Consider the following 115,343-nt stretch of genomic DNA (forward strand, 5'->3'; position numbering starts at 1 on the left):
ATTAACTGTTCAGTCACTCTTCAAGACTTGGTATCTTTTTCGCCTTTCGGCGTGGATAGTGTCTTGCGAGTGCCCACACAGATTGTCTGATTCAATTGTTAAAGAGCGGGGGCAACCGGGAAGTGCTTCCGGGTTGCGAGGCTGCGTATCTTACGCATTTCGCCTTCCGTGTCAAGCCTTATTTTTCAAGGCCTTTCACTTTGTCATCCCGACAGGTTTGTGTGTTTGTCGTGACAACGGATGCGCATTATAGGGAGCTTTCTGATACTAGCAACAATTATTTTAAAAAAAAGCCTCAACCGCTTACTTATCACCCAAAATACCATGGACTGGTGTTTTATTAATCTACAAAAAGAAAAAAGAGGTGTTTTTTTCACCTCTTTTTATCTCAACGTTACTTTATCTTCTGTACTTTTTTATATTTATGGGCTTTCCAAGCAAGTAATATCATTGCCTTGGAACAATGCGATTGTCTTCTAGCTCTAAAGTCACTAGTTTACCTGGAATTAACTTGCCAGAAAGAATCTGCTGAGCCAGCGGATTTTCGATCTCTTGCTGAATAGCCCGTTTCAATGGGCGAGCACCGTATACCGGGTCAAAACCTGCTTCACTTAATTTTTCCAGTGCTGAAGGAGTCATCTCTACCTGATAACCTCGCTCTTCCAGACGCTGATATAAACGCTGCAATTGAATATTCGTAATAGATGTCAGATGTTCTTTTCCTAACGGGTGGAATACAACAACTTCATCAACACGGTTGATAAACTCAGGTCTGAAATGATGACCAACCACTTCCATCACCATATTTTTCATCCCAATATAATCCAGTGCACCAAAACGTTCTTGGATCATATCAGAACCTAAGTTAGAGGTCATAATCACAACCGTATTGCGAAAATCAACAGTTCTCCCCTGACCATCAGTCAGACGACCATCATCCAATACTTGCAGCAAGATATTGAAAACATCTGGGTGTGCTTTCTCTACTTCATCCAGCAAAATGACAGAATAAGGACGGCGGCGCACCGCTTCTGTCAAATACCCACCTTCTTCATATCCAACATATCCGGGAGGAGCTCCCAACAGCCTTGAAACTGCGTGTTTTTCCATAAACTCCGACATGTCAATGCGCACCATAGCATCATCACTGTCGAACAAGAAATTAGCTAGCGCCTTGCATAATTCTGTTTTGCCCACACCAGTCGGCCCCAAGAACATGAAAGAACCAATCGGGCGATTAGGATCAGATAGCCCCGCTCTGCTACGACGAATTGCATTCGATACGGCACCAACAGCTTCATTCTGCCCAATCACGCGTTTATGCAATTCTTGCTCCATGCGCAATAATTTATCTTTTTCGCTTTCCAACATTCTGGATACAGGAATTCCTGTCCAGCGAGCAAGTATTTCAGCGATTTCAGAATCTGTGACTTTGTTACGCAGCAGCTTCATATGACGATTTTCTACTGTTGTTGCTGTTGCCAGACGCTTTTCCAATTCCGGAATTTTTCCGTACTGAATTTCAGACATTTTGGCTAAATCACCGTTACGGCGTGCCTTTTCTAATTCAATACGGGCATTCTCTAATTCGGCTTTGATATTCTGAGTGCCACTAAGTTCAGCTTTCTCTGCTTTCCATTCTTCTTCCAATTCAGAATATTCGCGTTCTTTTTCTGCCAATTCCTCGTTCAGCATCTCTAAACGTTTTTTACTGGCATCATCAGACTCTTTTTTCAGTGCCTGCTGTTCAAGCTTCAATTGAATAACGCGACGCTCAAGGCGATCCAGTGCTTCTGGTTTCGAATCCATCTGCATACGCAGACTTGCCCCAGCTTCGTCAATTAGGTCAATTGCCTTGTCAGGCAGCATGCGATCAGAAATATAGCGATGAGATAATGTTGCAGCCGAAACGATTGCTGGATCAGTAATCTGGACATGATGATGCAATTCATATCGCTCTTTCAGTCCACGTAAAATAGCAATCGTGTCCTCAACAGTGGGTTCTGCCACATAAACTTTCTGGAAACGACGCTCCAAAGCCGCATCTTTTTCTATATACTGGCGATATTCATCAAGTGTTGTTGCCCCAACGCAATGCAGTTCACCACGAGCCAAAGCGGGTTTCAGCATGTTACCAGCATCCATTGCGCCTTCGGCTTTGCCCGCTCCTACCATAGTATGCAATTCATCAATAAACAGAATGACTGAGCCTTCTTGTTTGGCAAGATCGTTCAAAACACCTTTCAAACGCTCTTCAAATTCACCACGGTATTTAGCACCAGCCAATAATGCTCCCATATCAAGAGACAGAACACGTTTGTTTTTCAGTCCTTCAGGAGTTTCACCATTAACAATACGTTGTGCCAAACCTTCGACAATTGCGGTCTTCCCAACTCCTGGTTCGCCAATAAGAACAGGGTTGTTTTTGGTTCTACGTTGCAATACCTGAATAGTTCGACGGATTTCTTCATCACGTCCAATGACAGGATCTAATTTGCCTTGTTCAGCACGTTCAGTCAGATCGATTGTATATTTCTTCAACGCTTGACGCTGATCTTCTGCACCTTGATCATTCACTTTTTCACCACCGCGCATCTGTTCTATTGCCTTAGTGATTTTATCTTTGGTTGTTCCCGCAGCTTTCAACATGTCACTCAATGTTCCACGTTCTTCTATTGCTGCCAGAATAAAGAGTTCAGAAGAAATAAAATTATCACCTGTTTTTTGCGCAAGTTTGTCGCATAGGTTTAAATAACGTCCTAGCTCGTTAGATACCTGCACATCTCCACCATTGCCCTCTACTTTCGGCAATCGGCTCAGAGCCTGATTCAGTTGATTATTGAAACTTCCCGTATCCACCCCTGCCGAGGTCAATAAAGGACGAACTGAGCCACCTTCTTGATTGAGTAATGCACTCATCAAGTGGATAGGTTCGATGAATTGATTATCACGCCCTAATGCGAGGGATTGGGCGTCAGCGAGAGCAAGCTGGAATTTATTGGTAAGACGATCCAGACGCATAACACCTCCAATACTGGTCAAAATTTGCTACTGGAGACTAGATAAGGTCCATTCCTTAAATATTCAAGGTCTTCTGAAAAGTTAATTGGGAACTTACCGCTATACGCCAAAGATCGTCCTGTGAAGTAGGTTATCGCAACCAGATTAAAGTTGCCATGCGCCCTGTATTACCATCACGACGATAGGAGAAAAAGTTCTTTTCCTCCGTGACAGTACATGCGGTTCCACCAAAAATCTCTGTTATTCCCATTAACTGCAACTTCAATTTAGCCAGTAAGTAAATATTTGCCAGAAACTTATCACCATAATTATCGCCATAAGGTGTGAAAGCCTGCTCCAAATCAGAATTGACCGTGATGAAAGCTTCCCTAACTTCACTTCCCACCTCAAATTTTGAGGGGCCAATAGCCGGCCCCAACCATGCGCGGATCATGTCAGGTTTTGCACTAAATCGAGACACGGTATTCTCTAGCACCCCTGCACATAATCCACGCCATCCGGCATGAGCTGCAGCAACTTCATCGCCAGAAATACTGCAAAAAATAACTGGCAAACAATCTGCTGTCATCACAGCACAAACCTGCCCGGGTATATTCGTGTAAACGGCATCGGCCTGATTATTTACCAATGACTGACCATCAAGTGTGATAACACGTGTTCCATGTACTTGTTCCAACCATATAGGTTGCTGCTGCAATTGGGCATATTCAACCAACAAGGTTCTATTCTGCTCTACGTATTCTGGAATGTCCCCGACATGATTACCCAAGTTTAAACTGTCATATGGGGACAGGCTTACCCCACCCAAACGGGTAGTACTGCAAGCACCAACATTATCAGGCTGTGGCCAATCAGGAAAAATCAGTGGTGTCATTTACCTACCAATCCATCTCATCTTTGAAAGTTTCGGCATCCGCTTTCATCACTTCAATCAATTTAACCATGTCATCCGGTAATGGAGCATGCCATTCCATCTCAATTCCAGTGATCGGATGGTAAAGACGTAACATGGTCGCATGCAATGCCTGACGATCAAAATTGCGCATCACTTCGCGAAATTCATCAGAGGCTCCTTTTAATGGACGAGGCCGTCCACCGTATAGAGGATCTCCCACCAGTGGGTGTTTTATATGTGCCATGTGTACACGAATTTGGTGTGTTCTGCCTGTCTCCAAACGCAGACGCAAACGGGTATGCGCCCGGAAATGTTCCATAATTCGATAATGGGTAACAGCAGGTTTCCCCATAGGATGTACTGCCATATGTGTCCGTTTTGTTGGATGACGGGAAATGGGTTCTTCTACCGTTCCTCCGGCTGTCATACATCCCAAAGCAACTGCTTCATATTCACGGGTTATTTCACGTAATTGCAAAGATTCTACCAAACGAGTTTGTGCTGGAACGGTTTTTGCTATAACCATTAATCCGGTCGTATCTTTGTCAAGACGATGAACAATACCTGCACGAGGAACATCTGCAATTTCAGGATAACGGTATAACAAGGCATTCAATACCGTGCCATCAGGATTACCAGCCCCTGGATGAACGACCAAATCACGTGGTTTATTGATTACCAAAATATCGTCATCTTCATAGACAATATTCAGTTCGATATCCTGAGGCTCCCAGCGTGCATCTTCTTTAATGATAGCATCAATGGATATTTCTTCACCGCCCAGGACTTTTTCTTTTGGTTTGTTAATTAATTTGCCATTAACTTGAACTTTATCATCCAAAATCCACTCTTTTATACGTGACCTTGAATAATCAGGGAACAATTCAGCCAAGGCTTGATCTAAACGTTGACCAAGTTGAGATTCAGCGACTATTGCATTAAGTCGGATTTGTTGTGCCATATATAGCTTCTATATTTTACGTTGAGTTTTGACGGCGAGGCCGTTTCATTTAAAATAGTGTGCTATTGTAACCCAATATTTTGCCGGGAGCTTCATGGACAGTCTCCCAGAAAACACTCAGAGGATAATCAACACGTGATGATTCGCATGCAATATCTGGTGGCAGTGACCACATTGAGCCTGATTTTATCTGGATGTTCCAGCAATAAGGATGCTGTTCCTGATATCCCGCCATCTCAAATTTATTCGATTGGGCAGGAAAAGCTGCAAGAAGGTAACTATAAAGCGGCAATCAAGCAATTGGAATCCCTTGACACCCGATATCCTTTTGGACCGTACTCCCAACAGCTTCAGTTTGATTTAATCTACGCCTACTACAAATCAGCGGAATACCCACTGGCTCTAGCATCCATTGAGCGTTTCATGCGTCTGAATCCAACCCACCCTAATATCGACTATATACTATATATGCGTGGTTTGGTCTCACAGGCTTTAGATGACAGTACATTGCAAGACTTTTTCGGTATTGAACGATCAAACCGTGATCCTGAACATGCCCGGGCCGCATTCCATAATTTCAACAAACTGATGCGTTACTATCCAAATAGTCAGTATTCAGCTGATGCCACCAAGCGATTAGTATTCCTTAAAGAACGTTTAGCCAAATATGAACTTGCGGTTGTGAAATATTACACTAAACGCAGTGCTTATGTAGCTGTCGTTAATCGTGTAGAACAGATGTTACGAGACTATCCTGATGCTAACGCAACTCGGGAAGCTCTCCCTTATATGGAGTCGGCTTATAAAGAATTGGGTCTGACAGCTGAAGCAAATAAGGTGGCAAAATTAATCACTGCTAACCCTGCATAAGATTCAATCTCATTAGATTTAAACAGGTGATCAAAAACAGCAGCTAAACGGCTGCTGTTTTTTTATCTTTTTAGCTATCTATCTTTATCTAAATCGAATGCATTTGAGTTATATCTTCATTATTTTTATTGCGAAATAATTCTTAATATTAATTATTTCATAAATTTATAATCCCATAACTGACCAATAATGACGCATAATACCTTTCTTCGCAATAAATATTATCTATATCTTCCTTGACTATCACAGTTTTGCCACTTACTTCTAAAATCGCACAGCAAAAGTGATTTAGATCATTCTTTTTACGCAAAAGAGCGCTATGCTGGATACATCAAAGACGGAGCAACATTAAAGAGGTAACTATATGTTAGTAAACATTACCAGCAAACAAATGGAGATTACCCCCGCAATTCGTAGCCATGTGGAAGACCGTCTAAATAAGTTGAGTAAATGGCAAGTCAATCTAATTAGTCCACATATCGTACTATCAAAAGAGCCACAAGGATTCTTGGTTGATGCCACAATTGGTACACCGAATGGTACATTAGTGGCCAGTGCCAAGCATGAAGATATGTACGCTGCGATTAATGAGCTGCTGACAAAATTAGAGCGACAACTCAATAAAGTGCGGCATAAAGCAGAAGCCCGACGTGCAGACAATAGTGTTAAAGAATCTAATCTCAATTTAGAAGTATAATTATCCCTTATTCTTGTCCTCACGCGCTCAATGAGCGCGTTTTTACTGTCATTTAATCATTAACTTTATTTTTCATTTGTTACTCGTTTGAAAGATGAAAAGCCTTCTGTTGACACTTCAATCTAAATAGGTTAATTAAAGTACATTATTGAAACAATCAAGCAATATGCTAACAGGTCAAATGATTATCAAACCGTCTATCTTATTTTTTTTCACCTTCTCATGAGGAGGTTGTTTCGTTTCAGAAAGAATTTTAAGAAGACGAATAAAAACCTCCCATCAGCAGGGAGGTTTTTTTGTTTTACTGGGCACAAAAATATCCACAATACACAAACTATACTCATAATAAGAATGTCAGGAACATGCTATGGAACGAGATTTAGTTAACTTACGAGAAGAAATTAGTAATATTGATGCGGACTTGCTAGATCTACTCGCTAAACGCCGGGAGTTAGCTGGTAACATCGCCCAGACAAAACTGCTTGACTATCGCCCTATCCGAGATAAAAATCGCGAGAGAGAGTTATTGAGTGTATTGATTGATAAAGGTAAATCACGTGGATTAGATGGTTTTTATATTACTCGGCTATTTCAGATGATCATTGAGGATTCAGTTCTCACCCAACAAGCTTTATTACAGCAACACCTGAATCAGACACCTTACGATTCTGCCCGCATTACTTTTCTAGGGCCAAGAGGTTCATATTCTCATATTGCAGCTCGACAATTTGCTGCCCGCCACTTTAATCAACTGATTGAATGCAGTTGCCATAAATTCTCAGATATTTTCTCATTAGTTGAGATTGGTCAGGCTGATTATGGCATCCTGCCACTGGAAAACACCAGCTCAGGAGCAATCAATGAAGTTTATGATTTATTGCAGCAAACTCCCCTATCGCTTGTTGGCGAAATAACCCTGCCCATCAACCACTGTCTATTAATTTCCAGGCAAACTGATATCTCAAAGATAAAAACCGTTTTCAGCCATTCCCAGCCTTTTCAACAATGTAGTCAATACCTCAATAAATATCCTGATTGGAATATTATCTACTGTGAAAGTACTGCTGCTGCTATGCAAAAAGTGGCGGAACTCAATTCACCAGAAGTCGCTGCATTAGGAAGTGAGGCTGGCGGTGCACTCTATGGATTACATGTTTTAGAAAACAATTTGGCAAATCAGCAAGAGAATAGCACTCGCTTTATTGTTGTTGCCCGTAAACCTATTGAAGTATCCGATCAAGTTCCTGCCAAAACTACTTTTATCATGTCAACCGGACAGCAAGCAGGAGCTTTAGTTGATGTACTAATTATCTTAAAGAAACATGATATTCCAATGAGTAAATTAGAATCTCGTCCAATAAATGGTAAACCGTGGGAAGAGATGTTTTATATTGATGTGCAAACCAACCTGCGTTCCATGAAAATGCAACAAGCGTTGAAAGAATTGACAGAAATTACTCGCTTTCTGAAAGTATTGGGATCTTATCCATCAGAAAATGTAATTCCTATTGATCCTGTCTAAAGTAAAAAAACAAAACCGGATGGTTTCTTTAAGATAATCGAACCATCCGGTTTTAATATTTTTCAGTTATTTCAATGTACTATATCTAGCTAACATCTATATTCGACTGTCACTAGCCTGCTGTAAAAGCACTCGGCTCTCCTTCATAAATCGAGCCGCTTCATCACCAAACCAATCACTCACCTGATTAAAGCTTTCAATAAAAGCTGATTTATCTTGATGTTCCAATATTTCCAGAGCCTGCCCGAAACTCTGGTAATACCGACGAATAAGTTCAATGTTTTCAGGACTAGACATAATAATATCAGCATACAACTGAGGATCTTGCGCGAATAATCGTCCTACCATCGCCAGCTCCAATCGATATATCGGTGAAGATAGTGACAACAATTGTTGTAAATCGATATTTTCTTTTGCAAGATGCCGTCCATAAGAAAAGGTAGTGAAATGACGCAACGCCTGAATGAAGCCCATATTTTTATCATGCTTCTTCGCGTTGATTTGATGCAATCTCGCTCCCCACACCAATATCTGTTCCAAAAACCATTGATATGCTTCTGGATAACGCCCATCACAATACACAACCACTTGCTTAGCAAAGCTGCCTACATCTGGTCCAAACATAGGATGCAACCCTAAAACAGGCCCCTGATGTATATCAAGCATCGCATTTAACGGCCTTTGTTTTATAGAAGCCAAATCAACTAAAATACATTGTTCTGGCAAAGGGGGTAATCGGCGAATAATCTTGTCAATCAAATGTATGGGAACGCTGACTATCACCATTCCTGCTCCGGCCAATATAAGTTCGGCGTTATCCCAATCGTCAGCTTCAAGCACTCTGACCTCATAGCCAGACAGTGTCAACAATCGACTGAATAATCTCCCCATTTTGCCTGAGCCACCTACGATAACCACTGGCCCTAAATGGGTGCCGAGTTTTTTAAAACCTTTGTTGTTTTCACTTACATAAGACTCTCGCATAATTCGGCGTAGGATATCTTCAATCAAATCAGGCGGAATTCCCATATTTTCCGCCTCCTGACGGCGGGAAGCCAGCATTTCAGCCTCCCTATCAGGTACGTAAATCGGTAAGCCGAGCTGGCTCTTAACCTCGCCAACTTGCGCTACCAAATTCATTCTTTGCGCCAACAAAGATAATAAGGTTTTATCCACCTCATCAATTTGAGCTCTCAATTGTGACAATTTTGCTGCCATATTGATTATCCTGCTTTTTCCATCATCATATTTCGATTGGCCAAATGTGGAGCAATTTGTTGATGCAGTTTTCTCAATATCTGCTCTGTAATCTGCCAGCTAATACAAGCGTCAGTTACCGAAACACCATATTTCATCTCAGCGCGAGGCTGTTCAGAAGATTGATTGCCCTCATTAATATGGCTTTCCAACATAATACCAATGATGGATTGGTTTCCAGACATTATTTGTTCAGCAACAGAATTCACAACGACGCTCTGACGACGAAAATCTTTATTAGAATTACCGTGACTGCAATCAATCATCAGTGATGGTATCAACCCTGCTTTAGTCATTTGGCGTTCACAATCAGCGACATGTTCTGCGCTATAATTCGGCACTGCACCACCACGCAATATCACATGTCCATTCGGATTACCCTGAGTTTGTAGTAAACAAACTTGGCCTGACTGATTTATCCCCATAAAGCGATGAGGCATTGCTGCTGCTTTCATGGCATTAATTGCGGTATTCAAATTACCATCAGTGCCATTTTTAAATCCGACCGATACAGACAATCCTGATGCCATTTCTCGATGGGTTTGAGATTCAGTCGTTCTGGCACCAATTGCTGACCAGCTAAATAAATCCCCCAAATATTGGGGATTGTTAGGATCAAGAGCTTCATTAGCCAAAGGTAATCCCATTTCTACCAAGTTCAACAACAGTCGGCGAGCAATATGCAACCCAGAATCCATATCAAAGGAGCCATCCATATAGGGATCACTAATTAGACCTTTCCAACCAACCGTTGTACGGGGCTTTTCAAAATAGACGCGCATAACAATATACAGACAATCACTCAATTCGGCAGAAAGTGCTTTCAAACGGTGGGCATACTCCAGAGCAGCATCCACATCATGAATTGAACATGGACCACATACCACTAATAAACGAGGATCACGATGCTGAATAATGTCAGCAATAGTATTACGTGCGTTTGTAATGGCATGTAGATCATTGCTACTCAACGGATATTTCTGTTTCAACTCTTCTGGAGTGATAAGAACCTGTTCATCAAGAATATGAACGTTATTAAGAGCGTCTTTTTGCATGATCATTTCTCTACCTGCCTTGCTTTGTTTTATCTGTTTAATGTTTTTCTAAGTATTTGGTGGATAACATACCATGCATAGTAAAGAATACAATCCAAAAATGTAAATATTACTGATTAACTGTAAATAAATATTTACACAAAGATTTAAAATACTATAGATACCATCAATGTATCAATAAATCACCGAGACTTAATTACACATCAAAATATATAATAAATATTAAAGTTAAACCATTGTAAATCATATTTCACAACTCCACCAAAATAGAAATATTTTATTAACCACTTAAAAATCATTCACTATAAAAATAAGATCTTGATCCCATTTTTAAATGGTGCAATGTTCAAAGCGGGTATGGTTGCGATCTTTTCTGTCTTTGGTGTGGCATGGATGAGCGGTACCTTCTTCCACCCACATTTAGGTGAATTAAAGTTAATTCTAGAAGATGTTGTTCAAGCACAACTATGGACTTATGCTCTAGTACTTTTTTTGGTCTCAAAACTGGTTAACAGTCAAGCCGCAGCTTTAACCGCTATTTTACAACTAAAGCAAATTTTAGAATGTAAAAAGGCCAGCAAATTGCTGGCCTTTAGCGATAACTTTCGGATGTAGCGAAAGCGTATTATTTTGCGTTCAGACGCTCTTTAATACGAGCTGCCTTACCAGAACGCTCACGCAGGTAGTACAGTTTAGCTCTGCGAACAGCACCACGACGTTTAACGTTGATGCTGTCTACGACTGGGGAGTGAGTCTGGAATACGCGCTCAACGCCTTCGCCGTTAGAAATCTTACGAACAGTAAATGCAGAGTGCAGACCGCGGTTACGAATAGCAATAACCACGCCCTCGAATGTCTGCAGACGCTTTTTAGAACCTTCAACGACCCATACCTTAACTTCCACGGTGTCACCCGGACGGAATGAAGGTACGTCTTGCTTCATCTGCTCTTGTTCAAGTTGTTTAATAATGTTGCTCATAATAACTCTCTTACCCTAGGTAAACTGATATATCAAAGACATTCCTTCACGGGGCATGTCTGGATTAATTAGTTGCCTGATCTTGATATTCCCGTTGGAATTCAGATAGCAACATCCTTTGCTCGTCAGTCAGAGCTAGGCTTTCTAGAAGTTCGGGCCTTCTTAACCAAGTTCGGCCAAGCGATTGTTTCATTCGCCAGCGATTAATTTCAGCATGATTTCCCGACAGTAAAACTGGAGGGACTTCCATACCGTCTAACACTTCAGGGCGAGTATAATGTGGGCAATCCAACAATCCATCAGCGAATGAGTCTTCTTCTGCCGATGCTTGACGCCCTAATACTCCCGGAATAAACCGGGATATAGAATCAATCATCGTCATTGCAGGAAGCTCTCCCCCGCTAAGAACGTAATCACCGATAGACCATTCTTCGTCAATTTCGGTTTGGATGACACGCTCATCAATACCTTCGTAACGACCGCAAACCAGAATTAATTTCTCATTTGCCGCCAGTTCACAAACTCCCTGTTGATCGAGTTTGCGTCCCTGAGGTGAAAGATAGATCACCTTTGCACCATCACCCGCCGAAACTTTGGCTGCATGAATGGCTTCCCGTAATGGTTGTACCATCATCAGCATACCTGGACCACCGCCATAAGGACGGTCATCAACAGTACGATGCCGGTCGTAGGTAAAATCCCGTGGACTCCAGCATTCTATACTCAGTAAGCCATTCTTTACTGCCCGACCAGTTACCCCGTAATCGGTTATTGCGCGGAACATTTCAGGAAACAGGCTAATAACCCCAATCCACATACTGCGTCCCACTCATTTAAACCGTATTTACCGGAGATTAAAAACCAGGATCCCAATCTACCTCAATAGTTTTGGTAGCGAGATCGACTTTCTTGATAACCTGCCCATCAAGAAACGGAACCAGCCGCTCCTTGATACCGAATGCATCTTTCAGGTTCGCTTTTATTACCATTACATCGTTAGAACCTGTTTCCATCATGTCATGAATGGTTCCAAGGTTATAACCAGCTGTGTTTATTACTTGGCACCCCATAAGGTCTCTCCAGTAATAATCACCCTCTCCTAGTTCTGGTAATCGGCTAGAATCGACTACAACTTCACAGTTAGTCAGTAAATTCGCAGCATCCCGATCGTCAATATCTTTAATTTTGACGATAATATCCTGATTGTGATATTTCCACGCTTCCAGCTCAACGTGTTGCCATTGCCCTGAGCGTTGAATAAACCACGGTTGATATTCAAAAATGTCTTCGGTGTGTTCGGTGGAAGAAAAAACTCTGAGCCAACCACGAATGCCATACGAAGAACCCAATTTCCCCAATACGATTGGCTCAACAGGGGGCTTTAGGCCAGATTGTCTGCTCATTGTTACCACCGCGACAGATTAAGCTGTTTTCTTAGCGTCTTTGATCAGTGCAGCAACACGATCAGACACAGATGCACCCAGACCAACCCAATGTTCGATACGGTCCAGATCTAAACGCAGAGCTTCTGCATTTCCTGAAGCGATTGGGTTGAAGAAACCAACACGCTCAATAAAACGACCATCACGCGCATTGCGGCTATCGGTCACGACTACTTGATAGAACGGACGCTTTTTTGCGCCGCCACGAGCTAAACGAATTGTTACCATAACATCCTCATTAGTTAGCAAAACAACCAGACTCCATCGAGGAATGGAGTCCAACTGTCCATTTAAAAGCCCGAAAATTTTACTCACTTTGGCGCAAAAAGCAATCCAAAGAACATTTTCTTTCGCAACTTTGTTGATTATCGCCCCATAAACCCAGGTGGCAGCATGCCTTTCATGCCTCGCATCATTTTTGCCAAACCACCTTTCTTCATCTTTTTCATCATGCGCTGCATTTCATCAAACTGTTTCAACAAACGATTGACATCCTGCACTTGTGTACCCGATCCCATCGCAATACGGCGCTTACGAGAACCTTTGATAATTTCTGGTTTTTCACGCTCTTTACGAGTCATGGAATTAATAATGGATTCCATTTTAACCAGAATTTTGTCATCCATTTGGGATTTAACAGCATCAGGGATCTGCGTCATTCCTGGCATTTTGCTCAACATGCTGGTCATTCCGCCCATATTACGCATCTGTTTAAGCTGTTCAAGGAAATCGCTTAAATCAAAACCGTCACCTTTTTTCAGCTTAGACGCCAGTTTTTCCGCTTGGGTACGATCAACTTTGCTTTCAATTTCTTCGATCAATGAAAGCATGTCTCCCATACCCAGAATGCGGGATGCAATGCGATCTGGATGGAAAGGTTCCAACGCATCCGTCTTTTCACCAACACCGAGGAACTTAATGGGCTTACCCGTGATGTGGCGGATGGAGAGTGCCGCACCGCCACGGGCATCACCATCTACTTTAGTCAGAACAACCCCGGTTAGTGGCAATGCTTCATTGAATGCTTTTGCTGTATTCGCCGCATCTTGACCTGTCATCGCATCAACAACAAACAGGGTTTCGACAGGATTGATAGCTGCATGAACTGCTTTGATTTCATCCATCATAGCTTCATCAACATGCAGACGACCTGCTGTATCGACTAACAACACATCATAAAATTTCAACTTAGCATGTTGGATCGCTTTATTGACAATATCAACAGGCTTTTCCTGTGCATCTGAAGGGAAAAAGTCAATTCCAACTGTTTCAGATAAGGTTTCAAGCTGTTTGATCGCTGCCGGTCGGTATACGTCAGCAGAAACAACCAAGACTTTCTTCTTGTTTTTTTCTTTCAGCAGCTTACCTAATTTGGCAACGCTAGTAGTTTTACCTGCACCTTGCAAACCAGCCATAAGAACCACAGCGGGAGGCTGTGTGGAAAGGTTCAGTTCACTGTTAACCTCTCCCATCGCCTTAATCAATTCATTCTGAACGATTTTGACGAATTCCTGACCTGGGGTAAGGCTTTTGTTAACCTCATGCCCCACTGCGCTTTCTTTGATTCGTGCAATAAAATCACGCACGACAGGTAATGCAACATCCGCTTCGAGCAAAGCCATACGAACTTCGCGCAGCGTATCTTTAATATTATCTTCCGTCAGCCGTCCGCGACCGCTGATATTGCGCAATGTGCGCGATAGTCTGTCAGTTAAATTATCAAACATTGTCTCAGCTCAGATATCTACAAGTTGGTCTACTTGTAAGGCAAATTTCACGAATTATAACACGATGATTATGTGATCTCTGCAAAGAGATTCCCAAGTATGATTAACAACGGTTGGAGGCTACTCCTGCTAACGGTATACTTAAATTTTGTATTCAATCCATATCCAATGAATTTCAAGTTACACTACAACGGTAAGAATACTCACCCATAATTACATAACTAATTGTATAAACAAAGAATATGTAATCTAAAGGATATGTGGGCAAAAGGGTTAAGTACAGCCAACAAAACGGTGGCTTGAAAGGTAAAGAGTTAACATTCAACACTATTGCGAAAACGATAAACGTTATGCTGATATTTTCAATTATTGCTTTACTAGCTTATCTCATTAGCCTGACGCTCATCGTGCCAGGTTTACTGCGCCAACAAAACAGTTATCAAAAACTGGCACTTTCTTTCGCAATTATAGCGTTAGTAAGTCACGCCATTGCGTTGAAATATCAAGTTTTTCATGTCAGCAGCGGGCAAAATTTGACATTATTAAATCTAGGCTCAATTGTCAGCTTGCTTGTGTGCCTTATCATGACAGTAGTCGCTTTCCGTGGGCGTGCATGGTTTTTACTGCCAGTTGTTTATAGTTTCGCTATGATCAATTTGATACTGGTCAGTATGATGCCGGGAGAATTCATTACTCATCTTGAAGATAGTGTCGAATTATTCATTCATATTGGGCTGGCATTACTCAGCTATGCCACCTTACTCATTGCAGCTCTTTATGCATTGCAACTTGGTTGGCTGGATTATCAGCTCAAAAAGAAAAAGCTCACCTTTACCTCTGGTATCCCTCCATTGATGACAATAGAGCGGAAAATGTTTCACATTACGCAGGTCGGTGTAATTTTACTAACATTAACGCTATGCACTGGCATCATGTACATGGATGATGTTTTCAGTAAAGAAAATATTCATAAGTCTGTTTTATCTATCATTGCATGGTTCGTCTACGTTATTTTGCTTTGGGGACATTACCATGAAGGGTGGCGTGGCAAGCGTGTTATTTGGTTCAATCTGATTGGCGCATTTATTCTGACACTTGCTTTTTTCGGTAGCAGGTTATTACAGGAAATGATGGTTTATCAATAGTTCAAATTATCACCGTAATAGATTTGTATAAATATTAGGAAGGAATTCTGTTTTGGATCACGTCTCAACAAGCACACTGATTATAATTCTTGTTGTCATGGTTATCGTTTCAGCCTATTTTTCTGCCTCAGAAACTAGCATGATGACAATCAACCGATATCGCTTGCGACATTTGGCTAAACAGGGGAGCGGACCCGCACGCAGGGTTGAATCTCTGCTGCGTCATCCAGATAGACTCATCAGCCTGATCCTTATTGGTAATAATCTCGTCAACATTCTGGCGTCTGCTCTTGCTACTATCGTTGGCATGAGGCTCTATGGCGATGCAGGTGTTGCCATTGCAACTGGTGTACTCACATTCGTTATTCTCATTTTTTCTGAAGTAATGCCAAAAACTATCGCCGCGCTTTATCCTGAAAGGGTGGCATTCCCAAGTAGCTTCTTGCTGCGTCCGCTAGAAAAAATTATGCTGCCCCTTGTTTGGTCCTTTAATAAGATTAGCTTGCTGTTTATGCATTGTTTGGGGATCAAAACCCCTAATATCCGCAATGATGCAGTCAGCAAAGACGAGCTACGTACGATCGTAAATGAATCAAACACTAACCTATCACGCCGCAATCAGGACATGCTGATCTCAATATTAGATCTTGAGAAAGTCACTGTTGGTGACATTATGATCCCGCGTAACGAAATTGTCGGTATTGATATTAACAATGATTGGAAATCCGTTATCAGACAACTGACACACTCCCCACATGGACGCATTGTGCTATATCGTGACTCCCTTGATGATGCTATCGGTATGCTCCGAGTACGTGAAGCATATCGGCTGATGATGGAGAAAAAAGAATTCACAAAAAGAAATTTGCTCAAAGCCGCAGATAAAATCTACTTTATTCCTGTTAGTACTCCGTTGAACATCCAACTTGTCAACTTTCAACGTAATAAACAAAAAGCTGGCTTAATCGTTGATGAATATGGAGATATTCAAGGGCTAATCACTGTTGAAGATATTTTGGAAGAAATTGTCGGCGATTTTACCACCTCCATGTCTCCCACTCTGGCAGAAGAGGTTTTTCCGCAAAGTGACGGTACCGTTCTAGTTGGTGGTACAGCTAACATCCGTGAATTGAATAAAGCTTTCAATTGGGCGCTACCTGAAGATGGCCCAAGAACAATGAATGGAATGATTCTGGAAGAACTAGGCGAAATTCCTGAATTGAACGCTCAAGTGCAGATTAATGAATATAATTTTGAGGTTATTGCAGTACACGATAATGTTATCAAGCAGGTTCGTGTGACACCAATAAATAAAGATACAAAACAAAACATAAAATCCACTGAATAAATTAATAATTATTCAATAACAATATTCAAAATTTAACTACCTGCATATTCTGGGGTAGTTAGAAAATTAAGAAGACTTTTATTTTTAGAAAAAATAGGTGCTAATTTTAAAGTATTTATTATTTAGAGAATTAAGAATAATATATATGATCATTTCTATCCTTTGCATAAAATCGAGGTAGTTTCAAATACTTAAGACATCCCAACCTCTCTGAAGTCATGCCAAAAACAAAAATAATGTTTTTATAAAAATCACCTATAACTCCCTCCATAATACTAATAGCAAAAAACAATAAATGTCAGAGTATCTTGAATATTAGTATTCATGAGAAAATTTCATTTATTCCATAAAAACAAACGAATAATTCTAACCAGTTCCTTATAGGAACTATAAAAAAATGACATTAAACAAACATTAATCTATAGAGGGCCAGCAAAACAAGCCAGCCCCGAAAATATCATCTAATTTTGGTCGACTAACAAAAAAATTTACAACCAAAATAGAATAGATAGCGAGAATCAGGCGTATCATTAATACATAATTCAGCTCCTCGCTTACAGGCAGTCTATACCTGTAGCTCTACGAGTTTTTCTTCTGGCAATGCTAACTCATCGTTCTGATTGACGCGAACATCAGCATCAAGAATATTCTGAGCAATATCTTGAGCTTCTTTTAGTGAGTGCATCTCATACGTACCACACTGATAAATATTTAATTCAGGGATCTGGCTTTGATCTTGAACTTTTAACACATCAGCCATAGCAGCTTTCCAAGCTTCAGCCACTCTCAATTCTTTCGGAGCACCGATCAAACTCATATAAAAACCAGTACGACATCCCATTGGCGAGATATCAATAATTTCAACACCATCACCATTCAAATGATTACGCATAAAACCCGCAAACAAATGCTCAAGTGTGTGAATACCTCTTTCTGGCATCACTGCTTTGTTGGGAACACAAAAGCGTAGATCAAATACCGTGATGGTATCACCATTTGGTGTTGTCATTGTTTTAGCCACCCTAACAGCAGGTGCGGCCATGCGAGTATGGTCAACTGTAAAACTATCCAATAAAGGCATTACTCTACCTCCTAAGGCATCAGATTTTTTACGAAAATTCTTTCAGATAAATGAAACCTTTTCATTTGCGGCTGGTCATAAGATATGAAGACGCGCAAAATTGTTATCATCCCTATTCTCTAAGATATTTTATTCGGCCACCATTGGTGGCCATTTTCTTTTTTAACGCCCAGTATGAAGTTTTAAGTACTCTTCAAAACTCATTTTATCTTGCTGCTCAAGGTCATGTTGGCGTGCTACAGAAGTCTCACGTTCAACCGAAAAATTTTCATCATTCAAAATTGAATAATTTTCTTCAATCAATTCGTTGTGATACTGGTTTGCTAGTTCTAATCCAAAACCCGCTATCCCCTGAGATTTCATCTTATCTAAGACACGCGCGGAAAACGTTAGTGATGGATCTTCAAACATGTTCACCAATTCTTTACAGACTGATTGATATTGAGTTCCTGAACAGGTGTCCAAGACTTCTGCTACTCGCTCTAAATCCCTGAATAATTCCTGTCCCACAGTCTTAAGCGGCTGTTGTTCAATCTCATAACCAAGACCAATAGATAATCCAGGCTTGCGTCCTTCTAAAATAACTTTATTCCAGTTTCCACGGCAACATTCAAGCTCCTCACTTCCCATTTCAGGGGCTTCAGCCAGAACACACCATATCAAGAATAAGTCAAGAAAACGAATTTGAGTTTCATCAACCCCAATGGGAGAAAAAGGGTTAATATCCAAAGAACGCACCTCAATATACTCTATGCCCCCTCTCAACAAGGCATCTGAAGGCGATTCCCCTTCTTTCGTGACTCGTTTTGGACGTATCGGTGCATACAACTCATTTTCAATTTGAAGGACATTAGTGTTGAGCTGTAGGTATTTATCTTCTTTTTTAATACTTATTGCGGCAAAATCTTCCGATGGTTTGTGAATGGCTTTTTTAAGTCCTTCTACATATGTATGGAGATGATTAAAAGTAATATTCAGATCACTTTGCGATTTATTGGTATATCCTAAATCACTCATCCTCAAAGAAGTCGCGTAAGGCAGATAACAAGTCCCTTTTTCTGTTTCCTCAAAAGACAGTGTTGAATTTCGTCCGCATAAGAACGAAGGACAAATTGCAGGTGATGCACCAAATAAATAAGGAATTACCCATCCAAAGCGGTAATAATTGCGAATCAAACGGAAATAGCCATCTGAAATCTGTTCTTTTCCCGTTTCGGTGTCTTTAATACCTAACCATGCCTGCCAGAAACTCATTGGTAGAGAAAAGTTATAATGCACCCCAGAGATTGTTTGCATCAACGCGCCATAACGGTTCTTTAATCCTTCACGATACAGGGTCTTAAAGCGGCCCACGTTGGACGTACCATATTGAGCAAGAGTGATATTCTCTTCTTCATCAATAAAACAAGGCATGCTTAAAGGCCACATTTTTTCATTATCCAGATGCCGAGCTGTATAAGTATGCAAATCTTTAAGGAAAGAAATGGTTCTATCTATGTTGCTATCAACAGGGGTAATAAACTCCAATAGAGATTCAGCAAAATCAGTTGTAATCCATTTATGCGTTAAAGAAGCACCAAGTGATTTTGGATGCTCTGTCTTAGCTAAATGACCGTCTGGAGTAACACGCAATGTTTCACGTTCAATGCCACGGCAAATACCATTTAATACGGTAGGGTTTGCCTCTAACCATGACAATGCTTTTGATACGTCCGGGATCAATTTGTCCTCCCGTGGAGTTTAAAAAGATTATTACTAAAAGTTTACTTTATATGAAAGAAGCCAAGTTGTCGCTGATTACATAGAGGTAGCAACACACTACCGATTAAATTGCAAACAAAAATAATAAAGCAAATATTATGTTTAAGCGGGAATAAAAAAGAAAAACCCCTGCCTTAATAAGGCAGGGGTTTAAGATGGTGCATCCAGGAGGATTCGAACCTCCGACCGCTCGGTTCGTAGCCGAGTACTCTATCCAGCTGAGCTATGGATGCGTTGTCGATTTTCTATTTCTGGTTATCGTCTGATTTCCAGAATTTAAACATTATGACGTAATCACAGTGTTGAATATGGTGCATCCAGGAGGATTCGAACCTCCGACCGCTCGGTTCGTAGCCGAGTACTCTATCCAGCTGAGCTATGGATGCGTTGTCGATTTTTTTATTTCTGGCTATCGACCGATTTCCAGAGTTCAAACATTATGACGTAATCACAGTGTTGAATATGGTGCATCCAGGAGGATTCGAACCTCCGACCGCTCGGTTCGTAGCCGAGTACTCTATCCAGCTGAGCTATGGATGCATTATTTAAATGGCGGTGAGGGAGGGATTCGAACCCTCGATGCAGCTCTTAACCACATACTCCCTTAGCAGGGGAGCGCCTTCAGCCTCTCGGCCACCTCACCTTTTTCTTTAAGGTCGTAAACTATATATTCACGCTTTAAAACTTGCAGCTTAGAAGTTTTTACTTCTTAGCTTTCAGAACCTTTACCTCTGAAACTTACTCAGAAGCTTTTCTTCAAGCTCTTCGTCGCTGCGATGGCGCACATATTACTTTCCCTGTCTGATAAGTCAAACAATTTTTCGAAACTTTTTTTCTTTTGCGCACTTAACACGCAAAATGTTTGGTTTAGCATCTAAAGGGCTGTTTTATCAACAGTGAAATCATCTAAAAACCATAAAGTTTACGAAAATGATTATTCAACATAATGGCCTCATGAACGATGCCTTTTCAACAGATAGAAAATAAAAAGACGTGAGAGAATAGAATCAAGGTATCAAAAAGAGATAAACGCAATAGATTTACAGAACAGGGAAGTAAAAAAGAAAGAGAAAACAGAAAGAAAAAAGCAGAGTAGCGCCCAAGTATTAAAAAAGCATGGACGCCATTCTTGAATTAAAAAGTTGTAGGCTGAGATTTCTCTGCCTGAATCCGTTGATAAATTTCTTCACGGTGAACAGAAACTTCCTTGGGCGCATTTACACCAATGCGAACTTGGTTGCCTTTAACTCCCAGTACTGTGACTGTTACCTCATCGCCTATCATGAGTGTTTCACCAACTCGACGAGTCAGAATAAGCATTCTTTGCTCCTTGAAAATTTAAAAGAGTCGGGTCTCTAGGTTTCCCCGCTATTATCCATCAAACACCGTGAAAACGTAAAGCAATGATATCTACTTAAAGTATAAGTAGTTTTGAACACATTCCTATATCTATAGGATAGCTAAAATATAAGTATGTGCCCAACATTTCAACAATTTCACAACAAAAAACATTCGGCACCATAAAAAAGCTTTCATGGTGCCGCAGCTTCACGGCAATACCAACTATAACCGCAATGTTACCCACTCTTCTACACTAGCTAATGCGGAAGGAAGAGCTGCTACATCAGTCCCGCCAGCCTGAGCCAGATCAGGGCGCCCTCCTCCTTTACCTCCAACTTGTTGGGCAACAAAAGAGATTAAATCTCCTGCTTTTATTCTAGCAGTCAAATCCTTCGTTATACCAACAATTAGGCTGACTTTATCACCAGTCACTGTAGAAAGCACAATAATTGCTGATCCCAATTGATTTTTTAGATCATCAACCATCGTTCTGAGCACTTTCGGCTCTATATCACCTAACTGTGTTACCAGTAGACGAACACCTTGGATTTCCTTGGTTTGACTCGCCAAAGAGGAGCTTTCCTGAGCTGCTTGCTGAGATTTCAACTGTTGCAACTCTTTTTCCAATTGCTTCGTTCTGTCCAATGTCGTTTTCACTTTCTCATTCAGGCTACTGATATCACCTTTCACCAGATGAGCAATGTCTTGCAGTAAATCAGCCTGCTGATAGATAGAGTTTAACGCTGTTTGCCCCGTAATGGCTTCAATACGACGAATTCCTGCTGCTGTACCTGATTCACTGGATATACGGAACAGCCCAATATCACCTGTACGACTCGCATGAGTACCACCGCATAGTTCGGTAGAAAAGCCTCCCATGCTGAGTACACGCACCTTTTCGTCATACTTCTCGCCAAACAGTGCCATGGCACCATTGGCTTTTGCTGCTTCCAGCTCCATCAATTCTGTAACAATTGGTGAATTTTTGCGAATCTCTTCATTCACCAAGTTTTCGACTTGACGGATCTGTTCTGGCTTCATGGCTTCAAAGTGAGAGAAGTCAAAGCGCAGGTACTTATCATTTACCAAAGAACCTTTCTGGGCAACGTGTTCTCCCAAAATTTGACGTAATGCCGAATGTAACAGATGAGTCGCCGAGTGATTCAAACGGATCGCATCTCTACGTACCACATCAATTTCAGCATTAATTGTATAATTAACGCTCAAGTTACCGCTTGTCAATTTGCCAATGTGTCCAATTGCCTGAGCATATTTTTGTGTATCGAGGACTTCAAATACACCATTGTCATTCAACAATTTTCCAGTATCACCAACCTGTCCACCAGATTCAGCATAAAAAGCGGTTTTATCAAGGATAACAATCGCTTCTTCACCAGCATGAATTTGCTCAACAGCTTGACCATTGCGGAAAATAGCGATAACTGCAGCTTGCTGTGAATTATGTTCATAGCCACAGAAATCACTGCGCCCATCAACTTTAATCAATTCATTGTAATCTGTGCCAAAGCCACTGGATTCACGAGCGCGGCGACGCTGGTTTTCCATCGCTGCATCAAAACCTGCTTCATCAACTTTGATATTACGTTCGCGACAAACATCCGCAGTTAAGTCAATAGGGAAGCCATAAGTATCATACAAACGGAAAGCGGTTTCACCATCAAGAATAGCACCCGATAATTTGGCCAATTCTTCATCCAGAAGTTGCAAGCCACGTTCCAAAGTACGAGCAAACTGTTCTTCTTCTGTTTTCAATACCTGCTCAACCAAGGCTTGCTGCTGTTTCAGCTCTTCACCAGCCGCGCCCATGATTTTGATCAGTGGAGCAACCAATTTATAGAAGAAGACATCTTTCGCTCCCAGCATATTACCATGGCGAACAGCACGGCGAATGATACGACGAAGTACGTATCCACGGTTTTCATTGGATGGAATAACACCATCACAAATCAAGAATGCACATGCACGGATATGATCCGCAATAACACGCAAAGATTTATTGTTAAGATCCGTTGCTCCTGTTACTTCTGCAACTGAAGCAATCAGATTTTGGAATAAGTCAATTTCATAGTTTGAGTTAACGTGTTGCAAAACTGCGGTGATACGTTCCAAACCCATGCCAGTATCAACAGAGGGTTTTGGCAATGGTTCCATCGTGCCATCAGCATGGCGATTGAATTGCATGAAAACGGTGTTCCAAATTTCAATATATCGATCACCATCTTCTTCTGGGCTGCCTGGAGGACCTCCCCAAATATGCTCACCGTGGTCGTAAAAAATTTCCGTACAAGGACCACATGGCCCAGTATCTCCCATTTGCCAGAAATTATCTGACGCATATGGAGCACCTTTGTTATCGCCTATACGAATAATTTTTTCTGCCGGAACGCCAACTTCTTTATGCCAAATGTCATAAGCTTCATCGTCGGTCTCATAGACAGTAACCCACAGTTTTTCTTTTGGCAGATTAAACCACTCTTCGCTGGTCAGCAACTCCCATGCGTATTTAATTGCATCTTGTTTAAAATAATCGCCGAAACTGAAGTTACCCAGCATTTCAAAGAAAGTGTGGTGACGGGCCGTATAGCCCACATTTTCTAAATCGTTATGCTTACCGCCAGCACGAACACAGCGCTGAGCCGTTGTTGCTCTAGAATAAGGTCTATTATCCAATCCAAGAAAGACATCTTTGAACTGGTTCATCCCTGCATTGGTGAACAACAATGTTGGATCATTGGTTGGCACCAACGAACTACTTGGTACTATCTGGTGCCCTTTAGTATGAAAAAAGTCAAGAAACGCTTGACGGATCTCAGCGGTGCTTTTGCTCATAATTGTCCCGAAATCAAGCTGAAAATACAGATTTATGAATGGTTGAGGTGGTATATTGCATCACCATTTCAACTCACGAATAAATTAAAATAGGGTTAAGATAGAGTGTCTTCCATAAGAAGTAAAATCCCATATAAATCCATTCGCTTTTCAGCATTGTAATTCGTCTGGGGATTTTCTGAAAGTCTGTTCATTACACCTGTTTCGATACGCTTATTTCAAGGATGTTTATTTCTCTCATAAAAACAAAAAACCACACCCGATATGAATGTGGTCTTTAAAAGCCTATTTGGCTCTGTATTGCAACTAAATATGGAAATTGAATGAAAAGTAATTAAAACTCTTCGTTATTCACTTCTTCGCCGTTGTCTTCAAAGTCTGCCACGTAATCCGCAGCGGCGCTATTAAAGCCGCCTGTCTTGTTCAACAACAAGTCACGTAGTTTCTTATCCAGCTCAGATGCAATTTCTGGATGCTCTTTCAGGTAGGTAGTGGCATTGGCTTTACCTTGCCCAATTTTATCGCCATTGTAGCTATACCATGCACCTGCTTTTTCCACCATTTTGTGTTTAACACCCAGATCGATCAGTTCACCAAAAGTGTTAATGCCTTCACCATAAAGAATTTGGAATTCGGCCTGCTTAAATGGTGCAGCAACCTTATTCTTGACTACTTTCACACGTGTTTCACTACCAACAACTTCATCGCCATTTTTCACCGAGCCAGTACGACGAATATCCAAACGGACAGATGCGTAGAATTTCAGCGCATTACCACCAGTGGTCGTTTCAGGGTTACCAAACATCACGCCAATTTTCATACGAATCTGGTTGATGAAGATCAGCAGGGTGTTCGAGTTTTTCAAATTCCCCGCCAGCTTACGCATAGCTTGACTCATCATACGTGCAGCCAGCCCCATGTGAGAGTCGCCGATTTCGCCTTCAATTTCTGCTTTTGGTGTTAATGCTGCAACAGAGTCAACAATAATCACATCAACAGCACCAGAACGTGATAAAGCATCACAGATTTCCAGTGCTTGTTCACCAGTATCAGGCTGAGAACACAACAGATTATCAATATCTACGCCCAGTTTTTTCGCATAAACCGGATCAAGGGCATGTTCGGCATCAATAAAAGCACAAGTTCTGCCTTCGCGCTGAGCAGCAGCAATTACTTGCAATGTCAGTGTTGTCTTACCGGAAGATTCTGGCCCATATATTTCAACAATACGGCCCATTGGCAAACCACCTGCACCCAATGCAATATCCAGTGACAGGGAACCGGTAGAGATCGTTTCAACATCCATTGAGCGGTTTTCACCCAAACGCATGATGGAACCTTTACCAAATTGTTTCTCAATTTGGCCCAGCGCTGCTGCTAGTGCTTTCTGTTTGTTTTCATCGTTAGCCATGTTTACTCCTTCGCAAGCAATGAAGGGGCTGCCCCACTGCTGATAAACTGTTTCTGATACCAAGTGCTGTATGATTATACTGTATAATCATACAGCATCAAGCTAATTTTTTATGATTTCTTCCAACAAGGTTTTTAAAGAAAAAATGACGGCTTGTAGACGCACGATATCGCGATCACCTGAAAAATGCTGGCGATATGTCACCGTCTGTATGTCTTCATCAACATGAAAGGCAAATCCAAACCAAACTGTACCAGTTGGTTTTTCTTCACTTCCACCATCCGGCCCAGCAATGCCACTGACAGCAACAGACACATCAGCTTTAGCGGCTATTAATGCCCCTGCGGCCATTTCTTTTACAACCTGTTCACTTACCGCACCGAATCGTGCCAATGATTCTGGTGAAACACCCAGCATTTCATGTTTAGCATCATTACTGTAAGTCACGAAACTACGATTAAAATAGGCCGAACTTCCCGCAATATCTGTGATCACTTTAGCTATCCAGCCTCCTGTACATGATTCTGCACAAGTCACGGATAATTTTCTCTGTTTTAATCTCTTTCCGAGTTCAATACTAAGCTGATTCAGGATTTTTTCATCCATAACAGGCCTTCAATTCTATAAGAAATTAATTTTTCCGAAGCAGATCCCAAATCCATAGCCCCCCAATTGCCAAAGAAAGCAAAATACCAAAACTAATGCCGACAGCAACAACCGGCGCTTCCAACATCACGGAAATTGAATACAGCCCCAGCATTACCAGCATGGCACTGTTTTCGCCAAGATTTTGCACAGCAACGGCTTTACCTGCTCCCATCGCATGCTTTCCATGCTCTTGCAGCAATGCATTTAATGGAACGACAAAAAGCCCACCAAACACCCCGAGGACAATCAGAATTAAGTAGGAAAATACTATTGATTGCTGAGTAGCAAAAAGAATGACCATGAATCCAATTAAGATCCCCGCTGGCATACAGCGACGAACAGTTTTCAATGTAATAAACCGCGCAGCCAAACCTGCTCCCACAATGATACCAATAGCAACTACAGCATTCATCAATGTTGGGGTCGTATTGCTATCAATCCCCAGAACAACAGGAACCCATGCAACCAACAGGAAGCGCAGCGTGATACCGGCTCCCCAAAATAAACTCGTGCCCACCAGTGAAAATCGTGTTTCCTGATTACGCCAGAGTGAAACACAAACCGCTATGAAATCCACCAGCATTTTTTTGGGATTCCAACCCCTACCTTCACGAGCTGCCGCCAGACGAGGTATATAGAAATTGGACACGACTGCGGCACTATACAACAAGGCACAAAGCCCCAATGCCGATACCAAACTCACATCAGAAAGGAAACCACCAGCGACTGAACCAATCAGGATAGCTGCAATGGTCGAAGCTTCCATCATGCCATTGGCTTTTACCAACCGCCCACCATCAGTCAATTCTCCCAAGATCCCATATTTAGCGGGAGAATAGGCAGCAGCCCCAATTCCCACTAAGGTATATCCTAGGAAAGGATTCATATCGATACAAATGCTGATGGCTCCAAGCAATTTGACACCATTAGAAAAGAGCATGACACGCCCTTTTGAAAAACGATCAGCGATTTGCCCCACAAAAGGGGCAAGTGCAATATAAGTCAGGACAAAAACAATTTGCAGGACTGGCCAGCTCCATTCGGGATAAGACTCCGCCTTCAATTGAGCTAAAATGGTAAAGAACAGCGCATTGTCAGCAAAAGCAGAGAGAAATTGCGACACCAATACTGCTTTCATTCCTCGATTTAACAGCGGTTGTGTCTCCATAGTGCCATTCATTTCCCTACTCCTGTTCAGCCATTTTTCTCAATGCGACAAAATCCGGTTTGCCACTGCCAAGCAAAGGAAGTTGCTTCACATAACGAATATTTCGTGGAACCGACAACTCAGGCATTCCCATTTCGCGAGCCACTCCCAGCATTGCATTTCTATTTAGATTTGCATCTGTTGTGAATAATACCAGCGCTTCACCTTTGCTTTGATCACTCTTGGCTGTAGCCGCATGCAGCGCATCATTAGAAACGCGAAAAGCTATTTGTTCCACCGCTTCGAGAGAAACCATTTCTCCCGCAAGTTTGGCAAATCGTTTCACACGCCCTTTGATCGTACAGAAGCCCTCTTCATCAATAGAAACAATATCTCCGGTATCGTACCAGCCAATTTGATTGTTTCCTTCTGCGTCTTCCGCAGATGGCGGCTCCAGACGATTAGCTGCTTCAACCCGCAGATAGCCCTTCATGATATTCGGTCCACGTAGCTGTAAGCGGCCGCCTTCTTCAATACCCTGTACTGGCAGAAAACGAGCTTCCATACCCGGTAAGATCCGCCCAACTGTTCCTGTTTTTGCCGCCATCGGCACATTGATTGCTACTACAGGAGCACATTCCGTCACCCCGTAACCTTCTAGAATACGGATACCAAATTTATCCTGCCAAACACGTTTTGTGTTTTCTGACAATTTTTCTGCTCCGGCAACCACATAGCGCAGACGGGAAAAATCATAAGGATGAGCAAAACGAGCATAATTGCCCAAGAAAGTCGAAGTTCCGAATAACACGGTACAGTTACGGTCATAGACCAATTCAGGCACAACACGATAATGTAACGGGCTTGGATAAAGAAACACGCGGCTGCCCGTCATTAACGGAGTAAATAAACCAACTGTCAGGCCAAAGGCATGAAACAGTGGCAAAGAAGACATAAAGCGGTCCAGCGGAGTAAAATCAGCAATCGTTTTTATCTGCTCAACATTCGCCAGTAGGCTGACATGGCTGTGGACAACGCCTTTTGGTGCACCTTCTGATCCTGATGTAAACAGGATCAATGCATCATCATCCGGTTTTTGCGAGGCCAAAATAGCTTTGGAAGGGAAAATCAAATGCCACAATATCCAAAGTTTATCTTCCCGAGTGATCGTATCTTTTAAATCTTCGAGATAGACCCAATTAGCCTCTGTCACCTGTTCTGGCAGATGGATTAATTGTCCTTTTTCCAGAAATTGGCGGGATGTTACGATAGTTTTGATGGTTGCCGCCTGCATGGCATTCTTAATGCCGTTGCTTCCTGCCGTATAGTTAAGAAGGGCCGGTACTCGCCCTTTTAACGAAGCTCCATAGGTGGCAGCCGCCATCACAGTTGCATTCGGCAACAGCAGACCAATTCGTTCACCTTTTTGTGTAAAGCTCTCTAAAATTCTGCTGACACCCAATATTTTTTTCAATAATGAGTGATAGCTATCTTCTTTAAAGTTCACATCCTCAATGCAGGGCTTAAAGCGGCCAAAGCGTTTTTGCGCAGTAAGGTAAGCGCTAAACAATGTCTCCTTTGGACGTGTCTGCATTCTCACGTCCATCATAATGGCATGGAGGTGTTCTCCTGCTAAACGGCGGCGTGTTGTTGAATCAGGTGCATCCGGCATTGGCAGATCAACGGCAGGTAAAATCTTGATGGTGATTTTCGGGAACCAATGTAACTTCATAATTCCTTTTAACCGACCAAAAACCGTTTGTTCTGCACCATCAATTCGGATTGGGACTACTTTTGCTTCTGATTTCGCGGCAATAAAAGCGGCACCATCATAAATTTTCATGAGGGAACCGGTCACAGTGATCCTTCCTTCAGGAAAAATCACAATCGGGCGCCCTTTATCCACTTCTTTAACCAATGTTCTGACTGCCATTGGATTGGTAGGATCTAGAGGTACGACATCCGCATAGGTCTTAATAAATTTAAGAAAGCTGCAGCTCGCAATATTAGAATAGATCGCGAATACAGGCTTTATCGGCAAGAATAGCCCAATTAACAGGCCATCCAGAAATGAAATATGATTGGGAGTAATAATACATTTAGGGTGTTTTAGCTGTTTATCATCCCCTTCAACTGTAACCCTAAAGAGAACACGAACAAGTAGCCGAATAAAATTTAAGAGCATATCCATATCTCAAATATAATTAAATAAAATTAAAGTGAGTCAATAGAATGATACTATAATTTGTATAAGCAATCTGATATATAAGATTTCCCTGCTAAATAAAAAATAAACTTAAAAGTTCTTAATATATCAAATTAGCTTGTTTTGCTGGTTTAAAATATAAGATTTAACACAAGATACAATATCTTCTGTTGCAAGATTAGCATCGACAATAAAATCAGCACACTCTTGATATAATGATTCTCTTTCAACCAATACTTCTTCAATTTCTTCTATGATGGACTTTCCTGTTAGGCTAGGACGCTGTGAATTCTCTGGATTGAGTAATAGCCGTTTACCCAAAACTTCTGCGGGTGCCTGTAAATAAATCACAATGCCATTTTGTTGCATATATTGGCGATTCTCAATCGACAATACAATTCCCCCACCTGTTGAAATGACACTTTCGCTCTGGCTAACCGCTTGCAACGTTTGGCTTTCCAATTTTCTGAAATATTCCCAGCCATATTGTTGAACAAGCTCGGCAATCGTCATTTCACTAACAGTCTGAACACTCTCATCGGTGTCAATAAATTTATACGACAATGCTTCAGACAACAACTTACCTATTGTCGTCTTCCCTGCACCGCGTGCACCTACGATGAATAGAGTTTGTTTCATTTCATTGTTTTCCCGAAGAGTTTATAAAATTAAGCCTAAATATAAAGTATAGTAACTAAATATTTACACTAGTGTAAAAAGATATTTTTGATGGAACAATTTGGTGGAACAAAAAGTCACACTTACAATTAAGTGTGACTCAATATAGTTTGACAAATTCCAATTAAAGTAAAATACGGTTAACTGCGAGGTAAATAATTACCATAACCAATCCACTTATACGTTGTCAGTGCATCAAGCCCCATTGGGCCTCTGGAGTGTAATTTCTGGGTACTGACAGCCACTTCAGCTCCCAAACCAAATTGTCCCCCATCGGTAAAACGAGTACTTGCATTCACATATACTGCTGCTGAATCCACATGGCGCACAAAGTGATCAGCCTGCTGCAAAGAATCTGTCAAGATCGCATCAGAGTGGGCAGTGCCATAAGTACGAATGTGCTCAATAGCTTGCTCAATACTACTAACAACTTCCACATTCATATCCAAAGATAACCATTCATCACAGTAATCATCTTCTGTCACTTCGACGACGGTTGCCGGTCCATCTCCCAACCATGCCATTGCTGATTTACTTGCATGCAATGTCACTCCCAGCTCTTTCATTTTGATACTCAAAATGGGCAGGAAATCAGTCGCTATCTTTTCATGTACTAATAACGTTTCCAGTGAATTACAGGCACTTGGACGCTGAACTTTCGCATTAGTAATTATTTCTAATGCTTTTTCAACATTGATGGTTTCATCCACAAACGTGTGACAAACACCAATGCCACCAGTAATCACAGGAATAGTTGATTGTTCCCGGCACAATTTATGTAATCCGGCCCCACCTCGAGGGATCAACATATCGACATAGCGATCCATTTTCAGTAATTCAGCCACTAATTCACGATCTGGCTTATTAATAGCCTGAACCGCAGCAGTCGGTAAGCCACTTTGTTCCAATGCCTGTTGTATGACTTTAACCATCGCCTGATTAGTATGATGGGTTTCTTTGCCACCACGAAGTATCACAGCATTACCTGTTTTCAGGCACAAAGATGCCACATCAATAGTAACATTGGGGCGAGCTTCATAAATCACGCCAATCACCCCTAAAGGAACTCGGCGACGGCTCAATTGCAATCCACTATCCAATAATTGTCCATCAATGACTTGCCCTACAGGATCAGCCAGACGGCAGACTTGGCGTACATCATTGGCAATCGCATTCAGTCGTTCAGGCGTCAGTAATAACCGATCGAGCAGCGCTTCATTCATTCCCTGTTCACGGGCTTGCCCCATATCTTGCTGATTGGCAGCAAGGATGACTTCAATTTCTGCTTCCAACAAATCAGCAATATGATTCAACGCTTGGTTTTTCTGGTTGGTACTTAATTGTGCCAACTGCCATGATGCTGCTTTAGCTGCTTTTCCCATCTGCTCTAGCATGGTGAAATCCTTAACTCACGATCAATTATGATCTCTCAATTACGATTAATTCATTAAATTACGATCAAATCGTCACGGTGAACCGCAACAGCGCCATATTCATAACCCAATATCTGGCTAATTTGCTGTGAATGATGGCCTGCAATCAAACGTAAAGCATCACTGTTGTAACGGCACACACCATGAGCCAAATCTTTGCCCGATAAACTGCGGATGCAAATAACTTCACCTCGGGAAAAATCACCTTTAACGTTTTTGATCCCTTTTGGCAGCAACGAGCTGCCTTTTCCGGTAATCGCCGCTTCTGCACCATGATCGACGATGATTTCCCCCGCCGGAGGCGCACCAAAGATCCAACGTTTGCGGTTTTCCATTGGGCTAGTCAGTCCATGAAAACGTGTTCCAACCGGTTTTCCTTCAATAACATCAGCAATAACATCCGACCTGTTACCCGCAGCGATAATAACATCAATTCCAGCACGTCCAGCCACACCGGCGGCCTGAAGTTTTGTCGCCATCCCCCCCGTGCCTAAACCGGATACACTGTCCCCAGCCATCATTTTCAGCTCATCACTGATGTCATGTACTTCAGAGATCAATTTTGCATCAGGGTTACTGCGAGGATCTGCAGTATAAAGTCCTTCGATATCTGTCAGGAGCAATAATTTATCTGCACTGCCCAAAATCGCTGCCAGCGCAGAAAGATTATCATTGTCACCCACTTTAATCTCTGCTGTCGCAACGGCATCATTTTCATTAATAATGGGAACAATGTGATTATCAAGCAACGCCTGAAGGGTATCCCTTGCATTCAGGAAGCGCTCACGGTCTTCCAAATCCGCCCGGGTCAGAAGCATTTGCCCGACATGAATACCATAAATCGAGAAAAGCTGCTCCCACAATTGAATCAGACGGCTTTGTCCAACGGCTGCCAGCAATTGTTTTGATGCAATAGTTGCCGGAAGGTCAGGGTATCCCAAATGCTCGCGTCCAGCGGCAATCGCACCAGAAGTCACAATAATAATGCGGTGACCTTTTTCATGTTGTTGAGCACATTGACGAACCAGCTCCACAATGTGGGCACGATTTAAACGACGAGAGCCACCAGTCAATACACTCGTCCCCAGTTTCACAACCAATGTTTGGCTGCCATTCATCATATTTCTGCCATTATAATTAATTTAAAAAACAAATTTGGAAAACAAATTTGAAAAAACAGTGCTCAGTTTTAACAGGAGAGAAGCGTTATGCCAACTGACATAACGCAAAATTTAAAAAAAGTAGGTTAAAAGCAGAATCATGCCATAACTTGTGTTTGAAGAGTGACGGTACTCTCTGATGGGATCAACGTAAGCTTGAGAGTATCAAAAGAATCGACCAAACGTTTGTGGAATGCCTGCAAAGTTGATTCAAGGTGCTCAAGATCGGCCTTTTTTTTGATATTCATGGCATGCCATTCACCATTTTTATCAAATAATCCTATCTGATAGTTATAAACAAAACCTTGACCTTGCTCTTCTAACTCTAACCACCACCCCCAAAATTCACGTTTTTCTGGCACCGCTTTTGCACTGACACAAACCGCTAAACAGTCAAAGAAAAAATAACCATTTTTGCACTTTAATTCACGTAAATACGGCCCTAATGCAGAAAAACTCTTCAACAACCTATTTTTAGAATAACTTGCAGATAAAGTCATACAAAGGTCTCCTTATTACAGAGCACCTTTGTATCAAATGATTAAAAAATATCAAGTAATAAATTTAGTTTTATAAAACTTTATCTTTCAACCATACACTTATTTCGTGTAATGCCTTATTGAAACCACTATAAACTGATGTAGCAGGAATAGCCCGCAATGAACCATCCATTGATGACATGGCAATTAGCTTCGAGTCTTTCCTTGGGCTAAAAATATCACCTTCCCAATACACCGAAAGCATGGGCACAGTACAACGACGCCCCAACAGCCCTTGGTTTTTTAATGAAAAGCAACTCAGTTCTGAACGTAATCTTTCTTCATCAACGTGATAAATACCCAAGCGACTGGCCAATACGTCAATATACATTGACGGAATTTTCTGCTGTAATTTTTCATCATGCAGTAATTCATGAACAATCGGGCCTATCACCGATACTGCTTTAATAAGTTTCGGTTCCAGATAGGCAAGGCGAACAGCGATATTCGCACCAAAACGAAAACCAAATACACCGATACGGGTATGATCAATCCATGGCACGCTATGCAATTGTTGCAGAATTTGTTGATGAAGTGCGCAAGTATCTTGCGTCAATGTGAATTTAGCGGAGTAACCAACGGAAGGCATATCTACCGTTAACATTGCAAATCCAAGAGGCGAAAAGTGTTCCCGGAATAACCGCCAACAATCACTCTGTACATTATCAAGGCTGGCACAAACTAATATCGTCGGACAAGGTTCCTGTATATGAGAAGGAAGGTGCAATAATCCAGTAACACTTTTGCCCTCTTCCAGCCGGAATTCCAATTTTTGCAATTTATGCCCAGAAAAATGCGCTGCGTTTTCATAGGATTTATTCGCCAGCGCAGTTGCCTGATCGGCCAATTCATCACCGCGTAAATGAGGATAAGCGGCAATACTGTATAACGTTGCGGCCTTTAACCAACATACACCGGCTTTTTCTGCATCCTCAGTCTGCAATGCTTCCTGTTGACAATACATTGCCTTCTGAGACCACTCAAATGCCCAGTTTCCTTTACGATAGCCGATCACAGTATCCAACAAATATTCAGTACTGCGCTCGGCATCCGTCACGGCAATCCGACTAAGGACGTCTTGAATTTCCAGCGGATTTACTCCCCTCCAGATCCAAGCGAGCCAATTAATCATTCGATACCAACACTCGCGGCGCTCCCCACCAAGCATACTATTACCGCCAGTGATAGACTGTAGGCGAGTATATTTCACCAGTGTAGAGGTCTCACGATGTTTAAATCGAGGCTTAAACAACGATTCTGAAAGGTTTTGTTTAGTCATAACAAAAGAAGAATCTTACTGCTTATCACAAATAGGTGGAACGAACATTACTCCCATATCCCATGGCTGTTCAATCCATGTATTTTGGGGAATATCAACGACATAATCATCTACAAGAGGACGACCGGCGGGCTTTGCAAAAATCGTTACAAAGTGGGCTTTCGGATACATTTCACGGATTGCCTGAGCAGTGCCTCCAGTGTCAACCAGATCATCAACAATGATGAAACCTTCACCGTCACCTTCCGCTTTTTTCAATATATTCAACTCGCGCTGATTATCGTGGTCATAGCTGGAAATGCAGACAGTATCAACATGGCGAATTCCTAATTCACGAGCCAGTAACGCCCCCGGCACAAGACCGCCACGGCTGACGGCAATAATACCTTTCCATTGCTCTACAGGAAGTAAACGCTGTGCCAATTGACGGGCATGTATTTGCAACATATCCCACGTTACAACATATTTTTCACTCATAAAATTTGATCCTGGAAACTAAAGAATATTTCAGAAAAGTGTTTTTTTTTGCGGAAAAAAGGTTGCGCGAGATTATAGTGATTTGAACAGACAAAAACCAGTAAAAACAAGGTAAGCCCTCATTCTCACAGCACATTGAAAGCAATAAAATGATATTCTCAGGCATAACATGGACATTAGGACAACGCAGATAACAATAAGCGCCCTAATGTGTCAAACATTACCATTTTTATCTCACCAAAATGTAGTTACAGGAGATTCGCCGTGTCCGAATTATCAACATTATCCCCTCAACTATTATGGGATATTTTTGCCCAAATCTGTTCCATTCCTCATCCTTCCTACCATGAAGAAGCGCTGGCATCCCATATCATTGAGTGGGCAAAAAGCAAAAATTTCCATGTAGAACGGGATGAAGTCGGCAATATTTTGATCAGAAAGCCCGCTTCAAAAGGTATGGAAAATCGCAAGACGGTCGTACTTCAAGCGCACCTAGATATGGTTCCGCAAAAAAATAACGATACCCAACACGATTTCACACAAGACCCTATCCGCCCTTATATTGATGGTGAGTGGGTTACGGCTGATGGTACAACTCTGGGAGCTGATAATGGTATCGGCATGGCTTCAGCGCTGGCAGTATTAGCTGACGAATCCATCAAACACGGTCCATTGGAAGTTTTACTGACCATGACCGAAGAAGCAGGTATGGATGGTGCATTCGGTCTGAAATCTGGCTGGTTGCAAGCCGATATTCTGATCAATACTGATTCAGAAGAAGAAGGCGAAATCTACATGGGTTGTGCTGGTGGTATTGATTTTGTCACAACCTTGCAACTGTCCCGCGAAACTCTGCCAGATAATTATAAGACTCTGCAACTGACTATTAAGGGATTAAAAGGTGGTCACTCTGGTGGTGATATTCATCTGGGATTAGGTAATGCCAACAAATTACTGGCCCGTTTCCTAGCCGCGCATGTCGATGAATTGGAACTGAAATTAATTCACCTGCAAGGTGGAACCCTGCGCAATGCCATTCCTCGTGAAGGTTCTACCGTGATTGCTGTTCCTGCCGATAAAGTCGAAAAATTATATCAATTGAAAGACAACTATCTGGAAACATTGAAAAACGAATATGCTGTCGTTGAAAACAATCTCACTCTCTTGTTGGATGAAACCGAAGCATCATCACAAGCACTAACAGCGGATTGTCAGACTCTTTTCGTATCCATGCTAAATAGTATGCCTAATGGCGTTATTCGCATGAGTGATGTCGCCAAAGGTGTTGTAGAAACTTCGCTGAACGTAGGCGTTGTAATAATGGATGAAGAAAAAGTTGAAGTTATTTGCCTGATTCGTTCACTGATCGAAAGCGGTAAAGTTTATGTTGTTGAAATACTGAATTCTCTGGCAACACTGTCCGGAGCAGAAACAGTAGCGAGTGGCAGCTATCCGGGCTGGCAGCCTGATGCCAATTCTCCAATCATGCATTTAGTTCGCGAGACTTATCATCAATTATTCGATAAAACTCCGAATATCATGGTGATCCACGCAGGTTTGGAATGTGGTCTATTCAAAAAACCGTATCCTGATATGGACATGGTTTCTATCGGCCCAACCATTCGAGGTGCTCATTCCCCTGATGAAAAAGTTCACATTAAAAGTGTTGGTCAATATTGGCAGTTACTCACTGCAATTCTAAAAGCTATCCCGGCTAAAGAATAAGCCTATATTGTCTCTCCCCTGCCATCTGCTTGCGGGAGAGATTTCATTTACACTTTACTTTACCACTCCAATAAGAGCTGGCGTTCCAGTTGTGGATTTTGTAATGTCACATGTAGCCCAACCAACCTGACTCCTCGCCCTTCCCTGCGTGTTTCCCAAGCTTGTTTTGCTACCTGAATCAGATCGAGTTTATCCAACACAGGATGGACGTGTTCCTGTGTCGTCAATTGAAAATCGTCAAACTTTAATTTGATACCTTGACGGGCAATACGGAGATTGGATTTTACTTTCTCCAACCGTTTTTCCAACTCAGGATAAAGTTTTTCAATCAGTTCAACGCATTCATGCCATTCATGAATATCCTGAGCCAACGTTTTTTCCACCCCAACAGATTTGCGCAAACGTTCTGGCGTAATCAGCCGCTCATCAATGCCGTGGCAGCGTTCCCAAAGTGATAAACCAAACTTACCTAAATTTTTTATTAATGCCAGCTTATCGTAATGTTGAACATCAAAGCAGGTTTCCAACCCCATGTCTGACAAACGCTTAGCCGTAACTTTTCCAACGCCGGGAATTTTGCATAATGGCAGTAACTTAACAAAAGTCTCTACCTGCTCAGGGGAGATAACATATTGCCCATTGGGTTTATTGATATCAGAGGCTATCTTGGCTAAAAACCTGACTGGCGCCACACCGGCAGAAGCCGTTAACTGCAATTCATCAAAAATTACCTGACGAATTTCTTGAGCAATCAAAGTGGCAGAACCGTGACAATAATGGCAATCCGTCACATCCAGATAGGCTTCATCCAAGGAGAGAGGCTCAATCAACTCAGTGTAACGGGAAAAAATTTGCCGGATATGTTGAGAGACTTCTTTATAAAGCGCCATTCTACCGGGAATCACTTTCAATTGAGGGCAAAGTTTTAATGCCATGGCTGTGGACATCGCACTATGTACTCCAAAACGACGGGCGAGATAATTTGCCGTACTAATTACCCCCCTTCGATCAGCACTCCCTCCTACTGCAATAGGAATATTGCAGAGTGATGGATTATTTCGCATTTCAATGGCAGCAAAAAAGCAGTCCATATCAATATGAATAATTTTTCGCATCTGATCTCCCATGCCAAAGCACTATATAAACACAAGGAACTGTATATATATACATAAATGAATTATGAAACTCTAGCTAATTTTTCAGCAAAACTTCAACGAGTTAATTTCTTGGAATACAAATATAGTTTTGTATACCCACTTAACTTGAAGATGCAGGCTTCAGGATTTGAAAATTATCATTTAATCGGCAAACAAGTTCTTTCACTTTTTCTCGGAACGTGACATTAAAAAGATGAATCGTGGGATCTGCCACAGCTTCACGTTGTTTAAAATTTTCCCGAGAAAGTGGCATGCAGATTTAGTGTTACGGCGTGGGGAGAGATAAAAATCAATTGCATAGCCCCTGCTACCCAATGCACGATACAGATAAGCCCATCAGCCATTGACGACTTTCGTGTACGTTTCGTCAATATACCATGAACAAAGGTCGGAAGGATTGCGCCAGTACCAGAGCAAACGCTTCTCTATTTCAGGTGCATAATGTTGAACCCAGCGGTAAATCATGGTGTGATCGACGTTAACGCTGCGTTCGGCCAACATTTCCTGAAGCTTACGATAGCTAATGCCATATTTGCAGTACCAGCGGACGACCCATAAAATGATGATACCAGTGAATGACGGCCTCTGAATGGGTTTATGATGTTGTTCCTCGGACAAGATGACTCAACTGAGCGTATCAACTACCGGAGCTTTACAACAGTGCCATATAACTTTAGCCATCCAACGCCTATCAATTATCTAATAAACAAATACATGCCAATGCATCGCTCATCTGATACTGTTCCATCAACGTCAATAAATCATCATTGATGCCAAGGATATGCATTTTCATGGAAAAATAAGCACTGAACATCAACTGAACGTCTTTTTCCGTCACCACCCGTTTTTCCACAACTGCGAGCGCCGATAAATTGGTGCGTAGATAGAAATAATCCATCACCAATAAACTAAAGTGCGTCAAGGCATTACGTTGCCCTTTCGCATCCCCATTAAAATTTGAAATATGCGGGAACTGGCTGTGATAAAGCAGATAAGAAAATAGATTACGTAACACACTCGGTTCCTTCATACAGGAGTCCTGTGTCAGCAAATGCCATGTCTCCCGTAACCGAGCCATATTGTTTTCCGTTCGTTTCTGCGTTTGGTTTTCATCCAATCCCAGTTGATTAAGCGTATTCACATACGTGGATAACAAGAAGTCACTGCCACGTGATAGCTCATAAATAAATTTACCGTATACGCCTAATACTGCGGTCTGAAATGCCACCGGATGCGGTAGCTTACGCCGCTTTTCTGTTAGTTCACCATTCTGTAAAGCAGCCAGTAAAAATTCGAATATCTCCTGAATTCGATCGAAATTTGCTTCTATCTCAAAATTGACTTTATTCAGAAAAATCAGCAATTGCATGGCGGCATAAAGATTATCATCAAATTGCGGTGACGACGCTTGAATGAGATTTAGACACCAAAGGTAAACAAGGTATTGAGGATCGGTCAAATCCGATTTTTTCGGTGCTTTCGTCAGGTAATGGTCTTCTTCTATCAGTTGCATCGCATCCGCTGAAAAAAGAAGTTGCCGGATAACTTCAGGACAAGATAAGGAGAGACATTTGAATGTTACATTACTGTACTCAACTTCACTACGCGGATACTCCCGACATGTATCACTCATCGCCGAAGAACCGAGCTTGCAATAAATATTGCATAGCCGCTCTTCTGTCAGAAACGGGCAGGCTTTTTGCTCATTTAAACGGATATAGGCATAGTTTCCTTTTTTCTCCGATTTCAGTACATATGCCTGTGCGATTTGTTTGATTTCGATGCTGTCGGCATGGTGATATTTTTTATATGTTTTTTTATCCACACTGATGAACCAATCCTGGCAGCAATGTGAAATACAATCAGAACCGACACACTGAAAGCGTTTAATAAACATCGGCGTGATGATTTTATGAATGAACATGATAGCGAGAGCTCGTGATGAATGTATACATCAGGGTAGCACGTAGGATTATCTCGGAATGGACGAAAAAACTGAGATTTATTGTAGTTATTACCGCATTAAATCATCTCACCCTGTAACAGTGACCAAAATTATCGTACCACAACAGTTTCAATATAGCAGTGACATAAATACATTTCATATATACCATTACCGAAATTTATCAATAAACACGGTTATTAATAAATATAAGGGTAGTAATGAAAAATAATATTTCATTTTTTTTATATCAAATATCTGATATTTTGTTCACGTCCTCTACAAGAGCATTTGGCATGTTGTTTTCATGGTGGATGATTGAAGTGCTAAATCTGGATTTTCAACTTGGATGGTTTATTTTTTCATCATGGTTTTTACAAGTATTATTTCTAGTCTTCATGAGTAACCTTGGAGACAGATTCAATAAGAAAAGTATTGTATTATGTTGCATAGTCCCAACTTCATTACTTTTTATTCTCGCTAGTGTCATAGATAAAAACCTCTATATTCCATTAGGGATCATATATATTTTCGCTTCTATCTCAGCCATACTCATCCAACCTATCGGTACAAGTATTCTTCCAGAAATCAGCAATAAAAATAAATTAGAATCTGCATTTAAATACAGAGGAATTGTCAATTCAGTTAACATTATCCTTGGCCCTGCCATTTCGGGCATTGTCATCCATTATTTAAACATTGACGGAGCTTTAATCTTTATCTCTTTAATGGCAATTTCATCAATTATTGGATTTTACTTTATAAATAATCAGCAAACAGAAAAATCATCGCAACAACATAAAAGCAATATAGGAAGTATTAAAATAATCACTAAAAATCCTACAGAAGCAAGTTTAGTTATTGTTTCTTCCTTTTTTAATTTCACTGTAGTTCCATTAGTAACCTATATTACGCCACTTATTATTATAAATGAGTTTAAGCTAAGTGCTTTACAGGTGGGGATTGCTGAAGCAATGTTTGGGATCGGGATGATGATTGGCAGTGCCATCATTATTAAATATATGAATAAGTTCTTCTGTAAAGCCCATGGTGCCTTTATTTCAGCCTTAACGATCGCTGTCTGCATAGCTGGTATATCCACAGCAACCTCATTAATTGGATTATGTAGCTATATGCTAATTAGTGGAATAGGTTTGATTATTTACAATATAAATACCACCTCAATTCGATGCCTGGCAACACCTGAGTCTCATCGTAATACAATGGAATCTAAATTCCTTGCTATTTGTATAGTCTCAATACCATTGGGGATGATATCTGCAACCTACATGATAGAAAGTTATGATATAAGAGCTTTATTACTTATTTTTTCTGCCTTAATGGGATTAATGTCATTCCTTGTCCTATTTTCACCAAAATATGTAGAAATATCAAAAATGACAGAATCTCAATTGGAGGGTTATTATGGTAAAATTTATCCTGAGGCTTATCATCCAAAAAATGGATAAAAACATTAATAATAAAGATTGAATTATAAAATCAATTCTCTATTTTAGTAAAAAAATCGCCTGTAACTTCGTATAATACAGGCGATTTTTCTTTTCATTACTTATTTTTATCCTCTGCTATCTTTTATTTATTCTCAACTGGGAAAAATCAAAGTCTGCCCCGGTGCTTCTCGGTTCAAGTGAATAAAGTTCAAATGTTTTTCATAGTGATCAAGAATATCACTAATGATTTGCTCTTTCGTATAGTCCATCAAATCATTACCTTGCGTCCCTTCCATCAGGAAAGTTTCCAGTCGGTAATAATGAGACTTGCCCGATCTCGCCCGATAGGTAAACCCGGGTACAGAATAACTCTGTGGCCAAATTTGATAGACAAAATTCTGTTCATCACCTAAATCAACAATCAGCTCTAGTGGATTCAGCCGACTATCATCTTTTGCGGGCAGCACATTAAACTGAACTTTTGCACCACGCACCACCAACTCTTTAGCGACTTCCAACATAGCTGGACGACACACCATATCCAGCATCCGTTGAGTGTTTTTCGTACCTGGAAAATGCATCATGCGGCTTAGACGCTGCTTCCAGTTCAGTGAACCATTGTCATGTACAAGCGTAGGAGAAGTATTGTGCAACGAACTGGCCTTGCGGAAATCCTCCACTCGCAAGGATTTATACAGCCCCGCCATGATAAAGAAGATCACAAAACTGAAAGGTAAACCCATTATGACCGTGGTATTTTGCAAAGCAGAAATACCATCAGTCATGAGTATACCTAATGTTAATACACCGATTGCTACAGACCAGAAGACGCGCAACCAATTCGGTGCATCATTATTAATATCACTGAGGTTAGAGGTGAAATTTCCTAGTACTAATGAACCAGAATCAGCCGATGTGACATAAAACAGCAGTCCCGTAATTGTGGCAACAGAAGCGCTGAACGTAAATGCAGGATAAAGCGCCAGCAGTCTATAAAAGCCTTGTTCTGGATGCTGCAACACTGTTTCAGCCAATTGGCGATTACCATGAATAATTTCATACAACACACTGTTACCAAATATTGATAGCCACAGCAGGGTAAAAACAAATGGAATGACTAATGTTCCCATAACAAACTGGCGAATGGTTCTACCACGGGAAATCCGCGCCAAGAACAATCCGACAAACGGCGACCAAGCCACCCACCACGCCCAGAAAAATAGTGTCCAGCTATTCATCCATTCAGTCGGGCGTTCAAATGCAAAACTGTTAAGCGTCATTCCCATGAAACGGCTGATATAATCCCCGACGTTCTGCACTAATCCATTGAGCAGGAATTCAGTATCACCCACAAACAAAAGAAACAAAACCAGACCAAAGGCCAGCAGTACATTCAATTCGGACAAAAATCGAATGCCTTTGTTTACGCCGGAAGTCACAGAGACAATTGCCATCACCACAGACAATAGTATCAAGCCCCCCTGAACCCCTAATCCTTGCGGTAATTCGAAAAGTATGTTCAGGCCATAATTTAACTGTACAACGCCAATTCCCAGAGTCGTTGCAATACCAAAAATTGTCCCTATTACTGCCGCAATATCCACCGTATGACCGATCCAGCCTTTAATGCGGTTACCAAAAATAGGATAAAGTGCCGAACGAATAGTCAAAGGCAAATTATAACGGTAACTAAAATATCCCAGAGCAATTCCCATCAAGGCGTACATAGACCAGCCCGTCAGGCCATAGTGGAACAACGTCCACACCATCGCCTGACGGGCTGCTTCAATTGTTTCTCCTTGACCTATTGGTGGTTGCATATATTGCGTCACAGGCTCCGCCACCGAGAAAAACATTAAGTCAATGCCTATCCCAGCGGCAAACAGCATCGCCGCCCAGCTAAGCAGACTGAATTCCGGCTTGGATTGTTCCGGCCCCAATTTGATTGAGCCAAAGCGGGAGGCGGCAACAAAAATAACAAACACAATGTAAAGCGTCGCAGCCAGTAAATAGTACCAACCGAAAGTTTTAGAGACCCAATTCAGTGTGTTTTTTATCCAACTACTTGTTGCATCTGTAAAAAAAATAGTGAATAGAGAAAATACGATAATCAGTCCAGCCGAGGCGAAAAAAACGACAGAGTTCAAAGTATCCTTCTGAGTGTTTTTTGGACTGTCTTGTGTGTTCATAGGCAGTTCCTGAAATTAATGAAATTAAAATGCATGAAAAGAATAATTCATATAATCATTTGAATTAAAAATAAAATTTAAGACATGTTAAATAAATTTGGCCCCTTGTTGTAAAATTATTGTAATAAAACATATTTAATTTTGATTGAACATTCAATTAAAAAAAAGTTTAATACAGACTGAATGATTGATTTTCTGAGCATAAAATCATGCCAAAAATTGGAATGCAGTCGATAAGAAAACAACAACTCATTGATGCAACGTTAATCGTTGTGAATGAAGTTGGGATGCAAGAAGCAACTATTGCACAAATAGCGCGAAAAGCGGGAGTTTCCAACGGAATCATCAGCCACTATTTCAAGGATAAAAATGGACTATTGGAAGCTACCATGCGCTATCTCTTGCATCAACTGGGAATGGCAGTAGCACGCCGATTACGCCTGCTTGACAACGCAACACCCATTCAAAGGTTGAAAGCCATTGTCGAAGGGAATTTTGATCCCAGTCAGATCAGCGGCGCGGCAATGAAAACCTGGCTGGCATTCTGGGCCAGCAGTATGCACCAACCAAACTTGTATCGGTTACAACAGGTCAATGAACGCCGTTTGTATTCCAATATCTGTGTTGAATTTAAACGTGCCATGCCAAAAGCAGAAGCACGGCTGGCTGCACAAGGCCTTGCGGCATTAATCGACGGCATTTGGCTGAGAAGTGCACTCAATAACAAGCCCTTTGACATTGAAGGGACGTTCAGAATTACCATTGATTACATCGAACAGAAACTCGGGACATCCGATATAGCTTGAGTTCTGGCTTATGGCTTATGACCTGTGGACAGGCTCTTGAGGAGAACCTATGACCCATTTTGGATTACAAAAACTTTATATCCACGGTGCATATGTTGATAGCACCAGTTTTAATAACACCAAGCTCGATAATACCAGATCTGATAGCACAATTTTTGATGCAATTAATCCAGCTACGGGAGAGGTTATTGCTCAATTTCAGTCCGCAACAGAACAAGATGTTGATCTGGCTGTCGAAAGTGCCCACAAGGGGCAAAAAATCTGGGCAGCCATGACTGCGGTGGAACGTTCCCGGATCTTGCACAAGGCAGTAAATATCTTGCGTGAACGCAATGATGAGCTTGCTGAATTGGAAACACTGGATACCGGTAAACCACTTTCTGAAACTCAGCAAGTTGATATCGTTACTGGCGCTGATGTACTGGAATATTATGCTGGTTTAATTCCAGCCCTTGAAGGCCAACAAATTCCACTACGTGAATCTTCTTTCGTGTATACACGCCGTGAACCATTGGGTGTTGTAGCAGGCATTGGCGCATGGAACTACCCTATTCAAATAGCCCTCTGGAAGTCAGCACCAGCTCTGGCTGCCGGTAATGCAATGATTTTCAAACCAAGTGAAGTCACTTCCCTCACTGCTTTGAAGTTAGCTGAAATCTATACTGAGGCAGGTCTGCCTGATGGTGTTTTCAATGTCTTGACAGGAACGGGGCATGAAGTGGGACATTATCTGGCCGTTCACCCTAAAATTGCCAAGATGTCTTTTACCGGCGGTATTGTGACAGGCAAAAAGGTCATGGCAAATGCATCAGGTTCAACCCTAAAAGAAGTCACAATGGAATTGGGTGGCAAATCGCCGCTGATCATTTTTGATGATGCAGATCTGAATCGTGCTGCTGATATTGCCATGATGGCAAATTTTTTCAGTTCAGGTCAGGTTTGCACGAACGGAACACGCGTCTTTGTACCCAAGGCACTACTCTCACAATTTGAAGCAAAAATTCTTGAGCGTGTTAAACGCATTCGAATTGGTTCACCTCTCGACCCCAACACGAATTTTGGACCTTTGGTGAGCTTCCCGCACATGGAGTCTGTATTACGCTATATCGAAAGCGGCAAAAACAGCCATGCTCGCCTGCTTTGTGGTGGTGAACGTCTGCTGGGAGGTGAATTAGCGAAAGGGGCATTTATTGCACCAACAGTATTCAGTGACTGTACCGATGATATGTTGATTGCACAGGAAGAAATCTTTGGGCCAGTGATGTCTATCCTGACTTATGAAACGGAAGATGAAGTGATTGCCCGAGCCAATAACACTCATTATGGCCTGGGGGCAGGTTTAGTGACGAAAGATCTCTCCCGCGCACATCGCGTGATCCACCAACTAGAAGCTGGGATCTGCTGGATCAATACTTGGGGAGAATCTCCAGCCGCCATGCCTGTCGGCGGGTATAAACATTCTGGTGTTGGCCGGGAAAATGGACTGATCACACTACAACATTACACTCAAACCAAATCAATACAGGTGGAACTGGGCAATTTTGAATCCCTATTTTAATCCATGTCTGAAACAGAGGAGATAACAATGGTTTTTGATTACATTATTATCGGTGCTGGTTCTGCGGGTAACGTGCTTGCAACCCGTCTGACGGAAGATCCGAATGTGACTGTTCTGCTATTGGAAGCAGGCGGGCCAGATTACCGATTCGACTTCCGTACTCAAATGCCAGCGGCGCTGGCATATCCTTTGCAGGGAACCCGTTATAACTGGGCATATGAAACCGATCCTGAACCCCATATGAATGATAGACGCATGGAATGCGGACGCGGTAAGGGGCTTGGTGGTTCTTCACTGATCAATGGCATGTGCTATATCCGTGGCAATGCGATGGATTTTGATCACTGGGCAGCACAACCGGGGTTGGAAGACTGGACTTATCTTGATTGCCTTCCCTATTTTCGCAAAGCTGAATCACGGGATATTGGCGACAATGACTATCACGGCAGTGATGGGCCAGTCAGTGTCACAACCCCCAAAGCCGGTAATAATGAACTCTTCCACGCTATGGTAGAAGCAGGCGTCCAAGCTGGTTATCCACGCACTGATGATCTGAATGGCTATCAGCAAGAAGGCTTTGGGCCAATGGATCGCACCGTTACCCCTAAAGGACGCCGCGCCAGTACAGCCCGTGGCTATCTGGATCAAGCGCGATCACGCGCCAATCTCACTATCATTACCCATGCTTTGACTGATACTCTCGAATTTGAAGGAAAGACAGCCGTCGGCGTCAATTTTCATCAAGGCAATAGCTCAGCTTTGATACAAGCAAAAGCGCGTAAGGAAGTTTTGCTCTGTGCTGGAGCAATCGCCTCGCCACAGATTTTGCAACGTTCAGGCATTGGCCCTGAAGAAGTATTGAATGAATTTGGTATTCCTGCGGTACATGTATTGTCAGGCGTTGGGCGAAACTTACAAGATCACCTTGAAATGTATTTGCAGTATGAATGCCTCAAACCCATTTCCCTCTACCCAGCATTGAAATGGTATAACCAGCCTCAAATTGGCGCTGAATGGTTATTCAAAGGAACAGGCATTGGTGCCAGCAATCAATTTGAAGCTGGTGGTTTTATTCGTACCCATGAAAAATTTGCCTGGCCAAATATTCAATTTCACTTCCTGCCTGTTGCTATTAATTACAACGGCAGCAACGCCGTCAATCAACATGGTTTCCAGGCTCATGTAGGTTCTATGCGCTCTCCAAGCCGTGGTCAGGTGAAAATTAAGTCACGGGATCCGCGTCAACATCCAAGTATCTTATTCAACTATATGTCAACAGAACAAGATTGGCAGGAATTCCGCGCTGCTATTCGCATTACACGGGAAATTATGGCACAGCCAGCGCTGACTCCATATTGTGGACGTGAAATCAGCCCGGGTATTGAAATCCAGACCGATGAACAACTGGATGCCTTTATTCGTGAACATGCCGAAACAGCATTTCACCCATCTTGCAGCTGCAAAATGGGGTCAGACGAAATGGCAGTTGTAGATGGTCAAGGGCGTATGCATGGTATTGAGAATTTACGTGTTATTGATGCTTCCATTATGCCAACAATCATTACCGGTAATTTGAATGCCACAACGATCATGATAGCCGAAAAAATTGCTGATAAAATCAGAGGAATTTCACCTCTGCCACGCAGTCAGGCAAAATATTATGTCGCCAATGATGCGTAAAATAATAAGGGTGATCATTTTCAGATCACCCTTCTGATGTAATCCATTCCACATCAATCTATTCCACATCAGCAACATGTTAGATTAAAAGGATAAATTATTTTTCCTCTTTTTTATCCTTGTCACCTTTAAAACTATCGATTAAATCATCCGTCTTTTTATCAGTTTCAGATTTTATTTCTTCCGTCTTCGACTTCATGGCATCTGAAAGCTGATCGATCTTGTCACTAGCCTGATGCTGTATATCATCCGCTTTTGATTTCATGGTATCCATCACATCACTCGCTGCTTCGGTCGCCTGATTCCGCACATCAGCTACCTTGGATTTCATTTGCTCAGCGACATCACTAGCGGAATGGGTGATTTGATTTCGCACTTCCTTGGATTTATCAATCGCACTATGGCCTTCACGCAAAACGTTTTCCTTTATCTCCTGTGATTTTTCTTTTGTACTATCAGTGATACCCGTGACTGTTTTTTCAGCATCAGTTTTCATTTGCGCTGCGTTTTCTTTAGCTTGCTGTACTGTATCTTCTGCTTTTTTAGATGCATCATCACAGCCAGCAATCAGTGCCACGATACCTGCCAAGATCAGAGAACCAAGAATCTTTTTCTTCATTGACTAACCCCTTGTACTTATGGAAATTGAACTTAAAGAGCTTGCACTTACGGAAATGAAAATCTCAACGTCAACATAGTTATCAATTGATAAGGTTTAACAAAATTAGAAAATATTTCAATAAGTTATTCTTAAAGCATCTGCAATAAATAGTGGTTCCATCAAAAAATAAAAATAATTCTCATTTTTATTTGTCCACTTTGATTTCTCAAGTGACTTATTACATTAAATAATATTTACTTGATCATATTTCAGGGAATTTATGAAAAATAATAGTCAAAAATTAGAAAAACGCCTAATCGCTACCATGATTCAGAAAATTTTAAGCGGCGCACTCTCAGGGACATTCGTATTAGGGGCGGCTTTCACCAGCCCTGTTTACGCTATCGAAAATTCAACAGAGCAAAAAGCTGAAAAGAAAAATGAGGTGATGAAATTACCTACACTTTCTATCGTTGAGAGTTTACACAATAGCACCAGCGCAGGAAGTTCAGTGCTCAAAAAAGCGGATATTGATCGGACTCAGGCAGATAACATTGCTCAATTACTCGACCAACTTCCCGGTGTTTCAATGTCAGGATCTCCGCGTCCCGGTGGACAAACCTTGAATATCTGGGGAATGGGAGACCAAGAAGATGTCAAAGTCACTCTAGATGATGCACCAAAAGGATTCGAGAAGTACCGTCAGGGTTCCATTTTTATTGAACCTGAATTAATCAAACGTGTAGACGTTGATAAAGGGCCACACAATTTGCTGAACGGCAACGGTGGATTTGGTGGTTCTGTCAAAATTGTAACGAAAGATGCTGGCGATTTGTTGCGCCCAGATGAGGATTGGGGCGGCTTGGTCAAACAAAGCTACCATACCAATGACAGACAGTGGATCAATAGTGGCGCAATATATGGCAGAGATCCCAACGGTTTTGTTGATGGCTTACTCTATGTCAGTAAACGTGATGGACACAATATCAAACGCCCTGATGGCACACGTTTTGAGTTCTCTCAAAACAACCAAACATCCTATTTATTGAAAACCAATATCTATCCCAATGACACACATACTATCAGTTTATCTGCCATGCGCTCTGAATCAGATGGCTGGCAACCTTGGGCGGCTAAACGGGATAAGATGAATATCCCCTCCGCCAGTGAAATAAAAAAATATGGTCTGGACAAGGCATGGAAAACAAAATTAGTTTTTCGTGATCAAATCGATCAAAACTATTCTGCCAAATGGAATATCGCTCCAGAAGATAATCCATGGCTAAATCTGACGATGACTTATACCTATTCGAATACTAAACAAAATGATCGTCGCCCTGAAATAGAAGGTGTTAACTTCGCATCTGCAGGAATTATGGGGCAAAGAAGTTGGATTAAATATGTTGATCAACTAGCTGATATAAATAATAAAAGTGTGTTTTTAATTGGCACAGTAGAACACGAATTATTAATGGGTGCTCGTTGGCATAAAAACCAACGCCATATTTTGATGTTTGATAAGAATAAAAAGGACGATCCAGCATTTAATTATGGCTATTATCAACCTGGTTATATGCCAGCTGGAGATCAACAAACTTACAGTTTCTATATTCAGGATTCACTAAAATTAGGTAGTGTCACCATCACACCTGGCATCCGTTATGACCATATCAACAATGTAGGTAAAGAAAATAATGCCTCGATATATAACAACAAATCGCCTGAAATAAATCATGACTATAACAGGGTAACGTACACTGGATGGACACCTCATCTGGGTATGATATGGCAAGCCAACAAAAATCTGTCACTATTTGCAGATATCAGCCGTACATGGCGTGCTCCAGTAGTTGATGAGCAATATGAAGTACAGTCAATAGGTAGTCTTCCTGGTTCCAGTCGTAATCTTGATGTTGAAAGGATGACAGGAATTCGTCTTGGCACCATTCTCAATTTCGATAATCTGATGCTTGAAGATGATAGCCTGCAAATCCGCACCACCCTATTCCGTAACCGCGGTACAGATGAAATCTTTAAAAGACGTGGAATTTATTGTAAAGCTCAGATTGAAAGTGGTTCGAGCAGCTCATGTGAAAAACCTCTGGCAAATTATCGCAATCTGTCCGGTTATACCATTGAAGGGCTGGAAATTGAGACTTTCTATGATAGCAGAACGCTATTCGGGAAATTCTCTTTCTCCACCATGCGCGGCCAGCGTGATGCTTCCATGCGCGATCCGTGGCTAGGTCGTAAAACCTGGATTGCAGAAATACCACCAACGTCTGCACATGCCATGTTGGGATTCAAGATTCCACAATGGCAAATGACAATGGGCTGGAAAGGCGATTTTATCCGTAAACAAGACCGTTCACCAAGGGATGATGATCCAATGGCTATTTCCTGGTCACTCCCTAAAAGTAGCGGTTACGCCTTGCACAGTTTATTTGCAAGCTGGCGTCCTCCTTATATGAAAGGCTTTGAAGCACGGATCACCATCGATAACCTATTCAACCGCGATTATTATCCGTACTTAGGAGAAGCGGTTTCAGGAATCGGCCGTAATTACAAATTCAGTATTTCACAACAGTTCTAACTGACATTTAGCTATTCAATCGCTAACCCTCTTAATTTTTAAGGGGGTTAGGTCTAGAATGCTGCGTTGACTTCTTCCAAATAAATACAAATAATAATCATTATCATATTTATCCTATCCCATCAGGCAATATCATCATGGCGGTGCAAAAAAGCACATTTGGGCACAATCAAATCGCCCAAAAACTCTATTCCGATTACCATCACTGGTTATGTAACTGGATCAGACAAAACAGTGCTTGTCCAAATCATGCCGAAGATCTCACCCATGAGGTTTTTATTAAATTGATGCAATCTTCAGATCTTGAGGATATCCGCCAGCCAAGAGCATTTTTAATGACGATAGCCCGTAGAACCCTTGCCAATTACTGGCGCAGGAAAAAACTAGAAGACAATTATCTGGAATATATTAGGGTAATGCCTACAATTTCATCACATTCTTCTGAAAATCAACTCGTGCTGTTAGAACGGTTAGAAAAGATAGATAAAACTCTGGATGAATTGCCGACAAAAGTTCGACAGGCATTTCTACTCACTCAGCTACAAGGCCTACGTTACAAAGAAGTTGCAAAAGATTTAGGCATCTCAATAAGTTCAGTGAAACATTACTTAAATCAAGTCCACAGAAAATGCCATCCTTTCGACATGTCTTGAACAAAATGTCTTGAACAGAATGTCTTGAACAGAATGTCTTGAATAGAATACCTTGAACAAGCATCTCTGAATAGACAACAAAAACCCGCTGTTTATCTGGCAGCGGGTTACTTTTTTCTAATCTAAAATTAGTTGGATTGTAAAACAACATCACAGAATACGATTCTTCTCCAACTGTGCTTGATGAGTAGCTTCCCTTGCCATGCGTTTTTTGCGCGCATCGCAGGGTTCAGGACAATCGCAAACTTTTTCTACGCCGATGCTTCCCAAGCCACCACAACTTCCTTGAATACTCTTGCGCTTAAAAATATAGCCCAATGCCATTCCCGCAAATGCCAACAGGAAAAAGATAAAAGCAGCAATAAAGACTTCCATAACCTTTTCCCCTCTCTTATTTCTTCTGTAAGTATGCCTTAAAAGCAGTACTATAATGTTCTTCAAAACCCTCTTTGGTTTTGACAATCATAAAGACCGGAATATTCAGCTTTTCAGCCAGTTCCATTCCTTTCTCTGGCCCCAATACATCCAAGCCTGTGGAAAAACCATCTGCACTCATGCAAGTCGGTGCTATCACAGTAATTGAAACCAAATTATGTGTTATCGGCCTGCTGGTTTTAGGGTTAATGGTGTGGGAGTAACGCACGCCATTCTGTTCAAAATAGTTTCGATAATCACCCGATGTTGCCACAGACATATTGCCCGGCTCAATGATCTCCTGAGCACTCTGTGCCATGCCACTATCCGATGGTTTTTCTATCGCTATCCGCCATGGATTGCCTTTGCCATTGTTGCCCAATGTGCGTACTTCACCGCCAATATCAACCATGTAGTTTTTGATGTGCTGAGATTTCAGATACTCAACTACCGCATCAACACCATAACCTTTAGCAATGGAAGAGAGATCAACATACAGTTCAGGGATGGATTTAATCAGATTATTACCTTCAACAGACAAGTGATTAATGCCTGTCCACGCTCGGCGAGTCTCTAACTCTTCATCCTTCGGTGCTTTGGTAATTCGCCCTTCCGGCCCAAATCCCCACAAATTCACCAATGGGCCAACAGTGACATCCAGTGCACCTTCTGTCAGCTTATTGATTCGAATAGCTTCTTTGACAACTTTCGCTGTCGCGGCAGATACCGGAAACGGTTTATTCACTTCACGGCTTTGATTAAAACGACTCAATTCAGAATTTGGCCGATAAGTGGACATCTGATCGTTCACCTCTTCCAGTAACCGATCAATCTCTTTTTGTAGGTTTTCTGGGGCAGGTGCAGACGAGTCAGCAACATATTTAACGGAGTAATACGTCCCCATTGTTTGCCCATTCAAGTTTTGCTGTTCAGGGCCACCACACGCTGCCAGTAGCACAACCGAAAACAACAATGCCCCCCAGTGGATAATTTTTTTACTCAACATAATTCACTCTTTCTGACCCATTTTGGTTCTTTCTGAATCGTCAGCGCCCACAAAAGTGGGCGCTTATCATTAAATCAGATTGTTACAAACATCAGCCGCCGAAGTCATCCAGCATGATGTTTTCATCTTCTACGCCGAGGTCTTTCAGCATCTTAATAACCGCGGCGTTCATGACTGGAGGCCCACACATATAGAATTCACAGTCTTCTGGTGCCGGATGATCTTTCAGGTAGTTCTCATACAGGACATTATGAATAAAGCCTGTGTAACCATCCCAATTATCTTCCGGCAGAGCATCTGACAATGCCACATGCCATGTGAAGTTCTCATTTTCTGCCGCCAGCTGATCGAAATCTTCGGTATAGAACATTTCACGTTTAGAACGTGCACCATACCAGAAGGTGATCTTGCGCTTGGAGCTCAAACGCTTGAGCTGGTCGAAGATATGAGAACGCATTGGCGCCATACCTGCACCACCACCGATGAAGACCATTTCTGCATCAGTATCTTTCGCAAAGAATTCACCAAATGGACCAGAAATTGTTACCTTATCACCCGCTTTCAGTGACCAAATATATGAAGACATGATACCCGGAACAACATCTGGATTTCTTGGTGGTGGCGTTGCAATACGTACATTCAGCATGATAATGCCATGCTCTTCCGGATAGTTCGCCATTGAATATGCACGAACCGTCGGTTCTTTCACTTCAGAGACATAACGGAACAGATTGAATTTATCCCAATCTTCACGGTATTCCTGTGGTACTTCATAATCCGCATAACGGGCAATGTGTGGAGGACATTCAATCTGAATGTAACCACCTGCACGGAATGGCACCACTTCCCCATCAGGAATTTTCAGCTTCAATTCTTTAATGAAAGTTGCTTTGTTATCGTTGGAGATAACTTCACACTCCCATTTCTTAACGCCGAAGATCTCCTCTGGCAGCTCGATTTTCAGGTCTTGTTTAACATTAACCTGACATGCCAATCGGCAGCCTTCTTTTGCTTCACGCTTATTGATGTGGGAAAGTTCCGTTGGCAGGATATCACCACCGCCTTCACTGATTTTCACACGGCACTGACCACAAGAGCCACCACCACCGCACGCAGAGGAAACGAAAATCCCTTGGTTGGAAAGCATATTTAACAATTTGTCACCAGCGGGAGCAGAGAAACTCTTGTCCTCATCGCCATTGACTTCAACTTTAATATCCCCGGTGTTTACTAACTTAGATTTTGCGAACAAAATCATTGCCGTCAGTACCAACACAATCAGGGTAAACATTACTACGCCTAAGATGATTATATCCATGAATTCTTCTCGCCTTTAGAGCTGCACACCGGAGAAGGACATAAAACCCAATGCCATCAAACCGGTGGTGACAAAGGTGATTCCCAATCCTTTCAGACCTGCCGGAACATCCGCATATTTCATTTTTTCACGGATCGCAGCCATCAGAACAATCGCCAACATCCAACCCATACCTGAGCCGAAACCGTATACGATGGACTCTCCGAAGTTATAGTCACGCTGTGCCATGAATGAAACGCCACCGAAAATTGCACAGTTCACTGTAATCAACGGCAGGAAAATACCCAACGCGTTGTAAAGTGCCGGAACATAACGGTCTAAGATCATTTCCAGGATCTGTACCAGTGCAGCAATTACCCCGATAAAGGTAATGAAGTTCAGGAAGCTCAAATCCACCCCATCCATCAAGGCTCCATCACGGAGTACCAGATTGTAGACAAGGTTATTGGCAGGAACGGAAATTCCCAATACAACAGTTACAGCTACACCCAGGCCAAAAGCCGTTTTAACGTTCTTTGATACCGCCAAAAACGTACACATACCGAGGAAGAAAGATAGCGCCATATTCTCGATAAAAACTGCGCGGACGAACAAACTAATATAGTGTTCCATTTTGTTTGTTACTCCTTCTCAACCTGCGCAGGTTTCAGAGTCCGCAGACCCCAAATCAGCATACCAATAATGAAGAATGCACTCGGTGCCAGAAGGAACAAGCCATTTGGTTGATACCAACCGCCATTTTTGACAGATTCCAGCACTGTAATACCGAACAATTTCCCTGAACCAAACAGTTCACGCAAGAAACCAACCAGCAACAGAATGACGCCATAGCCCAAACCATTACCGATACCATCCATGAAACTTTCAACTGGTGGTGCTTTCATGGCGTAGGCTTCAGCACGTCCCATTACAATACAGTTCGTGATGATAAGACCAACAAACACCGATAGCTGTTTGGAAATTTCGTAGGCATAAGCCTGCAAAATCTGGTCTACTACGATAACGAGTGATGCAATGATCGCCATTTGCACAATGATTCGCACACTGCCAGGAATGTAGTTACGAATCAATGAAATGAAAAAGTTAGAAAATGCTGTCACTAATGTCACAGCAATAGTCATAACCAACGCAGTTTCCAGTTTGGTGGTTACAGCCAGTGCCGAACACACCCCCAGAACCTGCAATGCAATTGGGTTATTATCAAACAGCGGCCCAATAAGGACGCGTTTTATCTCTTTACTATCAGCCATCTTTCAAGGCTCCCTCGCGTACTTTTTTCAGGAACGGGCCAAAACCGTTATCACCCAGCCAGAAATCAAACATATGCTGAACACCGTTAGAGGTCAGGGTCGCGCCGGATAGACCATCTACACCATAAGGGTTATCACCAGCACCACCACGAACAACTTTAATCGCTGGCTCACCTTGTGGGTTATAGAGCTTTTTACCCACCCACTGCTTACGCCATTGTGGGTTATCAACTTCACCACCCAAACCCGGTGTTTCACCCTGAGAGTAGTAAGTAATGCCATGAGAGGTTACGCCATCTATATCAATGGCAACGAAGGCATACATCATTGACCACAGGCCAGAACCGTACACTGGCAAAACCAGTTCAGTCGTTTTGCCTTGCTCATCCTTAACCAGATAAATTTCTGCCATATTGGCACGGCGACGAATTTTCGCCAGATCCTGCTCTGGTAATAAAGCGACACTGGTTTCGTCACTGCGCAGAGCATTATTCAGGTCGAAATTGCCGCTGCTTTTTTCCAATGTTGCCGTTTTCAAGTCAAGCAATTCAGGCTGAATACGGCTGCTATAGATTTCTTTGATTTCCGTGGCCGTCATGCCCGATTTTAACAAACCAGCCACATCCAGAATATTACGCTGTTTATCCAGCAGTTTCTGTTCCTGCTGCTGTGCTTTCAAACCTACGGCTGACCCAGCAACCACAATTGAACATACAAGGCACAGTACAAAAACAACGAGAAACGTCCTGCCGACACTGTCATTATTTTTTGGTTTATCATTAGCCACGGGCTTTTCTCCGCTTAATATTGGCCTGTACGACCAGATAATCGAACAGTGGCGCGAACAGGTTAGCGAACAGAATCGCCAACATCATTCCTTCTGGATACGCTGGGTTTACAACTCTGATCAAAATACACATAACACCGATCAGAATACCGTATGCCCATTTACCTTTATCCGTAAACGCTGCGGATACAGGGTCAGTAGCCATAAAGATCATACCGAAAGCGAAGCCTCCCAGAACCATATGCCAGTACCATGGCATAGCAAACATTGGGTTAGTGCTGGAGCCAATCGCATTAAACAGGTAAGACATTGCAATCATACCGATCATCACACCAGCAACGATGCGCCATGAAGCGATACGAGCAAACAGAATGATGGCACCACCGATAAAAATCATCAGAGTGGAGACTTCACCAATTGAACCGGGAATGTTACCAATGAAAGCATCCATCCAAGTGATTGGCTGCCCAGTAATGGTATTCATCAAACCGTGGCTACCCGCAGTTGCCCATTGAGACAAAGGCGTTGCACCAGAGAAACCGTCAGCCGCAGTCCAGACCAAATCGCCAGAAATCTGGGCGGGATAAGCAAAGAACAGAAAAGCGCGACCAGCCAAGGCTGGGTTAAGGAAGTTACGACCAGTACCACCAAAGATTTCTTTCGCAACCACTACGCCGAAAGTAATCCCCAAAGCAGCCTGCCACAATGGCAGTGTTGGTGGAACAATCAGTGCAAACAAAATGGAGCTGACAAAGAAGCCTTCGTTGATTTCGTGTTTACGGATAATGGCAAACAAAACTTCCCAGAAACCACCAACGACAAAAACAACCGCATAAATTGGCAGGAAGTAAGTCGCTCCTAACAGCATTTTACTGCACCACCCTGCATCTGGTGTCAATGACGCACCAAGATACTGAGCAAGTACATAATGCCAATCAGAAGACAAAATCTGCTGTAAGGCATCTCCATTATATAAATTAGTCAGGGCTGGTATTGCCTGATTCCCGACGTTATACATTCCCCAAAACATCGCAGGGAAAACAGATAGCCACACCAAGATCATCATGCGTTTGAGATCAATGGCATCACGAACATGGGCACGCCCTTTTGTCACTATACCCGGCGTGTAGAAAACGGTGCTTACTGCCTCATAGAGAGGATAATATTTTTCCAGTTTGCCGCCGGCCTCAAAGTGATGCTCTACTTTTTCAAATAAATTTTTCAGGCCCATGAGTTACCCTTCCAGCTCAATCTTAGTCAGCACGTCACGCAGTACTGGACCGTACTCATATTTGCCGGGGCAAACATAGGTACACAATGCCAAATCTTCTTCATCCAACTCCAGACAACCCAGCGCCTGAGCACTATCAGTATCGCCTGCAAGCAAGTCACGCAATAGGTGCGTTGCCATGATATCCAGTGGCATTACACGCTCATAGTTGCCAATTGGCACCATGGAACGTTCCCCACCATTTGTCGTGGTTGAGAAAGCAAAACGTTTCTTTTTCAGGAAATGGCCAATTGTGGTGCGGGTAATAGAAAACTTATTAATACCCGGAGCGATCCAACCGAATAGCTCTTTTTCCCGACCTTCTGCAAGGACGGAAACTAATGTATGGAAGCGGCCAAGATAATGGCGAGCATCATCTGATTTTGTCCCACACAGTACGGAACCAGAAATAATACGGTTGTCACCTTCTTTCAACTGATTTTGCGTCAATTCCAGCAAATCAGCACCCAGCTTGGTACGTACCAGCCGTGGAGATTTAACCTGCGGCCCAGCCAGAGATACTATGCGATCAGTATAAAGTTCACCTGTGGTAAACAGTTTACCGATGGCAATGACATCCTGATACCCCAGATGCCATACCATTTTCTGAGCACTGACAGGTTCAATGAAATGAATATGAGTACCAACCAAACCGGCTGGATGTGGGCCAGCAAACTGGTTATATATGATTTGAGCGTTATTTCCTGCTGTTGGAATATTTCCAGCGCCATGGCAGACGTGGATTTTCTCATCTGTCAATTTTGACAGAACATTCAGGCCATCAACAAAAGCCTCTTCCTGAGTAGCAATAACGACTAAAGGATCAGCAGCCAGTGGCTGAGTATCCATCGCCGTAACAAAGATTGCCTTTGGTGTGGAACCGGGAACAGGAGAATGACTGAAAGGACGTGTACGCAATGCTGTCCACAGCCCTGATGCAAGCAGATTTTTCTCTACCTGTTCACGGCTCAGGCCAGCAAGTTCAGCACGTTCGTAGCGATCAAACGTAACTTTCTCATCACCATTCACTTCAATAACGACAGATTGCAGGACACGGCGCTCACCACGCCCAATGGTTACAATTTTACCGCTTGCAGGACTAGTGAAAATAACCCCTGGGTTCTTTTTGTCTTCAAAAAGAATTTGCCCTTTTTTAACATGCTCACCTTCCTTAACCAGCATAGAAGGACGCATTCCAACATATTCTTCGCCCAATAAAGCGACATGGCGAATTGTTGGACCGTCTTCTATAACTTGGGCAGGCTCTCCTGCTATCGGGAGGTTGAGTCCTTTTTTAATTTTTATCATAAGATTTGCACAAGTTTATCAGTTAAATCATATACTACAGATTACCCTAGGGTATTTCCTTGGGGTAATGCAGCGACTTCAGTAATAAAAAAACACCTTGAGCGATATATGTCTCAAGTTATTCACTCCGATAATCGTTACAATTTTCTCTTAATTTTAGCCAGCGGCAATTCTAACATCTCCCCCACTGACTGTCTGATTAATCAAGTGACATGGCTCAAGCAAATAAGAATAATTTCTCTGCTGAACTGTTAACTACTCGAGAAAGACGAATTATTGCCTCACTTTTCTCTACAGCAGGGCGATTTTTAACCGAAAAGTAACTTCACAAGAACAGGATATCACTGCTATCTTTTATTCATTATTTCACTAAAAAATTGCCATCCCAATCCTGATATTTCACCTATCTGTCCGGTTATGTTATGAAAAAAATAGTATTTTGCCTTTCATTGAGTCTATTACTATTACATGTGCCCTTTTTTGTCGTGGCCCACTTTTCCGTGACACGATTTCCCGTAACGCAATCCTCAATCACACACTCTTCTCTATCACAATCTGCTACTACACGACCTACTACTCAACCTGTTACTACACCAGAGGTTTTTTCATGGCCCAAACTGCCAACCAGGAAACCGCTATTGAAAAGAATGGGTGCCAAGATTTTCATTCAAATATTCAAAGAAGAAAAACTTCTTGAGCTTTATACGAAAGACAACACAGACCATTATCAATTGACTCAAAGCTATCCTATTTGTAATTACTCTGGAGGACTTGGCCCAAAGACACTGAAAGGTGATTTTAAAAGCCCTGAAGGGTTTTACCATGCCAGCCTCAAACAATTAAAGCCAAATAGCCACTATTATCGAGCCATTAATCTGGGCTTTCCCAATGAATTTGATAAATTCAAAGGATATTCCGGCAGGGATTTAATGATTCATGGTGCATGTAAATCTATTGGCTGTTATGCCATGACCAATCGTTATATGGATGAGATATATCAGTACGCGGAAAGTGCATTTCATTATGGGCAGCATGAAATCAAAATCAATATTTATCCTTTCAGAATGACTCCGCAAAATATGAAGCGACATCAAAATAATGACAATTACCTGTTTTGGAAACAATTACAGCCCGCCTATGAGTATTTTGTCCAAAATAGCATTCCTGCTACTGTTAGCGTAATAGGCGGGCAATATATTGTTAACGTAAACCCAAAAAATCAGCTCCCCTTATGGAACAGTGAATCAGACTATCTTCTCTCCAAGATGGAATAGCGCATAGTTACCTGATTCGATACGATGCCAAGATTCATTTCCAGTTAAAGGTTGAGTCGCAATCACTGATACTACATCCCCTGGTTGAGTATGCTGCTGAAAGTCAATTTCAACATCCTGATCAAGTAATTTGGCCCTGCCAAAAGGAGCACGACGAGTAATCCAATACAATTGGGTCGAACAGTAAGCCATGACAAACTGCCCATCCGACAACAACATATTGAAAACACCTTTTTTTCTCAGCTGATGGGCCAGAGAGGCAATAAACTTAAATACTGCCGGCCAATTGGAAGGTCGCTTGGGATATTTCAACGATAGCTGATGCAATATCCAGCAAAATGCCCATTCACTGTCTGTCTCTCCAACCGGTCGATAACTACCCGTTTTCAACTTATTGTGTCCCTTAAGTTGGCCATTATGGGCATAAGTCCAGTATTTTCCCCACAACTCACGGGTAAATGGATGGGTATTTACCAGAGAAACATTACCTCTGTTTGCCTGACGAATATGAGCCACAATCACTTCTGATTTGATCGGATAGCCCTGTACAAATTGAGCCACAGGTGAATGACAACTGGATTGATGATCTTTAAACGTTCTGTATCCCAATCCCTCATAGAAGGTAACTCCCCAGCCATCCTTATGAGGGCCGGTATGCCCACCACGCTGAATTAAGCCACTCAGACTGAAAATAATATCTGTTGGCACGTTGGCATTCATGCCAAGTAATTCACACATTGCCTACCTCTAACGCCTACTCCTACTGCCTATTCCTAATACTTATTTCTAACGAACAGCAATCAGGCTTTTACCATTTCTTTTTCAATCAATTGAATCAAGATATGAATGACTTTGATATGAATTTCCTGAATACGGTCTGCATAACCAAAATGCGGTACCCGAATTTCAACATCTGCCGTACCTGCCATTTTTCCGCCATCTTTGCCAGTTAGTGTAATAACTTTCATACCCTTGGCCCGGGCTGCTTCAACCGCTTTAATGATGTTGCCTGAGTTTCCCGAAGTCGAAATACCCAGTAATACATCACCTTTTTGACCGACGGCTTCAACATAGCGAGAAAATACATAGTCATAACCAAAATCATTGCTTACGCAGGATAAATGGCTAGGATCGGAAATCGCAATGGCCGGATATCCCGGACGGTTTTCACGATAACGGCCTGTCAATTCTTCCGCAAAATGCATGGCGTCACAATGCGAGCCACCATTACCACAGGAAAGCACTTTTCCTCCAGCCTTGAATGAATCAGCCAACAAAACAGCGGCTTTTTGAATCGCATCAATATTTGCATCATCGTTAAGGAAATTAGCCAACGTATCTGCGGCCTCGGATAACTCACTGCGGATCAGTTCTTGATACATGGAACTTATACTCCTGAAAGGTCTTCGGAATTAATAATACTAGTCAATCAGTGTAACGGATTCCCCCCCCTGAAAGAAGATATCATCACATCTCAGTAGAATTATTGCCCACAAAACTACAATGACTTTGTGAGCTAGATTGTAATTAAGATGTAAATGTATTGATAAATACATTTTCCTCATCTAAAAAAGAAGAACACCACAACAGGTCAGACCTCTGACAACTCAACCTGAGATTTACAGGAGTTTTACTATGACCGCTTTCAGCATTATTGTATTTTTAGTCTTGATTGGCGGGCTTTGTTACCGCAAAGTCAGCCTGACTCTCAGTAGCTTACTGCTTGTTGCCTATACACTAGTGATGGGCATGACGGGCCTTTGGAGCTACTGGTTGCTGTTACCATTAGCCATTGTTTTATTCCCCCTTGTCTTTACACCAATACGTATCTCTTTATTCTCTGCACCTGGTTTAAAAGCCTTCCGTAGGGTTATGCCAAGCATGTCCACAACAGAGAAAGAGGCCATTGATGCAGGAACCACATGGTGGGAAGGTGACTTATTCCGTGGTAACCCTGACTGGCAAAAACTGCATAACTACCCAAAACCGCAGTTATCCGCTGAAGAACAAGCATTTATTGATGGTCCGGTAGAAGAAGCCTGCCGCATGGCAAATGATTTCCAAATCACTCATGAATTGGCTGACTTACCTCCAGAACTTTGGACTTATCTGAAAGAAAATCGTTTCTTTGCCATGATCATCAAGAAAGAATATGGTGGCCTGGAATTTTCCGCTTACGCACAATCTCAGGTACTACAAAAACTGGCTGGCGTATCAGGTATTCTGGCAATTACTGTTGGTGTGCCTAACTCCTTGGGGCCAGGTGAATTGCTGCAACACTACGGCACCGATGAACAGAAAAAACGTTACTTGCCCGGCCTTGCCCGCGGTGAAGAAATTCCTTGCTTTGCCTTGACCAGCCCGGAAGCCGGTTCAGATGCCGGAGCCATTCCTGATACAGGTGTTGTCTGTATGGGTGAATGGCAAGGCGAACAAGTTCTTGGTATGCGCCTGAATTGGAATAAGCGTTACATTACTCTTGCTCCTATCGCTACCGTTTTGGGATTGGCATTTAAACTGTATGACCCTGATCATCTGCTGGGTGATACTGAATCTCTGGGAATTACCTGTGCTTTGATTCCAACCAATACCCCAGGGGTTGAGATTGGTCGCCGCCATTTCCCTCTGAATGTCCCATTCCAGAATGGCCCAACCCGCGGTAAAGATATTTTTGTCCCTATTGATTACATCATTGGTGGGACAAAAATGGCAGGTCAGGGGTGGCGTATGCTGGTTGAATGTCTGTCTGTTGGCCGTGGTATTACCTTGCCATCCAACGCAACAGGGGGATTAAAAAGTGCAGCTATGGCAATCGGTGCTTATTCCTATATCCGCCGTCAGTTCAAACTTCCTATCGGTAAGATGGAAGGTATTGAAGAGCCATTGGCACGTATCGCTGGTAACTCTTACCTGATGGACGCAGCCGCAACTATGATTACCAGCGGTATCATGCAGGGTGAAAAACCAGCGGTTCTGTCTGCCATCGTGAAATACCACTGTACGCATAGAGGACAGCGTTCCATCATCGATGCGATGGATATTGCTGGCGGTAAAGGCATCTGTCTTGGCCCATCCAATTTCCTTGCCCGCGGCTATCAGGGCGCTCCAATTGCCATCACCGTGGAAGGCGCGAATATCCTGACCCGTAGCATGATCATCTTTGGTCAAGGTGCAATCCGCTGCCATCCTTATGTACTGGCTGAAATAGCAGCAGCAGAAAGCAACAATGTGAAAGACTTTGACAAAGCCTTGTTTGGTCACTTGGGCCATGTTGCCAGCAACACTCTGCGCAGTCTGTGGCTTGGTATTACCAAAGGCAGAACCAGCAGTTCGCCAGCCAATGACGCTACTCGACGTTACTATCAACAGATCAATCGCTTAAGTTCCAACCTTGCTCTGCTCTCAGACGTTTCAATGGGAGTATTGGGTGGCAGTCTGAAACGCCGTGAACGCATTTCAGCTCGTCTGGGGGATATTCTGAGCCAAATCTTCCTGGCTTCCGCTACCTTGAAGCGCTATGAAGATGAAGGACGCCAGAAAGAAGATCTACCATTGGTACAATGGGCAGTAGAAGAGAGCCTGCATCAAGCTGAACAGGCCATGAATGATTTGCTGCGCAATTTCCCTAACCGTTTGGTCGCAGGTTTAATCCGTGTGATTGTTTTCCCATTGGGACGCGTGCATACCGCACCATCCGACAAATTGGATCACAAACTGGCTCAGATCTTACAAACCCCTTCCACAACCCGTAGCCGGATTGGACGTGGGCAATATCTGACACCAAGCAAACACAACCCTCACGGGTTACTGGAAGAGGCATTGCACGATATCATCGCGGCAGAACCAATCCATGCTCGCTTAAGCCGTGAAGCAGGCAAAAACCTAAGCTTCACTCGTTTGGACGAATTAGCTGAAAAAGCATTGGCAGAGCACAAAATTACTCAGGAAGAAGCAGATATCCTGAAACGTGCTGAAAACAGTCGACTGCGTTCAATCAATGTCGATGAATTTGAGCCGGATGCATTTGCTGTACCAAACTCTGCAAAAAAGCCTGAAAGTCAGCGTCAAAATAAAGCCGCTTGATGCTGACCAGAAGAACTGATTAAGTACAAATATAGGAACTAAAATACAGGAACTAAAATACGGGGTACTTTATATCCCCGTATTTTATTTTAAATGGATTCCAGCGATAACAACTCTTCAATTGTCTGGCGACGCCGAATCAGACGACTTTCTCCCCCGATAAACAAAACTTCAGGAATTAAAGGACGACTATTATAATTTGAAGACATAGATGCGCCATAAGCGCCGGTGTCATGAAAAATCAGGTAATCCCCGACTCGGACACGGGGTAGCAGACGTGGTACAAGATCTCCCCCTGCCAACTGGGTGAAAACATCACCAGACTCGCACAACGGTCCCGCGACTATAGTTTCTGATTTTTCACTATTTTCAATATGTTCATTGCTTTCACAGTCATTTATCGGCAACACAGAAATATGGTGATAACTGCCATACATCGCCGGACGCATTAAATCATTGAAACCAGCATCTACCAGCACATAATGTTGATTACCCATAGATTTAACTGCCCGTACTTCCGCCATCAAGATACCTGATTCAGCAACCAGAAAACGACCGGGTTCAATTTCCAGCTCAACGTGATGCCCCAAATGCTGCTCAATACGCTGGCGAGCCTCATGCCACAAATTATAATAATGTTCAGTATCTACTGACTCTTCACCGATTTTATAGGGAATTGATAAGCCACCACCTGCTGAAATGGCCTGAATATCCTCTCCGCACAGCATGACCTGCTCCACCATGGCATTACATACATTGGAAAGATGCTGATAATCCACACCTGAGCCAATGTGCATATGTAGCCCCACTAATTTCAGGCCATATTGATGAATTTTTTCAATTGCCAGAGGAAGATCCTGAAACCAGATCCCATGTTTGCTATTTTCACCGCCAGTATTGGTCTTTTGGCTATGCCCATGCCCGAATCCGGGATTGATGCGTAACCAAACCGGATGCCCGGACTGTCGTTCACCAATTTGTTCCAGCATATCAATAGAACCGACATTGACCGGAATATCCAGCTCAATAACACGCGACAATGTCGCCTCATCAATCACATCCGCAGTGAACACAATTTCTGATTTATCGCGTCCGGGCTTAAAACCTGCATAAAGCGCCCGCTCGATTTCGCCCAATGACACCGCATCAACTTTCACGCCCTGCTCTCTCATCAAGCGTAAAATATGGGTATTCGAACACGCTTTTTGTGCGAACCGAATGACATCAAATTGCTTCAATTTTTCAATTTGTTTGATGATGCTATCACCATCATAAAGCCACAATGGTGTTCCATATTGAATAGGTAAACGGAGTAGATTTTCAGAGGTAAAATGTTCCCCCAAACCATGAGTAAAAGTCGATATAGTCATTGAAGCGTCTCACAAAATCAGCAGATCCTTCATTATTGACAATAACAAAGCAGGAATAAAAATATCTATTTGGCTATAGTCTATTCATTTATGATATCGTTATGTCTATTTTTTATTCTCTTGAAGAAGAACTCAGTAATTAAAGAGACAAATATATGCACTCTTGCTCATGGCGACACATTGAAATTTTTCATGCTGTAATGACGACTAAAAACCTGACTGATGCAGCATTATTACTGAAAACATCCCAACCAACCGTTAGCCGTGAACTCGCACGCCTTGAACAATTACTGAAATTTAAATTGTTTGATCGCATCAAAGGACGCCTGTTTCCTACTGCGCAAGGGTTGCGGCTATTCGAAGAAGTGCAGCGCTCTTATTATGGGCTGGAAAGAATAATCAACGCGGCTGACAGTATCCGACAATTTGAACAGGCACAATTATCCATTGCCTGCTTACCAATGTTCTCCCAATCTCTGCTGCCAAAAGCCTGTCGCAGTTTTATCGAATACTATCCAGAAGCCAAACTGACTATCATTCCGCAAGAATCTCCCTTATTGGAAGAATGGCTTTCAGCACAGCGCCACGATATCGGTTTAACCGAACATTTACAGGCCCCTGCCGGTACTGAACGTGAAACGTTAATAACCTTAAATGAAGTTTGTGTCTTACCTGCCAATCACCCACTCAGTCAAAAAGCACAACTGACACCCGCAGATTTTCACAATCAAAAATTTATCAGCCTATCGCTCACAGACAGTTATAGACAGCTCATTGATACAATCTTTACTGAGCATCAGGTCAACCGCAAGATGGTGATGGAAACTCACAGCGCAGCCTCAATTTGCACCATGATTAACGAAGGAATCGGGATATCTATCGTAAACCCGCTGACTGCATTAGATTATTTGGATAATAATTCAGAAATTTACATTCGACCATTCAGCATCGACATTCCATTCACAGTAAGTTTAATCAAGCCTATACATCGGCCATCCTCAGAACCCGTGGAAGCTTTTATTACTCATTTGAAACAGCAGACCGCCCTATTTCCCGAAAAATTGGCATCAGCGTTTCAACATTAGCCTTTCAACATTAACTGCTGCCAATAAGTTGACTTAGCAAACCAACTCGCCAGAAAATCTAACAGAGCCCGTAAAGTCGCTGGCATATTCTGGCGACTGGCATAAATTCCATAGATTCCCATAGACTGAGGTTGATAATCAGGTAACAACTCAACTAATTGTCCTGACATCAAATAAGAAGACACAGAATAATAAGGTTGCATTGCGATCCCCGCCCCCTGCAAAGCAGCTTCCATTAATACAGTCGATTCATTGGCACTTAACGTACCGCTGACTGGGACAGAATAGTTCTCATGTTGTTTTTCAAATACCCATAAACTTTTGCCGAAAAAGTTATAGGTCAGACAGTTATGTGATGTTAAATCCGCAGGGTTTTGGGGAATAGATTTTCCCGCTAAATAAGACGGTGCAGCACAAACAATAGAATGGCAAGTCGATAATGGACGAGCGATCAGATTTGGTTCCAGATTATTAGTAATACGGATTGCTAAATCAATGCGTTCTTCTATCAAATTGACAACTTTATTATTCATCTGCAAATTGATAACAATTTGTGGATACATCCGCATAAATTCAGGAATAGCAACCGCCAGCGCGCTAATGCCCAACGATTGAGAACAACTCACATGCAACAATCCTTTCAAGGTTTGTGCTTGCAAAGATTGCTGTACAGGCATTCCTTCTGCCAGTTCCATTAACTTAAGACTGCGTTGATAAGCACTCTCACCCGCCGAAGTTAGGCCAATTTTACGTGTTGTACGATGCAATAAGCGAACTCCCGCCCACTTTTCCATCTCAACCAAATATCGCGATACCATCGCCCTCGACATATCCAACCGATCTGCTGCGGCGATTAAGCTGCCCTGTTCAACAATCGTAATAAATACTCGTGCTGCTGTGATTCTATCCATTTCGGCCAACCTATTCTTCGCCCTAATTAGCTCGATTTATGCAACAAATAATTGCTGATTTTGGGGTTTTTAAATCGAAATATGCAACTTATTATACATACCATTAAAGCACACAAGCATTTTGATATAGGAATTCGATTATGGCTCGCAAAACAACATTAAATATCGCTTTAGCGGCGACCCTTTCTTTGGGAATGGCATCACTGGCTCAAGCAGCTGATCTCAAGTTGGACATCTATAATCCGGGTGAAAAAGGTATCTTCCCCGTTTCTTCTGAAATTATCAGTGGTGATCATGAAGTTGTTTTGATCGATGCTCAATTTAAGAAAAACGATGCACAAGAACTGATAAAAGTGATCCAGCAAACAGGCAAAAAACTGACAACGATCTATATCAGCCAATCCGATCCGGATTTTTACTTTGGCCTTGATGTGATCACCGAAGCTTTCCCTGACGCTAAAGTCATTGCATCACCAGAGACTATCAAAGCGATCAATGAAACCAAAGACGGCAAACTGGCTTACTGGGGCGGTATTCTCGCAGATCAAGCACCAAAAAAGATCGTCTTACCAGAGCCATTGAAAGGAAACTCCTTTACTGTTGATGGTGAAAAACTGATTGTTGAAGGTTTAAATGGCCCAGCCGCAGATCGCACTTTTGTCTGGATCCCCAAACTGAAAGCCGTTGTTGGTGGTGTCACTGTTTCTGACAATATCCATGTATGGATTGCGGATACCCAGACCAAAGAATCACGCAAACACTGGGGACAAACATTGGATCGCATCAAAAGCCTGAAACCTGAAACAGTTGTTCCGGGCCATTATTTAGGGAATTCATCAATGACGTTAGATTCTGTGACTTTTACACAAAATTATCTGACTGCATTGGAAAAAGAATTACCGAAAGCAAAAGATTCCGATGCGTTGATTGCAGCTATGAAGAAACACTATCCAGACCTTGCTGATGAATCCAGCCTTGACCTAAGTGCCAAAGTATTAAAAGGCGAAATGAAGTGGCCTCAGTAAGTTAAAAATATCACGGGCGTTGCTGATAGTAACGCCCATACAAACTACACCAATTATAGAAAAATAATTAGTATCCCTTCAATTTTTAATAATTTAACACACTGAAGAAAAAATAAAACACCCACATCAAATACTGATAATATTTGTATAAAAATCCACTTTAATAATTTATATTTAACCTCACTCAAAAATCAGTTAAATAATTATTTTTCGATAAAAAAACCTATCAAATAAACATAATACTGTCTTAACTGATGTGATATTTATCTCCTTTTGAACATTTGAAATAATGAATAAACTGAGGTTGTGATCAATAGTCCATAACTCAATAAATCAGCTTGAATAAAAATCCCTATTTCCTTAAATTTGATGTCAGCGGAGAGATAAGCAAGCAGCCAAAACTAACCAGATGCTTTTAACATCTAGCACATGTGAGGCAAGCAGCTTAAAGCCAACTAGATGCTTTTAACATCTAGCGCAAGCAAGATAAACGGCCTGAAACCAACTAGACGCTTCAAACGTCTAGCCTATACAGGATGAGCTGCCTAAGCTAACTAGATGCTTTTAACATCTAGCATATGCAAGAAAGTGGCCTAAGCTAACTAGACGCTTTTAACGTCTAGCATATGCAGAATGTATATCACAAGTTTAATCCTTGCTCTCTCCGCCACTTTTTATTCCCCCTCTGTTTGCAATTAACATCAATATTATCGTTAATAAGACTGATAATAATATCGATAATGAATTTGATGGAAAAATGTAATTTAGAACAGCTATAACTATTGATAACTATACCGTCTCAAAATAGTTATCCATCCTGAATATCAACGCAATATTCTTTGCAATAATAGATAACAACAATTTTTTCATTCATCTTTCAAGTTGTTACATAGTTACTATCTGACAATACCCCAAACCAATACTATCGCGGATAAACATAAATAAGGACCAAATGCAATAAATTCAGGAAAAGTTTTTCTTTTCACTCCAATAATTATAAATACAAATAGCCCAGACAATGAAGCCATCAACATCAATATTGGGAGCATTTCCACACCCAACCATGCACCAATTGCTGCGGTTAATTTAAGATCACCATAACCTATTCCCTCCTTATTTAAACTATATCGACATAACCAATACAAAAACCACAAAAAAAGATACCCTGATATGGCGCCATATATTGCACTCTTTATCGAAACAAAATTACCATCAACATTAAATAAAAGCCCAAGCCATAATAATGGAAAAGTGATAATATCTGGCAAACAATATGTTTTTATGTCGATGATTGCCAATAACAATAAAGTGCTACAGAAAAACATAATTATTATATAATCTACGTAAATTAAAATATAAACCCATCCTTTTCATTATTTATAAATAATTAAAATCCCTTTATAAATAACATCCTTGTTACCATCTTCTTTCCCTATTTCCTGACATCAATCAGGACAAGATGGATAATAATTTTTTATTCCGGTGGTTGGCAATAGAATTTTAGCTAAAAAAACAATTACAAAATAAATATGCGAACCAGCTCGCAAGGAGATATTTTGTATTCTTTAAGCTAAGAGATAACTTGATCACGCAAACTGCGCTCATTTATCATGACGATGAATTAACTTTGTCATATGGCTGTTTATGCCATGCCGGAAGAATCCGGAAAAAAGAAGGAAAGAAGAAATATGCGAATCCCCCGCATCTATCACCCTGAACTGCTCTCAACAGGAACTGAAATCTATTTGAGTGATGATGCTGCCAATCACGTTGGTCGCGTACTTAGAATGAGTAACGGGCAAGCATTGCAACTCTTTGATGGTAGCAATCAGGTTTTTGATGCAGAACTCACTGAAACCAGTAAAAAAATGGTCAAAGTGTCTATCCTTGATGGCAAATTGTCTGATCATGAATCACCACTGAACCTGCATCTGGGACAAGTTATGTCCCGTGGCGAAAAGATGGAATTTACTATTCAAAAATCCGTTGAACTGGGCGTCAACACGATTACTCCACTACTGTCTGAACGTTGTGGTGTAAAACTGGATGCAGAAAGATTAGAAAAAAAATTACAACAATGGAAAAAGATTGTCATTTCTGCCTGTGAACAGTGTGGACGTAACCGAATCCCTGAAATCCGCCCCGTTATGCCACTTGAAACATGGTGCGCAGAAAACGATGACAGTCTAAAATTGAATCTGCATCCCCGTGCCAACCACAGCATCAATACCCTCCCACTCCCCGTGGAAAAAATACGCCTGCTGATTGGGCCTGAAGGGGGATTGTCTGCCGAAGAAATAGAAATGACAGCAGAACATCAATTTACTGATATTCTGTTAGGGCCTCGCATCCTGAGGACAGAAACTACGGCACTCACCGCAATTACCGCATTGCAAGTACGTTTCGGTGATCTGGGTTAAGGAGAAAAAATGATCAAGCTCGGTATAGTGATGGACCCTATTTCATCCATCAAAATCAAGAAAGACACTAGTTTTGCCATGCTGCTGGAAGCACAAAAACGCGGGTGGGAAATCCACTATATGGAAATGAATGATCTCTACCTGCATCAAGGAGAGGCTCGTGCCCGTACTCGTTTGCTCACAGTAGAAGAAAACCCACAACAGTGGTATCAGTTTGGTAGTGAACAAGAAATAGCCCTTGATACTTTGCAAGTTATTTTGATGCGCAAAGATCCACCTTTTGATACTGAGTACATTTATGCGACCTACATTCTGGAAAGAGCAGAAGCCAAAGGTAGCCTGATCGTTAATAAACCTCAAAGTCTACGCGACTGTAACGAAAAGCTGTTTACTGCTTGGTTCCCTGAATGGACACCCGATACGCTAGTCACCCGCAATGCTAAAAATTTACGTGAGTTCCATCAAAAACATGGCGATGTTATTTTTAAGCCATTGGATGGCATGGGAGGCGCTTCCATCTTCCGCTTGAAACAAGACGATGCCAATGTGGGAGTTATCATTGAAACCCTGACTGGGCATGGCAGCCGTTATTGTATGGCGCAAAATTTTTTGCCAGCCATTAAAGATGGAGATAAACGCGTATTAGTTGTTGATGGCGAACCTGTGCCATATTGCCTTGCCCGTATCCCGGCTCAGGGAGAAACCCGTGGTAACCTTGCCGCAGGTGGGCGCGGAGAAGCACGCCCATTGTCAGAAAGTGATTGGGCAATCGCCCGCGCCGTTGCCCCAGTACTAAAAGAGAAAGGACTCATCTTTGTTGGGCTGGATATCATTGGTGACCGTTTAACTGAAATCAACGTTACCAGCCCAACCTGTGTACGTGAAATAGAAGCAGCATTCCCAGAAATTTCCATTACTGGTATGTTGATGGACGCTATCGAAAAACGATTGGAAAAATAGATAGCATAACAGGCCAAACTTCATCCGTTTCCTGGCAACAGTTGCCATTTATAATAAGAGCCCACATACTGTGGGCCAAATCATTCTTACATTGCCAAAATAATTATCAGAAAACACAACATGAATTTACAGCATCATTTCCTTATTGCCATGCCTTCGCTCTCTGATCCTTATTTCAATCGTTCTGTGGTTTATATCTGCGAACATGATCAAAATGGGGCAATGGGATTAATTATCAATAAGCCAATCGCTCAAGTTTCTATCCAAAGTATCTTGCAAAAATTAGATATCGCCCCGGAAGATAGAGACAATACCATCAATCTCGATCTACCAGTAATAGCCGGTGGCCCATTGTCTGAAGAGCACGGCTTTATTTTGCATACGCCACAATCAGGTTTCAGTTCCAGCATCCAAATTTCTGATCACACCATGATCACAACATCCAAAGATGTGCTGGAAGCATTGGGAACACCACGCCAACCGAAAGATTTTTTAATGACCCTCGGATACTCAAATTGGGAAACAGGGCAGTTGGAAAAGGAAATTATGGAAAACAGTTGGCTTACTGTCAGTGCTGAACCTTCCATTATTTTCAATACCCCTATAGCTGATCGCTGGCGTGAGGCAGCTACTTTACTGGGAGTTAATATTTGTAATCTCGCATCGCAAGCAGGGCACGCTTGATGAAAAATCGCACAATTATTGCCTTTGATTTTGGAACTCGCAGTATTGGGGCTGCCATCGGGCAAGAAATTACAGGTACAGCCAGAGCATTATCTTCTTTCAAAGCCAATGAAGGTTCTCCCAATTGGGAACTTATTGAGAAACTACTCAAAGAGTGGCAACCCGATCTGGTTATTGTCGGCCTACCACTCAATATGGATGGCACAGAACAACTCGTCACTGCACAAGCCCGTAAATTCGCCAATCGCATACATGGGCGTTTCGGAGTACAAGTTGAATTGCACGATGAACGATTAACCACCGTGGAAGCACGCTCTCATCTGTTTGATCATGGTGGCTACAAAGCTCTGGATAAAGGCAAGGTTGATTCCGCCTCCGCTGTTATTATTCTGGAAAGCTGGTTTGAGCAGCAGTATCCCTAACAATAATTTTTGTAATAGCCATACTCATCATTAGGCATGGCTGTTACCGCAATCTATTTATCTCAAAACAATTTATCTCAAAACAATTGTCAGAACCTTTATCCTATACTTTTTACTTTTCTTACACTGCCAGCAATCCCAACGACTTGCGCTGTTGTCGGCTTTGTTCGTAAGTTTGCATACCGCAAGCAGCACCAGTCTGCATTAATGATGCTATTTGATGATTTTTACCTTCTCTTATCAAATGGCTAACAGCTTGATTGATGACCAGAACTTCATGAATAGCCACTCTGCCACCGTCTTTGGCAGGGAGTAGTTGCTGAGAAATAACCGCCTTTAAACTTCCGGCCAACTGGCTACAAATCCAGCCTTTTTCTTCTGCGGAAAAAACATCAACCAAGCGATCTATCGCCTGAATTGCACCACGGGTATGTAGCGTCGATAAAACCAAGTGCCCCGTTTCAGCCGCTGTCAGTGCCAGCCGAATAGTCTCTTTATCTCGTAATTCTCCCAGTAGGATCACATCTGGATCTTGCCGTAATACCCCTTTCAGGGCCGTTTGATAATCCGCGACATCCTTACCAATCTGCCTTTGCTGTATCAGACAATTCCGACTTTGGTGAACAAATTCTATTGGATCTTCCAGCGTGATGATATGTTTGCAAGCCTGACTATTTAAAGCATTGATCATGGCTGACAGCGTAGTGGATTTGCCGCTTCCTGTCGCTCCTGTTACTAATATCAATCCACTCATCTCCTGCAAAATAAGATGTTGGATGATGTCAGGTGCATATAGTTGTTCCAATGTCGGGCATTTATCTGCAATCAATCGCAATACCAGCGATAAATGAGATTGTTGATAGAACAAATTTGCCCTGAGCCGCTGCTTATCTGGCATTACCACCATAAAGTCGATATGACCGTGCTGCTGTAACTGCTGTTTCTGTGCATCAGATAATATTTCCTTAACCCATGCCACAAAGGTATCTGATTGAATTTCTTCCAATTGTATCTGTGGGTATAACATACCATTGATACGCAAAACCGGAACTTGCCCGACACAAAGATGCAGATCGGAAGCATTATGCTTTACACTAAGGGCCACCAATTTTTCCATATTCATTTTTTTATCTCCTGAGTCAATTATGAACAATATCGAACAAAATCTTCACGATGTCAGGAGCCGCATTAGTCTTGCAGCTCAAAAATGCGGGCGTTCTCCAGAAGAAATTACCTTGCTTGCAGTTAGTAAAACCAAACCTGTGGACGCCATCGCAGAAGCTATAGCCAATGGTCAGCGGGAATTTGGCGAGAATTACGTTCAGGAAGGAGTTGAAAAGATTCAACTCTTTAATAACCGTGACAATTTAGTGTGGCACTTTATTGGTCCATTACAATCTAATAAGAGTCGTCTGGTTGCAGAAAATTTTGATTGGTGTCATACCGTCGATAGATTGAAAATCGCACAGCGTTTAAGCGAACAACGGCCTGAAAACATGCCGCCTCTCAATATTCTGATCCAAATTAATATCAGTGGGGAAGAGAGCAAATCAGGCATTTTATTAGAAGAATTAACCGAACTGGCTGCAACTATTAATGGATTACCTAATCTGGTGTTGCGCGGATTGATGGCAATACCTGCGCCAGAAAGCAATGCTGAACACCAAATAGCCGTTTTTCGACAAATGGAGCAAGCATTTATTGAGCTGAAAACGCGATACCCTCAAGTCGACACACTGTCAATGGGTATGACAGATGATATGCAAGCCGCCATTACTTGTGGTTCTACATTGGTTCGGATTGGAACAGCAATATTCGGTGCTCGTCAGTATAGCTCTTAACGTAATTAACTGATCTAACACCTAAAACCAACTAATTATGCGAGATTGTTCAATGGAAAATCGTAAAATCACCTTTATTGGCGCCGGAAATATGGCTCATGCCATCATTGCCGGATTAGTCAAAAAAGGCTACCCTGCTGAACTCATCACGGTCTGTTCTCCAAATACAACCCGCCGTGATGTGCTGGCAAAAGAATATGGCATTAACAGTCAAAGCGATAATATTCGTTACGCGCAAGAAGCTGATGTCATTGTTCTGGCTGTTAAACCACAGATGATGGCAGAAGTTTGTGAGTCATTGCACTCACATGTCGATTTCAGTCAAAAACTCGTTCTTTCTATTGCTGCTGGTATTCCTGTTTCCCGTTTTTACGCGCTTTTGCAGGAAAATCTCAACATTATCCGCATCATGCCAAATACCCCTTCTCTTATCGGACAAGGGATCAGCGGACTGTTTGCGCCAGAACATATTGAGCAATCTGATCGCGAATTTGCTGCTTCACTAATGAGCAGTGTCGGGAAAGTTTGCTGGGTAAATAAGGAAAACGGTATCAACAATATTATCGCCGTCGCAGGCAGTGCCCCTGCTTATTTCTTCCTGTTCATGGAATCAATGCAGCAAGAAGCGGAACGTCTGGGGTTTGACAGCGAAACAGCCAGAGAACTTGTCCTGCAAGCAGCCATGGGTTCAGCTAGACTTGCTGAAACGCAAAAAGATCTTTCTTTTGCTATCCTGCGTGAGCAGGTAACATCTAAAGGCGGTACAACGGCTGAAGCACTGCGCATTTTTTATGAAGGCAAGCTGCCTGAAATTGTGTCCAATGCTATGCAAGCCGCTATCCGCCGAGCGCAGGAAATGGAAAAATTATTTTAATTTAATTGGTTTAATTCAATCAGGGCTGCTACATGCAATCTTTAAACTTCATCTTTTCTACAGTTCTAGATTTATATATTGCCGTTTTATTGCTGCGCGTCTGGATGCAGTGGGCACGTTGTGATTTCTATAATCCATTTGCCCAATTTATCGTTAAAATCACCCAACCTGTGGTGCGTCCATTACGCAGGGTCATTCCTGCCATTGGCCCCATTGATACAGCGTCTGTGGTTCTCACCTACCCGCTTATTCTTCTCAAACTCTTGTTGCCTATATGGCTTACCGCAGGACAATTTCTAATACCTTCTGGTGTTATATTCTTGTTTGGGGTGATTGAATTACTGGCTGCTGCCGGAAAGCTTGTATTCTGGTTAGTAATCGCCCGTGCGTTATTGAGCTGGATTAGTCAAGGACGCAATCCTGTTGACTATGTTCTGATTCAATTGACCGAACCACTAATGGCACCCATCCGCCGTATTATTCCTTCTATGGGTGGCCTTGATTTCTCTGCCATGATTGTCATGCTTATTCTCTATGCACTGAATGCCCTACGTTACGATGTGATGGGATGGTTGATTTCAATATTTGCAAGTTAATTAGATAAAATAGATCAATTAGATACATAGGTTAATTAAATAAATGGCAATGCAAAAAGTTGTTCTCGCCACGGGAAATGCAGGCAAGGTTCGTGAACTGGCTGATTTATTGGCTGACTTTGGCTTAGATATCGTAGCTCAAACCGACTTAGGTGTTGATTCAGCCGATGAAACGGGCCCCACTTTCATCGAAAACGCAATTATCAAAGCCCGCCATGCCGCAACAGTTACAGGTTTACCTGCGATTGCAGACGATTCAGGATTGTCTGTTGACGCATTGGGTGGCGCACCTGGCATTTATTCCGCTCGCTATGCAGGTAGTGATGCCTCTGATCAGGAGAACCTGGAAAAATTATTAGAAGCCATGCGCGATATTCCTGATGAGCAACGCCAAGCCCAATTCAACTGTGTGCTGGTCTTCTTGCGCCATGCAGAAGATCCTACTCCTTTGGTATTTCATGGTCGCTGGTCAGGCATGATTACCCGTGCATCTGCCGGAGAAGGTGGTTTTGGTTATGATCCCATTTTTTATGCTCCAGAATTTAACTGCACAGCAGCCGAATTAACTCGTGAGCAGAAACATGCCGTTTCACACCGTGGGAAAGCATTAGCAATGTTGTTGGAAGCCATGCGTAATGCTTAAGTTGCCACCTCTGAGTCTTTATATTCATATTCCGTGGTGCGTGCAAAAGTGCCCTTATTGTGATTTCAATTCACATGCCTTAAAAGGGGACGTGCCGCACCAAGAGTATGTTGATCATCTATTGGCGGATTTGCATGCTGATCTGCCAATGATTGGTGATCGTGAGGTATCAACGATTTTTATCGGTGGAGGAACCCCAAGCCTGTTAAGTGCCGAAGGTATGCAGCGATTGCTTGATGGTGTCAGAGATTCACTGCCACTCTCTCCGCAAGCAGAGATTACAATGGAAGCCAATCCGGGAACTATTGAAGCCGATCGTTTTAGCGCCTATCAGCAAGCGGGTATCAATCGAATTTCCATTGGCGTACAAAGTTTCGGTTCAGATAAACTTATCCGTTTGGGGCGCATCCACGGCCCAGAAGAGGCCAAACGAGCAGCAAAATTAGCTGACGGCCTTGGATTACGCAGCTTCAATCTGGATTTGATGCATGGGTTGCCCAACCAGACACTCAATGAAGCACTGAATGATTTGCGTCAGGCCATTGAACTATCTCCGCCACATTTGTCTTGGTATCAACTGACAATTGAACCTAATACCAGTTTCGGCTCTCGTCCTCCGGTTTTACCGGATGATGATGCATTATGGGATATTTTTTCCCAAGGTCATCAATTGCTGACAGAAGCAGGTTATCAACAATATGAAACATCGGCATATGCCAAACCGGGTTATCAATGTCAGCATAATCTCAATTACTGGCGATTCGGTGATTATTTGGGAATTGGTTGTGGCGCACATGGCAAAATTTCGTTTAAAGATGGCCGTATCCTTCGTACCGTAAAAACCAAGCATCCACGCGGTTATATGCAAGGGCGTTACTTGGATCAGCAAAATCAAGTGGATAATGAAGATCGTCCATTTGAATTTTTCATGAATCGTTTTCGCTTGCTGGAATCAATGCCACGTCAAGATTTCAGTGATTTCACCGGGTTACCGGAAAGTGCCATTCGCCCACAAATTGATGAAGCGCTGGCTAAAGGCTATGTCGCTGAAAGCGAAACACATTGGCAAATCACTAAACACGGAAAATTGTTCCTGAATTCCTTACTGGAACTGTTTCTTTGAAGAAAGAAATTAATAAAATAAACTGCACTTTTTAATTTTCAGGTGCAGTTTATTTCACATTATTTAATTCTTCCTGTCGCACGAGCGTAAGAAAATAACCCTCCGGCAGATACAATATTGGCAAGTTCACCAATTGGATCAATTTGATATTTCTCACCACTTTTCAACAGAATGACCGTCTGGTTTTCAATATCAATCTCAATATTGTCCCCTGTGACCAATTTGTCACACAAGCGTTCTTGTGCTGCAACAGGCAATACCTGCCCGGTTGATACACAATTCCGGAAGAATATACGGGCATAAGATTGAGCAAGAACCACCTTTACACCTGAAGCACCTAATGCTGCAACTGCGTGTTCACGCGAAGATCCGCAGCCAAAATTCTGCCCTGCCACAATAATCGGATATTTCGCTTTTCCCTTGCTTTCATCAATAAAAGGCAATGAGCCTTCCGGTAATCCACACATCGCCAGTGAAGCCAGTTGGGCATATCCTTCAGGAGTGGAAGGATTGACCTTGAGGTATTCGGCTGAAAGAATCTGGTCAGTATCAATATTATCGGTCAATACATAAACCTCACCCCGAATGATATTTTCCTTTAACTCACTCATAAAAACTCCTCAGGATTTGTTATTTGACCAGTAATAGCGGCGGCTGCAACAGAATAAGGTGAAGCGAGATAAATATTGGCACGTTTATGCCCCATTCGGCCGACAAAGTTACGATTGGTTGTGGATATCACTGATATCGGATCATTAACACGTCCAAAAGTATCCGGCGGGCCACCACAACAGGCAGCACAGCCTGATTCAGAAGAAAGTTTCACTCCTGCATCACTTAAAATCTGGTAGACAGAAACACCATCAATTTGGGTTGTAATCGTTTTATGAAAAACTTCTTTTGTTGCAGGTACTGCGTAAGTCGGAATGGTAACTTTATGCCCTTTGATAACACGGGCTGCCGCAACAAAATCCTCCAGCTTACCTCCTGTACAGGAACCAATATATGCCTGAGAAATGGCAACATTAGCTACTTGTTCAATAGAGACGACATTATCTGGAGAGTGGGGTTTGGCAATCTTCGGTTGCATTGTGGAAACATCAATATTTAACACGCGGCTATACTGTGCATCTTCGTCAGGGTAAACAATCTCGAAAGGGAGATTATTTCGTTCTGCCAAATAATCCAGAGTCGCCTGATTGGGAACCATAATGCCGTTCTTAGCTCCACACTCAACAACCATGTTGCAAATTGTCATGCGCTCTTCTACCGATAACTCATCAATGACATTCCCACCAAACTCTATGGCCTGATATGTCGCACCATCGACGGTTAATTCTGACAACACGGACAAAATCATGTCCTTAGCCAAAACATGAGCGGGTTTAGTGCCGGTAAAATTTACCCGAATGGTCGTTGGCACCTTGAGAGGAATTTCTCCTGTACCTAACGCATAAGCTGCATCAGTAATACCTAACCCAATGGCGAATGCACCAAACGCACCAGCAGTAACCGTATGCGAGTCAGTACCCAATAATACTTCGCCGGGGCGGGTATGTCCTCCCTCTGCGAGTCCTATGTGGCATACACCTTTATAATTGGGTGTCCCTACATCGTAAAAATATTTTATGTTCTGTTCGGCGGCAAATTCACGCATCACCCGAATGTTCTGATTAGCTTGTGAGTCAGCCGAATAGACAAAATGGTCTGGGATTAAAATAAAACGTTCGGGATCCCATATCTTTGCATCTTGCCCGAACTCCTTTTTAAATACGCTGGCTACACCCGGTGTGCAGGGATCGTGAGACATTAGAATATCCACTTTCGCCCAAACCACTTCACCCGGAGTGACTTGTTCACGCCCACTTGCTCGTGCAAGAATTTTTTGTGTAATAGTTTGGTTCATCTCACATGGCTCTCCGAAAGATTAAAATAGACTCAATAGATTGTCATCCTAACAAGATTACTACTCCTTAACGTAGGGAAATACCATCGTGCTGTTCACTGTTTCCAGTATGGAACAGTTGTTCATAAAATGGGAAATACTCACCCTATTATGCTTTAATAAATTCGGGCACTAATGAAATGGTCACCCTCACCCCAGGGCGCGAGCATACTTTGATTAATACTCACCCAAAGAAAACTCGCGCACGATAATCATCACTCCAGCCTGCTTTTTTCAGTTTATTTCGTTAGCTTGGTGCCCCACAATCACATTGTTTGACTATATTCAATACGATACGCCAGAATAACGCTAAATTTTCAATGGCTCCAGCCAAAACAATACGTGAATCATCCTCTTTAAAAACCACATCAAGGATGTCATGTTGGCTATTCTCAATGCGCCAATGCTAGCGAATGTAGTGCCCTAATGATTTATGCCGGGGAGAAAGCGAACTGACATAATAGGACGTATCTACCGTGCCTTTGCCGTTTTCTGACCGGTGTCGTTCGACCACAATAATACTGCGAATGGTCGGCCATCTTTCCGCCATATCAGGGGTAAATTGTGGCTTGAGTTGAAACACATAATATTCTTCCCGGCGACCATGCGCTTCTTGTTTCGTTTCCGTGATGATTTTTTCTTTTCCTGCCTCAAACACACGCTGAAACTGAGACTGAACGACGTCCCAGAGATGAGGTTGATTTTTCTTCACCTGAACAACAACGTGGGCTTTCTTTTCACTGATTTTTTGTAGGGTTTCACGCTGACAATGCTGCCTTTCAGATTGAGGATATCCAGCATTTGACGAACGACACTGATTTCTCCGTTTTTCGTGGCGGTGGCTTTCTGGCTCAACACTAATCCCCGTTCTGTATCATACGCGGTAACCAACTGGACCGCGTTTTTCTTTTCATTCCGGTAAGCCCGTCGCAGGACTTTTCCGTCAAAGGCGATAACCGGTTTACCGTCCCGCTCGCGCTGTTCATTGACCCAGTTCAGTCACGCTTTCAGTAAAGAATCCAGTTCGATAGCACGCAGTATTCGCGCCATCGTATGCCGACGGGGTATTCCATGGAGAAAGTTGCGGTATTCTCTCAGCCACTTAATTTTGGCCCGGCCATAAGTCTCAATATCTTGCCAGCCCTCGGCTCCCGCCATAATGGCACTGACCACAAGGAAAATAACATCAACCAGATCATACTGGCGATTGATATAAGAGCGGGTTTCTTTCACAACGGATAAATGTTCAATCAGGGTCATAAGCGAGCAAGGAAACGGAAAATAAAGCCAATTAGATCATGTCTCTCGTATTCATTCAATCGACTTTAAAAAAGTATGCTCGCACCCTGACCCTGACCCTGCCAGCGGTATATTAACAGGGTGAGGGTGACCATTTCATTAGTGTCTGGCTTTTCTTAATCAGAATATAATACTATTAAGTGATATTAAAGGACTCAATCTAGAGGAATTGGTCGAGAATGAATGATGTATATTCATAAACTAACCTCGATATTTTTACTTACTATGAAGATTTTTCGTAATGAGAAATACGATTTTAAGCAAAGAAATATTCTATAAGTTTTTCCTACTTTCGATTTCATTATAATGAGTAACAATTTTAGCCTCTTTGGCAACATAATAATTAGGAACAGAGTAAGCTATAGTAGCAAAGTCTAACTTACCTCTTTTTTTAAAATCAGCTAAAGCAATTCTGGCTACCGATTCATCAGATACTCGCCACTTAGTAAATATCCCTCGCTTTAAGTCCACTGCCTTATAATAAAATACTCCTTGCCATGGCCATGGTCCACGGAGCCCAACAATAAATTCATCCTCACCATCTCCATCAAAATCAGCACAAATAACCTGATGTCCGGGACCTTCCCCATTTTCATTTGGATCACCGTAAACATCTAGCAATATGCGTTTCCAATTCGCTAATTGAGGAGAGCAATTAGAATCTTTATAATATACTGCTACTGTATTACCATGGAAAGGTTCAATAGCTGCTACATAAGAAAAATTATCATTAGCTGTTTTACCTACATCCATATCACCACTTCCCTTAAATCCGGTCTTTTCAAACTGAGTAATTTCTCCTATACCAATTAATACTTTTTTCCATTTTTCTTCTTTATCGTCATAATAAAGCCAAGTTATTCCTTCATCAGAAGCCAATACAACAGAATCACGATCACTACTAGGAATTAATCCTGATTTTTTTTCCGCGCCATGAATCATTCTAAAATTACTATCATCAATAACTGTCATTGGCCACTCTTGAGACTCTATTATATTATCTGGTTGTGTAAATAGCACTACAGGCAATACAGCGTGAACATCTTCACTAGCAACAATAGGAAAACCAAGTACTTCTAATTTTTCTTTTTGAGTAAAATATCCAGCTCTAAGTCTATGCATACCTGTAGTACGCCCTATATAATGCCTTTTCCATCTTCCGCTATTAGCTACATCTTTTCCTGGATTTTCTATCCAATCAATCTTTCCGCCTGATGTATCAGGATCATAAATAGTCCCTATTGGACCATATAATTCATAACATACTATAATATCTGGAAAACCATTTCCTGAGATATCAGCATAATCGGCTCCAACAGGCATTTTAATTTTATCAACAATAAGTTTTTTGTCCCAATTTGGATATTGATACCAATATAATTCACCTAATGTAAGACCATAGCCAAATAAATCCATATTACCATCATTATCAATATCAGCTGCTTCTAGCCAATATCCATCTCTAAGGTGCTCAGCTACTATTTCTTTATTAAATTTAGGCTCAGAGATAAAGTTATATTTATCATGCAAGGACATTATAATCTCCTTATTAATATGATGTTAAAGGGTGATATTCCAGCGCCAACCAAATAGAATTTGTATCAGCGTAATATTGATGGTACGGATATTTATACCCATGACCACCATTACAGAATGCTCGTGAAGTTGTCGTCCCAGGAGCTATAGCTATTTCTTTATACAGTGAATTATATTTTTCATTTTTAAAACATTGCATTCGTCCAAAACCTAATATTTGAGTATGAATTTCTATAAATGAATGTTCATTATGTATTCCACAATGTGTTCCCTGTTCAGCAAACCATAAATTGACTTTAACTTCAAATTGTTGTGATACAATATCGTCAACATAATTATTCCATAGATTATTAGGGTTGAACTTAGCTATCCCCAAACTATCACTATTTGAACGTAAAAATTTTTTTTCTATAAATTTATCATTATCAGAATAATCTTTAATTAATCCATCATAAATTTTACTGTTTTTCCAATTAACATTATTTACTTTAAATATATTATCAGGTAAAAAAAAACATAAAACATCATCACTAGATGATAATTTAGTGTTATAAGTAATAATAGAACAAAATGGAGACAATAATATTCCATTTTCTTCTAAGCATATCGTTTTATCCTTAAAATTTATGACGAGAATCTTTCTTTTCTCTTTAAATAAACACTCTTTCTTTAAGATAAAACAAGGTAAAAGAACAGAGCTAAAGTCAAGGTAATGCAAGTTTTTATTTGTAATTTTCATTGTCAAACTCATAAAAATATCATTCCATTTTTATAAAAACAAAGTAAATATTGATTAGTTTAAATATAACTCTATTAATATGCTTTGATAACTTTTCAATATTATTTTTAGTTGTGTTTTTAAATAAACAACCTTACGGAGAAGACAATTAACTTTGCAATTAAAGTAAAATATAAAAACTATAATAATGCGGGAATGTTTCTTTTATATTGATGCTTATAGCAGCTACTATAAAATGGAGATACCGCTGGTCCCATTCCAAAAAAATCAGCAATTGCACCAACAATTCTTATTGTTGCATTGCCATCTCCATAATGATTTGTACTTACATTTTCTTTTATATATTGAGATAAATTATCCAATATATAATTCACATTTTTTACAATAAGTTCTTCTGAGGTTCCAACTAGTATGGCTGAGCCTGAAATAGTGGCTTCTGGTCTTTCAGTTAAATTTCTTAATACCAACGTTGGTTTGCCTATAGTGGGTCCTTCTTCCTCTGCGCCACTACTATCCGAAAGGATAATATCTGATAAATACATCAAATTACAGAAATCTAGATAATTAAGAGGTTCAATAAGAGCTATATTTTTAATTCCTGAAAGTTTATCAATAAATACACTTCTAACTGTTGGATTTTTATGCATTGGAATAACAAATTTTATATCTTTTCTCTCTGAAATTTTTTTTATTGCATTAACTATTTCAGATAGTCTCCCCCAAGACTCTCTTCTATGAGCAGAGGCCAATATTATTTTTCTATCATCATTTTTTATATTTTTTAAAATAGAATTTACAGGTATATCCTTTCTATTTCTTGCCCAATACAAAGAGTCAACTATAGTATTACCAGTGATTACTATACTACTTTCTTTTATTCCCTCTCTTATTAAATTTGCAGCATTACCCGGAGTAGGTGATAGATGCAAAGAAGCTATTTGTGCAACTAATTTCCTATTGCCTTCTTCAGGGAAAGGGGATTGTATATCTCCACTTCTTAATCCAGCTTCTACATGAATGACTGGTATTTGTAATTGAAACCCAGCTAAAGCACCTGATAATGTAGTAGCTGTATCTCCATGAACCAATATTGCATCAGGTGATAGTTTCGGCAGTATGATATTTAATTCATATAAAATCTTAGAGGTTATCTCCGGCAACCCTTGACCAGATTTCATTACATTTAATTCAATATCTACTTTAATATCAAATGCTTCTAAGGCATCTGTCAACATTTCTCTATGCTGTCCAGTTGATATGATATTAATCTCAAATCTATGATCATTCTTTAGCACATTAATTATTGGCCCATACTTTATGGCTTCAGGTCTGGTGCCAAAAATGATAGCTAATTTTTTCATATTAACCTCTGTGTTATTAAAAATAATGGTGGCGACAATCTTTATTCTAAAATAAAATTTGTTGGGATGTCAATAAAATAAATATATTCAATATTGGAGTTTTACTTTCTCTTTAAATTAATATTATTTCAATTTTAATTAACTACATGGGATTTAAGTACGTGATTTCACATAGACATCCTGTTGTTTTAGTTGATATTTTATCTTTGGCGCTTGCGGTTAAATATTGAAATTAAATAATAACAAAGTGCATTTAACCATGCATAAACCATAAACTACTCATATATTTTAAAAACGTGATTAAAATATTATAACCTACTAATAATTAGCATGGGTTTTATTATTAATGCATTATTTTCGCAGGTATAAATTATGTTTTTCATAAAAACAATTAGATAGTCCTATATTGATAATTTTGTCCATTCAACGCTTTCTTATCAATAACATTAGTATGTATTTTTTGAACTTAAGTGTGTTTATTTAACAAAAATAACCATGATAACAATATTAGGTCTCTCTCAATTATCCTCGTTGAATGTCAAATTAGTTGATACTTCGCTATTTATTGAAGGAAGAACAAAGAAACACTCGAGGATTTTCCCCTCTACTGGCTGGCAGGAATAGTAGGTGTATTTTCTTGATGGAAAGTAGTATGAATTGAAAAATTCACATACCGTTTTGCACTGGACCGGAGCATCATAATTTGGTTAATGTTTGGCTTTAAAATATAAAGATAACTAACCTGAGCTTCGCTTAAGAAGGGAACTAAAGTGCCTGAGGCACGATCAAAGTTTTTGCTAAAGAAAACAAAATCGTGGAGATCCTCAGGCATGGTTAATTTAGAAGAACTTTACTGCTGCGTCGATGATTTTTGCCAAAAATTTATCCCTCTCTGGCATCAACAACTCATTGAAAACGGATTACGTAAACGACACCGAGAAGCGTCCCTTTCTCTCAGCGAAGTCATGATGATCCTCATTTTATTCCATATGAGCCATTACCGTGATTTTAAAACTTTTTATAATAAACATGTAAAACAATATATTATCGCCGACTTTCCCGGATTAGTCAGCTATACCCGCATGCTTACCCTGAAGAAAAGGGCGCTGATTCCTTTATGCGCTTTTCTTTCGTCACGTAAGGTGGCAACCCAAGGGATCGCTTTTATTGATTCCACCAAAATTGCCGTTTGTCATAACCTTCGTATTCCCCGTCATCGGGTATTTGAGGGAATGGCACAACGAGGAAAAACAAGTACAGGCTGGTTTTATGGTTTTAAACTTCATCTGGTTATCAATGATTGCGGCGAATTGTTAGCCGTGAAACTAACCGCAGGAAACAAGGATGATCGTCAGCCAGTCAAAGCGCTGACAAAAGGATTAACAGGATGTTTGTATGGTGATAAGGGGTATTTATCCTAGGCTTTGTGTGATGAATTGGAAGCAGAAGGTGTCACGTTAATCACGAATGTCCGGAGTAACATGAAAGCCAAGGCATTATCTCTCTGGGATAGATTGATGTTAAGGCGGCGGTTTTTGATAGAAACAGTCGTCGATCAGCTCAAGAATATTTCTCAGATAGAGCATTCAAGGCATCGCAGTCAGCTCGGCTTTTTATTGGAAGTTGCTGCCGGCCTTATTGCTTATACATTCCAACCTAAAAAGCCGAGCTTGAATCTACGGGATAATGATATCGCTATTTTTAAACGAAGCTGAGGTTAACTATTAATTTTAAAAAATCATTTTATTACTTGAAATTTAAAAGAATTAAATTTCTTAAAATAAACATCCATTGATACAATTATCTTTAAAAGTTAATAAAAACAGTATAATTATTACCATACTGCTTTGCAAGAAGTTATGAGGAGCTGCCCACGGTCTTCTTACCATAGTTTCCATTAGGCGCGTACACACTATTCTTATAAAATTTATATTGGTAAATTATAACCACAAAAAAGGGGTCTTTTCTCTGGGAAGGTGTTCAAGATTATTACTTCGCTACAATGCTGTTGTGACTTACTATTAACTATCGACTCAATTAAATAACAGAGTCAATATTCAAATAATCTCACAACAGCAGCTCGATACTCGATTAGGTAATTATTGCTCTATAAAAGTGGCAGGGCGAGATCTCACATTTTTAGCATGATTATTATGGGTGATAACTATTTTTATGTTTAATAAATGCTCAAATCAGATATAAAAACCTATCAATAAAATCGTATTGAATGTGCAAAATTATCAATATTCACGCATTGATTGATTTTTATAAAAAGTGAAATCCCGCCCTGATAAAAGTGAGAGGTGAAATATTAATTTAATTATTTTTGATGGTTTTTTCAATATTTTTTTGAATGGAAATCATCCAATTTGTAAAAGCCACGCCTAAGCTTCTATGTTTCATGCCATATTCAACAAATGCTTTCATATACCCTAATTTATTACCACAATCATAACTTTTTCCATATAGAAGATAGGCTTCTACCCTCTCTTTTTTCATCAGAATATCAATTGCGTCTGTTAGCTGAATTTCGTCTCCTATACTAGGCAACGTTTTTTCTAATATAGGCCAAATTTTTTCAGACAACACATAACGGCCAACAATGGAAAGGTTAGATGGAGCTTTTTCAGGTTTGGGTTTTTCGATGACACGAGTGATGGGTTTACTATCACCTGGTTGTAATTTTTGGCCAAGACAATCAACAATTCCATAATTGGATACACACTCTATTGGTACAGGTTCTACAAGAATTTGACTGATTCCTTTATTATTGTAACGCGATATCATCTCACTCAGGTTATATGACATATTTGAACTGTATTCATCCAAAATAACATCCGGTAAAAGAACTGCGAAAGGTTCATCTCCTACCAATGGCTTAGCACATAATATAGCATGCCCCAACCCTTTCGCTATTCCTTGTCTAGTTTGCATTATTGTCACATGACTTGGACAAATGGACTGAATCTCATCTAACAACTGCCTTTTTACCCTTTTTTCAAGAATTGCCTCTAACTCAAAACTAGTATCGAAATGGTTCTCTATAGAATTTTTAGATGAATGAGTGACAAGTATAATTTCATTAATACCAGACTGAATACATTCATTGACTACATATTGAATAAGCGGTTTATCAACTAAGGGCAACATTTCTTTAGGAATAGCTTTTGTAGCAGGTAACATCCTTGTACCTAAACCTGCAACTGGAATAACTGCTTTTTTTACTTTTCTATATATTAATGACACGTTTTTTTCCTGCATTTACATTTAGATTATAAATTATTTATAGATATGTTAACCAAGTAGAAATCCAAGGCTGCCATATATAAATCAACACTAGTAAGGAATGGTAATTAAATTAACCTAATGTCAATCATCATTAATTTGAAATGGGTGACATATAACTGTTCCTTTTTGATACAATTTGTTAGGGATATAATATCGTTTTTTTGGTTTGTTTTTAAAGTATAAAGTGTATAGCAGATTCATATAATAAGTACAATGCCATTATATTCAAAGTAAATGAGTACGTACTCCCTTGAATGACTCATTAGGTGTTTTACCATCTCGCATTTTTCGGGAGCGATTATTCAATCGATTTACCACAAACATTATCTCTTGATCAGACACTTTATTAAAATCCATTCCTTTTTGAAAATATTGTTTGATAAACCCATTCGTATTTTCATTTATTCCTCTTCCCCAAGGTGAATAAGCATGGGAAAATAAACGTTGATGCCTAATCTTTGACTAATAATTTCATGATCTGCAAACTCTAAACTATTATCAAACGTTATTGTCTTAACGCTTTTTTCTAATGGGTATAAAGCTTTCTCCACCTCCTTCTCAACTTCTGATGAAGTTTTATTTTATAATGATTATAAATAACTTCTTACGTTCAATAAATGTCAATAATACTCTTTTTTATCTTTTCCAATGATCGAATCACCTTCCTAGTCACCGATACACATTTTTTATCAACAATTTCTGAACGTTAATCAATACTGACTCGATTTTTAATTTTGCCGCATCGTTCATAGTGGCCATAACGTCTACGATACGGCTTCTTAGCAATTCTAAAATGTTGCCACAAATCACTACCATCTAATTTATCTTTATAAATCAATCGATAAATGGTCTCATGATGTAAAGAAATTCCCGTTTCTCTCTTGAGGTATCCAACCACCTGTTCAGCAGGGCGGGAGCATACTTTAATTAATATTTAGCCTTAAAATGTAAATATTATTCTTTAACTCTATGGTCTCCTATAAAAGTTTAAAGAATTGTTTATTTGATTGTATTTTGCTCGATTTAAACACCGTAAAATCGCACTTTTAAAAAATAATCATCTTTAAAATATAGCTAAAATAGTGTGCTCACGCCCTGCCTGTTCAGGGCTTAAATCCTGCCAAATTAATTTCTTTATCCATTTTTTACCTCAGCGGTAATTTTCACGGCTTTATTTAAGCTAACAATTTGATATCTTTATGTTTCGATCAATTGTGTACAGATCATAGTACATTTTCCTTTGGCGAGAAAGATGCTGACTATAGCAACTGACCACCTTTCTGAAAAATTGCACTTATTAGTCGAATGCGCCTATGTTATGATATTTTTCTATCAAGTGAATTATTTATATAAATCACTCCTACTGCAGATAACGTTATTAAAGCAGCAAATATAGGAATGTAAGATAAACCAGGCCCATGATCTATAATAACTCCGGCTATCCAAGCTCCTATGGCATTTCCTAAATTAAAAGCTGCTATATTAAGACTGGAAGCAAGGCTTTGCCCAGATCCTTCAGTATTTTTTAATATCCATGTCTGTAATGGAGAAACAGTAGAAAATGCTGTTGCTCCAAGTAATGCAGTAAAAATTAAAGCTGATAATTTATAGTTTATAGCCCAAGTCATTATTGCTAATGTAATGCCTAATAAAGTAATTGTCAAAATTAAGGTAGGTAAAAGTTTCTTATCAGCTAGTCGTCCGCCAGCAATATTACCTATTACTAAGCCAACCCCAAACAGTAATAAAATAGGCGATACTACTGACACATCAAAACCACTTATTTGAGTTAGTATTGGAGCAATAAACGTGAATACGGCAAAGAAGCCAGCATAGTCTAAAGTGGTGACTAATAATCCTAAAATAACAGGTCTTCTTACCATTGATTTTAAATCAGTACGCCAATTATTTATATCAGATGGTTTACCTTCAGAAGGAACAAACGCAGCAATGATAGCTAAACAAACAATCCCCACAATTGTTATAGCCCAAAAAGTTGCTCTCCACCCTAAATGTTGCCCAAACCAAGTCCCAAAAGGAACTCCAGCTATATTCGCAATAGTAAGTCCTGTAAACATAATAGCAATAGCAGATGAACGCTTTTCAATAGGAACTAAATTGGCTGCAACTACAGAGCCAATTCCAAAAAAAGTACCGTGAGTAAAAGCGGTCAATATACGTGCTGCCATTAACAACCCATAAGTCGGAGCCAAAGCACATGCCGCATTGCCACATATAAATATTACCATAAGCACCAACAATACACGCTTGCGAGGCCAATGACTCATTAGGCTCGTTAGCAATGGTGCTCCAATAACAACACCTAATGCATATCCCGATATTAGCAATCCTGCAGCAGATATGGAAACTCCCAAATCAGCACCGACCTCAATTAATAACCCCATAATAACAAATTCAGTTACACCAATCCCAAAAGCTCCAACAGTTAACGCATATAATGCAAGTGGCATGATTATTACCTTATTGGAAAAATAATTGTCAGGAAAATCGCTTCCATCAGATGATCAAATGATTTACAGTTTAAATGAATTGATATGTAATTCCAAAAAGATAAAACAGACTATCTCTTTTTCCAAAATGGAATAATTTTATGGCTCTGAATAACCTTGATGATCTTGTGACTTTCTTAACAGTTGTGGATTCTAAAAGTTTTTCATCAGCTGCACGGATAATGAATCAAACACCTTCTAGTGTCAGCAAACAGATAGCACGGCTGGAAGCAGCCCTTAGTATAAGCTTATTCGAACGAAACACTCGAAAAATAAAAATCACCGACGAAGGAAAAACTGTAGCTAAGCATGTGCGTACAGTGTTAACAATACTGGAAAATATTTCCAATATAGATAATAAAGGAAATACCAATCTAGAAGGAAACATTAAAATAACAGCACCAGTGGCATTTGGAGAAAAATACATTACAAAAGAAATTATTTCCTTTGTAAAAAAACACCCTGATATTAATTTTAATTTACAACTTACTGATCGAATACTTGATATATACAGTAATAACTTAGACCTTGCTCTACGTTTTGGTCAATTGACAGATTCTCGATTAATTGCCACACCTCTAGCTACTAGCGAACGTATACTTGTTGCCTCACCGGAATATGTGAAAAAACACCTCATATCACACCCTAATGAACTTAAGAATCATAATTGCCTTCTATTCTCTTATCCAGGACTTCTTCAACAAACATGGTTTTTATGTACATCTGAACAACAAATTGAAATCATAGTGTCAGGTAATTTGCGTAGCGACAATAGTCAAGCTATCAAGGTATGGTGTATTGCTGGATTAGGTATAGCATTGAGAGAAAAATGGGATGTAAGCGACGAGATAGGCACAGGTAAACTGGTTAGGATTCTACCAGATTGGAAAGAAAAAGAAACAACGGTAAATATAATCAGAGCTCGTAGGGAGCCTATTCCCCGAAGGGTAAGAGCTTTTATTGACTATTTAACTAATGAATGGAAGAATTCCAAATTTTAATCATAGGCGGATTCGACTAATAAGTGCAATTTGTCAGAAAGGTGGTCAGTTGCTATAGTCAGCATCTTTCTACCATAGAAAAATACACTATGACCTATAGACGACGGTAGGGCAAACGGGTCTAATTTATACAGATGAAAATCCCAAAACCGTCGACTCTGTTTCTAAATTTGTGTAATTGCCTGTTTTTGATATGTTTAATTTATCAACTAAAACAGATGAAAAGATGGACGAGAAACAGTCACACGCTTTGGCTACTGAGCTGGCTAAAAATCTCAAAACCCCGGAATATCTCAGCCAGCTCTCCCGTTTCCTCAAAAAACTGACCGTTGAAACCGCGCTCAAAGCTGAGTTGGCCGCACATTTGGGTCATGAAAAACACCAGCCAAAGTCTGGCTCTAATACCCGTAATAGCTACTCCTCTAAAACGTTGCTGACTGAAGAAAGTGAGTTGGCTCTGCAAATTCTTCACAGGTCTGACGAACTAACTCTCTCACTCGCAAAGCGACTTCATCTGTCAGCACTTTGTATCTGTATTTCGTTACCCATACAAAATGATATTCAATCTGAAATACCGTGTGGCTGCCATATCTGTAATCCATATTGCACCTCTCGAGCAACACAGTATCGCAGCTAAAGCTGACCGACTAAAGTCGGTGGTTTTAACCTTTCATATGGAAAATAAATCAGTCTTCATTGCGTTAGGCATTAATACCGAAGGTCACAAAGAACTGCTGGGCTTGTGGCTAGCTGAAAATGAAGGGGCCAAATTCTGGCTCGGCGTGTTGACGAACCTCCATAATCGGGGGCTTAAGGATATTTTATCGCGTGTGTAGATGGGTTAAAAGGCTTTCCTTAGGCGATTAATGCGGCTTATCCGCAGACCCGGGGGCAGTTGTGTATTATCCACATGATACGCAATAACCTGCGTTATGTATCCTGAAAAGACGCCAAACCGGTTGTCAAAGATCCGAAACAGATTTATCAGACCCCGACAGAAGAAATGGCTCAACAGGCCTTAGTGGCTTTTGCTGAACAGTGGGACGAGCGTTATCCCCAAATCAGCCGACGCTGGCGAGAGAACTGGAACAATCTGTCCACGTTCTTTTTCTTTGCCTATCCAGCTGAAATCCGAAAAGTGATTTACACGACGAATGCCATCGAATCGCTAAACAGTGTCATTCGGCATGCCATTAAGAAACGTAAAATATCCCCATCTGATGATTCAGTGAAAAAAGTGATTTGGCTAGCGATTCAAGCGGCGTCTAAAAAATGGACCATGCCGATCCAAGATTAGCGCCTTGCGATGAGTCGTTTTATGATTGAATTTGGTGACCGTCTAGACGGTCACGTTTAATCGGAAGTGGCGATTACACAAAATATTAAACAAGGTCCCACCGTCAGGACTTTCATCGGATAATCATTATCCCAGCCTGTCTTCTGGCGCTTAGTCTTCACCCCCACTTTAACCGACTTCTCATTTTTCAGCAGGTTCAGTGCTATTTTATTCATTAACGCTATTTTTTAGCCGCATGACCGCTTCTCAGGCGCTGGCTATCCTCACCAAAACTGACATCCAATTGCCAGTGCAGTTTATTTTCAATATACCAATGGCTGCGGATTGCATAGGCAATAAACTCGGCGAATTTATCACGATGACTGATAATGTAGTAGCGCCTTTCATAACTCGCTGTTTTTCCTTGCTCTTCCCGCCATGACTCCCAACGTGTACCTCTGAGGATGACGCCCCTGCAACCAATTCACTTCGTTAATCAACCATAACTGACGCTGCTCTACGACCATGATCGCCGTTCGTACTTCGGTAGTGAGCAGGGGAAACGCCCGTAAAACCTGTCGTCAACTGGGTATCCAAAAACAGGTTAATATCGTCGTAAAACTCACCTTGATTTCCTTTCAAGGCCAACACATAATCGGCCTTTCCCATGACAATCTGGTTAGCTATTGGGTGTTGACAACCCATGGCGTCAATCGTGATGGTGGAACCTTCAATATCCAGCAAAGCGAGGAGTGTGGGGATCGCGGTGATCTCGTTCGATTTACCGGAGACCTTCACCTGACCTAAACAGAGTTGATTCGCCACCGCCTAGGCGCTGACCAAATGAATAGCGAGGAGCCACTGGCTTTATCGAGTGTTCCTCTCATTGTTTTGCCATCCAGCGCAATAATGTCGGCGGAGATTTTGGTTAAGTCATTCACCCATTCGATAAAAGCATGTCCGAATTCTTGGGGTTAAGCCAGTTTATCACATCTTCAAAGGTATCATGGCTAGTATGCCATTGGGGAGGTCCAGAAATTGTCTGAACCAATCCTCTTTGGATTTCCCGTATTCCCCAATCTCATTAAAACTCTCACAACCACAGATAACGGCACAAATAGAGATGGTGAGAATGTCGATAAGTGAGTGTTGTTTAGTGCGATTAAGTCGGGGATCGGTGAGATGTCCAAAGGTATTACTTATAGTGGTTACTTTCATGGCGGTTTCTACAGTTATCATTAACAGAAAACTGATTGTAAATCACAAACTGCCATCAACGCCCTGCCTTTCTGTGCTGAAGGCACCCTGCTGACTTCCTTGTTCAATTTGGACCCGTTTGCTCTGGACTTTTGTCTTGCAAACGGGATGAGTTCATATAGATATGATATGTTATAGCGTAGTTCCCACAAGTAAATCATCAGGTTATTGCATGAATAATATTGAGAATCTTACCTCAATGGTGGTCTTTGCCCGTGTCGTAGAGACGCTGAGCTTTACCGAATCCGCGAGATCATTAAGGCTTTCCAAGTCGTCCGTCAGCCGTGAGATTGCACAATTGGAAGTGAGATTAGGTACCCAATTGCTCAATCGTACAACGCGCAAAATTCAAGTAACAGAAGTCGGGATGAGTTATTACCAATACTGCCACCGAATTCTTACCGAAGCCCAAAATGCCGAACATTTTATACGTAATTTCCATGAAGAACCGATGGGAAGTTTGCGTTTGATTGCTCCGGTATCCTTTGGCAGTCAATGTATTGTCCCTGCCCTGAATAGCTTTATCGCCGGAAATATTCACATCAGCGTAGATCTGGAACTGACTGACAGAACGATTAATATGGAAGAAGATCAATGTGACATTGCGATCATTATAGGACGTGAAACACCACAATATCCACTTGTCAGGCCTTTGATTGATATTACTTGGGGGCTTTACGCAACACCAGACTATATAAGCCAATTTTCGCCAATAGATAAACCCGAAGATCTCCCTCGCTACGATTACCTGCTATTCCGTGGCCCTGCGCATACTATCTCTCTGCCGTTCCGTAAAGAAAGAAATAAGCTGGATATTGAAGTCCGCAGCCGATTTCGCATCAATAACAGTGTGGCATTAATGAATTCCGCCCTGACTGGGGCTGGTATTGCCTATCTACCCGACTATGTTACTCATGAAGCAGTCGCAGAAGGAAAGTTAGTACGGCTTCTTCCTGAATGGAGCATGGATATTTACCAAGCATGGATATTGTTTAAATCAGAAAGCACGCTATCTTCGCGTGTCCAACAGTTTGCAAATTCTTTGCAGCGCAAGTTGAAGCAAGATTTGGAGAGCGGGAAGAATCATTAATGCGGGTACAATCGCACCCGCTAAAAATATCATCTGCAAAAAGCACTGGTAGCCATCAATAGTAATTAATAATAATTGCCGTGACGGTAATCCCAAGTCGTGAAAATGTCGGACATCATCGCCATGATTTTGTTTACATCCAACCCCTTGCGGATTAATACCGGACACGGGGTAATATCGCGCTGACCATTTTGCAGAGGAACTAATTTGCCACTTTCATCTACCATCGCAACCATAACGCCTTGCTCATAACGAGTTTGCTCGGTTTCATTTGGCTGAATAGATTTAACATAGTCATTGGCGGAGATAATCAAATCAGCCCGTTCTTCTATCCTCTCACCGATACATTCAACCAACCCACGATTACCTTTACCTGATGGATTTGCTGAGCTGGCAAAAGAAAACTTGCCATATTTTTCCCAAAGTTCTTTTGCCAATATTTCGCCCGGTTTACCAAACTTAATCACGAAACAGCTCGTACCACGCTGATCCATCATCAGTTCTTTAGAACCATCATCTGGGATACGGGCTACTGCTTCTTCCTTCCACGGCAAAATACAGCCTAACAATACATCTTCATCCCAATGTCTTTGATAAAGTTCTTCAATTTCTGCGTTAAGCTGAGCCAATTCTTTCAACTGTTCCAAAGATCCACATAAAACAACACCCGGTTTGTTACGATTACGCAGCTTAGCGTCAAATTTGCGCTCCAGACCTTGCGCATCAGATGTCATGATAATGTAGCCAACTTTGGTTGGGCAGACGATCATTCCTCCGTCATTAGAGAGGATCTCTACTGCTTCCTGCTGTAACCCATTATTCCATTGAATTTTTTTGCTGCTCATATTGATACCCTCTACTGGAAACAGAAGAATTATTAATCAGTTAACGTTGGTAGTAACCGGTAATAGAAGCTGTTGCCAAGGTATTGGCTTGGATCATAAAACGCGCAACAGCGTTTGTTGTTTCAGCATCGACTCCCAGTTTTTCTACCGATAAGGCATGTACAGTGAAAATATAGCGATGCGCTTTATCACCGACAGGTGGGCAAGGGCCATCGAAACCAATCAGGCCATAATCATTTCTGCTCTGAATTGTACCGACTGGCAATTTTCTGCCATCACTTTGCCCTGCATTTGCAGGTAAGACTTGTGTTTCAATGGGGATATCAAAAGCGACCCAGTGCCAGAAACCACTGCCTGTTGGTGCATCAGGATCATAGACAGTAATTGCAAAACTTTTGGTTTCGGCTGGTGCTTCTGCCCAAGCGAGTTCGGGGGAACGGCTATCGCCATTGCCACCAAATTCATTAAATTCATGTTCTTTTTTCAAGAAGTCATTATTCTTAAATTCAACTGAATTGATAATCATGCTTGTGTCCCCATTCAATGCCTTTTAAAACATCCTAGCGCAGTTTTTCTCTGCTGCAAGACTAGAGCATGATTTTGCCGGATTGTTTCAGTTTAGGAACAATAAGTGAGTCGCAGAAATATTTTGATGGTATCTCTGTTTTCTTTATTTTCTCACAAAACATTCACCCTTCTTTATGTTCTGCAAGAATGATTTTAATTAGTTTTTATTTTTCTGTTTTTAATAAATCACCCCGAAATCTAGATAATTAGATTTCGGGGTGATTTCAGGGAAAATGAATTATTAATTTGCGGAATTATAATGCATCAGCAATTGCATTGACTTGTCGCGTCATACTGTCCAAACCGCCACCAGACAAGTACCAGAGATCAGACTGTAAATACACGATCTTACCGTTTTTGTAGGCATTAGTTGATTTGACTTGATCATTTTCAAACCGATCTTTTTCCAGCTTACCTGCCCCAATTGCTTCACTACGATCGATAATAAAAATCACATCAGGGTTTGCTTGCGCAATCATATCCGCTGTCACTGAACGACTTTTGTCTGTGTCTGATTTAGCAGGCAATACAGCACGAGGAGCTTTAATTACGTTGTAAACAATGGCTTGATTATTAGGATATAATTCACCAGCATTGTGTAGTAATACCAATACATTGCTGTTCGCTGCTTTCACTTTTTCCTGTGCGGATGCAATAGTTTTTTCTAACTCAGCAGATTGGGTTTTAACTATATCCTGCTTATTAAATAATTCGCCTAATAATTTTAGATTACTATCAACAGATGACAGATAATTTTTATTGTCGGTGCTTAAATTCACAGTGGGTGCAATTTGCGACAAACGATCATAGGAAGATCCCTGACGCCCTGTAATAACAATCAGATCAGGTTTTATTTCAGCTAACTTTTCCAAATTCGGTTCTTTCATTCCCCCAGCATTGTGCATACTTGCAGGCATATCACTGCGCACATATTCAGGCAGGTTCTCGATAGGTAGTGCAATCACCCGATCAGATAACCCCAATTTTGTCATCGAATCATAAGTTCCGAAATCGAACAGAACAACTCGTTTTGGATTCTTTTTAACCTGAGTTTCACCGGAAAGATGCTTTACTGTGACATAATCACCAGACTTAGCTGTTACTGAATTTGGCGTAAATAATTCTGGTGATTGACTGAATGCAGAGTAACTGGTAACAGAAAGTAATGATGCAATAACAATTGGCAGGATTTTTTTCATTGCTACACCTAAATTGAACCTATTAGTAAGAGATGACTTGCATTCTAGGTAGCGACATTAATATGTCAACAAAATAAGAATCAATTTCATATTGATTCTTATTTGCTTTAAAATTAACCAATTTATTTTATACCGGTGATAGTTGAGATACTGTTACTGTCTCAAGCATAAAACTGACTTTTATTCCAATTGATTAATAAGTGCTACTATTTTGCTTGGTGCTCTTGCTTCCACTAACAGAGAAACCGCTACTGTATATACATTTCCATCAGCAACAAAAAATGATTGATCACCTACTTCAATAACTAATACAGAGCCTGACAAATAGCCAACTGTACCATCAGGATTACATTTAACTGTAAATAACTTGTCAACCAAGTGTGGGCAACTTTGTCTTAGTACCAAAATCCATAAATGCCGTATCAGATAAAAAATCCGCATTACTATATATAGAAATTATAGATAGAATATTGTTGAAATGAAATAATTTCATTCATTAATACATTTTCAATTTTATTAATTGGTTGTACTAAATAATTCCACTTTTAAATTATATATTAAGAATTTTAAAATCATCAATATATATCTGATTCGTATAATAAAGGTTATAAAACTCAGTTAATAATCTATAAATTAAAAACACCAAATGAATTAATTAAAGAAATGCAATCGCTTTTACTTATAGATCAATAACCTGGCAGTTATTATATGAAATCATGCAATATAAAATATTATAGAAATAATACTAATAATAAATTTATTTAATTGTTAGCTAATTAGTTATATGCAAATATATGAATAATTATCTTCCTGATAGATAATTGCTGACATTGTAGGAAAATAGTGTGCATAGCGAGTGAAATTCGGTGATCCATGAACAAAAGTTGAAACTGTTCATTCGGTTTTCGAAGCTATAGCACAGCCTTTAAGCTACTAATAAATAAAATATAGGCGCATATGCAACAACTTAATATCACAAATAGTCATCGGCTGGTTCAATCCGAGGCTGAGCTACTCGACCTGATTCTTACCGAAATCACTAATACATCACATCCTGATCTCGTCATTATGGGAGGGCATTTCATGCTTTTCCTTGATGAAGTGCAAAAGTGTCTTGTTCCGGGAATCATCGAAGAAAATACCTCACCCATGCGCGAAAGAATTGCACGACGTGTAGGTATTTTTCCGGGATATAGTTGGGAACTTGGTGTTCGGGTTGCAGAGCAGCTTGAACAGAAATTCGACACAATCAAATTTCTGCTGCTCATCAATGATTGGCAATATGTTTCGCACGACAGCGGATCTGCATCCGAATTAAGACAAGCCTTCTACGAGAAATTCAACACGCTTCCGGCCTCGTACAAATCTGTCTTAGAGCGTAGTGGACAATTTTCTGAGCAGAACATACTTGCAAGCCGAAAACATCCTATTGCTTACCCTGAAACCTGGCTGAAATATCGGTTCCAAAAAAGTGCCGATAAGTTAGTTAAAGCCGGACGTTTAGAACGTCGTGTTCTTGATAGTGGCCCGAATGCCGGAACCGAAGTCTCCCTTGTGGATGAAAACGGCGACTATAGGCCCCTCATTACCTGTGGCGTTACCGGATGTGCAGGAGAAATTACCGAAATGATAGCTGAGGTCTATAAGGCACAGCATCGTCTTCTGGTTATCTTTGCCCCCGGAGAGTGTTTCCAACCCGTCAAAACAGGAGTAAGTACAGCTCTCTCCCTGTATGGGCTGTCTGGCATGAAGGTTATCGTCGCAGATCCAGGTGGAAGCGGAGAAATGCAACCAGAAGAGATCTTTTCGAAGCTCGTTAACGTTGAGGTTTTCACTTCTTGACGGAGAGTTGTTATGAATGTCAATGAAAAAGCTAATGGCATTATCTATCTGGATCACTGTGCCACAACGCCGTGTTCTCCAGAAGTTGCTGATATCATGCGGTCTTACATGGACAATGAATTTGGTAACCCGTCTTCTTCTCATATGATGGGGCGTCGGGCCCGATATGCTGTCGAGTGTGCAACTCAGCAAATTGCATCGCTCATCGGTGCACGCCCAGAAGAGATTGTTTTTACATCGGGTGCTACAGAAGCCAATAATATCGCGCTTTTTTCAAGTTTTGCCCATAACGAACGTGCTCCTGCGGGAGCACTGCTTTGCCCCATTGACCATAAATCTGTGCTACATGTTGGCAAAGAATTGGCTCGTCGGGAGCTTGCTATCGGCTACCTTCCTGTTGCAGCTAATGGTCAAGTACACCCAGAAGATGTTATGACCAAGTTGACAGCTGACACTCGTATTATCAGTGTTGCTCATGTGAATTCTGAACTGGGTACGATTCAGCCGATAGATGAGATAGCTGCGATCACCCGCCGATCAGGAGCTTGGCTACATGTAGATGCAGTCCAGTCTGTCGGAAAACTTCCTTTGAATGTTAAGGACACCGGGATTGACTTATTGTCACTTTCCGCCCATAAGCTGAGGGGGCCGAAAGGAATCGGGGCACTTTTTGTCGATTCACGCATCACGAAACATTTGAGGCCTTTTATCTATGGTGGCGGCCAAAATCATTTGCGTAGCGGCACTTTGCCAACACCGTTAATTGTAGGATTCGGTCTTGCGTGCCAGATGGCCCACTTGAGCCTTATTCAACATAAAACAAAAGTCACGGCACTGAGAAACCATTTTGTGACTCGTCTTCTGCAAAAAGTACCAAATGCTGTGTTAAACACAGATCTTTCTTGCAGTTCACCCTATATCGTGAACATTCGATTTGAAGGTATTGCTTCGGAAGCACTCATATCTGGTTTGCATCAAGTAGCTATATCGTCAGGCTCTGCTTGCAACTCCACAGAACTACAACCCTCATACGTTCTCACAACTGTCGGCTTAAGCGCTGCTCAAGCCGGTTCATCAGTTCGTTTTTGCCTAAGTCCGGATCTTGACAATGATGTATTAGATACCGCAATTGAACATCTCGTCTTCCGATTAAATTCAATTCGTTAGGAGTATTATCCATGACCATGCAAACCTCTTCCCCAAGTTCTGGTTTTTATGAGCGAGCTTTCAGAAGTTTTTCTTCCACAGCCATTTCCGAAGTGCGCAGAGAAACCTATGGGGAAGATTTGGGACAAAACAACTGGTCCTCTGTTGATGAATTTAGAAAGTTTTCGCAATGGCTTAAACTGTCCGATCGCTCGCATGTGCTGGATGTATGTAGTGGTTCTGGCGGCCCGGCACTGTTTCTGGCAAAAACCAGCGGTTGCAGGGTGACAGGTGTCGACATTCACCCTGATGGCCTTCTTACTGCCAGACAACTTGCGGTTGATTTCGAACTACAATCCCGCTGCAACTTTATTGACAGTGATGTTCGTCAGCCTTTGCCATTTCCTGATGGTACTTTTGACGCAATATGGTGTATTGACTCTGTGATTCATATTTGGGATCGATTGGCCCTGTTACGCGAATGGTATCGGTTACTGAAACCAGGTGGACGATTTTTGTATACCGACCCCACATTGGTTACGGGTATGCTCAGTAAAGAAGAGATTATGTTACGGGGTACGCCGGGTTATTTCCTCTATAGTCCGGTCGGATTGAACGAGCGCTTGATTAGAGAAGCCGGTCTTTGCCTTGAAATGCAGGAGGATCTCACACAAAGCGTTGTTGAGCTGAGTGAACGCTGGCGTATCGCGCGTGAAAAGCGTAAGGAACAGCTTACCGCGATGGAAGGTGACAAGGCGTTCGAAAATATGCAGAATTTCTTGTCCACTACTCAATTAATTTCGACTGAACGAAGGATGTCGCGTGCAGTTTTTGTCGGTTATCGCCCGTGACAATTCCCTATTTTTGTCAGGTGAATTAGCTGCCTTAGCCTCTGAAGTATATTTAACTTAACTGTCGCCGGGCATCCAGCCCGGCATGTTTCTGAATACCTTGCCTTGTAACAGAATCTCTCTCAAACTAAACAAAAATAAACCAAGAAGAATTAATTTATTAATGATTCCTCTTGGATTGGCATACTGTGATTTACTTAATAGAATTCATAAGGCTAATACGCTGTTGTTCTAAGTTACTGGCTTTGCTACACGCTTCCTCTTTTAAGCGCTTCAATTCCTTTTCCTGCCTTTTCCATTCAGCATCAAAGCCATTTTGCATTCCACCCAATCCACCGAGGAGAGACATTAACACCTGTTTGCCATCACCATTTTGATTGCTATTTTTACGGCTCATTTCGTTAATGCTATCCTGCAAAATACCACCAAGGCTTTGCTCGATAAGTTTTTTACCTTCGGATTCTACTTGTTTGGCTGCCTGAGCGTTGAACATAAAACCATTAACACGAGTTTCAATTACTTTATCAATTTGTTTATTGAGCTCAGATTCCAATTGAGATAAACGGTTGCGAACATTACTTTCCTTGCCCATCGTTTCGACAACTACTTTATCTAGTGACTGACGGGCACCCGCCAAATGACTCTGCGCTTCTTTCTTAACCCACGGCAAATCCTGACGAATCGTTTGTTGGTATTGCAGAGCTTTGCTACGTTGTTTTGTACTCAATGGTAATGTCTTACCATCACGCGTTATGGAACCATCGGGCAGTATTTTCAGGCTTCCACTAGCCCCTGCAATTTGGACAGAATTTGGCGTGACAATAATGTCATCATTAAGCGTCACATGACATTCAGAACTCGCCTGTGCCTGAGTAACAACTACCTGAGACGCAAATAACAATGATGCAGCAATCGTGATTCTGCGGAACATACATTCTCCTGATTTCTTTTACGTATTTCTTTTGCGCATTTATTTTGTGTAATAGCTTCTCATCAGCACGGACAAATTAAAAAATAGAACGCCCAATACGTCCGGCCAACTTTTCCAGTGCCGCACAACCTGCCAATGAGTTACCGGATTTATCCAACTCAGGAGACCACACCGCTACGGTGAATTCTCCGGGGACAACACAAATAATTCCACCACCAACACCCGATTTTCCCGGCATACCGATTCTGAAAGCGAATTCTCCAGAACCATCGTACATACCGCACGTCAACATAAGCGCATTAATCTGGCGAGTTTGTCGAAGGCTCAAAATTTGTTGGCCGGAACCAATCATGCGCCCTTGGTTGGCCAAATAAATAAAACACTGAGCCAATTCAACACAATTCATTTTCAAGGCACAGTATTGGAAATACGTTTGCAGAACCGTAATAACATCATTCTCAAAATTATCGAATGATTTCATCAGGTAAGCTATCGCAGCGTTACGACTGGAATGCTCCATCTCTGAACGGGAAACGATATCATCGTAGCAAATATCTTTTTGTCCGGTAAGATTGCGGACAAACTCCAGCATTCTATGCTTAGGTGCACTCAAACGTGATTGCAGCATATCGCAAATAATTAATGCACCAGCATTAATAAAAGGATTGCGGGGAATTCCTTTTTCCAATTCCAACTGCACTAATGAGTTAAATGGCTGCCCCGAAGGCTCCGTACCCACTCGTCGCCAGATATCCTCTTCCTTATAACGTGTCATTGCTAATGTTAAGCTCAACACTTTAGAAATCGATTGGACAGAGAAGCGTTTTTCTGCATCTCCCGCTTTAAAAATCTGTCCATCTACCGTGCAAATGGCAATTGCCAAACTATTTATCGGAACTTCCGCCAGAGCAGGAATGTAATCTGCCACTTTTCCCTGGCCAATCAAAGGGCGTACTTCTTCTAAGATATCTGCCAATAACGAATTAGAGAACCTTACCTTCACCACTTTCTCTCCAGACAAACAGGGCTCCCCAAGGAGCCCCTGCATACAACATTATTTTTGCGTAATAGCCATTCTTGCGTAATGCGCTATTTTTATGCAACAGCGAATCAATCCCACCACACATCAAACAATTCTGATGTGACAACCTCTTCCATACCGTGATCTTTCAGCCACTTCCCTACCAATTGGCGATGTTCTTCAGTACATTTGCCGATTTTTTGCAGGCAGACGATACCTTCCCATTGCAAATAACCACTGGCATCCAGAGCAAGGCCATTTGGCTCAATCAGCTCTTCAATCAAGGCATCCACCGTGCTATCAACAACCTCAACGGATGTATCAGCCGGAAAATTCCACTTTACAGAAAAACCCAATTCCTGAAACTCATTAATACGCAATTTTTTACGCAGACGACGACTACGGTTTTTAGCCATTATTTTATCCTCTCAAACATTAAATCCCATACGCCATGACCTAACCGCTGACCACGCATCTCAAATTTCGTGACTGGACGCGAATCAGGACGTGGCACATAATCACCGTTTTCCGATAAGTTGCGATACTCTTCTGCTGTGCTCATCACTTCCAGCATATGCTCTGCATATGGCTGCCAGTCGGTTGCCATGTGAAAGGTGCCACCGATTTTCAGCTTATTTTTAATCAATTGCGCAAATTCAGGCTGCACAATTCTACGCTTGTTGTGACGAGCTTTATGCCATGGATCAGGGAAGAAAAGCTGAACCATCTCCAGACTCTGATCTGGGATCATATTGTTCAACACTTCGATAGCATCATGACACATGACACGCAGGTTATTGAGCTTTTCTTCTTCCGCAGATGCCAAACACGCCCCAACTCCCGGTGCATGAACTTCGATCCCAAAAAAGTTTTTCTCTGGATTTTGGCTTGCCATCGTCACCAATGATGTGCCCATACCAAAACCAATCTCCAGTACTACCGGAGCTTCACGACCAAAAAGCTCTTTCATATTGAGCATTTCTGCCTGATAGTCCACACCCATCTTCGGCCACACATTATCAAGTGCTTGCTGCTGGCGACTCGTTAACCGTCCCTGCCGACGCACAAAACTGCGGACACGGCGCAACGCCCTGCCATTTTCATCATATTCCGGTGAAATTACGTTATTTATCATGGTACTTTCTGTCAGTTTTAAAGGCTTTTGTTCAAGCGCCCGGGACTTTATATACCGCTGGATTGCCCAAAGAGAGCGCAATTATGCAACGATGGCTGAGTTTATCAAGTTCAGTGTCCATAAGCACAACTTTAATGCTAGTTTGCATAACGCTTCGAAACAAAGTTCGGGTTTACACTGAGGTTACACTATGTTGCAATCCTGTTCACGAAACAATAAACAGATATAAAGACAATTATTCTAATGATGGAAGCCGAGCAATTTTCACAGGTGGTACTTAAGTGGTATCACCGCTATGGTCGCAAGACTTTACCGTGGCAATTGGAAAAAACATCCTATCACGTCTGGCTTTCAGAAGTGATGCTGCAACAAACGCAAGTCGCGACAGTCATTCCCTATTTCCAAAAATTTATTTCACGTTTTCCCGACGTTGCTTCTTTGGCTACTGCACCACTGGACGAAGTTCTCCATTTGTGGACAGGTTTGGGATATTACGCACGCGCTCGTAATTTGCATAAAGCGGCACAACAGATTGTGACGTTATACGACGGCAATTTTCCGACGACATTTAATGATGTTGTTGCCCTGCCCGGCGTAGGGCGTTCGACTGCCGGAGCCATTCTTTCACTGTCTCAGGGCAAGCACTTCCCTATTCTTGATGGTAACGTGAAGCGTGTTTTGGCTCGCTGCTATGCTGTTGACGGCTGGCCGGGGAAAAAAGAGGTTGAGAATCAGTTATGGGATATCAGTACTCGCGTTACCCCTAAACAAGGCGTCGAATATTTTAATCAGGCTATGATGGACTTGGGTGCCATGGTCTGTACCCGCAGCAAACCAAAATGTGAAATTTGTCCACTTAATGCAGATTGCATTGCTTACGCCAATCATAGCTGGACAAATTATCCGGGGAAAAAACCGAAGCAAAGCATCCCTGAAAAAACCGCCTACTTTTTATTAATGCAACATGGTAATACAGTTTGGCTAGAACAACGCCCACTTTCTGGTATTTGGGGTGGTTTGTTTGCTTTCCCACAATTTGCTGATCAGGTATCACTGGAGCAATGGCTGGAAAATTCAGGCATCTCTCACAGCAAACTTGAACAACTGACGGCATTCCGTCATACATTCAGTCATTTTCATTTAGATATCGTCCCCATTAGAATTGATATTTTATCTTTTGATTCCTGCATGGATGAAAACAAAGGACTTTGGTATAACTTACGCCAGCCAGCAATGATTGGATTGGCAGCTCCCGTTGAATACCTTTTGCAACAATTGGGTTAATTTACCCACTATTTTGAGGATTAATTATGAGCAGAACTATTTTTTGTACTTTTTTGCAACGAGAAGCCGAAGGCCAAGATTTTCAGCTCTATCCCGGAGAATTGGGCAAACGTATTTTCAATGAGATTTCTAAAGAAGCATGGCAACAATGGATGGGTAAACAAACCATGCTGATTAATGAAAAAAAGCTAAATACCATGAATCCAGAAGATCGCAAGCTGCTTGAACAAGAGATGGTAAAATTCCTGTTTGAAGGACATGACATTCAAATCGACGGTTATACACCACCGGAACAATAATATTACGACTCGATTGACATAATAAGAGCCATTTTTTATGGCTCTAAACATGAGCATTAATAAAACCTCAATATCCAACAGCATTAATATCCAACGGCATTGTAAAATGAAAAGACTGCTGGCTCTGATTCTCCTCGCCCCACTTTTAATTTCCTGTTCTAGCAAAAAAGATATTGAATACAACGAAGAATATGTAAAAGACACCAATGGTTTCGATATCTTAATGGGACAATTTGCTCACAATATTGAAAATATTTGGGGTTTGCAGGAAGTTTTAATCGCAGGCCCAAAAGATTACGTTAAATACACCGATCAATATAAAACCCGCAGCCATATTAATTTTGAGACGGGAAATATTACGATTGAAACCATATCTCCAATTGAACCTGATGAGCATTTACGTAAAGCGATCGTTACTACTTTACTGATGGGAGATGATCCGGGAACTATCGATCTTTATTCGGATGCCAATGATATTCAGATCAGCAAAGAACCGTTTCTATATGGGCAGGTTTTAGATAATAGTGGTGAACCTATTCGCTGGGAGTGGCGCGCACGTCACTTTGCCAATTATCTGATTCAGAATAAATTGCAAAAACGCCAGTCGGGGTTACACGTTATTTGGTCAGTCACCATGCAGTTGGTCCCTAACCATTTAGATAAACGCGCCCATAAATATCTCCCTATCGTTCGTAAAGCATCTATCAAATATGGCGTTGATGAATCCCTAATCCTTGCCATCATGCAGACTGAATCCAGTTTTAACCCTTATGCCGTCAGTCGCTCTGATGCTTTGGGGTTGATGCAAGTAATGCAACACACAGCCGGACAAGATGTTTTCAAGATGCAAGGAAAGTCGGGTCAACCTAGCCGCAGTTATCTCTTTGATCCTGAGAACAATATTGATGCTGGCACAGCCTATCTATCAATATTGCAAAATACATATTTAGGTGAAATCAAAAACGCTACCTCACGTCGGTATGCCGTTATCACTGCTTATAATGGTGGTGCAGGCAGTGTCTTGCGCATATTCTCCAGTGACAAGAAAAAAGCAGCTCAGATCATCAACTCAATGAAGCCGGGCGATATTTATGAAACTCTGACCAATAAGCATCCTTCTGCCGAATCACGTCACTATTTAATCAAAGTGAATAATGCGCAGAAAAGCTATCGCAGATAATTGATAACAAATTATTTTATAGTAAAGAAATAATAAACGGAGAGGTGATTATCTCTCCATTTTGTTTGAATTTATAGCTTGTTGTGTGATTTAAGAGCACACGAATAAATTTATGCAGAAAGTGTTTGACGGATTGGGCTGAATACGGTTTAATGCGCCCCGTTAGCCCGGATAGCTCAGTCGGTAGAGCAGGGGATTGAAAATCCCCGTGTCGGTGGTTCGATTCCGCCTCCGGGCACCACTTCAAATTCCAGTGAAGTCCAGCCCAGTCAAACAATTCTTAGCAAGTCCTGCAAAATCAATACTATTTCCTATTTCTACGTCTAGTTTCGTCTGTTGCAATCAAGATGCAGCGAAGGGCATAATTCGGGGCACTTACCGTCCGATTAAAGGAATGCCCTTAATAATGAAACTAAACGCACGACAAATCGAAACTGCAAAACCCAAAGAAAAAACCTACAAACTCGCCGATGGCGGGGGCCTTTATTTAGAAGTCTCGTCACGCGGTTCAAAATACTGGCGCATGAAGTATTACCGCCCGACCGATAAGAAAGAAGATCGTCTGGCATTTGGTGTTTATCCGGCAGTATCGTTAGCCGATGCCCGCGCCAGACGGGATGAAGCCAAAAAGCTGATGGCACAGGGCATCGATCCCAAAGCCGAAAAGAAAGGCACCCCTCACCCGCCAAAGTGAACTCGTTTGAAGAAGTCGCCCGTGCATGGCACGCCAGTAACAAACGCTGGAGTGACAGACATAGCCAAACAGTGCTGCGCAGCCTTGAGCAGTCTATTTTCCCACAGATTGGCAGGCTCGATATCACCACATTAAGAACCAGCCAGCTTTTAGCCCCCATCAAAGCCATTGATGATGCGGGTAAACACAACATTGCCCAGCGATTGCAACAACGTGTTACGGCTATCATGCGCTATGCCGTCCAGAATGATATCCTCGAATCCAGCCCTGCCAGTGATATGGCCGGCGCACTTTCCACCGTAAAATCACGCCATCACCCTGCCCTGCCTCATGAAGATTTACCGGATTTCCTGAACCGATTGTCTGTTTATCGCGGGCGTCTGCTGACCAAAATCGCGGTAGAACTGGCACTGCTGACGTTTGTCCGTTCCAGTGAGCTGAGATTTGCCCGTTGGCAGGAAATCGACCTTGAAAATGCTGTATGGAAAATTCCCGCCACAAGGCAACCCATCAAAGGCGTTCGCTTTTCTGAGCGCGGCATGAAAATGAAAACAGATCACCTTGTGCCGTTAAGCCGTCAGGCTGTTTTGCTTATCAAAGCATTGCAGGTACTGAGTGGTAACTGCGAAGTCATGTTCCCAAGCGATCACGACTCCAAAAAAGTCATGAGCGAAAACACGGTTAACAAGGCATTACGGGCGATGGGCTACGATACCCAAACCGAAGTCTGCGGGCACGGCTTCCGCACAATGGCACGCGGTGCCATGGGGGAATCCGGTCTGTGGAGCGATGATGCCATCGAACGCCAGCTCAGCCATATCGAACGAAACAACGTCAGAGCGGCGTATATTCACACCTCCAAACATCTGGACGAACGGCGGCTGATGGTGCAGTGGTGGGCGGATTATCTGGATGCGAACCGGGAAAAACCCATCACGCCGTATGACTTCGCCAAACCGCTGCGCGACAGAAAGAACCGTTAGTACAATTTGCAACCCGTTAATTTTCATCGGGAGAAAAACAATTAACGCTGTTCATTTAATCTTGCATTTTAAATAATCCGCCTGTCATCAAACAACGTCCACGGTGAGCGCTCAGGGACGCGGTAACAGGAAAATGAATATGACAATGGCAGCATTAAAAACAAGTTTGATTCGTTTGCCGGAAGTGCAACGCAGGACAGGTTACAGCAAAGCGTGGATCTACAAACTGATTAGCGATGGCGAATTCCCGAAGCAGGTCAAAATCGGCCCACGTTCCGTAGCTTTTATTGAAGCAGAAATTGATGACTGGATTGCACAATCGCGGGTGGCATAACACAGAAAAGACGATGACATAATAAACCGAACATAAAACACAACGCCCCGAAGTGCTACCAACACTGCGAGGCGTTTCACCAACAATCATTAAGAAAGGTAAAAATGATGGCTGATACACAGCATACCCAAACTCGCTCTAAATTTACAGATCAAAAAACAACAAGCAACCACAAACCGCTTGATCTTATCCAAACCGTCAAAACTTCGGCTATGTACTCATGGCAAAACCTGCTACCAGCTTGTGGTATCACTGTTCCGGCAAAAGGTAAACATGGTGCCTGTCCGGTTTGTGGCGGCACTGACCGCTTTCACTTTATCGACGACCATCATCACGGCAACTGGCACTGCCGCCAGTGTGATGCCCCGAACTATGGCGATGGACTGGATTTAGTGGCAAAAACCAATGGGATCTCGATTCTTGAAGCAGCAAAAGTTATTGCTAACGTGCAAGCATTGCCTTTACCAGAACTCAAGCCCGCCAAAGAAATTACCTATCCAACACAACCCATTGCCGACAGAGTGGCGGCACTGATGGCACAGACTGTCGCCGGGCAATCGCCCTATTTGACCGCAAAAGGGCTGCCCTGCCCTAATCAGCGGCTATTGCCCGACAATTCGGTTGTGCTGCCGTTGACAACACTGGATAAAAAAATCACCGGTGCACAGATTATCAAACCCAATGGCGAGAAAAAATTATTGTCCGGTAGCCAGAAAAAAGGCGCGTTTATTGCCGCATCAGTGCTGGAAACGTATCCCAACACGGTGATCATCACCGAAGGTTACGCCACAGCCCTGACCGTTAACCAGTTACATCAAGGCAGCGCTCTGGCGGCACTGGATGCAGGCAATTTATTTTCTGTCGCCAAAGCTGTTCGGGAACGCTGGCCGGACGTAAAAATCATTATTGCCGCAGACAATGACTGGCATAGCCCCGACGAACTGGATAAAAACGGCAAACCCAAAGTGAATACCGGCAAGCTCTCGGCAGAGAAAGCAGCGCTGGCGGTGAATGGTTGGATCTCGTTACCACCGACAGAGTACAAAGCCGACTGGGACGATTATCGCCAACAATATGGTTTGGACATGGTAAAGCGGGCCTTTGCCAAGGGGTCTCATCAACCAACATCAGCCAAGAAAAAACCAACAACTCAAACTAATGATACCGAGCCTTCAAAACTGACATTATGCCAGATGGGAGCCAGCCAGCGCGGAGAGGTGTTACTGGCGCGTTATTACGGTGATTTAGCATTGGATGGCGCTTCGGAAACCGTTCATCACTATGATGGTATTGTCTGGCGTCCGGTCAGTGACCGCGATTTAAAGCGGGAAATGGTGGCAGCCTTTATGGAAGAAAAATTGCCTTACTCACCACATGGCATCAGCTCTGCGGTGGATGCCCTGAAATTACAGCTTCCCATGATGCAGCCACCAGAACGCCACTTAATTGGATTCAGTAACGGCGTATTTGATCTGAAAGCCTGCCGATTCAGACCTCACCACAAATATGATTGGTTATTGCTTGCCAATGACGTTGAATTCAATTCCCCCATTTCGGGGGAAACGCTAAAAGACCATGCTCCGCAATTCTGGTACTGGCTCAATCGGGCAACCGCTAGTTGTGAAAACAAGTTTAATCGGGTACTAGCGGCGCTGTTTATGGTATTGGCGAACCGTTACGACTGGCAGCTTTTTCTGGAAGTTACCGGTGCTGGAGGCAGCGGCAAAAGTATCTTTGCTGAAATTTGTTCAATGCTGGCAGGTAAGGGCAATACCGTTTCCGCCAGTATGGCCGCACTGGAAAACCCACGGGAACGGGCGCTGATTGTTGGCTACTCGTTGATTATCCTGCCAGACCAGACCCGCTATGTGGGCGATGGTTCTGGCATCAAAGCCATTACAGGCGGGGATGAAGTAGCCATTGACCCGAAGCATAAACAGCCCTACTCAACCCGTATTCCTGCGGTGGTGTTGGCGGTAAACAATAATGCCATGAGTTTCAGTGATCGCAGTGGTGGTATATCGCGGCGTCGAGTGATTTTCAACTTTTCCGAAGTTGTGCCCGAAAATGAGCGTGATCCACTTCTGCGGGAGAAGATTGCAACAGAATTGCCTGTGATTATCCGGCATCTGCTGCATAGGTTTGCTGACCCACAAGCTGCAAGGCGTTTACTGGCAGAGCAACAAAAGTCCGCAGAAGCACTGGATATCAAACGTGGTACAGATCCACTGGTCGATTTTTGCGGTCATCTTATTGCTTCCCATGAGGCTGATGGCCTGTTAATCGGCAATGCGGAGATTGTGCCGTTCAATCCTCGTAAGTATCTTTATCATGCTTATCTTGCTTATATGAAAGGTAATAATCTGAATAAACCCGTTTCCGTAACGCGATTTGGCATGGATATGCCGGGCGCACTGGCGGAGTACGGGCAGCATTACCTGCGCAAGAAAGGCAAACAGGGCATTCGCAGCAATCTGAGCCTCGATATTGATACCGCCATCGAGTGGCTGCCAAAACTGACAAGGGATAACCTGCCAGAAGAATAATTTTTTTCTTTATTGATGATAATTTTCAAAGAAATATAAAAAAGTGTTCACTACTGTTCGCTCTATAATTTAAACCATATATATCAATATATTATGGGGTGAATAGTTATTTTTAAACTGTTCACAACTATTCAACTCTATTCACCTTTTCAGATTTGAGGTGAACGGTCAGGTGAAGAGTGGTGGTGAGTTTGATATTAAGTTATCACCACTTAACAAATTGAATTTAAATATAAATATTTAAAGGTGAACAGGGTGAACAGTTTTATCCCTAATTCTTTAGGCGGTGGGGGTAAGTAAAAAGTTTTTTCTGGCAGGTGTTTTTTCAGCTCTCAGGGTTACCGGGGTAATGTATTAGCCCGGTAACCCTGAGAAGACAAGCGCAGCGCGTCAGTGCGATTTTAGACCGTTATTCCACACCAATTTTAGACGTTATTTTGGGTAGGCCTCTATATGAACGTATCAGTTGACATCATTTCCATGAGGTTATATCTTTTAGGATTACTTTGTCTATTCTGATAAGGAAGATCTCTTTACCCTAAAGCAATAGTTTCTGTTTTTTAGATGTATATGAGTTCACTTACTGATGAAGTATAAAATAAACTTGTGAAGCTTATCACGAAAAACAAATCAAAAAATAGGTGTAAAATAAAACGTTAAACGGTTGTTTTATCTTAAATTTAATTAATTAAAATATAACTAACAATTCAATAAAAGCAAAATAAAATAAATATGTAATATTCGAAATTCACTATTACCAATAACAAAATAGATATAAAGTTAAATTAAAAATTAACATGTTACGCATTTTTATTATATAATCAAAAAAACACGCATAATATTATTGCCTAAATATTGAGTTTCAATTTTTATCTGGTAGCATCTCTTTTACCAGATACACTAATCTATCTGATCGTGTCATTAATCAGTATAATCTGGTGAGTTTCATTAGTAAATCAACTATATTAAATCTAGGAGATACACTATGAGCACTGAAAAAAAAGATAAGAAAAATAGCAAAGTAAAACTCGATAGCAAGAAGATTTTTTCCGCCTCAGCAAATCGAGTGGTTCCTATTATGGATCAAGTAAACTAATCTATAGTTATTGCCGCAAACGAAAATTTTGCGGCAGTATTTCTTTTGAAAGAGTCAATTGCAAATTGTCATCATACCAATGTTGATATAAAAACACTTTTTATTGATAGGGATATTTATGCTTGATATATATGATGCTCGCCCAGATGCAAAAAGAGACATTGAAATTCGGGAACAGATAAATGAACGTATTATTAATAGTCTTTCATATATTTTCGAACAATGTAATGCATCCAATTTTAATTGTAAGTCAGCAGAAGAAAAAACAAACAATTTAAATAAGAAAAGCAAAATTAGTGGAATGATACATGTATTACATAATAGACTATTGAAAGCTATTGAAGATGACAATGATTTTTTAATTAAACACATATTAAATTGTTTTAATGAGTTAGATTATATTGAACAGTCACCACGCACTATAGGGCTATTTACTAGTGGGTATACACAATCATTACATCAACTTTATTATGATACATGTGACTATGGAATGATAAATACTTATGGTTATCACTTTGATGGAAATACCCCGTCAAAAAAAGAATTAGAGCATTCAACACACTCTATGAAAAAAGCATTGAGTAGGATGGAAGAAGTTGATTCTGATCTATTTGATGAGCTTAACTCTTTAATTACAGACATTATCATTGTTAACTCTCCTACTATGAACGCTGGGTCATCATTAAATACATTTGGAATTATAAGAATGAGCCAATTAAGAGAAAATCAAATTTGGACTCGGTATTTAGAAAACTTAGCTCATGAGGCTGGACATAATCATTTAAACATGCTTTTTTTTATTGATCCAATAATTATAAATGAAGACAGTGGAACATATAAGTCTCCATTACGTCGAGAGGCGAGACCATTGAGTGGGATATATCACGCAATGTTTGTTCTTGCTAGAACAATGCGAATTTTAAAGAAATTAACTACTCATCGTGATTATGATCCAATTCTAGAGAGAGTTGATACTGCATATAATAATGCTAATAATCCAGCTTCATTTGAAGAGAAATTTAATGATTGTTGGAGTATAATTTTAGAAAATGCAAAATTAACTGAACTAGGAAAAAAATTGATGAATAGTACAAGAGAAATGGCTTTTGAATAAATTTTAATTAGGTGTATAAAATATGGCTATAAAACCCCTCATGGATTTATATAAAAAAATCATAAAGAAAAATAGAAATATAAACATAGTAGATATAGGTGCAGCCAATTTTGATACAACAAAGAATAATTACAATGGAATAACTGAATCATATCCATTCAATATTTATGGTTTTGAGCCTAACCCTGATGAATTCGAAAAATTAAAAACAAATAGGGATGCAAGGGTTAAATATTTTCCATATGCTATTGGAGATGGAGGTACACATAAACTGTCTATTTGCCAGGTTCCTGGATGCTCATCCCTTCTAATACCTAACTTAGAAGAAATGAAAAAATACAAATCCTTTTCTGAATGGATGTTGGTTGTGGATGAAAGAATGGTTCAAACAAAACGCCTTGACGATATAGATGATATAAAATATATAGATTTATATAAAATTGATATTCAAGGCTGTGAATATCTTGCCCTATATAACTCTCTGGAGAAACTTAAAAGCACTCTTGTAATTGAATGTGAAGTTGAATTTGTAGAACAATATATAGGGCAACCTAGATTTTCTGAAATAGAAATTTTGCTACGTTCACAACATTTTAATTTTGTTAAATTTATGGGGTATGGCACAAGAACGTTGGAACCAATAACGATAAATAATAATCCTTTTATTTATGGAAATCAATGGATATGGAGTGATGCCTTGTTTATTAGGAGTATAAATGATTGGGATAGCATGTCTAGTGAAAAACTTTGTGTTCTTGCTATAATTCTTGCTGAATCCTATGAACTGTATGATTTTGCATACAAAGCTATATCAATAATAGATAAAAGAAATAACACAAAATATTCTGATGGATTTTTGAAATGGCTAAATGAAAACCTTGAAGACGAATTCGAAATTGACTCAACTGATTATTTTAAGTTAATTTTCAATAAGATATAAGATTAGAGTGTTGATATAATATTATGACAAAATTTGTAAAAAAAAGACATGATATCCTTATAATTATCTGCTGCGCTGCATTTGT

At 41.3% G+C, this 115,343-nt stretch carries 99 protein-coding genes, 5 tRNA genes and 9 pseudogenes (1 of these 113 running past the window's edge); 44 read left to right on the forward strand and 69 right to left on the reverse strand.

Annotation, left to right across the window (positions count from 1 at the left end):
* Positions 1 to 447 precede the first annotated feature (447 nt).
* The 3 genes from clpB to rluD form a co-directional block, all read right to left on the reverse strand.
* Positions 448 to 3,021 (reverse strand): ATP-dependent chaperone ClpB, encoded by a 2,574-nt coding sequence (clpB, locus tag PSI23_RS03780; protein WP_273553832.1) that lies wholly within the window; start codon positions 3,019 to 3,021, stop codon positions 448 to 450.
* A 130-nt stretch (positions 3,022 to 3,151) separates the two neighbouring features.
* Positions 3,152 to 3,895: a purine nucleoside phosphorylase YfiH gene (gene yfiH, locus PSI23_RS03785; RefSeq protein WP_273553833.1), complete on the reverse strand. Its 744-nt coding sequence runs from the start codon at positions 3,893 to 3,895 to the stop codon at positions 3,152 to 3,154.
* Between the two features lie 4 nt (positions 3,896 to 3,899).
* Entirely contained in the window at positions 3,900 to 4,877 is a 978-nt protein-coding gene (rluD, locus tag PSI23_RS03790; RefSeq protein ID WP_273553834.1) for a 23S rRNA pseudouridine(1911/1915/1917) synthase RluD, read from the reverse strand.
* Between the two features lie 147 nt (positions 4,878 to 5,024).
* On the opposite strand from rluD, the gene bamD reads away from it, so the two are divergent.
* From bamD to pheA, 3 genes are all read left to right on the forward strand, one after another.
* Positions 5,025 to 5,747, forward strand: a complete 723-nt coding sequence (gene bamD, locus PSI23_RS03795; RefSeq protein ID WP_273553918.1) for an outer membrane protein assembly factor BamD — start codon at positions 5,025 to 5,027, stop codon at positions 5,745 to 5,747.
* Between the two features lie 364 nt (positions 5,748 to 6,111).
* Positions 6,112 to 6,444, forward strand: a complete 333-nt coding sequence (raiA, locus tag PSI23_RS03800) for a ribosome-associated translation inhibitor RaiA (RefSeq protein WP_092521344.1) — start codon at positions 6,112 to 6,114, stop codon at positions 6,442 to 6,444.
* Between the two features lie 367 nt (positions 6,445 to 6,811).
* Positions 6,812 to 7,966 (forward strand): bifunctional chorismate mutase/prephenate dehydratase, encoded by a 1,155-nt coding sequence (gene pheA, locus PSI23_RS03805; RefSeq protein WP_273553835.1) that lies wholly within the window; start codon positions 6,812 to 6,814, stop codon positions 7,964 to 7,966.
* 96 nt (positions 7,967 to 8,062) lie between these two features.
* Here pheA and tyrA read toward each other — a convergent pair whose 3' ends face one another.
* Positions 8,063 to 9,184, reverse strand: coding sequence for a bifunctional chorismate mutase/prephenate dehydrogenase (tyrA, locus tag PSI23_RS03810; RefSeq protein ID WP_273553836.1), 1,122 nt, complete (start codon positions 9,182 to 9,184; stop codon positions 8,063 to 8,065).
* A 5-nt stretch (positions 9,185 to 9,189) separates the two neighbouring features.
* Entirely contained in the window at positions 9,190 to 10,284 is a 1,095-nt protein-coding gene (locus tag PSI23_RS03815; RefSeq protein WP_273553837.1) for a 3-deoxy-7-phosphoheptulonate synthase, read from the reverse strand.
* Positions 10,285 to 10,611: 327 nt separating this feature from the next.
* Here PSI23_RS03815 and PSI23_RS03820 point away from each other — a divergent pair.
* Positions 10,612 to 10,839, forward strand: a pseudogene (locus PSI23_RS03820) (anaerobic C4-dicarboxylate transporter family protein); the annotation flags it as partial.
* Between the two features lie 64 nt (positions 10,840 to 10,903).
* Here the strand turns inward: PSI23_RS03820 and rplS are convergent.
* From rplS to ffh, 5 genes are all read right to left on the reverse strand, one after another.
* Positions 10,904 to 11,257, reverse strand: coding sequence for a 50S ribosomal protein L19 (rplS, locus tag PSI23_RS03825; protein ID WP_010845356.1), 354 nt, complete (start codon positions 11,255 to 11,257; stop codon positions 10,904 to 10,906).
* A gap of 64 nt (positions 11,258 to 11,321) precedes the next feature.
* On the reverse strand, positions 11,322 to 12,074 hold the full coding sequence (gene trmD, locus PSI23_RS03830) for a tRNA (guanosine(37)-N1)-methyltransferase TrmD (RefSeq protein ID WP_273553838.1): 753 nt from the start codon (positions 12,072 to 12,074) through the stop codon (positions 11,322 to 11,324).
* A 37-nt stretch (positions 12,075 to 12,111) separates the two neighbouring features.
* The gene (rimM, locus tag PSI23_RS03835; RefSeq protein ID WP_273553839.1) at positions 12,112 to 12,660 is read right to left on the reverse strand and encodes a ribosome maturation factor RimM; all 549 of its coding nucleotides are present in this window, start codon (positions 12,658 to 12,660) and stop codon (positions 12,112 to 12,114) included.
* Positions 12,661 to 12,678: 18 nt separating this feature from the next.
* Positions 12,679 to 12,927 (reverse strand): 30S ribosomal protein S16, encoded by a 249-nt coding sequence (rpsP, locus tag PSI23_RS03840; protein ID WP_047961642.1) that lies wholly within the window; start codon positions 12,925 to 12,927, stop codon positions 12,679 to 12,681.
* A 137-nt stretch (positions 12,928 to 13,064) separates the two neighbouring features.
* A complete protein-coding gene (gene ffh / locus PSI23_RS03845; protein WP_273553840.1) occupies positions 13,065 to 14,426 on the reverse strand; it encodes a signal recognition particle protein in 1,362 nt (453 codons plus the stop codon).
* A 350-nt stretch (positions 14,427 to 14,776) separates the two neighbouring features.
* Between ffh and PSI23_RS03850 the strand changes: the two genes are divergently transcribed.
* The gene (locus tag PSI23_RS03850; protein WP_273553919.1) at positions 14,777 to 15,571 is read left to right on the forward strand and encodes a cytochrome C assembly family protein; all 795 of its coding nucleotides are present in this window, start codon (positions 14,777 to 14,779) and stop codon (positions 15,569 to 15,571) included.
* A gap of 52 nt (positions 15,572 to 15,623) precedes the next feature.
* The gene (locus PSI23_RS03855; protein ID WP_273553841.1) at positions 15,624 to 16,919 is read left to right on the forward strand and encodes an HlyC/CorC family transporter; all 1,296 of its coding nucleotides are present in this window, start codon (positions 15,624 to 15,626) and stop codon (positions 16,917 to 16,919) included.
* 565 nt (positions 16,920 to 17,484) lie between these two features.
* Here the strand turns inward: PSI23_RS03855 and luxS are convergent.
* The 18 genes from luxS to gpt form a co-directional block, all read right to left on the reverse strand.
* Entirely contained in the window at positions 17,485 to 18,000 is a 516-nt protein-coding gene (gene luxS / locus PSI23_RS03860; protein ID WP_273553842.1) for an S-ribosylhomocysteine lyase, read from the reverse strand.
* Between the two features lie 162 nt (positions 18,001 to 18,162).
* Positions 18,163 to 19,722 (reverse strand): glutamate--cysteine ligase, encoded by a 1,560-nt coding sequence (gene gshA / locus PSI23_RS03865; protein WP_273553843.1) that lies wholly within the window; start codon positions 19,720 to 19,722, stop codon positions 18,163 to 18,165.
* Positions 19,723 to 19,917: 195 nt separating this feature from the next.
* Positions 19,918 to 19,994 (reverse strand) — tRNA-Arg (locus PSI23_RS03870).
* Positions 19,995 to 20,070: 76 nt separating this feature from the next.
* Positions 20,071 to 20,147 (reverse strand) — tRNA-Arg (locus PSI23_RS03875).
* Positions 20,148 to 20,224: 77 nt separating this feature from the next.
* Positions 20,225 to 20,301 (reverse strand) — tRNA-Arg (locus tag PSI23_RS03880).
* A gap of 10 nt (positions 20,302 to 20,311) precedes the next feature.
* Positions 20,312 to 20,404 (reverse strand) — tRNA-Ser (locus PSI23_RS03885).
* Positions 20,405 to 20,895: 491 nt separating this feature from the next.
* Positions 20,896 to 21,081 carry a carbon storage regulator CsrA gene (csrA, locus tag PSI23_RS03890; RefSeq protein WP_010845367.1) on the reverse strand — a complete coding sequence of 62 codons (186 nt, stop codon included), beginning with the start codon at positions 21,079 to 21,081 and terminating at the stop codon, positions 20,896 to 20,898.
* A gap of 243 nt (positions 21,082 to 21,324) precedes the next feature.
* On the reverse strand, positions 21,325 to 23,952 hold the full coding sequence (alaS, locus tag PSI23_RS03895) for an alanine--tRNA ligase (RefSeq protein ID WP_273553844.1): 2,628 nt from the start codon (positions 23,950 to 23,952) through the stop codon (positions 21,325 to 21,327).
* A gap of 334 nt (positions 23,953 to 24,286) precedes the next feature.
* A complete protein-coding gene (gene recA, locus PSI23_RS03900) occupies positions 24,287 to 25,363 on the reverse strand; it encodes a recombinase RecA (RefSeq protein ID WP_273553845.1) in 1,077 nt (358 codons plus the stop codon).
* A 102-nt stretch (positions 25,364 to 25,465) separates the two neighbouring features.
* Positions 25,466 to 25,969: a nicotinamide-nucleotide amidase gene (gene pncC, locus PSI23_RS03905; RefSeq protein WP_273553846.1), complete on the reverse strand. Its 504-nt coding sequence runs from the start codon at positions 25,967 to 25,969 to the stop codon at positions 25,466 to 25,468.
* Between the two features lie 25 nt (positions 25,970 to 25,994).
* Positions 25,995 to 27,191 carry a lysophospholipid transporter LplT gene (gene lplT / locus PSI23_RS03910; RefSeq protein WP_273553847.1) on the reverse strand — a complete coding sequence of 399 codons (1,197 nt, stop codon included), beginning with the start codon at positions 27,189 to 27,191 and terminating at the stop codon, positions 25,995 to 25,997.
* Positions 27,192 to 27,195: 4 nt separating this feature from the next.
* Positions 27,196 to 29,349 (reverse strand): bifunctional acyl-ACP--phospholipid O-acyltransferase/long-chain-fatty-acid--ACP ligase, encoded by a 2,154-nt coding sequence (gene aas / locus PSI23_RS03915; RefSeq protein ID WP_373567278.1) that lies wholly within the window; start codon positions 29,347 to 29,349, stop codon positions 27,196 to 27,198.
* A 123-nt stretch (positions 29,350 to 29,472) separates the two neighbouring features.
* Positions 29,473 to 30,003 carry a shikimate kinase AroL gene (gene aroL, locus PSI23_RS03920; RefSeq protein WP_273553849.1) on the reverse strand — a complete coding sequence of 177 codons (531 nt, stop codon included), beginning with the start codon at positions 30,001 to 30,003 and terminating at the stop codon, positions 29,473 to 29,475.
* A gap of 179 nt (positions 30,004 to 30,182) precedes the next feature.
* Positions 30,183 to 31,436 carry a glutamate-5-semialdehyde dehydrogenase gene (gene proA / locus PSI23_RS03925; protein ID WP_273553850.1) on the reverse strand — a complete coding sequence of 418 codons (1,254 nt, stop codon included), beginning with the start codon at positions 31,434 to 31,436 and terminating at the stop codon, positions 30,183 to 30,185.
* Positions 31,437 to 31,489: 53 nt separating this feature from the next.
* Positions 31,490 to 32,593: a glutamate 5-kinase gene (gene proB / locus PSI23_RS03930; RefSeq protein ID WP_444876145.1), complete on the reverse strand. Its 1,104-nt coding sequence runs from the start codon at positions 32,591 to 32,593 to the stop codon at positions 31,490 to 31,492.
* 140 nt (positions 32,594 to 32,733) lie between these two features.
* A complete protein-coding gene (gene crl, locus PSI23_RS03935) occupies positions 32,734 to 33,135 on the reverse strand; it encodes a sigma factor-binding protein Crl (RefSeq protein WP_273553852.1) in 402 nt (133 codons plus the stop codon).
* Between the two features lie 70 nt (positions 33,136 to 33,205).
* On the reverse strand, positions 33,206 to 34,453 hold the full coding sequence (frsA, locus tag PSI23_RS03940) for an esterase FrsA (protein ID WP_273553853.1): 1,248 nt from the start codon (positions 34,451 to 34,453) through the stop codon (positions 33,206 to 33,208).
* 15 nt (positions 34,454 to 34,468) lie between these two features.
* Complete coding sequence (gene gpt / locus PSI23_RS03945) at positions 34,469 to 34,930, reverse strand: xanthine phosphoribosyltransferase (protein ID WP_092518735.1); 462 nt, start codon at positions 34,928 to 34,930, stop codon at positions 34,469 to 34,471.
* Between the two features lie 264 nt (positions 34,931 to 35,194).
* On the opposite strand from gpt, the gene pepD reads away from it, so the two are divergent.
* Positions 35,195 to 36,655, forward strand: a complete 1,461-nt coding sequence (gene pepD / locus PSI23_RS03950) for a beta-Ala-His dipeptidase (protein WP_273553854.1) — start codon at positions 35,195 to 35,197, stop codon at positions 36,653 to 36,655.
* Between the two features lie 59 nt (positions 36,656 to 36,714).
* Here the strand turns inward: pepD and dinB are convergent, their stop codons facing one another.
* The 3 genes and pseudogenes from dinB to fliB all read right to left on the reverse strand — a co-directional run bounded on the left by dinB (position 36,715) and on the right by fliB (position 39,736).
* Positions 36,715 to 37,770, reverse strand: coding sequence for a DNA polymerase IV (gene dinB / locus PSI23_RS03955; RefSeq protein ID WP_273553855.1), 1,056 nt, complete (start codon positions 37,768 to 37,770; stop codon positions 36,715 to 36,717).
* A 234-nt stretch (positions 37,771 to 38,004) separates the two neighbouring features.
* Positions 38,005 to 38,411, reverse strand: a pseudogene (locus PSI23_RS03960) (IS6 family transposase); the annotation flags it as partial.
* Positions 38,412 to 38,503: 92 nt separating this feature from the next.
* Entirely contained in the window at positions 38,504 to 39,736 is a 1,233-nt protein-coding gene (fliB, locus tag PSI23_RS03965) for a flagellin lysine-N-methylase (protein ID WP_306309508.1), read from the reverse strand.
* Between the two features lie 239 nt (positions 39,737 to 39,975).
* Between fliB and PSI23_RS03970 the strand changes: the two genes are divergently transcribed.
* Complete coding sequence (locus PSI23_RS03970) at positions 39,976 to 41,223, forward strand: MFS transporter (protein ID WP_273553856.1); 1,248 nt, start codon at positions 39,976 to 39,978, stop codon at positions 41,221 to 41,223.
* 134 nt (positions 41,224 to 41,357) lie between these two features.
* On the opposite strand, the gene PSI23_RS03975 is transcribed toward PSI23_RS03970, so the two are convergent.
* Positions 41,358 to 43,394 (reverse strand): choline transporter, encoded by a 2,037-nt coding sequence (locus tag PSI23_RS03975; RefSeq protein WP_273553857.1) that lies wholly within the window; start codon positions 43,392 to 43,394, stop codon positions 41,358 to 41,360.
* Positions 43,395 to 43,603: 209 nt separating this feature from the next.
* On the opposite strand from PSI23_RS03975, the gene betI reads away from it, so the two are divergent.
* The 3 genes from betI to betA are packed head-to-tail and all read left to right on the forward strand — an operon-like array spanning position 43,604 to position 47,438.
* Positions 43,604 to 44,200, forward strand: a complete 597-nt coding sequence (gene betI, locus PSI23_RS03980; RefSeq protein WP_273553858.1) for a transcriptional regulator BetI — start codon at positions 43,604 to 43,606, stop codon at positions 44,198 to 44,200.
* 49 nt (positions 44,201 to 44,249) lie between these two features.
* Entirely contained in the window at positions 44,250 to 45,758 is a 1,509-nt protein-coding gene (betB, locus tag PSI23_RS03985; RefSeq protein ID WP_273553859.1) for a betaine-aldehyde dehydrogenase, read from the forward strand.
* A 27-nt stretch (positions 45,759 to 45,785) separates the two neighbouring features.
* Complete coding sequence (gene betA / locus PSI23_RS03990) at positions 45,786 to 47,438, forward strand: choline dehydrogenase (protein WP_273553860.1); 1,653 nt, start codon at positions 45,786 to 45,788, stop codon at positions 47,436 to 47,438.
* A 97-nt stretch (positions 47,439 to 47,535) separates the two neighbouring features.
* On the opposite strand, the gene PSI23_RS03995 is transcribed toward betA, so the two are convergent.
* Positions 47,536 to 48,057 carry a YtxH domain-containing protein gene (locus PSI23_RS03995; protein ID WP_273553861.1) on the reverse strand — a complete coding sequence of 174 codons (522 nt, stop codon included), beginning with the start codon at positions 48,055 to 48,057 and terminating at the stop codon, positions 47,536 to 47,538.
* Between the two features lie 262 nt (positions 48,058 to 48,319).
* On the opposite strand from PSI23_RS03995, the gene PSI23_RS04000 reads away from it, so the two are divergent.
* Complete coding sequence (locus PSI23_RS04000) at positions 48,320 to 50,632, forward strand: TonB-dependent hemoglobin/transferrin/lactoferrin family receptor (RefSeq protein ID WP_273553862.1); 2,313 nt, start codon at positions 48,320 to 48,322, stop codon at positions 50,630 to 50,632.
* A gap of 137 nt (positions 50,633 to 50,769) precedes the next feature.
* On the forward strand, positions 50,770 to 51,285 hold the full coding sequence (locus PSI23_RS04005) for a sigma-70 family RNA polymerase sigma factor (protein ID WP_273553863.1): 516 nt from the start codon (positions 50,770 to 50,772) through the stop codon (positions 51,283 to 51,285).
* Positions 51,286 to 51,435: 150 nt separating this feature from the next.
* On the opposite strand, the gene nqrM is transcribed toward PSI23_RS04005, so the two are convergent.
* The 8 genes from nqrM to PSI23_RS04045 all read right to left on the reverse strand — a co-directional run bounded on the left by nqrM (position 51,436) and on the right by PSI23_RS04045 (position 58,638).
* Positions 51,436 to 51,660 (reverse strand): (Na+)-NQR maturation NqrM, encoded by a 225-nt coding sequence (nqrM, locus tag PSI23_RS04010; RefSeq protein ID WP_273553864.1) that lies wholly within the window; start codon positions 51,658 to 51,660, stop codon positions 51,436 to 51,438.
* A gap of 16 nt (positions 51,661 to 51,676) precedes the next feature.
* A complete protein-coding gene (locus PSI23_RS04015) occupies positions 51,677 to 52,705 on the reverse strand; it encodes an FAD:protein FMN transferase (protein ID WP_273553865.1) in 1,029 nt (342 codons plus the stop codon).
* 91 nt (positions 52,706 to 52,796) lie between these two features.
* Positions 52,797 to 54,023: an NADH:ubiquinone reductase (Na(+)-transporting) subunit F gene (gene nqrF / locus PSI23_RS04020; protein WP_273553866.1), complete on the reverse strand. Its 1,227-nt coding sequence runs from the start codon at positions 54,021 to 54,023 to the stop codon at positions 52,797 to 52,799.
* A 15-nt stretch (positions 54,024 to 54,038) separates the two neighbouring features.
* Complete coding sequence (gene nqrE, locus PSI23_RS04025) at positions 54,039 to 54,635, reverse strand: NADH:ubiquinone reductase (Na(+)-transporting) subunit E (RefSeq protein ID WP_086107962.1); 597 nt, start codon at positions 54,633 to 54,635, stop codon at positions 54,039 to 54,041.
* An 8-nt stretch (positions 54,636 to 54,643) separates the two neighbouring features.
* Positions 54,644 to 55,273, reverse strand: coding sequence for an NADH:ubiquinone reductase (Na(+)-transporting) subunit D (locus PSI23_RS04030; RefSeq protein WP_273553867.1), 630 nt, complete (start codon positions 55,271 to 55,273; stop codon positions 54,644 to 54,646).
* Positions 55,266 to 56,060 (reverse strand): Na(+)-translocating NADH-quinone reductase subunit C, encoded by a 795-nt coding sequence (locus tag PSI23_RS04035; protein WP_273553868.1) that lies wholly within the window; start codon positions 56,058 to 56,060, stop codon positions 55,266 to 55,268. Before PSI23_RS04035 ends, PSI23_RS04030 begins: the two co-directional genes overlap by 8 nt.
* Positions 56,053 to 57,291, reverse strand: a complete 1,239-nt coding sequence (locus PSI23_RS04040; RefSeq protein ID WP_273553869.1) for an NADH:ubiquinone reductase (Na(+)-transporting) subunit B — start codon at positions 57,289 to 57,291, stop codon at positions 56,053 to 56,055. Before PSI23_RS04040 ends, PSI23_RS04035 begins: the two co-directional genes overlap by 8 nt.
* 3 nt (positions 57,292 to 57,294) lie before the next feature.
* A complete protein-coding gene (locus PSI23_RS04045; protein ID WP_273553870.1) occupies positions 57,295 to 58,638 on the reverse strand; it encodes a Na(+)-translocating NADH-quinone reductase subunit A in 1,344 nt (447 codons plus the stop codon).
* Positions 58,639 to 59,168: 530 nt separating this feature from the next.
* Between PSI23_RS04045 and PSI23_RS04050 the strand changes: the two genes are divergently transcribed.
* Entirely contained in the window at positions 59,169 to 59,912 is a 744-nt protein-coding gene (locus PSI23_RS04050) for a L,D-transpeptidase family protein (protein ID WP_373567280.1), read from the forward strand.
* Here PSI23_RS04050 and PSI23_RS04055 read toward each other — a convergent pair.
* Positions 59,883 to 60,650, reverse strand: coding sequence for a class II glutamine amidotransferase (locus PSI23_RS04055; protein ID WP_273553871.1), 768 nt, complete (start codon positions 60,648 to 60,650; stop codon positions 59,883 to 59,885). The two genes, PSI23_RS04050 and PSI23_RS04055, sit on opposite strands and share 30 nt — an antisense overlap.
* A 62-nt stretch (positions 60,651 to 60,712) precedes the next feature.
* Positions 60,713 to 61,294, reverse strand: a complete 582-nt coding sequence (gene lpcA, locus PSI23_RS04060; protein WP_074020173.1) for a D-sedoheptulose 7-phosphate isomerase — start codon at positions 61,292 to 61,294, stop codon at positions 60,713 to 60,715.
* Positions 61,295 to 61,547: 253 nt separating this feature from the next.
* On the opposite strand from lpcA, the gene fadE reads away from it, so the two are divergent.
* Positions 61,548 to 63,995: an acyl-CoA dehydrogenase FadE gene (gene fadE, locus PSI23_RS04065; RefSeq protein WP_273553872.1), complete on the forward strand. Its 2,448-nt coding sequence runs from the start codon at positions 61,548 to 61,550 to the stop codon at positions 63,993 to 63,995.
* A gap of 89 nt (positions 63,996 to 64,084) precedes the next feature.
* On the opposite strand, the gene lysA is transcribed toward fadE, so the two are convergent.
* Complete coding sequence (gene lysA, locus PSI23_RS04070; protein WP_273553873.1) at positions 64,085 to 65,365, reverse strand: diaminopimelate decarboxylase; 1,281 nt, start codon at positions 65,363 to 65,365, stop codon at positions 64,085 to 64,087.
* Positions 65,366 to 65,520: 155 nt separating this feature from the next.
* Here lysA and PSI23_RS04075 point away from each other — a divergent pair, with 155 nt between their 5' ends.
* Positions 65,521 to 66,450, forward strand: coding sequence for a LysR family transcriptional regulator (locus PSI23_RS04075; protein ID WP_273553874.1), 930 nt, complete (start codon positions 65,521 to 65,523; stop codon positions 66,448 to 66,450).
* Here PSI23_RS04075 and PSI23_RS04080 read toward each other — a convergent pair.
* Positions 66,447 to 67,361, reverse strand: a complete 915-nt coding sequence (locus PSI23_RS04080; RefSeq protein WP_273553875.1) for a LysR family transcriptional regulator — start codon at positions 67,359 to 67,361, stop codon at positions 66,447 to 66,449. The two genes, PSI23_RS04075 and PSI23_RS04080, sit on opposite strands and share 4 nt — an antisense overlap.
* 140 nt (positions 67,362 to 67,501) lie before the next feature.
* Here PSI23_RS04080 and PSI23_RS04085 point away from each other — a divergent pair, with 140 nt between their 5' ends.
* Entirely contained in the window at positions 67,502 to 68,386 is an 885-nt protein-coding gene (locus PSI23_RS04085; RefSeq protein ID WP_273553876.1) for an MBL fold metallo-hydrolase, read from the forward strand.
* An 896-nt stretch (positions 68,387 to 69,282) separates the two neighbouring features.
* Here PSI23_RS04085 and PSI23_RS04090 read toward each other — a convergent pair.
* Entirely contained in the window at positions 69,283 to 69,711 is a 429-nt protein-coding gene (locus PSI23_RS04090; RefSeq protein WP_273553877.1) for a prepilin peptidase, read from the reverse strand.
* A 363-nt stretch (positions 69,712 to 70,074) separates the two neighbouring features.
* Here PSI23_RS04090 and rsmE point away from each other — a divergent pair, with 363 nt between their 5' ends.
* The 4 genes from rsmE to ruvX all read left to right on the forward strand — a co-directional run bounded on the left by rsmE (position 70,075) and on the right by ruvX (position 72,872).
* The gene (gene rsmE, locus PSI23_RS04095) at positions 70,075 to 70,806 is read left to right on the forward strand and encodes a 16S rRNA (uracil(1498)-N(3))-methyltransferase (protein ID WP_273553878.1); all 732 of its coding nucleotides are present in this window, start codon (positions 70,075 to 70,077) and stop codon (positions 70,804 to 70,806) included.
* A 9-nt stretch (positions 70,807 to 70,815) separates the two neighbouring features.
* Positions 70,816 to 71,766 (forward strand): glutathione synthase, encoded by a 951-nt coding sequence (gene gshB, locus PSI23_RS04100; protein WP_273553879.1) that lies wholly within the window; start codon positions 70,816 to 70,818, stop codon positions 71,764 to 71,766.
* Positions 71,767 to 71,886: 120 nt separating this feature from the next.
* On the forward strand, positions 71,887 to 72,450 hold the full coding sequence (locus PSI23_RS04105) for a YqgE/AlgH family protein (protein ID WP_273553880.1): 564 nt from the start codon (positions 71,887 to 71,889) through the stop codon (positions 72,448 to 72,450).
* Positions 72,450 to 72,872, forward strand: coding sequence for a Holliday junction resolvase RuvX (ruvX, locus tag PSI23_RS04110; protein WP_273553881.1), 423 nt, complete (start codon positions 72,450 to 72,452; stop codon positions 72,870 to 72,872). The genes PSI23_RS04105 and ruvX overlap by 1 nt, the downstream gene beginning before the upstream one ends.
* Before the next feature lie 121 nt (positions 72,873 to 72,993).
* On the opposite strand, the gene PSI23_RS04115 is transcribed toward ruvX, so the two are convergent.
* Positions 72,994 to 73,995: a type IV pilus twitching motility protein PilT gene (locus tag PSI23_RS04115; RefSeq protein WP_273553882.1), complete on the reverse strand. Its 1,002-nt coding sequence runs from the start codon at positions 73,993 to 73,995 to the stop codon at positions 72,994 to 72,996.
* Between the two features lie 22 nt (positions 73,996 to 74,017).
* Between PSI23_RS04115 and PSI23_RS04120 the strand changes: the two genes are divergently transcribed.
* From PSI23_RS04120 to hemW, 5 genes are read left to right on the forward strand one after another with little or no spacing between them, the layout of a single operon-like run.
* The gene (locus tag PSI23_RS04120) at positions 74,018 to 74,713 is read left to right on the forward strand and encodes a YggS family pyridoxal phosphate-dependent enzyme (protein ID WP_273553883.1); all 696 of its coding nucleotides are present in this window, start codon (positions 74,018 to 74,020) and stop codon (positions 74,711 to 74,713) included.
* 52 nt (positions 74,714 to 74,765) lie between these two features.
* Complete coding sequence (gene proC, locus PSI23_RS04125) at positions 74,766 to 75,587, forward strand: pyrroline-5-carboxylate reductase (RefSeq protein WP_273553884.1); 822 nt, start codon at positions 74,766 to 74,768, stop codon at positions 75,585 to 75,587.
* A gap of 32 nt (positions 75,588 to 75,619) precedes the next feature.
* On the forward strand, positions 75,620 to 76,183 hold the full coding sequence (locus tag PSI23_RS04130; protein ID WP_273553885.1) for a YggT family protein: 564 nt from the start codon (positions 75,620 to 75,622) through the stop codon (positions 76,181 to 76,183).
* A 49-nt stretch (positions 76,184 to 76,232) separates the two neighbouring features.
* Entirely contained in the window at positions 76,233 to 76,826 is a 594-nt protein-coding gene (locus tag PSI23_RS04135) for an XTP/dITP diphosphatase (protein WP_273553922.1), read from the forward strand.
* On the forward strand, positions 76,819 to 77,949 hold the full coding sequence (gene hemW, locus PSI23_RS04140) for a radical SAM family heme chaperone HemW (RefSeq protein ID WP_273553886.1): 1,131 nt from the start codon (positions 76,819 to 76,821) through the stop codon (positions 77,947 to 77,949). Before PSI23_RS04135 ends, hemW begins: the two co-directional genes overlap by 8 nt.
* A gap of 59 nt (positions 77,950 to 78,008) precedes the next feature.
* Here hemW and PSI23_RS04145 read toward each other — a convergent pair whose 3' ends face one another.
* From PSI23_RS04145 to wecB, 6 genes and pseudogenes are all read right to left on the reverse strand, one after another.
* Positions 78,009 to 78,560, reverse strand: coding sequence for a LeuD/DmdB family oxidoreductase small subunit (locus tag PSI23_RS04145; protein ID WP_273553887.1), 552 nt, complete (start codon positions 78,558 to 78,560; stop codon positions 78,009 to 78,011).
* Positions 78,557 to 79,855 carry a 3-isopropylmalate dehydratase large subunit gene (locus PSI23_RS04150; protein ID WP_273553888.1) on the reverse strand — a complete coding sequence of 433 codons (1,299 nt, stop codon included), beginning with the start codon at positions 79,853 to 79,855 and terminating at the stop codon, positions 78,557 to 78,559. Before PSI23_RS04150 ends, PSI23_RS04145 begins: the two co-directional genes overlap by 4 nt.
* Before the next feature lie 223 nt (positions 79,856 to 80,078).
* Positions 80,079 to 81,154, reverse strand: a pseudogene (locus PSI23_RS04155) (ISAs1 family transposase).
* Positions 81,155 to 81,466: 312 nt separating this feature from the next.
* Entirely contained in the window at positions 81,467 to 82,729 is a 1,263-nt protein-coding gene (locus PSI23_RS04160; RefSeq protein WP_273553889.1) for an FG-GAP repeat domain-containing protein, read from the reverse strand.
* Positions 82,730 to 82,742: 13 nt separating this feature from the next.
* On the reverse strand, positions 82,743 to 83,468 hold the full coding sequence (locus tag PSI23_RS04165; protein ID WP_273553890.1) for a hypothetical protein: 726 nt from the start codon (positions 83,466 to 83,468) through the stop codon (positions 82,743 to 82,745).
* 179 nt (positions 83,469 to 83,647) lie between these two features.
* The gene (wecB, locus tag PSI23_RS04170) at positions 83,648 to 84,829 is read right to left on the reverse strand and encodes a non-hydrolyzing UDP-N-acetylglucosamine 2-epimerase (protein ID WP_273553891.1); all 1,182 of its coding nucleotides are present in this window, start codon (positions 84,827 to 84,829) and stop codon (positions 83,648 to 83,650) included.
* Between the two features lie 830 nt (positions 84,830 to 85,659).
* Here wecB and PSI23_RS04175 point away from each other — a divergent pair.
* Positions 85,660 to 86,544, forward strand: a pseudogene (locus tag PSI23_RS04175) (IS982 family transposase).
* Between the two features lie 601 nt (positions 86,545 to 87,145).
* Here the strand turns inward: PSI23_RS04175 and galU are convergent.
* The 3 genes and pseudogenes from galU to PSI23_RS04190 form a co-directional block, all read right to left on the reverse strand.
* On the reverse strand, positions 87,146 to 88,075 hold the full coding sequence (gene galU, locus PSI23_RS04180) for a UTP--glucose-1-phosphate uridylyltransferase GalU (RefSeq protein ID WP_273553892.1): 930 nt from the start codon (positions 88,073 to 88,075) through the stop codon (positions 87,146 to 87,148).
* A gap of 267 nt (positions 88,076 to 88,342) precedes the next feature.
* Positions 88,343 to 89,021: pseudogene (locus tag PSI23_RS04185) on the reverse strand (IS30 family transposase); the annotation flags it as partial.
* A 412-nt stretch (positions 89,022 to 89,433) separates the two neighbouring features.
* Positions 89,434 to 90,588 carry an MFS transporter gene (locus tag PSI23_RS04190; RefSeq protein WP_273553893.1) on the reverse strand — a complete coding sequence of 385 codons (1,155 nt, stop codon included), beginning with the start codon at positions 90,586 to 90,588 and terminating at the stop codon, positions 89,434 to 89,436.
* Positions 90,589 to 90,728: 140 nt separating this feature from the next.
* Here PSI23_RS04190 and PSI23_RS04195 point away from each other — a divergent pair, with 140 nt between their 5' ends.
* Both PSI23_RS04195 and PSI23_RS04200 read left to right on the forward strand, forming a co-directional pair.
* Positions 90,729 to 91,628, forward strand: a complete 900-nt coding sequence (locus PSI23_RS04195) for a LysR family transcriptional regulator (protein ID WP_273553894.1) — start codon at positions 90,729 to 90,731, stop codon at positions 91,626 to 91,628.
* 226 nt (positions 91,629 to 91,854) lie between these two features.
* A pseudogene (locus tag PSI23_RS04200) lies at positions 91,855 to 92,068 on the forward strand (IS256 family transposase); the annotation flags it as partial.
* Between the two features lie 21 nt (positions 92,069 to 92,089).
* On the opposite strand, the pseudogene PSI23_RS04205 reads toward PSI23_RS04200, so the two are convergent.
* Positions 92,090 to 92,230 (reverse strand): annotated as a pseudogene (locus tag PSI23_RS04205) (transposase); the annotation flags it as partial.
* Between the two features lie 78 nt (positions 92,231 to 92,308).
* On the opposite strand from PSI23_RS04205, the pseudogene PSI23_RS04210 reads away from it, so the two are divergent.
* A pseudogene (locus PSI23_RS04210) lies at positions 92,309 to 92,925 on the forward strand (IS256 family transposase); the annotation flags it as partial.
* Between the two features lie 56 nt (positions 92,926 to 92,981).
* Here the strand turns inward: PSI23_RS04210 and PSI23_RS23140 are convergent.
* The 4 genes from PSI23_RS23140 to PSI23_RS04225 form a co-directional block, all read right to left on the reverse strand.
* Entirely contained in the window at positions 92,982 to 93,140 is a 159-nt protein-coding gene (locus PSI23_RS23140) for a hypothetical protein (RefSeq protein ID WP_373567279.1), read from the reverse strand.
* A 5-nt stretch (positions 93,141 to 93,145) separates the two neighbouring features.
* Positions 93,146 to 93,388: an ISAs1 family transposase gene (locus tag PSI23_RS23145; RefSeq protein ID WP_373567281.1), complete on the reverse strand. Its 243-nt coding sequence runs from the start codon at positions 93,386 to 93,388 to the stop codon at positions 93,146 to 93,148.
* A gap of 8 nt (positions 93,389 to 93,396) precedes the next feature.
* Positions 93,397 to 93,729: an ISAs1 family transposase gene (locus PSI23_RS04220; RefSeq protein ID WP_273553895.1), complete on the reverse strand. Its 333-nt coding sequence runs from the start codon at positions 93,727 to 93,729 to the stop codon at positions 93,397 to 93,399.
* Between the two features lie 162 nt (positions 93,730 to 93,891).
* Entirely contained in the window at positions 93,892 to 94,122 is a 231-nt protein-coding gene (locus PSI23_RS04225; protein WP_273553896.1) for a transposase family protein, read from the reverse strand.
* A gap of 211 nt (positions 94,123 to 94,333) precedes the next feature.
* On the opposite strand from PSI23_RS04225, the gene PSI23_RS04230 reads away from it, so the two are divergent.
* The gene (locus PSI23_RS04230; protein ID WP_273553897.1) at positions 94,334 to 95,251 is read left to right on the forward strand and encodes a LysR family transcriptional regulator; all 918 of its coding nucleotides are present in this window, start codon (positions 94,334 to 94,336) and stop codon (positions 95,249 to 95,251) included.
* A gap of 65 nt (positions 95,252 to 95,316) precedes the next feature.
* Here PSI23_RS04230 and PSI23_RS04235 read toward each other — a convergent pair whose 3' ends face one another.
* The 4 genes from PSI23_RS04235 to PSI23_RS04250 form a co-directional block, all read right to left on the reverse strand.
* Positions 95,317 to 96,096 (reverse strand): L-threonylcarbamoyladenylate synthase, encoded by a 780-nt coding sequence (locus PSI23_RS04235; RefSeq protein ID WP_273553898.1) that lies wholly within the window; start codon positions 96,094 to 96,096, stop codon positions 95,317 to 95,319.
* Positions 96,097 to 96,136: 40 nt separating this feature from the next.
* Entirely contained in the window at positions 96,137 to 96,622 is a 486-nt protein-coding gene (locus PSI23_RS04240) for a YbhB/YbcL family Raf kinase inhibitor-like protein (RefSeq protein WP_273553899.1), read from the reverse strand.
* Between the two features lie 295 nt (positions 96,623 to 96,917).
* Complete coding sequence (locus tag PSI23_RS04245) at positions 96,918 to 97,862, reverse strand: siderophore ABC transporter substrate-binding protein (RefSeq protein WP_273553900.1); 945 nt, start codon at positions 97,860 to 97,862, stop codon at positions 96,918 to 96,920.
* 180 nt (positions 97,863 to 98,042) lie between these two features.
* Positions 98,043 to 98,240, reverse strand: a complete 198-nt coding sequence (locus PSI23_RS04250) for a hypothetical protein (RefSeq protein ID WP_273553901.1) — start codon at positions 98,238 to 98,240, stop codon at positions 98,043 to 98,045.
* Positions 98,241 to 98,819: 579 nt separating this feature from the next.
* Here PSI23_RS04250 and PSI23_RS04255 point away from each other — a divergent pair.
* Genes PSI23_RS04255 through PSI23_RS04265 form a run of 3 tightly spaced genes read left to right on the forward strand, consistent with a single transcriptional unit; the run spans position 98,820 to position 101,701 of the window.
* The gene (locus PSI23_RS04255) at positions 98,820 to 99,704 is read left to right on the forward strand and encodes an LPD16 domain-containing protein (protein ID WP_273553902.1); all 885 of its coding nucleotides are present in this window, start codon (positions 98,820 to 98,822) and stop codon (positions 99,702 to 99,704) included.
* A 12-nt stretch (positions 99,705 to 99,716) separates the two neighbouring features.
* Positions 99,717 to 100,871, forward strand: a complete 1,155-nt coding sequence (locus tag PSI23_RS04260; RefSeq protein WP_273553903.1) for a cysteine desulfurase family protein — start codon at positions 99,717 to 99,719, stop codon at positions 100,869 to 100,871.
* An 11-nt stretch (positions 100,872 to 100,882) separates the two neighbouring features.
* On the forward strand, positions 100,883 to 101,701 hold the full coding sequence (locus PSI23_RS04265; protein WP_273553904.1) for a class I SAM-dependent methyltransferase: 819 nt from the start codon (positions 100,883 to 100,885) through the stop codon (positions 101,699 to 101,701).
* Positions 101,702 to 101,894: 193 nt separating this feature from the next.
* On the opposite strand, the gene PSI23_RS04270 is transcribed toward PSI23_RS04265, so the two are convergent.
* The 4 genes from PSI23_RS04270 to trmB all read right to left on the reverse strand — a co-directional run bounded on the left by PSI23_RS04270 (position 101,895) and on the right by trmB (position 104,788).
* Positions 101,895 to 102,632 (reverse strand): DUF2884 family protein, encoded by a 738-nt coding sequence (locus PSI23_RS04270; RefSeq protein ID WP_273553905.1) that lies wholly within the window; start codon positions 102,630 to 102,632, stop codon positions 101,895 to 101,897.
* Between the two features lie 76 nt (positions 102,633 to 102,708).
* Positions 102,709 to 103,635, reverse strand: a complete 927-nt coding sequence (gene glsB, locus PSI23_RS04275) for a glutaminase B (RefSeq protein WP_373567282.1) — start codon at positions 103,633 to 103,635, stop codon at positions 102,709 to 102,711.
* Between the two features lie 107 nt (positions 103,636 to 103,742).
* Positions 103,743 to 104,069: a YggL family protein gene (locus PSI23_RS04280; protein WP_273553907.1), complete on the reverse strand. Its 327-nt coding sequence runs from the start codon at positions 104,067 to 104,069 to the stop codon at positions 103,743 to 103,745.
* Positions 104,069 to 104,788, reverse strand: coding sequence for a tRNA (guanosine(46)-N7)-methyltransferase TrmB (gene trmB / locus PSI23_RS04285; protein WP_273553908.1), 720 nt, complete (start codon positions 104,786 to 104,788; stop codon positions 104,069 to 104,071). The genes PSI23_RS04280 and trmB overlap by 1 nt, the downstream gene beginning before the upstream one ends.
* A gap of 243 nt (positions 104,789 to 105,031) precedes the next feature.
* Between trmB and mutY the strand changes: the two genes are divergently transcribed.
* The 10 genes and pseudogenes from mutY to PSI23_RS04335 all read left to right on the forward strand — a co-directional run.
* A complete protein-coding gene (gene mutY, locus PSI23_RS04290) occupies positions 105,032 to 106,072 on the forward strand; it encodes an A/G-specific adenine glycosylase (RefSeq protein ID WP_273553909.1) in 1,041 nt (346 codons plus the stop codon).
* Between the two features lie 26 nt (positions 106,073 to 106,098).
* Complete coding sequence (locus tag PSI23_RS04295) at positions 106,099 to 106,371, forward strand: oxidative damage protection protein (protein ID WP_273553910.1); 273 nt, start codon at positions 106,099 to 106,101, stop codon at positions 106,369 to 106,371.
* Between the two features lie 106 nt (positions 106,372 to 106,477).
* Positions 106,478 to 107,551 carry a membrane-bound lytic murein transglycosylase MltC gene (gene mltC, locus PSI23_RS04300; RefSeq protein WP_273553911.1) on the forward strand — a complete coding sequence of 358 codons (1,074 nt, stop codon included), beginning with the start codon at positions 106,478 to 106,480 and terminating at the stop codon, positions 107,549 to 107,551.
* A 165-nt stretch (positions 107,552 to 107,716) separates the two neighbouring features.
* Positions 107,717 to 107,792, forward strand: a tRNA-Phe gene (locus PSI23_RS04305).
* A 165-nt stretch (positions 107,793 to 107,957) separates the two neighbouring features.
* A pseudogene (locus tag PSI23_RS04310) lies at positions 107,958 to 109,228 on the forward strand (tyrosine-type recombinase/integrase).
* 139 nt (positions 109,229 to 109,367) lie between these two features.
* Complete coding sequence (locus PSI23_RS04315; RefSeq protein ID WP_273553912.1) at positions 109,368 to 109,562, forward strand: helix-turn-helix transcriptional regulator; 195 nt, start codon at positions 109,368 to 109,370, stop codon at positions 109,560 to 109,562.
* A 107-nt stretch (positions 109,563 to 109,669) separates the two neighbouring features.
* The gene (locus PSI23_RS04320) at positions 109,670 to 112,108 is read left to right on the forward strand and encodes a toprim domain-containing protein (protein ID WP_273553923.1); all 2,439 of its coding nucleotides are present in this window, start codon (positions 109,670 to 109,672) and stop codon (positions 112,106 to 112,108) included.
* Positions 112,109 to 113,322: 1,214 nt separating this feature from the next.
* A complete protein-coding gene (locus tag PSI23_RS04325; RefSeq protein WP_273553913.1) occupies positions 113,323 to 114,318 on the forward strand; it encodes an aKG-HExxH-type peptide beta-hydroxylase in 996 nt (331 codons plus the stop codon).
* Positions 114,319 to 114,340: 22 nt separating this feature from the next.
* Complete coding sequence (locus tag PSI23_RS04330; protein ID WP_273553914.1) at positions 114,341 to 115,258, forward strand: FkbM family methyltransferase; 918 nt, start codon at positions 114,341 to 114,343, stop codon at positions 115,256 to 115,258.
* 23 nt (positions 115,259 to 115,281) lie between these two features.
* On the forward strand, positions 115,282 to 115,343 hold the 5' end (the start) of the coding sequence (locus tag PSI23_RS04335; protein ID WP_273553915.1) for an MFS transporter. The gene runs 1,366 nt beyond the window's last position; the window shows 62 of its 1,428 coding nt (coding positions 1-62); its start codon is at positions 115,282 to 115,284; the stop codon falls past the right edge of the window.

This window comes from Xenorhabdus yunnanensis, from assembly GCF_028598805.1.
GTDB classification, from domain to species: domain Bacteria; phylum Pseudomonadota; class Gammaproteobacteria; order Enterobacterales; family Enterobacteriaceae; genus Xenorhabdus; species Xenorhabdus yunnanensis.

Bases quoted from the DNA above. Each gene is read 5' to 3' on its own strand.
- clpB (WP_273553832.1), bottom strand. From the start codon at position 3,021: ATGCGTCTGGATCGTCTTACCAATAAATTCCAGCTTGCTCTCGCTGAC.
- yfiH (WP_273553833.1), bottom strand. From the start codon at position 3,895: ATGACACCACTGATTTTTCCTGATTGGCCACAGCCTGATAATGTTGGT.
- rluD (WP_273553834.1), bottom strand. From the start codon at position 4,877: ATGGCACAACAAATCCGACTTAATGCAATAGTCGCTGAATCTCAACTT.
- bamD (WP_273553918.1), top strand. From the start codon at position 5,025: ATGCAATATCTGGTGGCAGTGACCACATTGAGCCTGATTTTATCTGGA.
- raiA (WP_092521344.1), top strand. From the start codon at position 6,112: ATGTTAGTAAACATTACCAGCAAACAAATGGAGATTACCCCCGCAATT.
- pheA (WP_273553835.1), top strand. From the start codon at position 6,812: ATGGAACGAGATTTAGTTAACTTACGAGAAGAAATTAGTAATATTGAT.
- tyrA (WP_273553836.1), bottom strand. From the start codon at position 9,184: ATGGCAGCAAAATTGTCACAATTGAGAGCTCAAATTGATGAGGTGGAT.
- PSI23_RS03815 (WP_273553837.1), bottom strand. From the start codon at position 10,284: ATGATCATGCAAAAAGACGCTCTTAATAACGTTCATATTCTTGATGAA.
- rplS (WP_010845356.1), bottom strand. From the start codon at position 11,257: ATGAGCAACATTATTAAACAACTTGAACAAGAGCAGATGAAGCAAGAC.
- trmD (WP_273553838.1), bottom strand. From the start codon at position 12,074: ATGTGGATTGGGGTTATTAGCCTGTTTCCTGAAATGTTCCGCGCAATA.
- rimM (WP_273553839.1), bottom strand. From the start codon at position 12,660: ATGAGCAGACAATCTGGCCTAAAGCCCCCTGTTGAGCCAATCGTATTG.
- rpsP (WP_047961642.1), bottom strand. From the start codon at position 12,927: ATGGTAACAATTCGTTTAGCTCGTGGCGGCGCAAAAAAGCGTCCGTTC.
- ffh (WP_273553840.1), bottom strand. From the start codon at position 14,426: ATGTTTGATAATTTAACTGACAGACTATCGCGCACATTGCGCAATATC.
- PSI23_RS03850 (WP_273553919.1), top strand. From the start codon at position 14,777: ATGCTGATATTTTCAATTATTGCTTTACTAGCTTATCTCATTAGCCTG.
- luxS (WP_273553842.1), bottom strand. From the start codon at position 18,000: ATGCCTTTATTGGATAGTTTTACAGTTGACCATACTCGCATGGCCGCA.
- csrA (WP_010845367.1), bottom strand. From the start codon at position 21,081: ATGCTTATTCTGACTCGTCGAGTTGGTGAAACACTCATGATAGGCGAT.
- alaS (WP_273553844.1), bottom strand. From the start codon at position 23,952: ATGAGCAAAAGCACCGCTGAGATCCGTCAAGCGTTTCTTGACTTTTTT.
- recA (WP_273553845.1), bottom strand. From the start codon at position 25,363: ATGGCTAACGATGAAAACAAACAGAAAGCACTAGCAGCAGCGCTGGGC.
- pncC (WP_273553846.1), bottom strand. From the start codon at position 25,969: ATGGATGAAAAAATCCTGAATCAGCTTAGTATTGAACTCGGAAAGAGA.
- lplT (WP_273553847.1), bottom strand. From the start codon at position 27,191: ATGAATGGCACTATGGAGACACAACCGCTGTTAAATCGAGGAATGAAA.
- aas (WP_373567278.1), bottom strand. From the start codon at position 29,349: ATGGATATGCTCTTAAATTTTATTCGGCTACTTGTTCGTGTTCTCTTT.
- aroL (WP_273553849.1), bottom strand. From the start codon at position 30,003: ATGAAACAAACTCTATTCATCGTAGGTGCACGCGGTGCAGGGAAGACG.
- proA (WP_273553850.1), bottom strand. From the start codon at position 31,436: ATGCTAGAGCAGATGGGAAAAGCAGCTAAAGCAGCATCATGGCAGTTG.
- proB (WP_444876145.1), bottom strand. From the start codon at position 32,593: ATGAATGGCAGCCAAACATTGGTTGTGAAACTGGGGACGAGTGTATTG.
- crl (WP_273553852.1), bottom strand. From the start codon at position 33,135: ATGACTTTATCTGCAAGTTATTCTAAAAATAGGTTGTTGAAGAGTTTT.
- frsA (WP_273553853.1), bottom strand. From the start codon at position 34,453: ATGACTAAACAAAACCTTTCAGAATCGTTGTTTAAGCCTCGATTTAAA.
- gpt (WP_092518735.1), bottom strand. From the start codon at position 34,930: ATGAGTGAAAAATATGTTGTAACGTGGGATATGTTGCAAATACATGCC.
- dinB (WP_273553855.1), bottom strand. From the start codon at position 37,770: ATGCGAAAAATTATTCATATTGATATGGACTGCTTTTTTGCTGCCATT.
- fliB (WP_306309508.1), bottom strand. From the start codon at position 39,736: ATGTTCATTCATAAAATCATCACGCCGATGTTTATTAAACGCTTTCAG.
- PSI23_RS03970 (WP_273553856.1), top strand. From the start codon at position 39,976: ATGAAAAATAATATTTCATTTTTTTTATATCAAATATCTGATATTTTG.
- PSI23_RS03975 (WP_273553857.1), bottom strand. From the start codon at position 43,394: ATGAACACACAAGACAGTCCAAAAAACACTCAGAAGGATACTTTGAAC.
- betI (WP_273553858.1), top strand. From the start codon at position 43,604: ATGCCAAAAATTGGAATGCAGTCGATAAGAAAACAACAACTCATTGAT.
- betB (WP_273553859.1), top strand. From the start codon at position 44,250: ATGACCCATTTTGGATTACAAAAACTTTATATCCACGGTGCATATGTT.
- betA (WP_273553860.1), top strand. From the start codon at position 45,786: ATGGTTTTTGATTACATTATTATCGGTGCTGGTTCTGCGGGTAACGTG.
- PSI23_RS03995 (WP_273553861.1), bottom strand. From the start codon at position 48,057: ATGAAGAAAAAGATTCTTGGTTCTCTGATCTTGGCAGGTATCGTGGCA.
- PSI23_RS04000 (WP_273553862.1), top strand. From the start codon at position 48,320: ATGAAAAATAATAGTCAAAAATTAGAAAAACGCCTAATCGCTACCATG.
- PSI23_RS04005 (WP_273553863.1), top strand. From the start codon at position 50,770: ATGGCGGTGCAAAAAAGCACATTTGGGCACAATCAAATCGCCCAAAAA.
- nqrM (WP_273553864.1), bottom strand. From the start codon at position 51,660: ATGGAAGTCTTTATTGCTGCTTTTATCTTTTTCCTGTTGGCATTTGCG.
- PSI23_RS04015 (WP_273553865.1), bottom strand. From the start codon at position 52,705: ATGTTGAGTAAAAAAATTATCCACTGGGGGGCATTGTTGTTTTCGGTT.
- nqrF (WP_273553866.1), bottom strand. From the start codon at position 54,023: ATGGATATAATCATCTTAGGCGTAGTAATGTTTACCCTGATTGTGTTG.
- nqrE (WP_086107962.1), bottom strand. From the start codon at position 54,635: ATGGAACACTATATTAGTTTGTTCGTCCGCGCAGTTTTTATCGAGAAT.
- PSI23_RS04030 (WP_273553867.1), bottom strand. From the start codon at position 55,273: ATGGCTGATAGTAAAGAGATAAAACGCGTCCTTATTGGGCCGCTGTTT.
- PSI23_RS04040 (WP_273553869.1), bottom strand. From the start codon at position 57,291: ATGGGCCTGAAAAATTTATTTGAAAAAGTAGAGCATCACTTTGAGGCC.
- PSI23_RS04045 (WP_273553870.1), bottom strand. From the start codon at position 58,638: ATGATAAAAATTAAAAAAGGACTCAACCTCCCGATAGCAGGAGAGCCT.
- PSI23_RS04055 (WP_273553871.1), bottom strand. From the start codon at position 60,650: ATGTGTGAATTACTTGGCATGAATGCCAACGTGCCAACAGATATTATT.
- lpcA (WP_074020173.1), bottom strand. From the start codon at position 61,294: ATGTATCAAGAACTGATCCGCAGTGAGTTATCCGAGGCCGCAGATACG.
- fadE (WP_273553872.1), top strand. From the start codon at position 61,548: ATGACCGCTTTCAGCATTATTGTATTTTTAGTCTTGATTGGCGGGCTT.
- lysA (WP_273553873.1), bottom strand. From the start codon at position 65,365: ATGACTATATCGACTTTTACTCATGGTTTGGGGGAACATTTTACCTCT.
- PSI23_RS04075 (WP_273553874.1), top strand. From the start codon at position 65,521: ATGCACTCTTGCTCATGGCGACACATTGAAATTTTTCATGCTGTAATG.
- PSI23_RS04080 (WP_273553875.1), bottom strand. From the start codon at position 67,361: ATGGATAGAATCACAGCAGCACGAGTATTTATTACGATTGTTGAACAG.
- PSI23_RS04085 (WP_273553876.1), top strand. From the start codon at position 67,502: ATGGCTCGCAAAACAACATTAAATATCGCTTTAGCGGCGACCCTTTCT.
- PSI23_RS04090 (WP_273553877.1), bottom strand. From the start codon at position 69,711: ATGTTTTTCTGTAGCACTTTATTGTTATTGGCAATCATCGACATAAAA.
- rsmE (WP_273553878.1), top strand. From the start codon at position 70,075: ATGCGAATCCCCCGCATCTATCACCCTGAACTGCTCTCAACAGGAACT.
- gshB (WP_273553879.1), top strand. From the start codon at position 70,816: ATGATCAAGCTCGGTATAGTGATGGACCCTATTTCATCCATCAAAATC.
- PSI23_RS04105 (WP_273553880.1), top strand. From the start codon at position 71,887: ATGAATTTACAGCATCATTTCCTTATTGCCATGCCTTCGCTCTCTGAT.
- ruvX (WP_273553881.1), top strand. From the start codon at position 72,450: ATGAAAAATCGCACAATTATTGCCTTTGATTTTGGAACTCGCAGTATT.
- PSI23_RS04115 (WP_273553882.1), bottom strand. From the start codon at position 73,995: ATGAATATGGAAAAATTGGTGGCCCTTAGTGTAAAGCATAATGCTTCC.
- PSI23_RS04120 (WP_273553883.1), top strand. From the start codon at position 74,018: ATGAACAATATCGAACAAAATCTTCACGATGTCAGGAGCCGCATTAGT.
- proC (WP_273553884.1), top strand. From the start codon at position 74,766: ATGGAAAATCGTAAAATCACCTTTATTGGCGCCGGAAATATGGCTCAT.
- PSI23_RS04130 (WP_273553885.1), top strand. From the start codon at position 75,620: ATGCAATCTTTAAACTTCATCTTTTCTACAGTTCTAGATTTATATATT.
- PSI23_RS04135 (WP_273553922.1), top strand. From the start codon at position 76,233: ATGCAAAAAGTTGTTCTCGCCACGGGAAATGCAGGCAAGGTTCGTGAA.
- hemW (WP_273553886.1), top strand. From the start codon at position 76,819: ATGCTTAAGTTGCCACCTCTGAGTCTTTATATTCATATTCCGTGGTGC.
- PSI23_RS04145 (WP_273553887.1), bottom strand. From the start codon at position 78,560: ATGAGTGAGTTAAAGGAAAATATCATTCGGGGTGAGGTTTATGTATTG.
- PSI23_RS04150 (WP_273553888.1), bottom strand. From the start codon at position 79,855: ATGAACCAAACTATTACACAAAAAATTCTTGCACGAGCAAGTGGGCGT.
- PSI23_RS04160 (WP_273553889.1), bottom strand. From the start codon at position 82,729: ATGTCCTTGCATGATAAATATAACTTTATCTCTGAGCCTAAATTTAAT.
- PSI23_RS04165 (WP_273553890.1), bottom strand. From the start codon at position 83,468: ATGAAAATTACAAATAAAAACTTGCATTACCTTGACTTTAGCTCTGTT.
- wecB (WP_273553891.1), bottom strand. From the start codon at position 84,829: ATGAAAAAATTAGCTATCATTTTTGGCACCAGACCTGAAGCCATAAAG.
- PSI23_RS04190 (WP_273553893.1), bottom strand. From the start codon at position 90,588: ATGCCACTTGCATTATATGCGTTAACTGTTGGAGCTTTTGGGATTGGT.
- PSI23_RS04195 (WP_273553894.1), top strand. From the start codon at position 90,729: ATGGCTCTGAATAACCTTGATGATCTTGTGACTTTCTTAACAGTTGTG.
- PSI23_RS23140 (WP_373567279.1), bottom strand. From the start codon at position 93,140: ATGAATAAAATAGCACTGAACCTGCTGAAAAATGAGAAGTCGGTTAAA.
- PSI23_RS04225 (WP_273553896.1), bottom strand. From the start codon at position 94,122: ATGAAAGTAACCACTATAAGTAATACCTTTGGACATCTCACCGATCCC.
- PSI23_RS04230 (WP_273553897.1), top strand. From the start codon at position 94,334: ATGAATAATATTGAGAATCTTACCTCAATGGTGGTCTTTGCCCGTGTC.
- PSI23_RS04235 (WP_273553898.1), bottom strand. From the start codon at position 96,096: ATGAGCAGCAAAAAAATTCAATGGAATAATGGGTTACAGCAGGAAGCA.
- PSI23_RS04240 (WP_273553899.1), bottom strand. From the start codon at position 96,622: ATGATTATCAATTCAGTTGAATTTAAGAATAATGACTTCTTGAAAAAA.
- PSI23_RS04245 (WP_273553900.1), bottom strand. From the start codon at position 97,862: ATGAAAAAAATCCTGCCAATTGTTATTGCATCATTACTTTCTGTTACC.
- PSI23_RS04255 (WP_273553902.1), top strand. From the start codon at position 98,820: ATGCAACAACTTAATATCACAAATAGTCATCGGCTGGTTCAATCCGAG.
- PSI23_RS04260 (WP_273553903.1), top strand. From the start codon at position 99,717: ATGAATGTCAATGAAAAAGCTAATGGCATTATCTATCTGGATCACTGT.
- PSI23_RS04265 (WP_273553904.1), top strand. From the start codon at position 100,883: ATGACCATGCAAACCTCTTCCCCAAGTTCTGGTTTTTATGAGCGAGCT.
- PSI23_RS04270 (WP_273553905.1), bottom strand. From the start codon at position 102,632: ATGTTCCGCAGAATCACGATTGCTGCATCATTGTTATTTGCGTCTCAG.
- PSI23_RS04280 (WP_273553907.1), bottom strand. From the start codon at position 104,069: ATGGCTAAAAACCGTAGTCGTCGTCTGCGTAAAAAATTGCGTATTAAT.
- trmB (WP_273553908.1), bottom strand. From the start codon at position 104,788: ATGATAAATAACGTAATTTCACCGGAATATGATGAAAATGGCAGGGCG.
- mutY (WP_273553909.1), top strand. From the start codon at position 105,032: ATGATGGAAGCCGAGCAATTTTCACAGGTGGTACTTAAGTGGTATCAC.
- PSI23_RS04295 (WP_273553910.1), top strand. From the start codon at position 106,099: ATGAGCAGAACTATTTTTTGTACTTTTTTGCAACGAGAAGCCGAAGGC.
- mltC (WP_273553911.1), top strand. From the start codon at position 106,478: ATGAAAAGACTGCTGGCTCTGATTCTCCTCGCCCCACTTTTAATTTCC.
- PSI23_RS04315 (WP_273553912.1), top strand. From the start codon at position 109,368: ATGACAATGGCAGCATTAAAAACAAGTTTGATTCGTTTGCCGGAAGTG.
- PSI23_RS04320 (WP_273553923.1), top strand. From the start codon at position 109,670: ATGGCTGATACACAGCATACCCAAACTCGCTCTAAATTTACAGATCAA.
- PSI23_RS04325 (WP_273553913.1), top strand. From the start codon at position 113,323: ATGCTTGATATATATGATGCTCGCCCAGATGCAAAAAGAGACATTGAA.
- PSI23_RS04330 (WP_273553914.1), top strand. From the start codon at position 114,341: ATGGCTATAAAACCCCTCATGGATTTATATAAAAAAATCATAAAGAAA.